This window comes from Bradyrhizobium sp. WD16, assembly GCF_024181725.1.
Lineage (GTDB): Bacteria > Pseudomonadota > Alphaproteobacteria > Rhizobiales > Xanthobacteraceae > Bradyrhizobium_A.
The window spans coordinates 5,329,511-5,443,705 of the sequence record NZ_CP028908.1; the positions used below are offsets into that span (position 1 = coordinate 5,329,511).

At 64.7% G+C, this 114,195-nt stretch carries 102 protein-coding genes, 1 tRNA gene and 5 pseudogenes (2 of these 108 only partly in view); 46 read left to right on the top strand and 62 right to left on the bottom strand.

Annotated features, from left to right (window positions below):
* The 4 genes from DB459_RS24670 to DB459_RS24685 all read left to right on the top strand — a co-directional run.
* Window positions 1-571, top strand: the 3' portion of a protein-coding gene (locus DB459_RS24670; RefSeq protein WP_253709190.1) for a cyclic nucleotide-gated ion channel. It extends 527 nt beyond the left edge of the window; only the last 571 of its 1,098 coding nucleotides appear in the window; the start codon falls outside the window, past its left edge; its stop codon occupies window positions 569-571.
* A 176-nt stretch (window positions 572-747) separates the two neighbouring features.
* A complete protein-coding gene (locus tag DB459_RS24675) occupies window positions 748-930 on the top strand; it encodes a hypothetical protein (RefSeq protein WP_253709193.1) in 183 nt (60 codons plus the stop codon).
* Window positions 931-1,193: 263 nt separating this feature from the next.
* Window positions 1,194-1,889: a glutathione S-transferase N-terminal domain-containing protein gene (locus DB459_RS24680; RefSeq protein ID WP_253709196.1), complete on the top strand. Its 696-nt coding sequence runs from the start codon at window positions 1,194-1,196 to the stop codon at window positions 1,887-1,889.
* A 50-nt stretch (window positions 1,890-1,939) separates the two neighbouring features.
* Window positions 1,940-2,563, top strand: a complete 624-nt coding sequence (locus tag DB459_RS24685) for a 2-hydroxychromene-2-carboxylate isomerase (protein ID WP_253709200.1) — start codon at window positions 1,940-1,942, stop codon at window positions 2,561-2,563.
* A gap of 234 nt (window positions 2,564-2,797) precedes the next feature.
* On the opposite strand, the gene DB459_RS24690 is transcribed toward DB459_RS24685, so the two are convergent.
* A complete protein-coding gene (locus DB459_RS24690; RefSeq protein ID WP_253709203.1) occupies window positions 2,798-3,025 on the bottom strand; it encodes a zinc ribbon domain-containing protein in 228 nt (75 codons plus the stop codon).
* Window positions 3,026-3,720: 695 nt separating this feature from the next.
* Here DB459_RS24690 and DB459_RS24695 point away from each other — a divergent pair.
* The gene (locus tag DB459_RS24695) at window positions 3,721-4,341 is read left to right on the top strand and encodes a calcium-binding protein (protein WP_253713690.1); all 621 of its coding nucleotides are present in this window, start codon (window positions 3,721-3,723) and stop codon (window positions 4,339-4,341) included.
* A 126-nt stretch (window positions 4,342-4,467) separates the two neighbouring features.
* On the opposite strand, the gene DB459_RS24700 is transcribed toward DB459_RS24695, so the two are convergent.
* From DB459_RS24700 to DB459_RS24710, 3 genes are all read right to left on the bottom strand, one after another.
* Window positions 4,468-5,331 (bottom strand): carbohydrate ABC transporter permease, encoded by an 864-nt coding sequence (locus DB459_RS24700; RefSeq protein WP_253709206.1) that lies wholly within the window; start codon window positions 5,329-5,331, stop codon window positions 4,468-4,470.
* Complete coding sequence (locus DB459_RS24705) at window positions 5,328-6,206, bottom strand: carbohydrate ABC transporter permease (protein WP_253709209.1); 879 nt, start codon at window positions 6,204-6,206, stop codon at window positions 5,328-5,330. The genes DB459_RS24700 and DB459_RS24705 overlap by 4 nt, the downstream gene beginning before the upstream one ends.
* An 85-nt stretch (window positions 6,207-6,291) precedes the next feature.
* The gene (locus DB459_RS24710; RefSeq protein WP_253709212.1) at window positions 6,292-7,671 is read right to left on the bottom strand and encodes an ABC transporter substrate-binding protein; all 1,380 of its coding nucleotides are present in this window, start codon (window positions 7,669-7,671) and stop codon (window positions 6,292-6,294) included.
* Window positions 7,672-7,959: 288 nt separating this feature from the next.
* Between DB459_RS24710 and DB459_RS24715 the strand changes: the two genes are divergently transcribed.
* Both DB459_RS24715 and DB459_RS24720 read left to right on the top strand, forming a co-directional pair.
* Window positions 7,960-8,652 (top strand): FadR/GntR family transcriptional regulator, encoded by a 693-nt coding sequence (locus tag DB459_RS24715; protein WP_253709215.1) that lies wholly within the window; start codon window positions 7,960-7,962, stop codon window positions 8,650-8,652.
* A 332-nt stretch (window positions 8,653-8,984) separates the two neighbouring features.
* The gene (locus DB459_RS24720) at window positions 8,985-10,265 is read left to right on the top strand and encodes an MFS transporter (protein WP_253709218.1); all 1,281 of its coding nucleotides are present in this window, start codon (window positions 8,985-8,987) and stop codon (window positions 10,263-10,265) included.
* 548 nt (window positions 10,266-10,813) lie between these two features.
* Here the strand turns inward: DB459_RS24720 and DB459_RS24725 are convergent.
* On the bottom strand, window positions 10,814-12,286 hold the full coding sequence (locus DB459_RS24725; RefSeq protein ID WP_253709221.1) for a carboxylesterase/lipase family protein: 1,473 nt from the start codon (window positions 12,284-12,286) through the stop codon (window positions 10,814-10,816).
* Between the two features lie 399 nt (window positions 12,287-12,685).
* Complete coding sequence (locus DB459_RS24730; protein WP_253709224.1) at window positions 12,686-13,672, bottom strand: LysR substrate-binding domain-containing protein; 987 nt, start codon at window positions 13,670-13,672, stop codon at window positions 12,686-12,688.
* 298 nt (window positions 13,673-13,970) lie between these two features.
* On the opposite strand from DB459_RS24730, the gene DB459_RS24735 reads away from it, so the two are divergent.
* Window positions 13,971-15,035, top strand: a complete 1,065-nt coding sequence (locus DB459_RS24735; RefSeq protein WP_253709228.1) for a hypothetical protein — start codon at window positions 13,971-13,973, stop codon at window positions 15,033-15,035.
* A gap of 333 nt (window positions 15,036-15,368) precedes the next feature.
* Here DB459_RS24735 and DB459_RS24740 read toward each other — a convergent pair whose 3' ends face one another.
* Window positions 15,369-16,460 carry an HD-GYP domain-containing protein gene (locus DB459_RS24740; RefSeq protein WP_253709231.1) on the bottom strand — a complete coding sequence of 364 codons (1,092 nt, stop codon included), beginning with the start codon at window positions 16,458-16,460 and terminating at the stop codon, window positions 15,369-15,371.
* A gap of 162 nt (window positions 16,461-16,622) precedes the next feature.
* Window positions 16,623-17,518: pseudogene (locus DB459_RS24745) on the bottom strand (efflux RND transporter periplasmic adaptor subunit); the annotation flags it as partial.
* A 168-nt stretch (window positions 17,519-17,686) separates the two neighbouring features.
* On the opposite strand from DB459_RS24745, the gene DB459_RS24750 reads away from it, so the two are divergent.
* From DB459_RS24750 to DB459_RS24760, 3 genes are all read left to right on the top strand, one after another.
* Window positions 17,687-17,920, top strand: a complete 234-nt coding sequence (locus tag DB459_RS24750; RefSeq protein ID WP_253709234.1) for a SlyX family protein — start codon at window positions 17,687-17,689, stop codon at window positions 17,918-17,920.
* Between the two features lie 152 nt (window positions 17,921-18,072).
* A complete protein-coding gene (locus tag DB459_RS24755) occupies window positions 18,073-18,273 on the top strand; it encodes a hypothetical protein (RefSeq protein ID WP_253709237.1) in 201 nt (66 codons plus the stop codon).
* Window positions 18,274-18,309: 36 nt separating this feature from the next.
* The gene (locus DB459_RS24760; protein ID WP_253709240.1) at window positions 18,310-19,401 is read left to right on the top strand and encodes a quinone-dependent dihydroorotate dehydrogenase; all 1,092 of its coding nucleotides are present in this window, start codon (window positions 18,310-18,312) and stop codon (window positions 19,399-19,401) included.
* A 577-nt stretch (window positions 19,402-19,978) separates the two neighbouring features.
* Here the strand turns inward: DB459_RS24760 and DB459_RS24765 are convergent.
* Together DB459_RS24765 and DB459_RS24770 are read right to left on the bottom strand one after the other, a co-directional pair.
* The gene (locus DB459_RS24765) at window positions 19,979-20,176 is read right to left on the bottom strand and encodes a hypothetical protein (protein WP_253709243.1); all 198 of its coding nucleotides are present in this window, start codon (window positions 20,174-20,176) and stop codon (window positions 19,979-19,981) included.
* Between the two features lie 938 nt (window positions 20,177-21,114).
* Window positions 21,115-23,481, bottom strand: coding sequence for a 1-deoxy-D-xylulose-5-phosphate synthase N-terminal domain-containing protein (locus tag DB459_RS24770; protein ID WP_253709246.1), 2,367 nt, complete (start codon window positions 23,479-23,481; stop codon window positions 21,115-21,117).
* Window positions 23,482-23,617: 136 nt separating this feature from the next.
* Between DB459_RS24770 and DB459_RS24775 the strand changes: the two genes are divergently transcribed.
* Window positions 23,618-24,082 carry an Lrp/AsnC family transcriptional regulator gene (locus DB459_RS24775; RefSeq protein WP_253709249.1) on the top strand — a complete coding sequence of 155 codons (465 nt, stop codon included), beginning with the start codon at window positions 23,618-23,620 and terminating at the stop codon, window positions 24,080-24,082.
* A gap of 1 nt (window position 24,083) precedes the next feature.
* Here DB459_RS24775 and DB459_RS24780 read toward each other — a convergent pair whose 3' ends face one another.
* The 5 genes from DB459_RS24780 to DB459_RS24800 all read right to left on the bottom strand — a co-directional run bounded on the left by DB459_RS24780 (window position 24,084) and on the right by DB459_RS24800 (window position 28,256).
* On the bottom strand, window positions 24,084-24,434 hold the full coding sequence (locus tag DB459_RS24780; RefSeq protein ID WP_253709251.1) for a cupin domain-containing protein: 351 nt from the start codon (window positions 24,432-24,434) through the stop codon (window positions 24,084-24,086).
* Window positions 24,435-24,437: 3 nt separating this feature from the next.
* Window positions 24,438-25,460, bottom strand: coding sequence for a zinc-binding alcohol dehydrogenase family protein (locus tag DB459_RS24785; protein WP_253709254.1), 1,023 nt, complete (start codon window positions 25,458-25,460; stop codon window positions 24,438-24,440).
* 185 nt (window positions 25,461-25,645) lie between these two features.
* Window positions 25,646-26,557: a 3-keto-5-aminohexanoate cleavage protein gene (locus DB459_RS24790; RefSeq protein WP_253709257.1), complete on the bottom strand. Its 912-nt coding sequence runs from the start codon at window positions 26,555-26,557 to the stop codon at window positions 25,646-25,648.
* 11 nt (window positions 26,558-26,568) lie between these two features.
* Window positions 26,569-27,330 (bottom strand): SDR family NAD(P)-dependent oxidoreductase, encoded by a 762-nt coding sequence (locus DB459_RS24795; protein ID WP_253709259.1) that lies wholly within the window; start codon window positions 27,328-27,330, stop codon window positions 26,569-26,571.
* 5 nt (window positions 27,331-27,335) lie between these two features.
* Window positions 27,336-28,256: a dioxygenase gene (locus DB459_RS24800; protein WP_253713691.1), complete on the bottom strand. Its 921-nt coding sequence runs from the start codon at window positions 28,254-28,256 to the stop codon at window positions 27,336-27,338.
* A 109-nt stretch (window positions 28,257-28,365) separates the two neighbouring features.
* Between DB459_RS24800 and DB459_RS24805 the strand changes: the two genes are divergently transcribed.
* Window positions 28,366-29,394: a LacI family DNA-binding transcriptional regulator gene (locus DB459_RS24805; RefSeq protein WP_253709261.1), complete on the top strand. Its 1,029-nt coding sequence runs from the start codon at window positions 28,366-28,368 to the stop codon at window positions 29,392-29,394.
* A gap of 89 nt (window positions 29,395-29,483) precedes the next feature.
* On the opposite strand, the pseudogene DB459_RS24810 reads toward DB459_RS24805, so the two are convergent.
* The 3 genes and pseudogenes from DB459_RS24810 to DB459_RS24820 form a co-directional block, all read right to left on the bottom strand.
* Window positions 29,484-29,669: pseudogene (locus tag DB459_RS24810) on the bottom strand (tripartite tricarboxylate transporter permease); the annotation flags it as partial.
* Window positions 29,670-29,819 (bottom strand): annotated as a pseudogene (locus DB459_RS24815) (tripartite tricarboxylate transporter substrate binding protein); the annotation flags it as partial.
* A gap of 200 nt (window positions 29,820-30,019) precedes the next feature.
* Complete coding sequence (locus DB459_RS24820; protein WP_253709262.1) at window positions 30,020-31,213, bottom strand: alanine--glyoxylate aminotransferase family protein; 1,194 nt, start codon at window positions 31,211-31,213, stop codon at window positions 30,020-30,022.
* Window positions 31,214-31,368: 155 nt separating this feature from the next.
* On the opposite strand from DB459_RS24820, the gene DB459_RS24825 reads away from it, so the two are divergent.
* From DB459_RS24825 to DB459_RS24845, 5 genes are all read left to right on the top strand, one after another.
* The gene (locus DB459_RS24825; RefSeq protein WP_371926816.1) at window positions 31,369-32,094 is read left to right on the top strand and encodes a GntR family transcriptional regulator; all 726 of its coding nucleotides are present in this window, start codon (window positions 31,369-31,371) and stop codon (window positions 32,092-32,094) included.
* Window positions 32,095-32,158: 64 nt separating this feature from the next.
* Entirely contained in the window at window positions 32,159-35,119 is a 2,961-nt protein-coding gene (locus tag DB459_RS24830; RefSeq protein WP_253709264.1) for an FAD-binding and (Fe-S)-binding domain-containing protein, read from the top strand.
* 24 nt (window positions 35,120-35,143) lie between these two features.
* On the top strand, window positions 35,144-35,575 hold the full coding sequence (locus DB459_RS24835; RefSeq protein WP_253709266.1) for a heme-binding protein: 432 nt from the start codon (window positions 35,144-35,146) through the stop codon (window positions 35,573-35,575).
* 42 nt (window positions 35,576-35,617) lie between these two features.
* Window positions 35,618-36,811 carry a CaiB/BaiF CoA-transferase family protein gene (locus DB459_RS24840; RefSeq protein ID WP_253709268.1) on the top strand — a complete coding sequence of 398 codons (1,194 nt, stop codon included), beginning with the start codon at window positions 35,618-35,620 and terminating at the stop codon, window positions 36,809-36,811.
* A 79-nt stretch (window positions 36,812-36,890) separates the two neighbouring features.
* Window positions 36,891-37,682, top strand: coding sequence for an enoyl-CoA hydratase (locus DB459_RS24845; RefSeq protein ID WP_253709269.1), 792 nt, complete (start codon window positions 36,891-36,893; stop codon window positions 37,680-37,682).
* A 6-nt stretch (window positions 37,683-37,688) separates the two neighbouring features.
* On the opposite strand, the gene DB459_RS24850 is transcribed toward DB459_RS24845, so the two are convergent.
* Complete coding sequence (locus DB459_RS24850) at window positions 37,689-38,306, bottom strand: nuclear transport factor 2 family protein (RefSeq protein WP_371926817.1); 618 nt, start codon at window positions 38,304-38,306, stop codon at window positions 37,689-37,691.
* A 177-nt stretch (window positions 38,307-38,483) separates the two neighbouring features.
* On the opposite strand from DB459_RS24850, the gene DB459_RS24855 reads away from it, so the two are divergent.
* Window positions 38,484-39,251, top strand: coding sequence for an IclR family transcriptional regulator (locus DB459_RS24855; RefSeq protein WP_253709270.1), 768 nt, complete (start codon window positions 38,484-38,486; stop codon window positions 39,249-39,251).
* Window positions 39,252-39,344: 93 nt separating this feature from the next.
* Window positions 39,345-40,169 carry an aldo/keto reductase gene (locus tag DB459_RS24860; protein ID WP_253709272.1) on the top strand — a complete coding sequence of 275 codons (825 nt, stop codon included), beginning with the start codon at window positions 39,345-39,347 and terminating at the stop codon, window positions 40,167-40,169.
* A 39-nt stretch (window positions 40,170-40,208) separates the two neighbouring features.
* Here DB459_RS24860 and pqqE read toward each other — a convergent pair whose 3' ends face one another.
* The 5 genes from pqqE to pqqA all read right to left on the bottom strand — a co-directional run bounded on the left by pqqE (window position 40,209) and on the right by pqqA (window position 43,670).
* A complete protein-coding gene (gene pqqE, locus DB459_RS24865; protein ID WP_253709275.1) occupies window positions 40,209-41,405 on the bottom strand; it encodes a pyrroloquinoline quinone biosynthesis protein PqqE in 1,197 nt (398 codons plus the stop codon).
* Window positions 41,402-41,710 (bottom strand): pyrroloquinoline quinone biosynthesis peptide chaperone PqqD, encoded by a 309-nt coding sequence (gene pqqD / locus DB459_RS24870; RefSeq protein WP_253709278.1) that lies wholly within the window; start codon window positions 41,708-41,710, stop codon window positions 41,402-41,404. Before pqqD ends, pqqE begins: the two co-directional genes overlap by 4 nt.
* A complete protein-coding gene (pqqC, locus tag DB459_RS24875; RefSeq protein WP_253709279.1) occupies window positions 41,710-42,480 on the bottom strand; it encodes a pyrroloquinoline-quinone synthase PqqC in 771 nt (256 codons plus the stop codon). Before pqqC ends, pqqD begins: the two co-directional genes overlap by 1 nt.
* Entirely contained in the window at window positions 42,477-43,400 is a 924-nt protein-coding gene (gene pqqB, locus DB459_RS24880; RefSeq protein WP_253709281.1) for a pyrroloquinoline quinone biosynthesis protein PqqB, read from the bottom strand. The genes pqqC and pqqB overlap by 4 nt, the downstream gene beginning before the upstream one ends.
* A gap of 180 nt (window positions 43,401-43,580) precedes the next feature.
* Window positions 43,581-43,670 (bottom strand): pyrroloquinoline quinone precursor peptide PqqA, encoded by a 90-nt coding sequence (gene pqqA / locus DB459_RS24885; protein ID WP_253709283.1) that lies wholly within the window; start codon window positions 43,668-43,670, stop codon window positions 43,581-43,583.
* Window positions 43,671-44,064: 394 nt separating this feature from the next.
* Here pqqA and DB459_RS24890 point away from each other — a divergent pair, with 394 nt between their 5' ends.
* The 4 genes from DB459_RS24890 (at window position 44,065) to DB459_RS27425 (ending at window position 47,308) form a co-directional block, all read left to right on the top strand.
* Complete coding sequence (locus tag DB459_RS24890; protein WP_253709285.1) at window positions 44,065-44,796, top strand: NADPH-dependent F420 reductase; 732 nt, start codon at window positions 44,065-44,067, stop codon at window positions 44,794-44,796.
* A complete protein-coding gene (locus DB459_RS24895; RefSeq protein ID WP_253709287.1) occupies window positions 44,793-46,082 on the top strand; it encodes an NTP/NDP exchange transporter in 1,290 nt (429 codons plus the stop codon). The genes DB459_RS24890 and DB459_RS24895 overlap by 4 nt, the downstream gene beginning before the upstream one ends.
* Before the next feature lies 1 nt (window position 46,083).
* On the top strand, window positions 46,084-46,980 hold the full coding sequence (locus DB459_RS24900; RefSeq protein ID WP_253709290.1) for an aldo/keto reductase: 897 nt from the start codon (window positions 46,084-46,086) through the stop codon (window positions 46,978-46,980).
* A 199-nt stretch (window positions 46,981-47,179) separates the two neighbouring features.
* A complete protein-coding gene (locus DB459_RS27425; RefSeq protein ID WP_256519230.1) occupies window positions 47,180-47,308 on the top strand; it encodes a hypothetical protein in 129 nt (42 codons plus the stop codon).
* 178 nt (window positions 47,309-47,486) lie between these two features.
* On the opposite strand, the gene DB459_RS24905 is transcribed toward DB459_RS27425, so the two are convergent.
* The 6 genes from DB459_RS24905 to DB459_RS24930 all read right to left on the bottom strand — a co-directional run bounded on the left by DB459_RS24905 (window position 47,487) and on the right by DB459_RS24930 (window position 55,280).
* Entirely contained in the window at window positions 47,487-48,179 is a 693-nt protein-coding gene (locus DB459_RS24905) for a 4-carboxy-4-hydroxy-2-oxoadipate aldolase/oxaloacetate decarboxylase (protein WP_253709293.1), read from the bottom strand.
* 186 nt (window positions 48,180-48,365) lie between these two features.
* On the bottom strand, window positions 48,366-50,726 hold the full coding sequence (locus tag DB459_RS24910; protein ID WP_253709296.1) for a glycoside hydrolase family 31 protein: 2,361 nt from the start codon (window positions 50,724-50,726) through the stop codon (window positions 48,366-48,368).
* Window positions 50,727-50,732: 6 nt separating this feature from the next.
* On the bottom strand, window positions 50,733-51,833 hold the full coding sequence (locus tag DB459_RS24915) for an ABC transporter ATP-binding protein (RefSeq protein WP_253709298.1): 1,101 nt from the start codon (window positions 51,831-51,833) through the stop codon (window positions 50,733-50,735).
* A 16-nt stretch (window positions 51,834-51,849) separates the two neighbouring features.
* Window positions 51,850-52,899, bottom strand: a complete 1,050-nt coding sequence (locus tag DB459_RS24920) for a carbohydrate ABC transporter permease (RefSeq protein WP_253709301.1) — start codon at window positions 52,897-52,899, stop codon at window positions 51,850-51,852.
* The gene (locus DB459_RS24925; protein ID WP_371926818.1) at window positions 52,896-53,951 is read right to left on the bottom strand and encodes a carbohydrate ABC transporter permease; all 1,056 of its coding nucleotides are present in this window, start codon (window positions 53,949-53,951) and stop codon (window positions 52,896-52,898) included. Before DB459_RS24925 ends, DB459_RS24920 begins: the two co-directional genes overlap by 4 nt.
* A gap of 21 nt (window positions 53,952-53,972) precedes the next feature.
* Window positions 53,973-55,280, bottom strand: a complete 1,308-nt coding sequence (locus DB459_RS24930) for an ABC transporter substrate-binding protein (protein WP_253709304.1) — start codon at window positions 55,278-55,280, stop codon at window positions 53,973-53,975.
* A gap of 267 nt (window positions 55,281-55,547) precedes the next feature.
* Between DB459_RS24930 and DB459_RS24935 the strand changes: the two genes are divergently transcribed.
* Together DB459_RS24935 and DB459_RS27655 are read left to right on the top strand one after the other, a co-directional pair.
* On the top strand, window positions 55,548-56,549 hold the full coding sequence (locus DB459_RS24935; RefSeq protein ID WP_253709307.1) for a LacI family DNA-binding transcriptional regulator: 1,002 nt from the start codon (window positions 55,548-55,550) through the stop codon (window positions 56,547-56,549).
* 122 nt (window positions 56,550-56,671) lie between these two features.
* The gene (locus DB459_RS27655; protein WP_371926819.1) at window positions 56,672-56,932 is read left to right on the top strand and encodes a transposase; all 261 of its coding nucleotides are present in this window, start codon (window positions 56,672-56,674) and stop codon (window positions 56,930-56,932) included.
* 158 nt (window positions 56,933-57,090) lie between these two features.
* Here the strand turns inward: DB459_RS27655 and rfbD are convergent, their stop codons facing one another.
* Together rfbD and rfbC are read right to left on the bottom strand one after the other, a co-directional pair.
* Entirely contained in the window at window positions 57,091-57,990 is a 900-nt protein-coding gene (gene rfbD, locus DB459_RS24945; protein ID WP_253709309.1) for a dTDP-4-dehydrorhamnose reductase, read from the bottom strand.
* Entirely contained in the window at window positions 57,990-58,544 is a 555-nt protein-coding gene (gene rfbC, locus DB459_RS24950) for a dTDP-4-dehydrorhamnose 3,5-epimerase (protein WP_253709312.1), read from the bottom strand. Before rfbC ends, rfbD begins: the two co-directional genes overlap by 1 nt.
* Window positions 58,545-59,305: 761 nt before the next feature.
* Here rfbC and DB459_RS24955 point away from each other — a divergent pair.
* On the top strand, window positions 59,306-60,820 hold the full coding sequence (locus DB459_RS24955) for an acetyl-CoA hydrolase/transferase family protein (protein ID WP_253709315.1): 1,515 nt from the start codon (window positions 59,306-59,308) through the stop codon (window positions 60,818-60,820).
* A gap of 11 nt (window positions 60,821-60,831) precedes the next feature.
* Here DB459_RS24955 and DB459_RS24960 read toward each other — a convergent pair whose 3' ends face one another.
* The 3 genes from DB459_RS24960 to DB459_RS24970 form a co-directional block, all read right to left on the bottom strand.
* Window positions 60,832-61,725: an amidohydrolase gene (locus tag DB459_RS24960; RefSeq protein WP_253709318.1), complete on the bottom strand. Its 894-nt coding sequence runs from the start codon at window positions 61,723-61,725 to the stop codon at window positions 60,832-60,834.
* A 2-nt stretch (window positions 61,726-61,727) separates the two neighbouring features.
* Window positions 61,728-63,011, bottom strand: a complete 1,284-nt coding sequence (locus DB459_RS24965; RefSeq protein ID WP_253709321.1) for an MFS transporter — start codon at window positions 63,009-63,011, stop codon at window positions 61,728-61,730.
* Window positions 63,012-63,187: 176 nt separating this feature from the next.
* Complete coding sequence (locus DB459_RS24970; protein WP_253709323.1) at window positions 63,188-64,816, bottom strand: CocE/NonD family hydrolase; 1,629 nt, start codon at window positions 64,814-64,816, stop codon at window positions 63,188-63,190.
* 402 nt (window positions 64,817-65,218) lie between these two features.
* Between DB459_RS24970 and DB459_RS24975 the strand changes: the two genes are divergently transcribed.
* Window positions 65,219-65,292 (top strand) — tRNA-Gln (locus tag DB459_RS24975).
* Window positions 65,293-65,521: 229 nt separating this feature from the next.
* On the opposite strand, the gene DB459_RS27430 is transcribed toward DB459_RS24975, so the two are convergent.
* Window positions 65,522-65,986 (bottom strand): phasin family protein, encoded by a 465-nt coding sequence (locus tag DB459_RS27430; protein WP_256519231.1) that lies wholly within the window; start codon window positions 65,984-65,986, stop codon window positions 65,522-65,524.
* A gap of 333 nt (window positions 65,987-66,319) precedes the next feature.
* Here DB459_RS27430 and DB459_RS24985 point away from each other — a divergent pair, with 333 nt between their 5' ends.
* Entirely contained in the window at window positions 66,320-67,102 is a 783-nt protein-coding gene (locus tag DB459_RS24985) for a prephenate dehydrogenase/arogenate dehydrogenase family protein (protein ID WP_253709327.1), read from the top strand.
* 52 nt (window positions 67,103-67,154) lie between these two features.
* Here DB459_RS24985 and DB459_RS24990 read toward each other — a convergent pair whose 3' ends face one another.
* Window positions 67,155-67,559 carry a carboxymuconolactone decarboxylase family protein gene (locus DB459_RS24990; RefSeq protein ID WP_253709329.1) on the bottom strand — a complete coding sequence of 135 codons (405 nt, stop codon included), beginning with the start codon at window positions 67,557-67,559 and terminating at the stop codon, window positions 67,155-67,157.
* Window positions 67,560-67,829: 270 nt separating this feature from the next.
* Here DB459_RS24990 and DB459_RS24995 point away from each other — a divergent pair.
* The 3 genes and pseudogenes from DB459_RS24995 to DB459_RS25005 all read left to right on the top strand — a co-directional run bounded on the left by DB459_RS24995 (window position 67,830) and on the right by DB459_RS25005 (window position 71,502).
* Window positions 67,830-68,800, top strand: a pseudogene (locus DB459_RS24995) (amidohydrolase).
* Window positions 68,801-68,850: 50 nt separating this feature from the next.
* A complete protein-coding gene (gene dctA / locus DB459_RS25000; RefSeq protein WP_253709330.1) occupies window positions 68,851-70,164 on the top strand; it encodes a C4-dicarboxylate transporter DctA in 1,314 nt (437 codons plus the stop codon).
* Between the two features lie 357 nt (window positions 70,165-70,521).
* Window positions 70,522-71,502, top strand: coding sequence for a tripartite tricarboxylate transporter substrate binding protein (locus tag DB459_RS25005; RefSeq protein ID WP_371926820.1), 981 nt, complete (start codon window positions 70,522-70,524; stop codon window positions 71,500-71,502).
* Window positions 71,503-71,595: 93 nt separating this feature from the next.
* Here the strand turns inward: DB459_RS25005 and DB459_RS25010 are convergent, their stop codons facing one another.
* From DB459_RS25010 to DB459_RS25035, 6 genes are all read right to left on the bottom strand, one after another.
* Window positions 71,596-72,288, bottom strand: a complete 693-nt coding sequence (locus tag DB459_RS25010; protein WP_253709331.1) for an outer membrane protein — start codon at window positions 72,286-72,288, stop codon at window positions 71,596-71,598.
* 282 nt (window positions 72,289-72,570) lie between these two features.
* Window positions 72,571-74,268 (bottom strand): ATP-binding protein, encoded by a 1,698-nt coding sequence (locus DB459_RS25015; protein ID WP_253709332.1) that lies wholly within the window; start codon window positions 74,266-74,268, stop codon window positions 72,571-72,573.
* On the bottom strand, window positions 74,265-75,371 hold the full coding sequence (locus tag DB459_RS25020; RefSeq protein ID WP_253709334.1) for an FAD-dependent oxidoreductase: 1,107 nt from the start codon (window positions 75,369-75,371) through the stop codon (window positions 74,265-74,267). Before DB459_RS25020 ends, DB459_RS25015 begins: the two co-directional genes overlap by 4 nt.
* A gap of 192 nt (window positions 75,372-75,563) precedes the next feature.
* The gene (locus tag DB459_RS25025; RefSeq protein ID WP_253709336.1) at window positions 75,564-76,523 is read right to left on the bottom strand and encodes a DUF364 domain-containing protein; all 960 of its coding nucleotides are present in this window, start codon (window positions 76,521-76,523) and stop codon (window positions 75,564-75,566) included.
* Window positions 76,520-76,852, bottom strand: a complete 333-nt coding sequence (locus DB459_RS25030) for a hypothetical protein (protein ID WP_253709339.1) — start codon at window positions 76,850-76,852, stop codon at window positions 76,520-76,522. Before DB459_RS25030 ends, DB459_RS25025 begins: the two co-directional genes overlap by 4 nt.
* Window positions 76,853-76,867: 15 nt before the next feature.
* The gene (locus DB459_RS25035; RefSeq protein WP_253709341.1) at window positions 76,868-78,577 is read right to left on the bottom strand and encodes a SagB/ThcOx family dehydrogenase; all 1,710 of its coding nucleotides are present in this window, start codon (window positions 78,575-78,577) and stop codon (window positions 76,868-76,870) included.
* 503 nt (window positions 78,578-79,080) lie between these two features.
* On the opposite strand from DB459_RS25035, the gene DB459_RS25040 reads away from it, so the two are divergent.
* A complete protein-coding gene (locus tag DB459_RS25040; RefSeq protein ID WP_253709344.1) occupies window positions 79,081-80,826 on the top strand; it encodes an ATP-binding protein in 1,746 nt (581 codons plus the stop codon).
* Between the two features lie 357 nt (window positions 80,827-81,183).
* Entirely contained in the window at window positions 81,184-81,762 is a 579-nt protein-coding gene (locus DB459_RS25045; RefSeq protein ID WP_253709347.1) for a peroxidase-related enzyme, read from the top strand.
* Between the two features lie 193 nt (window positions 81,763-81,955).
* Here the strand turns inward: DB459_RS25045 and DB459_RS25050 are convergent, their stop codons facing one another.
* On the bottom strand, window positions 81,956-82,573 hold the full coding sequence (locus DB459_RS25050) for a ParB-like protein (RefSeq protein ID WP_253709350.1): 618 nt from the start codon (window positions 82,571-82,573) through the stop codon (window positions 81,956-81,958).
* Between the two features lie 212 nt (window positions 82,574-82,785).
* On the opposite strand from DB459_RS25050, the gene DB459_RS25055 reads away from it, so the two are divergent.
* The 8 genes from DB459_RS25055 (at window position 82,786) to DB459_RS25090 (ending at window position 89,996) form a co-directional block, all read left to right on the top strand.
* Window positions 82,786-83,661 (top strand): ion channel, encoded by an 876-nt coding sequence (locus DB459_RS25055; RefSeq protein ID WP_253709353.1) that lies wholly within the window; start codon window positions 82,786-82,788, stop codon window positions 83,659-83,661.
* A gap of 247 nt (window positions 83,662-83,908) precedes the next feature.
* The gene (locus tag DB459_RS25060) at window positions 83,909-84,346 is read left to right on the top strand and encodes a hypothetical protein (RefSeq protein ID WP_253709356.1); all 438 of its coding nucleotides are present in this window, start codon (window positions 83,909-83,911) and stop codon (window positions 84,344-84,346) included.
* A gap of 217 nt (window positions 84,347-84,563) precedes the next feature.
* Window positions 84,564-84,845, top strand: a complete 282-nt coding sequence (locus DB459_RS25065; protein ID WP_253709360.1) for an acyl carrier protein — start codon at window positions 84,564-84,566, stop codon at window positions 84,843-84,845.
* A 7-nt stretch (window positions 84,846-84,852) separates the two neighbouring features.
* Window positions 84,853-85,326: a 3-hydroxyacyl-ACP dehydratase FabZ family protein gene (locus DB459_RS25070; protein ID WP_253709363.1), complete on the top strand. Its 474-nt coding sequence runs from the start codon at window positions 84,853-84,855 to the stop codon at window positions 85,324-85,326.
* Entirely contained in the window at window positions 85,319-86,518 is a 1,200-nt protein-coding gene (locus tag DB459_RS25075) for a beta-ketoacyl-ACP synthase (RefSeq protein WP_253709366.1), read from the top strand. Before DB459_RS25070 ends, DB459_RS25075 begins: the two co-directional genes overlap by 8 nt.
* Window positions 86,519-86,568: 50 nt before the next feature.
* Entirely contained in the window at window positions 86,569-87,849 is a 1,281-nt protein-coding gene (locus tag DB459_RS25080) for a beta-ketoacyl-ACP synthase (protein WP_253709368.1), read from the top strand.
* A gap of 192 nt (window positions 87,850-88,041) precedes the next feature.
* Window positions 88,042-89,064: a zinc-binding dehydrogenase gene (locus DB459_RS25085; protein ID WP_253709370.1), complete on the top strand. Its 1,023-nt coding sequence runs from the start codon at window positions 88,042-88,044 to the stop codon at window positions 89,062-89,064.
* Complete coding sequence (locus DB459_RS25090; RefSeq protein ID WP_253709373.1) at window positions 89,064-89,996, top strand: lipid A biosynthesis lauroyl acyltransferase; 933 nt, start codon at window positions 89,064-89,066, stop codon at window positions 89,994-89,996. Before DB459_RS25085 ends, DB459_RS25090 begins: the two co-directional genes overlap by 1 nt.
* Before the next feature lies 1 nt (window position 89,997).
* On the opposite strand, the gene DB459_RS25095 is transcribed toward DB459_RS25090, so the two are convergent.
* From DB459_RS25095 to DB459_RS25140, 10 genes and pseudogenes are all read right to left on the bottom strand, one after another.
* Window positions 89,998-91,089: a polyamine ABC transporter substrate-binding protein gene (locus DB459_RS25095; RefSeq protein WP_253709376.1), complete on the bottom strand. Its 1,092-nt coding sequence runs from the start codon at window positions 91,087-91,089 to the stop codon at window positions 89,998-90,000.
* Window positions 91,090-91,100: 11 nt separating this feature from the next.
* Entirely contained in the window at window positions 91,101-92,255 is a 1,155-nt protein-coding gene (locus DB459_RS25100; protein WP_253709378.1) for an aminotransferase, read from the bottom strand.
* A gap of 8 nt (window positions 92,256-92,263) precedes the next feature.
* Entirely contained in the window at window positions 92,264-92,599 is a 336-nt protein-coding gene (locus DB459_RS25105; RefSeq protein ID WP_253709381.1) for a rhodanese-like domain-containing protein, read from the bottom strand.
* A 132-nt stretch (window positions 92,600-92,731) separates the two neighbouring features.
* Entirely contained in the window at window positions 92,732-94,654 is a 1,923-nt protein-coding gene (locus DB459_RS25110; RefSeq protein WP_253709384.1) for a potassium transporter Kup, read from the bottom strand.
* 130 nt (window positions 94,655-94,784) lie between these two features.
* Window positions 94,785-94,979 (bottom strand): annotated as a pseudogene (trkD, locus tag DB459_RS25115) (potassium transporter Kup); the annotation flags it as partial.
* A 623-nt stretch (window positions 94,980-95,602) separates the two neighbouring features.
* Window positions 95,603-96,433, bottom strand: a complete 831-nt coding sequence (locus tag DB459_RS25120; RefSeq protein WP_253709387.1) for a flagellar motor protein MotB — start codon at window positions 96,431-96,433, stop codon at window positions 95,603-95,605.
* A 27-nt stretch (window positions 96,434-96,460) separates the two neighbouring features.
* Window positions 96,461-97,234 (bottom strand): motility protein A, encoded by a 774-nt coding sequence (locus DB459_RS25125; protein ID WP_253709390.1) that lies wholly within the window; start codon window positions 97,232-97,234, stop codon window positions 96,461-96,463.
* 285 nt (window positions 97,235-97,519) lie between these two features.
* The gene (gene pssA, locus DB459_RS25130; protein WP_253709393.1) at window positions 97,520-98,434 is read right to left on the bottom strand and encodes a CDP-diacylglycerol--serine O-phosphatidyltransferase; all 915 of its coding nucleotides are present in this window, start codon (window positions 98,432-98,434) and stop codon (window positions 97,520-97,522) included.
* A 55-nt stretch (window positions 98,435-98,489) separates the two neighbouring features.
* Complete coding sequence (locus DB459_RS25135) at window positions 98,490-99,188, bottom strand: phosphatidylserine decarboxylase (RefSeq protein WP_253709401.1); 699 nt, start codon at window positions 99,186-99,188, stop codon at window positions 98,490-98,492.
* A gap of 101 nt (window positions 99,189-99,289) precedes the next feature.
* Window positions 99,290-101,281, bottom strand: coding sequence for an ABC transporter ATP-binding protein/permease (locus DB459_RS25140; RefSeq protein WP_253709402.1), 1,992 nt, complete (start codon window positions 101,279-101,281; stop codon window positions 99,290-99,292).
* 197 nt (window positions 101,282-101,478) lie between these two features.
* On the opposite strand from DB459_RS25140, the gene DB459_RS25145 reads away from it, so the two are divergent.
* Window positions 101,479-102,099 (top strand): TIGR00730 family Rossman fold protein, encoded by a 621-nt coding sequence (locus DB459_RS25145; protein ID WP_253709404.1) that lies wholly within the window; start codon window positions 101,479-101,481, stop codon window positions 102,097-102,099.
* A 16-nt stretch (window positions 102,100-102,115) separates the two neighbouring features.
* Here DB459_RS25145 and cimA read toward each other — a convergent pair whose 3' ends face one another.
* From cimA to cysS, 3 genes are all read right to left on the bottom strand, one after another.
* The gene (gene cimA, locus DB459_RS25150) at window positions 102,116-103,726 is read right to left on the bottom strand and encodes a citramalate synthase (protein WP_253709406.1); all 1,611 of its coding nucleotides are present in this window, start codon (window positions 103,724-103,726) and stop codon (window positions 102,116-102,118) included.
* Window positions 103,723-104,232: a GNAT family N-acetyltransferase gene (locus tag DB459_RS25155; RefSeq protein ID WP_253709408.1), complete on the bottom strand. Its 510-nt coding sequence runs from the start codon at window positions 104,230-104,232 to the stop codon at window positions 103,723-103,725. Before DB459_RS25155 ends, cimA begins: the two co-directional genes overlap by 4 nt.
* Window positions 104,233-104,344: 112 nt before the next feature.
* Complete coding sequence (gene cysS / locus DB459_RS25160; RefSeq protein WP_253709410.1) at window positions 104,345-105,760, bottom strand: cysteine--tRNA ligase; 1,416 nt, start codon at window positions 105,758-105,760, stop codon at window positions 104,345-104,347.
* A gap of 384 nt (window positions 105,761-106,144) precedes the next feature.
* Here cysS and DB459_RS25165 point away from each other — a divergent pair, with 384 nt between their 5' ends.
* Together DB459_RS25165 and DB459_RS25170 are read left to right on the top strand one after the other, a co-directional pair.
* A complete protein-coding gene (locus DB459_RS25165) occupies window positions 106,145-106,453 on the top strand; it encodes a hypothetical protein (protein WP_253713696.1) in 309 nt (102 codons plus the stop codon).
* Window positions 106,454-106,597: 144 nt separating this feature from the next.
* Window positions 106,598-107,740, top strand: coding sequence for a DUF2865 domain-containing protein (locus DB459_RS25170; RefSeq protein ID WP_371927008.1), 1,143 nt, complete (start codon window positions 106,598-106,600; stop codon window positions 107,738-107,740).
* A gap of 127 nt (window positions 107,741-107,867) precedes the next feature.
* Here the strand turns inward: DB459_RS25170 and DB459_RS25175 are convergent, their stop codons facing one another.
* The 3 genes from DB459_RS25175 to DB459_RS25185 form a co-directional block, all read right to left on the bottom strand.
* Complete coding sequence (locus DB459_RS25175) at window positions 107,868-109,616, bottom strand: NAD+ synthase (protein ID WP_253709412.1); 1,749 nt, start codon at window positions 109,614-109,616, stop codon at window positions 107,868-107,870.
* Window positions 109,617-109,752: 136 nt separating this feature from the next.
* Window positions 109,753-110,058, bottom strand: a complete 306-nt coding sequence (locus DB459_RS25180; protein WP_253709415.1) for a diacylglycerol kinase — start codon at window positions 110,056-110,058, stop codon at window positions 109,753-109,755.
* Between the two features lies 1 nt (window position 110,059).
* Entirely contained in the window at window positions 110,060-111,448 is a 1,389-nt protein-coding gene (locus DB459_RS25185) for a class II 3-deoxy-7-phosphoheptulonate synthase (RefSeq protein ID WP_253709418.1), read from the bottom strand.
* A 214-nt stretch (window positions 111,449-111,662) separates the two neighbouring features.
* On the opposite strand from DB459_RS25185, the gene DB459_RS25190 reads away from it, so the two are divergent.
* Window positions 111,663-112,526: an alpha/beta fold hydrolase gene (locus tag DB459_RS25190; RefSeq protein ID WP_253713698.1), complete on the top strand. Its 864-nt coding sequence runs from the start codon at window positions 111,663-111,665 to the stop codon at window positions 112,524-112,526.
* A gap of 52 nt (window positions 112,527-112,578) precedes the next feature.
* Here DB459_RS25190 and gor read toward each other — a convergent pair whose 3' ends face one another.
* Together gor and DB459_RS25200 are read right to left on the bottom strand one after the other, a co-directional pair.
* On the bottom strand, window positions 112,579-113,970 hold the full coding sequence (gor, locus tag DB459_RS25195; RefSeq protein WP_253709421.1) for a glutathione-disulfide reductase: 1,392 nt from the start codon (window positions 113,968-113,970) through the stop codon (window positions 112,579-112,581).
* Between the two features lie 4 nt (window positions 113,971-113,974).
* Window positions 113,975-114,195: the final stretch of a DUF2059 domain-containing protein gene (locus DB459_RS25200; RefSeq protein ID WP_253709424.1), read on the bottom strand. It continues 298 nt past the right edge of the window; only the last 221 of its 519 coding nucleotides appear in the window; the start codon falls outside the window, past its right edge; the stop codon is at window positions 113,975-113,977.

Sequence of the window (114,195 nt, forward strand, 5' to 3'; positions counted from 1 at the left end):
CACCACCCTCACCACGACCGGTTACGGCGACGTGGTACCGCATACCCCGTTCGGCCGCCTGATCGCCTCAGCCGTGATGATCTGCGGCGTCGGCATCTTCGGCCTGTGGACCGGCATTCTCGCCACCGGCTTTGCCGCCGAACAGCGCCGGCAGAACTTCGTCAAGACCTGGGAGTATGTCCGCCGCGTGCCGTTCTTCAGCAAGCTCGGGCCCGCCGCCATCACCGACGTCACCCAGATGCTGCGCCGGCTCGACCTGCCGCCGCGTGTCACAATCATCCGCAAGGGAACGGCCGGCGACTGCATGTATTTCATCGCCTCGGGCGGCGTCGACGTCGAACTGCCGGACAAGCGGGTTGCGCTCGGCGAAGGTGACTTCTTCGGCGAAATGGCGCTGCTTGGCGCCAATATCCGCAACGCCAATGTCGTGACGCGACAGCTCTCCACCCTCCTCGTGCTCGACCTCGTCGAATTCCGCCTCTTGATGGCCCGCCATCCGGAACTCGCCGAGGCGATCGACAGCGAGGCGACGCGACGCAGGCACGAGAACGCCACGGTCACGACGACCTGACGACCCTCGACGCCTGCAAGCCTGGAGACTGCCGATGACGCCGACACCATGACCTTTGCCGCCGTGGCGGCGGCTGGCGCAGCCTTCGCCGCCTGCTTCACGCCCGACGCAGTCCATTACGACTACATCCTGGGGCCCCATCGCCGCCGGGACGAAATCGCCCATCTGCGGTCGACATGTTCCGCCGCGATACCGGCGACGACTACCGCTGGGAAATGTTCGATCCGGTCTCCGACGGAACGACGGGCAACGCCTGGTCGCTGTCAAGTTTCACCTCGCTGGTGCCGCAATTCGCCGGACGCTTCGTCGCGATCGACGGTATCACCCGATTCACCCTGCGCGACGGGCTGATCGCCTAGTGCGGTGGATCTTGATGTTCAACCGTGAACACCGTCGTGCCCTTGTCGTTCCGCCCCTGAATGTCTCGCAACGGCCTCTCGGACGTCGTCTATTTTTTCCTCTATCGTAACCCGATGTTGCGAAGATCCCCGCCTGATTGCAACCTAATTCACTTGCGACAACATCTCGACCGCAGCGTCTTGGCGCAATACGCTCCGCAGGCCTTGAGTTAGGCGCCCCCGACCCTTTCCTGAAACGCATCACGCCACCAACGGGACCATGCATGATCGACCTGCATTATTGGCCGACGCCCAACGGCTGGAAGATCACCATCATGCTGGAGGAATGCGCGCTGCCCTACAACGTGGTGCCGGTCGCGATCGGCCGCGGCGAGCAGTTCACGCCGCAGTTCCTCGCGCTCAGTCCCAATGGCCGTATGCCGGCCCTCGTCGATCATGATCCGCCCGGCGGCGACGGGCCGGTGTCGGTGTTCGAGAGCGGCGCCATCCTGATCTATCTCGCCGAGAAGACCGGCCGTTTCATGCCGGCCGACCTCAAGGGGCGGATGGCGGCGACGCAATGGCTGATGTGGCAGATGGCCGGGCTCGGCCCGACGCTCGGCCAGCACGGCCATTTCCTGCTCTACGCCGACGTCAAGATTCCCTACGCCATCGACCGCTACGGCCGCGAGACCCGCCGCCTCTACGGCGTGCTCGATGCCCAGCTGAAAGAGACCGGCGATTGCATCGCCGGCGCCTATTCAATCGCCGACATGGCCTGCTTTCCCTGGATCATGACCCACAAGGCGCAAGGGCTGAGCCTCGACGATTATCCGAGCGTCAAACGCTGGTACGCTGCGCTGCGCGGCCGCGAGGCGCTGCAGCGCGGCCTTGCGGTCGGCAAGAGCTGGCGGGCGCCACGGATGGACGACGAAGCCAAGCGCGTGCTGTTCGGCCGGACGGCTCCAGCCGGCGGTTGAGCCGCACCGCACGACGATCGACGCAAAAAATGAGAAATGGGGGACACGCCGTGGAATTCTTTTTCGACTGTTCGAGCCCTTGGACCTACCTCGCCTTCCACAACATTCAGCCGCTCGCCGCGGAATTCGGCGAACCCATCGAATGGCGTCCGATCCTGGTCGGCGGCATCTTCAACGCCGTCAATCCCAGCGTCTATGCCGCGCGGGAAAACCCGGTGCCCGCCAAGCAGCACTACAGCGCCAAGGACCTGCAGGACTGGGCGCGCGTCGCTGGCCTGCGCATCAAGATGCCGCCGACGGTGTTTCCCGTGAGCAGCGTCAAGGCGATGCGCGGCTGCATCCTGCTCGCGCCGCAGGGCCGGCTGGTTGATTTCGCGACCGCGGTGTTCGAGGCCTATTGGGGCGAGGATCTCGACATCTCGCAGGACGCGGTGCTGGCCGATATCTGCGACCGGGTCGAAGTCGACCGCGACGCCTTCTTCGCCGGGATCGCGACGCCGGCGATCAAGACCGCGCTGAAGGCCAACACCGACGAAGTGATCCGGCGCGGCGGCTTCGGTTCGCCGACGATCTTTCTCGGGGAGGACGACATGTATTTCGGCAACGACCGCCTGCCCCTGATCCGGGATGCGCTGCAGCGGCGCAAGCCGCGCGAGCGCGGGGGGGCGAGCTAGATCCAACTCAGTTGATCGGCCGCTCCCGCCCCTCCCAATAGGGCTCGCGCAGCTGCCGCCGCGGATCTTGCCGGTGGCATTGCGCGGCATCATGGCGCCGAGCATCAGTTCGAAAAAGTGATCGCTATTCTTGCCGTAACAGGCGATGCGCGCCGATGACCGTCGCACCATGGCGCGGGTGCCGGCCCGCTTCGGTCCAAAGGACCGTCCCAGCGCCGGGATCCGGCGAACTGCTCAGTGCCCGCGTTCAGACCGGCTGAAATTGCTCAGATGGCCCTCGCGGGCCGCCTGCGCCCGCGCCGCCTTGATGATCTTGCCGCTCCTGGCCGGCGGCGCCACCCGGGACATCAGCCGCTCCATGCGCCGGCTGCCGCAGGCCGGGCAAGCCGGCCTGTCGGACATCCCGACCAGCAATTCGACATCCTTGTCGCATTTCGCACAATGAAAACTGTAGAGCGGCATTGCCGGGTCTCCCGTTCGCCTAGTGTGGTGTCTCGCAATTGCCTATGCCCTTTGCGGCAAGCCCCTGTAGGCAATTGCGAGACATAAGCCACACTAGCTTTTTGATTTTGCTAGTGTCCCGATGTCTCCGAATTACCGTGCGAGGGTCAGGCAAACGAAGCGGTAATTCGGAGACGGGACACTAGCCACCGCCGCGGCAAAGCCGGCTATCTGGCCGTCCTCCGTCCCGCTGATCGCAGCAACCGGCAGCGTCCGGCGGCGGATAATCCAGGTGGACTTTTCCGATGCCAATGCAGTTGCAGATTTCGGGCCAAGCCGGCCGCTCGTCCACGGCACAGTCCGCTCCAGGCCGGAGGTGCTGCGAGGACAACCGTGCCGTCGGCCTGTGCCGCAAGCGCGGCGCCGGTGCTTTGCCGATCCGGAGCCTCCACTGCAATTGGGGTTTGCGCAACCGAAACTCGACCACGAACTGTATTCAAATTGTCCCACGACCTTGGATTGATTTCCGTGCGCATATGTCCAAACTATGGCGCGGCAGATGTTGGATGGAGGCCGCGATTATCTCGGATTAAGCGCTCGCCTCTTGCAACTACAAGCCATCGCAGCTGCAATCCTAATGGGGGGGCACATGGCAAGTTGGACAGGAACTAATGGTAACGACCTGATCGACTGGAGCACGCATCCGCTTGACGGAAATGGCGAACGGCGGGGCTGGTAACGACAGGGTCACAGGCGGAAATGCTGCCGACATCCTGCTCGGCGGCGACGGCGTTGACACACTGGTCGGTAACGGCGGCAGCGACAACCTCATTGGCGGGGCCGGCAACGACGTCCTCGACGGTGGTGCAGGAATCGACATCTTGCGCGGTAATCAAGGTAACGACGAATATCAGACTCGGATCGGTAATGCCGGCATCGACACCGTCGCCGATGATCTCAGCGCCGCGAATGCCGCCGGCTTCGGCGGCGGCACGGCGGATTATATCCATGTTCTAGACAGCACGGGCTCGACCCTGATGTTGTTCCAGAACGGGAATGATTTGTTGGTCACCAACGCGACCGATGTCGCCGATGGATCGATCGATAGCGGCGCGGCAATCCACAATTTCTTCTTGGGGGGCAATAACGTCGTGGAATTCGCTATCGGAAGCGACGGCAACGGTTATGACCTGACGTCGCTGCTTGCGACTTCGGTGGTGGCATCAGCAGCCCAATCGAGATCCACCGTGGAGGTGCTCGCCCCCGTTTGGTTCGACGGCCACGAAGTCCAACAATTGCAGGCGAGCCCATTCCAGCACGCGGATTTTCTAATCTAGCCGCGCGTTCTTGGCCGATCACGTCCGTCGTTCACCAATCCAGAGACGGCGAGCAGATGTCCCAATTTGACCAGCGACTAGCCGGACAGGCTCCTGGCCGCCGCCTGCTTCTCCGCCCGCCGTCCTTCAGCTCTTCACCGCGCCGGCAGTGAGGCCCGACACCATGTAGCGCTTGAACGCGTAATAGATCACGACCGGCGGCAGCGAATAGATCAGCCCCGTCGTCATCAAGAGCTCCCATGGCGAATCGTCGGCGGCGAGGAAATTGCCCAGGGCGACGCCCAGCGTGATGTCGGTATCGCGCGACAGCAGCAGGAAGGCGTAGAGATACTCGTTCCAGGCCAGCAGCAGGGCGTAGGTGCCGACCGCGACCAACGAAGGCACCATCAGTGGCAGATAGACCAGGCGGAACAGCTGCAAGGGCGAGGCGCCATCCATGATCGCCGCCTCGTCGAGCTCGTACGGCAGCTTGTCAGAGGCCTGCTTGAGCACCCAGATGGCGTAGGGCGACGCCAGCGTCACCATGGCGAAGACCAGCGACCATTGATTGTTGAGCAGTCCGTAATTGCCCATGGTGCGGTACATCGGCACGGCGAGGAACGCGGCGGGAATGAAATAGGTGAACAGCGCCAGGTTCATCACCCAGTGACTGCCGCGCACCTTGAGCCGGCTGATGGCGAAGGCCGCGCAGGTGGCAATGAACAGCGTGAGCGCCCCGGTCGCCACCGCGATCACCAGCGAATTCCAGAATTGCAGCCAGAAGTGATGGAGATAGAAATGCTTCTGGCCGAAGACGATGGCGAAATTGGCCAGCGTCGGCTGCTCGGGCCACAGCGCGCCTGACATGGCGCTATCCTTGGCCGAAAAGGCGAACAGCATCATGTGGTAAATCGGCGCCAACGTCCACAACAGCAGCGGAATGCCGATGAGAAGCAGTTTGGCCTCGGTCGTGACGGCACGCCAGGTCTTTCGGAGAGCAATCGCGTTCATCGGGCCAGCCGTTTCATCATGAAATAGATCAGCGGAATCACCAGCGGCATGGCGCAGACCACCGCGGCCACCGACATCTCGACCTGGTCGAGCCGCAAGTAGCGCAGGCCGAGGGTGGCGAGCACATGGGTGAGATCGGCAGGTCCGCCGCCGGTCAGCAGATAGACGCTGTTGAAATCGCCAAGCGACCATAGCGTCGAGAGGATCAGGCAAGTCAACCACAACGTCTGCAACGACGGCCAGGTGACGAAGCGGAACTTCTGGAAGCTGGTGGCACCATCGACATCCGCCGCCTCATAGAGGTCGTTCGGGATCGCGAGGCGACCGGCGACCAGGATCAGAGTCCAGAACGGCAGGGACTTCCAGATGTGGACGACCATGGCAAGCGCGAGCGCCAGCGTCGGATTGTTGAGCCAGTTCGGACCGTCATCGCCAGTCAATGCGAAGATGGCGTGATTGATGACGCCCCATTCCGGATTGAGCATGAAGCGGATCGACAGGATGGTGGTGATCGACGGCACCGCCCAAGGCAGGATGAAAATCACCGCGAGGATACGAATCCACCAGCGGTCCTTGACGAAGAAGTCGCACAGGAACAGCGCCACCACCATCTTCAGGGTGATGCCGACCCCGAGGAAGATCAGGGTGTTGATCACCGTGCGCAGGAAGATCGGATCAGCGGCCAGCTTGACGTAACTGTCCGGGTGGCGCGCGAGCCACAGGCCGTAGCCCACCGGATAGAGCACGAAGACGGCAAACAAGACGACATAGGGCACGAGCATCAAGAGCCCGAGCCGTTCGGCGGGCGAAATGCGCGCGGGTCCCGTGACCGCCTCGAGCGCCCTCACCTCGCCGGTCGATGCCAGAACGGACATCGCTGTTACTCCGCTAGCTTGCGCCCGCTAACGTGCGCTTGGGGACCGGTCGGGCGGGACGGCGTGCCATCCCGCCCGCGCCGCATCATTGCGTGATCGCCTTGATGCGCGCGATCAGCTCGTCCACGGCCTTGTCGACCGGCACCTTCTCATTCACGACCCGGTTCATGGCCACCGCCCAGACGTTCTCGTTGTTGGCAACGGTGAACTTGTAGTTCTTGGTGAATTCGAAGGTCACCGTGCCGGCCTTGAACTGATTGTAGACCGTGCGGCGATGCGGGTCAGCCTGCCAGAACTTGCTCTCCTGGCCGGACTTCGTCACCGGGAACCAGCGTCCGAGGGAGCCCTCCACATAGGGCGTCAGATTCTCGTCCTGCAGCAGGAAGGTAACGAACTGCTTGGCGAGCGCCTTGTGCCTGGCATCGGCGAACACCACGCCGGTCTTCACCGCGGCACGATAGACCATCTTGGAGCCGTCCGGCTTGTCGGGGAATGCGGCGGTCGCGATGTTCTCCTCGTAGTTCTTCTTCGCCTGCGCCCGCTGCTCCGGCGTAAGCGCCTCGTTGTTCATGTCGTCCATCCACTTGCCCGCGATGGAGATGGTCGCGTTGTGGGTCATCACAATCGAGCGGTTATGGAAGGCGACGTTGTTGTCCGGATCCTTCCAGCTGGTGGCCGACGGCGGGTTGCAGCCCTTCTGCGCCGGCATGACGTAGCTGGCGAGAGCCTTGATAAGCCCGTCCTTGACCTTCGGATCATCGACCAGGAGCTTGCCGTCATCGTCGACCAGCTTGACGTTGTAGGCGTCCATGAAGGTCAGGAAGGAATAGAAGGAGTCGGTGGAGTCGACTCCCATGGGCGCGCCGATGCCGTAGACGCGCTGGCCTGTGGCCTTGCGCACCGCGGGCTGCACCTTCTCGCACCAGAAATTCCAGTAGTCGTCCCACTTGGTGGGAATGTCGGCCTCCTTGACGCCGGCCTTCTCCAGCATGTCCTTCCAATACTGGATATGCATCGTCTGCTGCTTCAGCGGAAACGCGTAATAGGCGCGTTTGTTGGTCTTGCCGTTGAGCAGATAGGTCGTCTCCAGCGTGTTGGGCGCGAACTTGTCCTTTATCGGGGTGAGGATATCCGAGAGATCATCGAGCTTGCCGTCGAAGGCCCATTTGCCGTCGACCTGGAAATCATAGGTGTCGGCATAGGCGACGTCGGGCGGCGTTCCGGAATCGAGCGCGGCGACGGTCTTCGGAATCATGTCCTGGACGGGATATTGCGACAGCTCGACCTTGTTGCCGGTCTTGGCTTCGAAGGCCTTGATGGCGGCATTCAGGGCGTCGTCCTCGGCCTTGTAGAATCCTTTGACCCACCAGACGGTCAAAGTCTCGGCCGACGCCGGCACCGCCGTCGCCATCAGCGCCGCGGTGACCCCCGCCGCGACGACCGTCTTCAATCCTGGTGTCCTCATGATCGTCTCCCTTGGGCGCAGCCCTGTTGGCGGGCTGTCTTGCGAAGTGAAATCGTCGTGGTGAGAATTGTCGTGTGAGATGAGGGTAATCGCCGCGGACCATCGCTCGATGAAGACCGACCCGCGGTGGGCGGCCGCGATGACGCGCATGGACCGGGCGCCGCTGTGGCCCGGCACTGTCCTCCTCCCGGTTCGAGAATTTCCAGCTTCGATGCCGTGTTGCTTGAACCTGTCTTACAGGTTGATAGTATGGTTGTCGAGTAGATTTCCCCAAGAGGAAACGACAGGGTGGAACCGATCAAGGCGGTGAGCCTCGTGGACCAGGTGGTGGCCCGTTTGCGCGAGCACATCATAGCAAACGGGCTCGGTGCCGGCGACTACCTGCCCAGCGCGCAGGAACTCGGCACCGTGTTCGGCGTCAGCCGCGGCGTCGTGCGCGAAGCGCTGACCCAGCTCGAAGCCGTCGGCATCATCGACATCGCCAACGGCCGACGCCCGATGGTGCATCGCCTCGAGCCGAGCGCCATGGCGCGCGCCTTCGATCACGGCCTCGCCATCGGCCAGGTCTCGTTCCGGAATATCGGCACTTTCCGCCGCACCGTCGAATGCCAGGCCGCGGCGCTCGCCGCCATCGAACGCAACGACGATCACCTGCGGCGTCTTGACACGGCGGCTGCCGGGCTGCGTGTCAGCCTGGAAAATCCGCGCAGCTTTCTCGCCAAGGATTTCGAACTGCACGCGGTCATCGCCGAGGCAACAGGCAACCCGCTCTACGCCATGACCACCGAGGCCCTGACCATGACGATCAAAAGCATGATCTTCGACGGGCTTTGCTCGATCGCCTCGCTGGCCGAATGGCAGCAGATTCTCGCCACGCACGAAGGCATTGTCCAGGCGATCCGCGACCGCGATCCCGACGCCGCGCGGGCGATGATGACGCGACACTTCGATGAGGCGCTGAACCGCTCAGCACTGTACTAGTCTAGCGCTCATGGCGCTTAAGCGCCACCGCCGGGCTGTTGCTAGAGAACGTACGTCCTCCGGCTGGATCGTTCCAAAATCAGGATGATCCATTCCATCCCCGCAATCTTTACGGTTGTCGCAAGCCTCGTCATTCTTCATCAGACAGTAAATGGTGTCCAGGACGACCCGATGACGGAAGCGGAAGCTGCCAAGGGACACTTCGGTTCCGTAATTCCCACGGCCTGGCTCCGGTCTGCTGTCGATTCCGACCATGGTCCACCAATTCAACGGATCATCAATCGACAGCGGTAAGGCACTTGCCGTTGTCCGAGCGATGGGGATGAAATCGCATGTTCAACTATCTGCGGCGGGTGAAGGCATTCTTTCTCGACGAGGAGAGCAGATCGAAAGTCTCTACGTTCGCTTTGTGTTTTGGCGCCATCCTTTTCGACGGTGTCGATACCAGTTCGATCAGCGTTGCCGGCCCCGCCATTGCCAAGAGTCTCGGTCTCCCGCCGGAATCCCTCACGTCCGCATTCGTGATGACCAGCGTGGGCGCGGTCATCGGCTATTTGTTGTCGGGCCATTTCGTCAACTTGTGGGGTGCGCGACGCGTCCTGATCGGCAGCGTAATCAGCTTCGGGCTGGGCTCGCTTGCGACCACGCTGGCGCTGTCGTTGCCGCAGCTCTCGGCATTGCGCTTCGTGACGGCGGTTGGGCTCGGGATTTGCGTACCCGCAGCCATTTCGATGGCCATCGACCAGTCAACGTCGCGGCTTCGCGAAGCGGCCACCACCATCGTGATGAGCGGACTTGGGTTCGGGACGATGTTTGGCGGACTGGCCGGTGCGGCCACCATCGTCAAATATGGCTGGCAATCCATCTTTCTCGTCGGCGGCGTCTTGCCGCTGGCATTCGCTCTGGTGCTTGCCTTGTATCTGCCGCAGCCGCGTTCGACTGGCTTGCTCAGCGCGTCGGAGGAGTCGGCTCGTAACGATCGACCGAGCTATCTGGTGTCGATCAAGCTGCTTTTCGACGGTCCGCTCAAGGTCCCGACGATCTGTCTCTGGTCGTTTTCGTTTCTGGTGTTCGTCACCCTCTACGGGCTTGTGTTCTGGCTGCCGTCGCTGCTGATCGCGTTCGGCTTTTCGCTGGAGAACGCTCCGCTTGGCGTGTCGGCATTCGTCATGGGGGGAATGCCTGCCACCATCCTGCTGATCCCACTGTTGAGCCGGTTTCCGGCGCGAAAGGTGCTGACAATTGCGGCGTGTCTTGCCGCGGTCTGTATCGTGAGCCTCGGCTTTCACGCGGCGCTCTCGTTCGGGCTGTGGTTTGCCATTGCCGGTGTCGGCGGCGGATTGATCGCCTGCAGCGTCGGACAGTCCGCGCTGGCGGCTTCACTCTATCCGGAAGAGTCGCGGACAACGGGGATCGGCTTCTCCGCAGCGATGGGGCGGTTCGGCTCGATTCTTGGACCTGCGCTCGTCGGCCTGTTGTTCTCGCTTCATCTCGCGCCGGAAGTCATCATGATCTCGACGATCGTGCCGATCCTGCTGGCGACTCTGGCTCTGATCTTCTTCTGGACAGAGCACAGGCCAAGCCTCGTTCTGGCGCCCCAGAGCGATACCTGATGATCGGATCTCCTGCCCCGGCCCCGCTGTTTCCGGTTCGTCGCAGTCTCAAGATCGACGCATCGCGTCGCGCGCCACCCGGTGCGACGCCGGAGTGCGGGCGATAATCATCGAGAGAGCCTGTCGGGGCGCGACGCTCCGGCGTGCTCGGCTGGGAGGGCATCAGGGCCAGACGCAAACGTCAGCGCCTGCGGTGAACTTTCTCCACCCGCGAGCGCTGAGCGTTATGATGTGCCAAAGGCCATTCATGGCCTTTGGCGTTTTACGGAACGTCTCTAGTGTCCCGGTTCTAACGTTCGCATCTCTTTGCCGCGAGCACTTATACGAACGTTAGAACCAAAGGGACACTAGCAATGATCATGATTCTAGTGCGGTGGATCTGACGCTCGTATGAAGAGCTCGCTGCAATACTGATACGAGCGTCAGATCCACCGCGCTAGTGTCTCGGTTCTAACGTTCGTATCTCTTTGCAGCGAGCACTCATACGAATCCACCGCACTCGGGATACGCAGATGACACCCGTTGCTCAATCAGGCGGGAAGCCATCGTCAGACGATACATCCTGAAACCGTGATACGGCGGTCAAAATGCAGCGCTGCGCGCCCGATCTGGTAGGCCGGCCATCTCGGAAGACCGCGGCCGTTCGGATTTCCATTCTCCGCGAAGGCGGCAATCGCTCCGCGGTATCGCTGACTGAGTTCGCGAACTTCATTCCAGTTCGCACCTTCCAGCATGGGAGCGGCCTTCCACACATCGATATTCCCGAACAGGAATGGAAGATCGATGCAATGGCAGGCACCCATGTCCGGATTCGGCGACTGCCAGTCGAAGAAATATGTAAAGACATTGCGGCCCAGGTTGTACTGAGTGTCCGCGATGGCCAAGCTTTTTTTGACGAAGGTGGTGCCGGTATGCAGGTCGCCCAGAAGGGCCCGCGGCGTCGCCGGGACACGTTCCGCGCGAATTCTCGACAGGGCTGAAGCTGCGTCGTCGCCAACCTCCGACCGGAAAATGCTTTCGACTTCCTCGTCCGTCAATTTATCGAGCGCAGGATTGGAAACGGAGAACGCTGCATATTCCTCGCGCGTCGTGCCGATCACGATGTCGCACCAGCCGGCATTCCCCATGTCAAATGATTCGCTGGGATCACGGGGGATCAATGCATCATCCAGAACCGGCATGAACGGCGGAGTAATGCTTCCAGGCACCGCTGGTGGCCGCGTTTGAAGAATCCGCATCCGCTCGAAGATCTGATCGACAGGCATCGTGCGCAGCCGATCGGCCTCCTCCGGACCAAGCCCGAGGACATCGAGGAGCATGCCGGCGACCGGCCTGGCTTGATCGACCGTCCGTAACGCGATTCCGACCGGAGCGCTCATCATGACTGCGCGCTTGAAAAGTCCGCGCGCGGTGTCGATGCCGAGCAATGCCGCGATGCTGAAGGCGCCAGCCGATTGTCCGATGATCGTGATCCGATCCTGATCGCCGCCGAAACTGCTGATTGCTTCCTTGATCCAGCGCAGAGCGGCGATCTGATCGTGAAGACCGAGATTCAGTCCGCCGAAATCCGGACGCGGCCAAAAGCCAAGGATGCCAAGCCGATAGGTGATATTGACGACGACGAGGCCATTTTCCCTGGCCAGAACGCCGCCGTCATAGCAGGCCAGCGACCCGCCACCCGTCATGAAAGCTCCACCATGGATGAAGACCAGGACTGGCGCGCGATCACCCTTGTTGAAGCCGGTCCAGATATCGAGATGGAGGCAATCTTCGCTTTGCTCGGCCTCATAGGTGCCGAGAACTGAATCCAGGCGAGACGGGAGCTGCGGAGGGACCGGACCGGATGCAGTCGCGTCACGCACACCCTGCCATCGCGGCGCCGCACCTGGCATTTCGAAGCGTCGTGGGCCGACCGGAGCCTCGGCGTAGGGGACCCTGCGAAATGCCGCCACGCCGTCGGATCGCGCACCGCGCAACCCGCCGAAAGGCGTTTCCACATCAATATACTCTGATCGACTCATTCTCATCTCCAAAGACTCCCGCTCCACTGAACGAGGCTAGCGCTCGTATCAGTATTGCAGCGAGCTCTTCATACGAGCGTCAGATCCAAAACCGCACTAGAATCATGATCATTGCTAGTGTCCCTTTGGTTCTAACGTTCGTATAAATGCTCGCAGCAAAGAGATACGAACGTTAGAACCGGGACACTAGGCTTTTGGCGACGGCGCAACTAGCGCTCATAAAGCGGGAGATCACGTTCCAATTTTGAAACGAGCGTAAGCTCTTTTTTTTTGCGTTACGCCGATCCGCCAATGCGCGGCTCTTCCGCGCGCAGCTTCGCTGCGCGCGGAAGAGCAAAGTTGGAAATGGCGCCGCTGCTCAGCCGGAGTGGACGAACGCTGCTCTGTTTCAGGCTTTGGTCAAGCGGGGGGTGAGAGTCGTGACGGCAACAGTCGCTTGGGATTCCCGGGCGGGGCCAAAGCAATGCCGGATAGATCATCGAATTGGCGCCACTTCTCCTGCAGAAATCTCGCGAGGTCCGACATAAATAGCCTGCCGGCAACTGTTAGCGCCCGACGGGAAGGAAAAAGCGCGTATATCGTCACGGGTAGCGGCGACAAATTAGGAAGCGGCAAAACCAGGCTTCCATTCTCCAGATCGGCACGGCACATCGTTATCGGAAGTCGTGCTAAGCCCAGGCCGCGGAGCGCGGCTTGCCGAATGATGTTAAGATTGTTCGCGCAGAACCTGAGAGTGACATGAAGCTCTGCCATCTCACCATCTCGATCGATGATACGCCAGCGTGGCGTGAATCCATCCGCCGCCCAGCCGATGCCCCAGCAGGCATCGATGTCTGCCAGATTTGAGCACGCTCCGATTCGTTGCATGAAGCTTGGCGCCGCCACCAAGCAGTAAGGTGTTGTCGCCAGCTTTTGGCGTATCAGTCCAGAGTCCACCAGATCATCGCGTGCCGGGTGGATGGCCAGGTCGCAATGATCGATCTTTGGATCAAACGTTCCTTTCGGATGGTCCAGCGTCAAGCGAACGTCCGGGTAGGTCTCGGTAAATCTGATAGCGAATTCGGCAACCAGAATTTCAGAAAGAACCGCCGGACAGGAAATCCGCAAGCTACCTGAGGGTCGCTTTGAATGATCGTCAGCGAGCGCCTTGATCGCATCCAGTTCGTCCCTGATCTTTTGTCCACGCTCACAGACCAGCAGGCCGATTTCGGTCGCTGCGAAATTGCGGGGGCCGCGATTGATAAGATGCACACCGAGTCTGCTTTCGAGGTCGCCAATCCGGCGGCTCAAACGCGACTTCGGAATTCCCGTCTTGCGGCTGGCTGCCGAAAGACTTCCGGCTTCGACGACTTCCAGAAGAAGCGTCACGTCATCGACTGTTCCCATGGCCACTTTCTTGCAAAGCCGCTTCAATATTAGTCATTCGCCGACAATCACGACCGCATATCGAGACAGTCGCCCCGCCCGCCAAAAGCCGACCGGAGCGGGCGACGTGCCAACGAAGCGCCGGATATATCGTCAATTCCGCGACTGCCTTCGAACACACCCCAACCCCAACGAAAGCAATTTTCGTTCCATTTGTGGAACGGGAACGTGCCGATAGCCGGGCTATTTCCCGTCGACATGCCCCCTATGCTGTTTCGCATCTTAGGTACCTTTCTTGGGGGCTACAATGAGACGTCACTTGGGCGCCACAATATTGGCGGCGGCAATTTCACTTTGGGCTTTTGCCGGCCACGCGTCAGTCTACGACGCGGAGGGTCCGGCAAAGGCGAAGTCGTCCGACGCGGATCTGCCGAAGAAGGCGAAGCCGACAGTGCTCGGTGCCCCCGCGATCTTCTTCATCAACGACAACCGGCTGACCTACGCGTATCTGCCCCGCGGTCGGCAGAACACGATCATCGGCCCGATTGAAAAGCAGATCTTTGCGTTCTCCCATTTCGACGCCTGGGCCTATGGCACGAACAGCTTCAGTGTCCTGCTCGCCAAATCCGCCAAGAACGATCCGGCCGGCCCCTGCCCGTTTTCCGCGCAGGGCTGCGCGGGCGAAACCTACATCCGCGGCAGCCTTCGAAGCACGTTCGGCTTCAACGAGGTCTTCAACACCAAGACCTTTACGTGGGGAATCCTGCGCAACGTGTCCTTCGAGGTGGGCGTGGATGCTGATACGACAAATGCGTATATCGGGGCTTCCACCAGAGACCTGGTAGCCGGCGTGCAGTTCAGCTTCGATCTCCCCTACAAGGGCTTTGTGAACGTTGCGCCGCTCTATTATCAGGAGTGGAATCACAATTCCTTCCTGACGCCGAACTTCATCGGGGCCGGGTATACGGGCATTCCGGATGGCAACACGCGTTATCGTGGCACCTGGGCGCTCGAGGCGAACTACTACATGGATCTCGGCTTCTTGCCGGAGAACCTTCGGTATTTCGCGATCAGCGGTCGAGTGGGCGTTTACGGCCCAAAGGGCGACGGCTCCTATGGGCCATACACACTACCGCCAACGAGCAAGTCCACCACCGAAATCATCAGCGAGCCGATTCGTCTGACGTTCGACGTCAGCAAGGCGATTTGGGGAGCGCAATACTCCCACATTATCGACTACTGGGTGTCGTATCTGGTTCGCCTGAACCGGAATGGCAACGACGACTCCAATAGGGCCAACCGCACCTGCTTTACCGCGTCCGGTACCAATAACGGCAGTTGCTCGGAACGCTCCGTCTACACGGGCGTAACGCTCAAGTTCTAGGCCTCGCGTCCTGGCAGATGGTGACGCACGTGGCCTTGTGTCACCGTCTTTCGCTGCATGCTTGACACTACCGGTTATCCTCAGAGACGCTCTCAGCCTCATCGCCCGGCTTGGCCCGGACGAATTCCTCCCGCGGATCGCCAAGAAATCCAGCGGCGACACGCCGGCGCAATTCGCCCGCGAACTTGGCATCGGAGCGGAGGCTCTGGTGTCCCTTTGGCTCTAGCGTTCGTTTGAGTGCTCGCTGCAAAGGGATACGAACGTTAGAACCGGGACACGAGTGCCCGCCATGACGATTTCTTCGGTTCAACGATTCTGGTGTCTTTGCTGCACTTACGACCCCAGCGCCACCGGGCGGAAGGCCTGCACAAGCTGCGGATCGAGCTTGCCGGTCATCTCTTCCAGCACAGCGAAGGCATCAGCACGGCTGAATTCCGGATTCTGTTTACCCTGCTCGATCAGAATGGCGAAGGCATCGGCCATGGTGATGATGCGCACGATATCGGAGATCTCGCCGTCGTGCAGCCTGTCCGGATATCCCGTGCCGTCGAGCAGTTCGTGGTGATGGAGCACCACGTCGAGCATCTCGCGCGGGAACTTGTTCTGCTGGGCCAGCGCATCGTAACCGCGCCGGGTGTGAAGGCGTAGTTCGGTCTCTTCCGCCTCGGTCAGCGGATCGTTCTTGTTGAGGATGGCAAGCGGGATGAAGGCCTTGCCGACGTCGTGGACAAGGCCGGCGCGCGCCAGGCGCCGCTGGTCTTCCTCGCGCATGCCGAGCTGCTGACCGAAGGCCACCGCGAAGCCGGTCACCACCAGGCAGTGGCGATAGCTGCGGTTATGGTGACGGCTGACCACCAGCACCCATTCTTTCAGGCTGGAGCGCTTGAGCGCCTTGAGGATGCGGGTCTCGGCCTGCATGACGTCGTCCGGCGTCAGCGGCACCCCGGCGCGCAGCTTCTCGAAGACACGAACCAGCACGGCATGGGCGGCGGCAACGCCACGGCTCAGCGCCTCGCGGCTGGCGCTGGTCGTTTCCTTCTCGGCGGTCTCGCCGAACGAAGCTTCGAGGCGACGCAGCACCGCCTGGGGTTCGAACGGCCGCTGGATGGTATCGGTGGCGCCGAGCGCCCAGGCCTGGGTCGAACCGTGATGCAGCGTATCGGACAGCACGAACAGCCGCGGCACCGATTGATAAGCCTTGCCGATCAGCTTGCTGCGCACCCGCTGCACCGCTTCGGTCGAGCGCAGGTCGATATCGACCACAATGCCGGACAGACTCTTCTTCGGCCTATCGGGCATTTCGGCCGTCGACACCACGTCGACCTTACCGACCACCGACAGGATTTGCGCCAATTCTTGGCTATCCCCCCGATCCGACGCCAGCATCAGGTGCCGACGACCGAGGGATCCGTCCACGAGCGACATCGTTCAAAACCTCAGCGACAAAAATCGTTTCGCCGGGCATTAGACAGGAAAACCTGTTCCGTCAGATTAATAGGTATAATTAACGACTATCGCGTCTTTTTGATAAATTACTGTAAATGAAAGGCTATTTTGCTTCGTCCGACGCGACTGCCAGGTCTTGCCGGGCTGCTGCGCCGACGCTGTCGAGCTTGCCTTGCCCTTGCCTTCGCTGCCCGCGAGGCGGACCTGGTCGCCGTCCCTGAGGCCGTCCGACGGGCTGACGATGACGCGATCGGCGGCGGTGAGGCCCGAGGCGATCTCGATCTCGCGACCGAGATCGCGAGCAATGGCGATCGTCTTGAACACTACCTTGTCGCCGCTACCGACCACCGCCACCGGCAATCCAATTTGGTCGAAGATCAGCGCGCCGGCTGGAATATGCAGCGGCTGGGTGTCGTTGGGGAGGTCGAGCCGGACGTTGCCGTAGCTGCCCGGCATCAGCGCGCCGACGTCGGTATCGCGCGCGGTGACGACGCCGTCGAACGGCGCGGTCAGACGCTTGTAGCTCGCCAGCGCCTCCAAGCGGCCGACATTGGCCTGGCAGGACTTGACCAGCGCGGTCTTGCTGTTGAGATCGGCGGTGCGCTCGTCGATACCCTGCTGCGAGGCGAAGTTCTGGGTCAGCGCGCCTGCCGCCGCTTCAAGGTCGCTTCCGACAGCCGCGCCGCGGCCTGGGTGCTCAGAAGGTCGGCGCGGCCCTGCACCAGTTGCTGGTCGAGGTCCGGCGCCTGGATCTCGGCGAGCAGATCGCTCGCCTTGACCCTGGCGCCGATATCGACGTTCCAGCTTTTCACATAACCACTGACGCGGGCGAAGATCGGGGTGCGGTAATAGGCCTTGAGCCGTCCGGGCAGGTTGAGCGTGGTGGTCAGCACCTTGGCGTCGGGCATGGCGACGGCCACGGTCGGAACCGACTGGGCCGCGGTCCACTCGCGCGAATGCGCGTCGCCCCGCTCCCGCGCCATGATGCCGGCGACCACGACAATGCCGAGCTTGCGCCGGCTGATGTCGACATCCAGGGGCTCAGGTAAGCGCCGCCGCGCCCGGCAACCGCATCGCCGGATTGTCCCGATGGCGGAATGGCACAGCGACACGCTCGACGCGGTTTGCGCGCCGGCTCTCCAGCCGCTACACAGCTCGCTGCCCCGCCGGCCGTCAGGCAATGTTCGCGCATGAGGAGGATAATGATGAGCAATCCAGACGCCCCCTCGCCTGCCGACGAGCGGCTCGACGCGCTCGAGATTCGCGTCGCCTACCAGGACGAAGCGATCGAGACGCTGAACCGGACCGTCACCGCGCAATGGGCGCAGATCGATGCCCTGAGCCGCAAGGTCGCCGAACTCGCCGACCGGGTTCAAGAGGCCGAGAGCCGCGCCGCGCCGGCCGGCGGTCAGTCCGAGCCGCCGCCACCGCATTATTGAGATCGCCAAGTAGCAAGCTTCCTGCCCGCGCAGTCCGCCGAATGGACCGACGCCAGCCTTTCGCAATCATGATCGCCCGGGGGCGATCGATGGACGCGGCCGCTCGCCTTCAAGGACGGGCCGCTCGCTTGCCGCCTGTCACCTCGCGGCGCATGGCACCTGCCACTCCCGGAACGGTCGAGCGCATCGGGGCCGACGGCACCGCCATCCTGACCGCCGGGCAGGATGCGACCTCGACCTTGCGCATCGCCGATCGCGCCGATGTGCTCGAACATGGCCTCACCGTGCGCGAAGGGCCCTCCCGCGCGCTTGCGGATGACGACTATATCCGGCACATCTTCCTCGGAATCTGACGCCGCGACGCGGCGTCCGCGATAAGGATCGCCGCCTTGTACCAAAGCCTGATCCGGCCGTTTCTGTTTCGCCTCGATCCGGAGCGCGCGCACTGGTCGACGATCGCCGCCGCCAGCCGGCTCGGCTTCGCCGCGGCACCCTTGCGCGCGCTGCTCGCCATCGACGATCCGCGCCTCAGGACGACCGTCGCCGGCCTCGATTTCCCCACGCCGATCGGCCTCTCCGCCGGCTTCGACAAGAACGGCCAGGCGGTCGAGGCGCTGGCCGGCCTCGGTTTCGGCTATGTCGAGATCGGCTCGATTTCGGCCGAGCCGTCGCCGGGCAATGCCGCACCGCGGCTGTGGCGCCTGCCCGAGGACCGGGCCGTACTGGTGGCCTATGGCGTGCCCAATGACGGCGCCGCCGTGGTCGCCGAACGGCTGGCCGGCCTGCGCCTGCCCGTTCCGCTCGGCATCAATATCGTCAAGACAAACAAGGGCGCCGGCGCCGCGCCGGAGAGCGACGACGCCATTATCGCCGAATACGCCCGCGCCGCGCAGATGTTGGCGCCACGGGCCGACTACCTGATGTTCAATCTGAGCTGCCCCAATACCCATGACGGCCGCGACTTCTTCGCCGACCGCGGCCGGCTCAATGCCTGGCTCTCGGCCATCGCCGCGCTCGATCTGAAGCCACCGGTCTTCCTCAAGGTGTCGCCGCTCGGCGGTGTCGCCAACATCGAGCAATTGCTGGAGGTCGCCGACCCGCACCGTTTCGTCCGCGGCTTGATGTTCAATCTGCCGCTGGTCAAACCCGAGGCGCACATGAAGTCGCCTGCCGCCCTGTGGCGCAACCGGCCCGGCGCCGTTTCCGGTCCGCCCGCCGCCTCGTTGCTCGATGAATGCCTGCGCGAGTGCTACCGCCGCATGGACCGCAGCCGCTACAAGCTGTTCGCCTCGGGCGGAGTGGCGAGCGGCGTTGACGCCTATGCCAAGATCCGCATGGGCGCCTCGCTGGTCTCGCTCTACACGGCACTGGTGTTCGAGGGGCCGCTGCTGGTCCGGCGCATCACTGCGGAGCTGCGCGACCTGCTCGCCCGTGACGGCGTCGCCCATGTGGCGGACGCCGTCGGCGTGGACGTCGCCTAGCGAGGAGAGGCTCCGCAAAGAGCAAAGACAGCACGGCGAGTGCCGGCCTAGTGCGGTGGATCTGACGCTCGTATCAGTATTGCAGCGAACTCTTCATACGAGCGTCAGATCCGAAACCGCACTAGAATCATAATCATGCTAGTGTCCCTTTGGTTCTAACGTTCGTCGAAGTGCTCGCTGCAAGGGAATACGAACGTTAGAACCGGGACACTAGAGCCTCCGCTCCGATGGAATCGGAGCGGAGGCTCTAGGTTTTTGTTTTGACGCGTTTTCTTCGCGCGAACCGGTGTCCGCTTCGCTGGAAAACGCTCTAGCTCGCCCCTCTCAGCCGGCATGCCATGCCGCAGGTGACCACCGTGCCATTCTCGCAGGACATGCACAAATCGATGCACTGATCCAGCCGGCGCGGCGTATAGCGATGGGAGCCTTTGACGGCGCACATATTCACGGAGCTCGTCGTTTCCTCCTCCTGGGAGCACGCCGAGCACAAAAGGAGAGCCGCAATCACGACAGCGCGCGTCCACATGACCCGCTCCGTATCGACCGTTCTACCGCCGCAAGTGGCGGCGCCTCTTCGTCAGTCCTGTCCCTCGCTCGCGGCGTGCTCGACGACTTCAAGGTCGGAGAGGCTGCCGCTGAAGTTGCCGCAGTCGGTGCATCGCAAGGGCGAGATCTCGGTCTGGCCCGGCAGCGCATATGTCAACGCGCCGCTTCCGCCGGCCCTGCAGGCCGCCACGGTGATGTCCGCTCTTCTGTGAAGACCCAGCCCTGCCATGGTCGATCCTCCTGTGGCGCCTTTCATGACAGCACGAATTCCTAAGAGCCGGCTTGGGCCGGACGCGACAATTCGCGCCACCAGATTTACCTCCGCTTAACGACCTGCCATCGCGGACCGCGCGCGGCAGATGGCAACATCGGCGTCCAGCGTGGCTGGAATTGAGCGGGCGCGAAGCGTTGATCGGGCCGTTCCAATAGTGATTAAACTAGAACTCTGGAAAGGTCGTCGCCCCTGAATGGCTGATGACCCCGTTGCCGTTGTGATCGCCCGGCTGGATCTCCTCAAGACCGGGTATGTGGTCGAGCTGGCTTCGCTCTATCGTCACGACGCCCTGCTCGACTGCCGCTGTACCGGGTCGCACACGGCCTCCGGCCAGTACGCCATCATCCGCTACTGGCGATCGCGGTCGGGTCAGCGCCATCCAGCCGCCTTTGAGATCGCCGACTTGAGGCTCTCGGGCGAACGAGGTCGTGCTCGACTTCCACGACTGCGAGGGCGAGATCGTCCTGGCGGAATTCACCATCGACGATGCCGGCAATATCGCGCGCATGGTCCGCGCGCCGCGGTGCTGCGCCGCCTAGTGTGGCGTCTCACAATTGCCTACCGCCTTTGCGGCAAGCCTCTCGTCGGCAATTGCGAGACATAGGCCACACTAGTGCGGTGGATCTGACGCTCGTTTCAGTATTTCAGCGAGTTCTTCAAACGAGCGTCAGATCCAAAACCGCACTAGAATCATATTGATGCTAGTGTCCCCTTGTTTCCAACGTTCGTAGAAGCGCCTGCTGCAATGGAATACGAACGTTGGAAACAGAACACTAGCACTTTGATTTTGCTAGTGTCCTTATGTCTCCGAATGACCGTGCGAGCATGAGGCAAATGGAGCGGTAATTCGGAGACAGGACACTAGCGAATACGCGCCAACGCGGTCCGGTCCCTCAGACCGCTAATTTGCGCAGCGGCGAGCGGCCGCGGCTCAGCCGCTCGGCGGCACCGATGATGGCGTTGGTGTCGATGCCGTAATGACGATAGAGATCGTCAATGGTGCCGGTCTGGCCGAATTGCTCCACCCCGAGCGCCTCGACGCGGTGGCCACAGACGCCGCCGAGCCAGGCCAATGTCGCCGGATGGCCATCGAGCACGGTGACGATGCCGCAATGGCGCGGCACCGCGGCCAGGAGACGCTCGACCGGGCTCAGCCTGGCGATGTCGCCGCGATGCCGCCGCGCCGCGCTCCAGCCGCGATAGAGCCGATCCGCCGAGGTGATGGCGAGCAGGCCGATGTCGCGGCGCTCATCGCCCAGCAGTCCGGTCGCCTCGATCGCCTCCGGCGCGACCGCACCGGTATAGGCGATCACCACATCGGCGTTGGGGCCCGGCCGGCGCAGCCAGTAGCCGCCCTCGGCGATGGCCGCTTCAAGGTCCGGCGTCAGCTCGCGTTGCGGCTGATCGATGCTGCGGGTCGACAGCCGCAAATAGACCGAACCGCCGCGGTCATCTCCATCCTTGCCGTCCCTCTGCATGTGGTCGAAGCCCCAGCGCATGATCGCGGCGAGTTCGTCGACGAAGGCCGGCTCGAAAGAGGACAGCCCGTCCTGGGCGAGGCCGATCAGTGGTGTTGCGATCGACTGGTGGGCACCGCCTTCAGGCGCCAGCGTAATGCCGGACGGGGTCGCCGCCACCATGAAGCGAGCGTCCTGGTAACAGGCATAATTGAGCGCATCGAGGCCGCGCTCGATGAACGGGTCATAGAGGGTACCGACTGGCAACAGCCGCTCGCCGTTGATGGTGTGGGACAGACCGAGCGCGGAAAGCAGGATGAACAGGTTCATCTCGGCGATGCCGAGTTCGATGTGCTGACCCAGCGGCGAGAAATCCCAGGCGAAGGTCGAGGGGATCTTCTCCTTGCGGAATTGATCGACCTGCGCGGCGCCGGCGAACAATCCGCGGCGGTTGACCCAGCCACCGAGATTGGTCGAGACGGTGACGTCCGGCGACGTGGTGACGATCCGCTCGGCCAGCGCAGTGTGGCCGCGGCCGAGTTCGCCGAGCACGAGGCCGAAGCCCTGCTGGGTCGACATCCGCGGCGACGGCGTGAAGTCGAGCCGTGGCGGCACCTCGATCCGCGGCGCGTCGAGCCGGCGGGCGCCGGCGCGGGCAAAAGCGACATCGGCGAGGAAATGCTCGAGCGTGGCCGGATCGATGTCGAGCCCTTCAAAGCGATCCCATTCGTGGCCCGGGCGAATCTTCTGCGCCACACGCCAGGCCTCCATCTGCGCCACCGTCATCAAGCCGGCATGGTTGTCCTTGTGGCCCTGGAACGGCAGGCCGATGCCTTTGACGGTATAGGCGATGAAGCACACCGGGCGATCGTGGTCGACCGCCTCGAATGCCTCGACCAGCGTTGCGATGTCGTGGCCGCCGAGATTGGACATCAGCGCCAGAAGCTCATCGTCGCTGCGGCGACCGATCAGCTGCGATACCGCGCCCTGGTCGCCGATCTCGTCCATCAGCCGCTTGCGGAAGGCGGCTCCGCCCTGGAACGTCAGCGCCGCATAGACCTGGTTGGGACACTGGTCGATCCAGCGCCTGAGCGCCTCGCCGCCCGGTTCGGCAAAGGCCTGCCGCATCAGCCGACCGTATTTGATGATGACGACATCCCAGCCGAAATTGCGGAACATGGTCTCGAACTTTTCCCACAGGCCTTCGCGCACGACCGCATCGAGGCTCTGGCGGTTGTAGTCGACAATCCACCAGGTGTTGCGCAGGCCCTGCTTCCAGCCTTCCAGCAGCGCCTCGAAAATATTGCCCTCGTCCATCTCGGCATCGCCGACGAGAGCGATCATTCGCCCTTCCCGCCGCTCCTTCATCCAGCCATGGGCAGTGACGTAGCTCTGTACCAGCGAGGAGAAGACCGTCTGCGCGACACCAAGCCCAACCGAGCCGGTGGAGAAATCGACATCGTCGCTGTCCTTGGTCCGTGAGGGATAGGACTGGGCGCCGCCGAAACCACGAAAACGCTCCAGCTTGTCCCGGGTCTGCCGGCCGAACAGATACTGGATGGCGTGGAAGGCCGGACTGGCATGGGGCTTCACCGCGACCCGATCTTCCGGTCGCAGCACGGCGAAATACAGCGCCGACATGATGGTGGCGAGCGAGGCGGATGAAGCTTGGTGGCCGCCGACCTTCAGGCCGTCGGTGTTCGGCCGGTCGTGGTTGGCGTGATGGATGGTCCAGGATGACAGCCACAGCACCTTGCGGGTCAGGGCGGACAGGATCTCGAGGCGGGACGGCGCGGCGGACATGGCGTCACCAACAATTAAGAGGCCGAGCGACAGCCTAACAGCCCAGCGCTGCCAGCGGTTCCCAAAGACTGTCGCCAGAAAGGCAGTTGTTGGTATGGTATTCTAATCTATCGGCTCGACTGGAGATTCGATTCCAATGGCGCCCGACCTTGATGCCATCGACCGCAAGATTCTCGCGGCCCTGCAGCGCGACAGCCGCCTCACCATGCAGGCGCTGGCCGACCAGGTCGGCCTGTCGGTGTCGCCCTGCCATCGCCGCGTCAAGCTGCTGGAAGAGCGGGGCGTCATCACCGGTTATATCGCCACCGTCGATCAGAGGTCGGTCGGGCTGCCGGTCAGCGTCTTCATCTCGATCAAGCTGGCGCGGCAGAAGGAAGAGGATCTCAAGCGTTTCGCCCGCGCCATTTCCGGCTGGCATGAGGTGCTGGAGTGCTATCTGATGACCGGCAACCGCGACTATCTGCTGCGGGTCGTCGCCGCGGACCTCGCCGCCTACGAGATCTTCCTCAAGACAAAGCTGACGCGCCTCGACGGCATCGCCTCGATCGAATCGAGCTTCGCCCTCGCCCAGGTGAAATATTCGACGGCGCTGCCGGTCTAAATCAACCCGTTTTCACCGGCGCCAGCGGCATCGCCAACAGCACCAGCACCGGGCGGTTGCCCTTGTTCTTCAGCGCCCGCGCTTCTTTTGGCGCGATGCGGCAGGAATCGTAAGGCGACAGCACCACCTCACCCTCGGGCGTTTCAATCGTGAGCTCACCTTCGAGGACGAAATAGATCTTCTCGATCGGTGAGGCATCGAGCGCGGTATGTCCGCCGGGCAGGATCTGCGACATGCCGAGCCACAGCGTGTCGGAGGGCCCGGCCTCGCGCCCTTGCAGCCGCAGGCAGCGCATGTCGAAATGCTCGGGCGGAAAATAGGCCGGCGCCTCGGCAAAGCGTGTGAGGTGCATCGTTCAGTTTCCAGGCCGCAGAATGATGCGATCCGGGGACGAGCCGATCACGGTCTCATAGGCGAGCCTCGCCTCGCTCAGGGGATAGATCGCCCGCTGACGGATCGGGAACGGCTTGAGACGTCCGCTGGCGAAGCCCGCCGCGGCCTCGCGCAGGATCTCGCCGCTTGCCACCGAAGACAAGGCGAGCGTGTCGATGCCGACATAGGTGTGCCGGCCGCGATAGAATTCGAGGATGTTGAATTCGACGATCCTGTTGGTGGCGGCGATGAGAATCTGCCGTCCTGCCAGCGCCAGCGACTTGTGCGCGGCCTGAAAGTAGGGATCGCCCACGGTGTTGAAGACGATGTCGGCGCCGTGACCACTGGTCATTTCCCGCACCCGCGCCGCCACGTCGACGGCTGAGGAGTCGATCATCTCGACCGGGCCATTGGCATGGCCCTGATAGGGCTCGTTCCGCCGCACCACGCCGATCACCCGCGCCCCGCGCCAGCTCGCGAGTTGGGCCGCCGCCTGCCCGACCTTGCCATTGACGCCCATGATCAGCACGACCTCGCCGGGCCGCGGCTGGCCGGCGCGGCGGAAGCCCTCGATGGCAGTAACGAAGGGCACGCCGATGCCGGCGGCCTCGTCCATGGAGACCGACGCCGGCTTCGCCACCACCGCCTCGCGCTCGACCACCAGATGGCTAGCATGGGTGCCGTCGCGGCGGATGCCGAGATCGCCGGACGAGCCGAACACCTCGCGGCCGAGCCACTCGGCCGCGCCGCCGATGACGACGCCGGCGTAGTCGCGGCCCGGTGTCCGCGGAAACACCGCGTAGGGCATCAGCCCGGTGGCTGCCTTGACGTCCGAGGGATTGACCGCCGCGGCGCGGACCTCGATCAGGAGGTCGTCGGGACCACGGCTCAGGCGATGTCGTTCGATGCGGAGGTCCACCGACGCCGCATCCGCGGCCTTGGCGATCAGCCGCAGGCAGGTGGCCTCGACGCTGTCGATGCCGGTCTTGGGCTGTGGTGCGGTCATCCGATCTCCTTCGAAATCATGACGAGACCTGAGCCTCGTCTCTCCACGTCACCCTGAGGTGGGCGGGGGCGCAACGCATGCCCCTCGATGGATGGCGTTGCCAAATGAGCGTCAGCATCGGGGCCGTGCATCCTTCGAGGCGCTTCGCGCCTCCTCAGGATGACGGAATTACGGGGCTGCCTCCGTCACGCCACCCCGGCGTCGGCGAGCCGGGTGGGCAGGCCGATGATGGCGCGGGCCTCGCGCGGGCCGACGACCTGGCCGCCGAGATCCTCGACGATGCGCCGTGCCTTGGCGACCATGGCGGCGTTGGACGGCGCGAGCTCGCCGCGCGACAGATAAACCGCGTCCTCGAGCCCGACCCGGACGTGGCCGCCGGCGAGATAGGACTGTGCCACCGCGGTAAACGCCGACCGGCCGATGCCGATGGCGGTGAACTCAGCGTCAGGCGGCAGCAGGTTACGGGCATAGATCACGGTCTCCGGGCTCGGCTGGAAACCGTAGCGAACACCCATGACGAAGGAGCACAGCACCGGTCCTGCCAGCGAACCGTCCTTGAGCATGTCGTGCATCAGGGCGATGTCGCCGGAATCGAACAGCTCGACCTCCGGTTTGACGCAAGCGTCTCGCATGACCTTGGCCATGCGGCGGACATTGGTGGGGGTGTTGATCACCACCTCCTTGCCGGAATTCATGGTGTTGAGGTCGATGGTACAGATGTCCGGCTTGAGGATCGCAATGTGCTCGACGCGATTTTCCGGCGCCATCAGTGTCGTCCCGGGCGCGGCGATACGCGGCTCGTCGGGCGACGGCACGAAGCGGCCGCCCGGGCCGGTGGTGATGTTGAGGATGAGCTGGTTGTCGCGGGCGCGGATCCGCTCCACCACCTCGCGATAATAGGCGAGCTCCATCGAGGGCCTACCCGTCGACGGATCGCGTACATGGATATGCACCACGGCGGCCCCCGCCTCAGCCGCGCCCAGACAGGCATCCGCAATCTGTTCGGGCGTGATCGGCAGGTGAGGCGTCTGCTCCGGCGTCGTCAGATTGCCTGTGACCGCGCAGGTGATGAAGATCTTGTCGCGTGGCTCGCGCATCGCTGCTCCCTTCACAGCGCCCGGCCACCATCGACCAGGATGGTCGACCCGGTCGAGAAGGTCAGATGGGTGGCGCAGGCAAGAATGGCGGCGGCGACATCCTCCGCGGTGGCGATGCGCCCAAGCGGAATGGTGCCCGCGGCTTTGGCGTTGAAATCGGCGCCGCGGCCCGGCACGAAATCGGTGTCGACCACGCCCGGCGACACCCCAAGCACCCTTACCTGCGGCGCCAGCGCCCGCGCCAGCGACTTGGTCATGACGTCGATCGCCGCCTTGGTGGCGCAATAGGCGATCGACGAGCCGTTGCCGGTGAGGCCGGCAATCGATGACAGCGAGACAATGAGACCATTGCCCGACGCCTTGAGCAGCGGCGCGAAAGTGCGGATTGCCGCGAACTGGCCGCGCCAGTTGACCTGGAACATGCGGTCGATCAGGTCGTCGTCGAGGGCGTCGAGATTGCCATGAGGCACCGCCTTGGTGAAGCCGGCGGAATTCACCAGCACGTCAAGCCGGCCATATTGCGCTGTCACAGCGTCGCGCAGGGCCAGCAGCGTCGGCGTGCTGGCGACATCCGCCGGAAACGTCGCGTGACCACCGCCCGGCAGCGCAGCAACGAGGTTCAGCGCCCGGATTGCCTTGTCGGCGCCCGGCCGATGGGTGATGATGAGTTTTGCGCCCGCCTCCGCGAACAGCTTGGCGGTCGCCGCGCCGATGCCGCCGGCGCCGCCGACGACGAGCACGACCTTGTCCTGTTGTGAAACCGGAAATGTCATGACGCTCACTTGATCGGCGGGATCGGCAACTTCGCCTCCCCCGGTTCCATCACGAAAGTGTAGTCGAGGCTGTACCAGGGTGACGCCACTTCTGGCGCCGGCGCGGGGCCGTTATGGGACTCGTACCTGCCGACCAGCGCCCGCGTCACTCCGAACACCACGTCGGTCTTGAGCCGCGGGTCGTCGTCAACGAAGACCTGGGTGACGAGCGTCTTGAAGCCCGGCTTGTACAGCAGGAAATGCAGATGCGCCGGACGATAAGGATGGCGGCGCTGCGCCTTGAGCATGTCGCCGGTGGGATTGCCCTCGATCGGCACCGAGTAGCCTGCCGGCTTCACGGTGCGTAGGCGGAAGCGGCCCTCGGCGTCGGTGACGAACTTGCCGCGCAGATTCATGTCGGCCTGGCTTTCGTCCTGGTTTTCGTACATGCCCACGGGCGACGCATGCCAGACATCGACTTCGGCGCCGATGATCGGCGCGCCCTTGCCGTCCCTGACGGTGCAGGAGACGAACAGTTCCGGGCCAGGCGTCGGCGAGCGCACGATCGAGCCGCCGCTTTCAGTACGCGGCGAATGCATCCGCCAGAACGGTCCAAGCAGCGCCGCGGCCGTCTCGGTCGCCCCGTTGTTGCCGTTGTTCATCAGGCAAACCAGGGTCGAGAAGCCGATGGCGTCGGCAAACAGGATGCCTTCATTGTGCCTGTCATTGGTGGCCTTGCCGATGCGGTTGAGGAAATCGATACCGATGTCGTATTCGGCCTCGGTCAGTTTCACCTCGCGGGCGAATGCGTGCATGTGGCGGACGAAGGCCGCGGCGATCTCGCGGAGGCGTGCATTGGGCGCCTGTGCCATGGCATCGAGCACCGCCGGCGTGACCTCGTCGGCGTTCTCGATGATCCGCCCCTCGTAGCGGGCCTGCTGTTCCATGGCCGCCTCCCTGTCGACGATCGCGTAATTGGGCGAAGCCTCGGCAAACGATTGCAATCTGTCAAGCTCCTAGCAAAGATGGCTATTCCTCACGCAGAAGGGAGCCGACATGAAGCGGGCGGCGGCCCCGACCCTCAAGCAGATCGCCAAGGCGGGCGGCGTCCATGTCTCGACCGTCTCGCGCGCGCTTGATCCCAAGAAGCGCCATCTCGTGGCCGACGGCGTCGCCGACCGGATCGGCGAGATCGCCCGCCGGCTGGGCTATCAGCCCAACCGCCTGGCCGCGAGTCTGCGCACCGGCCGGTCGCACCTCGTCGGCGTCATCCTGCCCGATCTGTGCAACCCGGTGTTCGCACCGATCCTCGGCGGCATTACCGAGGCGCTCGCCGCGGCGGGCTATGCGCCGATCGTCGCCGATGCCGGCAACGACGCGAGACGCCAGATCGCCTTCATCGACAACCTGATCAACCAGCGTGTCGAAGGCCTTCTCCTCGCCACCGTGGCGCGGCGCGACAAGATCGTCGGCCATTGTCTCGACCGCGGCGTACCCACGGTGCTGGTCAACCGTTTCGAGTTCCGCGACCGAGTGTCGTCGGTGGTGTCCGACGACGAACGCGGCATGCGCCTCGCCGTCGACCATCTGGTCGACCGCGGCCATCGCGTCATCGGCCATCTCGCCGGCCCCCTCGCCACCTCCACCGGCAAGCTGCGCCGCGACGGCTTCGCCAAGGCCATGGCGCGCCACGGCCTTTCCGTTCACGCCGAAGAGGCCGAACGTTACACGCGCGAGGCCGGCTTCGCCCCGGCCAAGGCCCTGATCGCCTCCGCCACCGGAATGACGGCGATGGTCGCTGCCAACGACATGCTGGCGCTCGGCGCGCTCGATGCGCTACGCGAATTAGGGCTGCGCTGCCCGGAGAATATCTCCCTGGTCGGCCACAATGACATGCCGCTGGTCGACCTCGTCTCGCCGCCACTGACCACGGTCCGTATCGAGCACCGCGCCATGGGCCGAGACGCGGCGACGCTCCTGCTGGGCGAGATCGCCACCGGCGCGCCGGCGCTGCGCCACGTCATCCTCGAGCCGGAGCTGATCGTGCGGCAATCGACGGCGGAACGACACACTCGTCTGAAATAGACCCTCATCGTAAGGAGGTCGGACAGTCTCCTTGCGACCAATCATGCTTCCTTCGGCCGCGGCCGCAGCAGGGAAATTCGCGAGAAGGCGATCGCGGCGAACACCGGCACTGTGGACAGCACCAGCACGAGCCCGACAATATTGCCGAGATACATCGAGGCGATCAGGCCCCAGACGAAGTCCTTCTACTCCACGAACAGCAGCGGTCCGGGATTGAGACTCCAGACCATCAGTCCGCCGAGCAGGATGGCGGCGGTGCCCGATCCGGGAATGCCGGCACCGGAGGCGCCGCCCTTCAGTGACACCACGATGGGCCGCTTCATCAGATTGTTCTTCTGGATCGCGGCTTGCATCATCCGCGCCATCTGATTGGAAGCGCCGCCCGCTCCCGCTGCCACCACGATCTCAACCGGCTTGGTCGGCTCCTACGCCCTCGCCACCGGCGCACCGGCGATCACGAGCGTGGCTGGCAATCGTCGCCTTCCACATCTGTGCCATCCGATCGTTCTCCCTCGATATTTTCGGCGCCTCTTTCTCGAAGCGTCCGTCTTGGTCTCTTGCAGCAGTCGATTGGCCTTCCTGTCCGATTTCTTGCGTTCGTTTGAGCTGCCGCGGCGCCGGTTTCTCAGGCCGCCGCAGCCTCCTTGCCGGTCAGCACATTCATCGCCGCGAGCACGCCGCCGGTGCGATAGGGCACGCGTGCCAGTTCCAGCCCCATTTCGACGCCGGCGAGCGTCCCCATCAGCATCAGGTCGTTGAAATGGCCGAGATGGCCGATGCGGAAGACCTTGCCCTTGACCTTGGCGAGCCCGGTGCCCAGCGACATGTCGAGATGATCGAGCACCACCTGGCGGAAGCGGTCGGCGTCATGACCCTCGGGCATCAGCACCGCAGTGACCACCGGCGAGTACTCCTCGGGATTGCGGCACAACACCTCTAGTCCCCAGGCCTTGACTGCGGCGCGGGTCGCGGCGCCATGGCGGCGGTGACGCGCGAAGACATTTTCCAACCCCTCTTCATGGAGCATGGCGATGGCTTCCTTGAGGCCATAGAGCAGGTTGGTCGCCGGGGTATAGGGCCAGCTCCCGCTCTTGTTGGCGGCGATCTGCTCGCTCCAGTCCCAGTAGGAACGCGGCATCTTGTTGGCCTTCGACGCCGCCAGCGCCTTCTCCGAGATGGCGTTGAAGCTCAGCCCCGGTGGCAGCATCAGTCCCTTCTGCGAGCCGGACACGGTGACGTCGACGCCCCAGCCGTCGTGCTCATAGGTGATCGAACCCAGCGAGGACACGGTATCGACGAGCAGCAGCGCTGGATGCGCCGCGCGGTCGATCGCCTTGCGGATCTCGGCGACGCGGCTGGTGACACCGGAGGACGTCTCGTTGTGGACCACCATCACCGCCTTGACCTGGTGCGCCTTGTCTTCGGTGAGTTTCGCCTCGATCGCCGCCGGATCGGCGCCGCTGCGCCAGTCGCCGGGGAGAAAATCCACATCGAGACCGAAGCGCTCGGCCAGGGCGCGCCACAGTGCCGCAAAATGCCCGGTCTCGGCCATCAGCACCTTGTCGCCCGGCGACAGGGTATTGACGATCGCCGCCTCCCAGGCGCCTGTGCCCGATGACGGATAGATCAGCACCGGCTGGCTGGTGCGGAACACCGTCTTGCAGCTTTCCATGACTTCAAAGCCGAGCTTGGCGAATTCCGGCCCGCGGTGGTCGATGGTCGGCATGTCCATGGCGCGCAGCACCCGGTCAGGCACATTGCTCGGTCCCGGAATCTGCAGGAAATGGCGCCCGGTATGGACGGGGGCATTGGTGGCCATGGTGTTTGGAGTCTCCCTGAAAACTGGCGTCTTGTCTGAATGCAAAAACGCTTTTCAACTTGTTCTTTCGCGCGCAAAATGTATCCAGATTTCAGGTGCTGACAAGCGGAAACCCGCGACCGGCGCCACGCACGACAATTTGCGAGAGGTTCGTCTTGACCAGTACGGCGCTCAGCCTCGTCGACGGCACACCCGCATCATTGCACGCGGACGTGCTCGGCCAGTTGCGCGACTTCATCGTCGAGGGCGAACTCGCGCCCGGCGCCCGCATCCCGGAGCGAGAATTGTGCGAGCGCTTCGGCATTTCCCGCACGCCGCTCCGCGAGGCCCTCAAGGTGCTGGCCGCCGAGGGCCTGATCGAGCTCCTGCCCAATCGCGGCGCCCGCATCCGCCAGTTCACCGAAAAGGACATCCGCAGCCTGTTCGAGGTCATCGCCGGGCTCGATTTCGTCGCCGGCCGCCTCGCTTGCGCCCGCATCAGCGACCTGGCCGCGACCGAGATCGAGCGCATGCACCTGGAAATGTACACCCACTACCTGCGCCGGGAGCTCGCCGACTATTTCCGCCTCAACCAGCAAATCCACAAGGCGATCATCGACGCCGCCAACAACCCGATCCTCAGCTCCCATTACGCCAAGCTCAATGCCGTCGTCCGGCAGCTCCGCTACAGCGCCAATCTCGGCTCCGGCGACCGGCTGAGCGACGCCATGCGCGAGCACGAGGGCATGATCGACGCGCTCCGCCGTCGTGCCGGCGGTGAACTGGGGCTCTTGATGTTCGACCACATGCAGCGCAAATGCGAAGCGGTCTGCAGCCATCTCGCCGAACGCACCGGCGGGACCATACCCGGCACTGCGGCGGAACCGGCACCGGCCATTTGAATGCAAAATCATCTCGCAATGCGGCGGATTGGAATGCAAAGCAGCGGAGAGCGGAGCGGACGCCGTGGCTGATACCGGCCCACGCAGCGACGATGCCGTCCTGGCACGCCGTCTCGCCGCCGAAATTACCGGCGAGGTGAGGTTCAACCGCTTTGATCGCGGCCGCTACGCCAACGACGCCTCATTCTACCAGATCATGCCGGCGGGCGTGGTGGTGCCGCGGACCATGGACGAGGCGCTGCGGACGCTTGCCATCGCCCGCGAGGCCGGTCGCAAAGTGACGCCGCGCGGCGGCGGCACCTCGCAATGCGGCCAGACCATCAATGACGGCCTTGTCATCGACGTCTCCAAGCACCTCAACCGCGTGCGATCGCTCGATACCGAGGCCCGAACCTGCACGGTAGAGCCGGGCATCGTGCTCGACGATCTCAACCGCAGGCTCAGGCCGCACGGCTTGTGGTTTCCGGTCGACGTCTCGACCGCCTCGCGGGCGACCATCGGCGGCATGGCCGGCAACAATTCCTGCGGTGGCCGCTCGCTGCGCTACGGCACCATGCGGGACAACACCGTGGCGCTCGAGGCGGCGCTGGCCGACGGCACGCAGTTGCGCTTCGCCACCGTCACGCCGGAGGTTGCGCGGCGCAATACGGAGGCGCCGGGCCAGGCGCTGGTCCGCGACCTGCTGGCGCTCGGGGCGCGCGAGGCAGACGAGGTCGCCGCGCGCTTTCCCAAGGTGCAACGCCGGGTCGGCGGCTACAATCTCGATGCGCTGGTGCCGAACGCGGCCGGCAACAACCTCGCCCATCTGCTGGTGGGCTCCGAAGGCACCCTCGCCTTCACCACCCGCGTCGAGCTCAAGCTGTGGCCGCTGATCCGCAACAAGGTCCTCGGCATCTGCCATTTCGGCAGCTTCCACGAGGCGATGGACGCCACCCAGCACCTGGTGAAGCTGAAGCCCATCGCCGTCGAACTTGTCGACCGCACCATGATCGGCCTGGGGCGCGACATCGCCATGTTCCGCCCGACCATCGAAGCCGCCGTGCGCGGCGATCCCGACGCGCTGCTGGTGGTCGAATTCGCCGAGGAGGACCAGGCCGCCGATCTGCGCAAGCTCAAGCTGCTTGGCGAGCTGATGGGCGATCTCGGCTTCGGCTGGGACCAGCCGGTGCGGCGCTGGGGCGGCGTCGTCGAGGTGGTCGATCCCGCGCTGCAGGCAAGCATCGCCGATTTCCGCGCCGCCGGCCTCAACGTGATGATGTCGATGAAGCAGGAGGGCAAGCCGGTCTCCTTCGTCGAGGACTGCGCCGTCCCCCTCGCCCATCTCGCCGACTATACCGCCCGTCTCAACGCCCTGTTCGAGCGCCACGGCACGCGGCCGACCATGTATGCCCATGCCTCCGAGGGCTGCCTGCATGTCCGCCCGGTGCTCAACCTCAAGCTCGACAAGGACGTCAAGGCGATGCGCGCCATCGCCGAGGAAGCGTTCGCCATGATCCGTGAGTACAAGGGCTCGCATTCCGGCGAGCATGGCGACGGCATCGTCCGATCGGAATTTCACGCGGCGATGTTCGGCGAGCGCCTTGTGCAGGCGTTTTCCGAGGTCAAACACCGTTTCGACCCGGACAACCTCCTGAACCCCGGCAAGATCGTCGATCCGCCGCGAATGGACGACCGCAGCCTGTTCCGCTATCCGCCGGATTACAAAATCGAGGACTTCAAGACCTTGCTCGACTGGTCGGCCTGGCCCGGCGCTGCCGGCGGATTCCAGGGCGCGGTCGAGATGTGCAACAACAACGGCGCCTGCCGCAAGCTCGAGGGCGGCGTGATGTGCCCGTCCTATCGCGCGACCCGCAACGAGCGGGACGTCACCCGCGGTCGCGCCAACACCCTGCGCCTCGCCATCTCCGGCCAGTTCGGCCCAGACGCCCTCGCGTCCGACGAGATGATGGAGACGCTGAACCTGTGCGTCTCGTGCAAGGCCTGCCGCCGCGAATGCCCGACCGGCGTCGACATGGCGAAGATGAAGATCGAGGTGCTGGCGGCGCGGCTGCGCCGGCGCGGGCTGTCCCTGCGCGGCCGGCTGATCGCCTATCTGCCGCGTTACGCGCCGGTTCTGGCGCGCTTCGCCCCGCTCGCGAACCTGCGCAACAAGATTCCCCTGCTCCGCACTGTTGCCGAGAAGATCACCGGCTTCAGCGCCCGGCGGGACCTGCCGCACTGGCGCGCTGACACGTTCGAGGCTGCGGCCGACGTGGGGCCCGTTGACGGCCGTGAGGTCGTGCTGTTCGCCGACACCTTCAACCGCGCCTTCGAGCGCGAGAACATGGACGCGGCGCTGCGCGTCCTCACCGCCGCCGGCTATCGCGTGCACCTGCCGCGCCCACGTGACGGCAGAGGCAATCTGTGCTGCGGCCGCACGTTCCTGTCCGCCGGCATGATTGATCAGGCAAGGCACGAACTCGACCGCTTGGTCGACGCCTTCACGCCGTTCGTCGCCCGCGGCATTCCGGTCATCGGCCTCGAGCCGAGCTGTCTTCTGACATTGCGCGACGAACTGCTGTCGCTGCGCCGCGACGATGATGCGGTCCGCCTCGCCGGCGCCGCAGTATTGTTCGAGGAGTTTCTCGCCCACGAGGCCGCCGCCGGGCGACTGTCGCTGCCGCTCGGCCCGATCACCGGCCACGCCCTGCTGCACGGCCATTGCCACCAGAAATCCTTCGATGCGTTCGGCTCCGTGGCACAGGTCCTGCGCCTCGTGCCGGAGCTCGAGGTCGAGGTGATCGAATCAAGCTGTTGTGGCATGGCTGGCGCGTTCGGCTATGGTGCCGAGACCTACGACGTCTCGATCGCGATGGCCGAACAGGCACTACTGCCCGCGGTGCGCAAGGCCGCGGCCGAGACGCTGGTGGTCGCCGATGGCACCTCTTGCCGCCACCAGATCCGGGACGGCGCCGGACGCGAGGCCCTGCACGTCGCGCAGGTTCTCGCGCTCAGCCTCGACCGCGCCCACCCGTCCGCTACTTGAACTCCAACCAGAAGAGACACCGCCATGACGACGCTCACCCTCGATGCCGCGCTCACCATCGCCACCACCGCGCTGAAGACCGCCGGCGAACGCAATTTCAAGCCGCTGGCCGTGGTCGTGCTCGATGCCCGCGGCAGCACCAAGGCGACCCTGGTTCAGGACAATACCAGCCTGATGCGCAGCGAGATCGCCCACGGCAAGGCCTATGGGGCGCTGGCGCTCGGCATCGGCTCGCGCGCAATCTTCCGCCGCGCCACCGAGCAGCCTTATTTCGTCGACGCGATCAACACCATGGCGCGCGGCGCCCTCGTGCCGGTGCCGGGCGGTGTGCTGATCGAGGATGCCAATGGCATGGTGATCGGCGCGGTCGGCGTCAGCGGCGACACCTCCGACAACGACGAGATCAGCGCCGTTGCCGGGGTCGAGGCCGCCGGCCTGAAGGCCAATGCCGGCTGATCGCCGGCACCACCTGCTCCCCGCCCTGGGACCGAGATCCGCATGACCATTCCGCACACGTCACAAGCGCTGTCACGCTTCACGGTGCTGGACCTGACGCGGATCCGGTCCGGTCCCACGGCAGTGCGCCAGCTCGCCGACTGGGGCGCCGATGTCATCAAGATCGAGGCTCCGGCCGAAGTCGACGATTCCGAACAGCCCGGCGGGCCGCGCCACGGTGCCGACTTCCAGAACCTGCATCGCAACAAGCGGGCTATGACGCTCAATCTCAAGGACCCGCGCGGTCACGCGGTGTTCATGCGCCTCGCTGCCAAGGCCGATGTCGTGGTCGAGAATTTCCGTCCCGACGTCAAGGCGCGGCTCGGCATCGATTACGACAGCCTGCGCGCCGTCAACCCGCGCCTCGTCTATGCCAGTATCTCCGGCTTCGGCCAGGACGGGCCCTATCGCATGCGCCCCGGCTTCGACCAGATCGCCCAGGGCATGGGCGGGCTGATGTCGATCACCGGCGCGCCGGGCCAGGGGCCGATGCGCGCCGGCATTCCGGTTGCGGACCTCACCGCCGGCCTGTTCTGCGCCATGGGCATCCTCACCGCGCTGCTCGAACGCGAGGTCTCCGGTGAAGGCCAATGGGTGCAGACTTCGCTGCTGCAGGCGCAGATCTTCATGCTGGACTTCCAGGCCGCGCGCTGGCTGGTGCACAAGGAAGTGCCGGGCCAGGCCGGCAACAATCATCCGACCAGCATTCCGACCGGTGTGTTCAAGACCGCGGACGGCTACATCAACATCGCGACCACCGGCCAGAGGATCTGGGAACGGCTGGTCACGGCGATCGAGGCTCCAGAACTCCTCAGCGATCCGCGCTACGCCACCAACCTCGGCCGCTCGCAGCACCGCGATCCGCTCAATGCCGCCATCGAGGAGCGCACCCTGCAGCACTCCACGGCCAAATGGGTTGACATCCTCAACGCCGCCGGAGTGCCCTGCGGACCGATCTACAGCGTCGACCAGATGTTCGCCGATGCCCAGGTACAGCATCTCGGCATCGCCCAGGACGTGCCCAATCCGGAAGGCCGGCCGCTCCGCCTCCTTGGCCAGCCGGTGACGCTGTCGCGGACACCGAGCCGCATGGCGGCGCGGCCGCCGGAAATCGGCGAGCATACCGACGAGATCCTCGGCGAATTCGGTTTCAGCCCGCAGGAGCTCGCCGAGCTGAAGGCCGCCGATATCGTCTGACCCCATTGCCTGCCTCGGCCCGCGACGGCCCTGACAGCCCTCGAACAAACACACCGACGAGACGACAGGACGGAGAAGCATGACGAAAACCGACAAGATGCTGTCGCGCAAGGACAATGGCGTCGGCTATGTGATCTTCAACAATCCCGAGCGACACAATGCCGTCTCGCTCGACATGTGGCGCGGCTGCGTCGACATCCTCCACGGCTTCGACAAGGATCCGGAGGTGCGCGTCGTCGTGCTGACCGGAGCCGGCGGCAAGGCCTTCGTCTCGGGCGCCGATATTTCCAAGTTTGGCGAGGAGCGCGCCTCGAAGGACGCGGTCAGGACCTATAACGAGGCCGTCGAGCGCGGCTATGCCGCGGTCCACGATTTCAAGAAGCCGACCATCGCCATGATCCGCGGCTACTGCATCGGCGGCGGCATGGGTCTTGCCAGCTGCTGCGATCTGCGCATCGCCTCCGATAATTCCCGCTTCGCCGTGCCGGCTGCCAAGCTCGGCCTTGGCTATGCCCATCCCGGCGTGAAGCGGCTGATGGACATCGTCGGCGCCTCCTTCACGAAGGAGATCTTCTTCACCGCCCGCCAGTTCGATGCCGCCGAGGCGCTGCAGATGGGTCTCGTCAACCGCGTGGTTCCGGCCGATAGGCTCGAAGACTATGTGCGCGATTACGCCGGTATGATCTCGGCCAATGCACCGATGACCATCGACGCCATCAAATTCACCGCCGGCGAACTGCTCAAGGACGAGAGCCGGCGCGACCTCGCAACCAGCGACGCCATGGTCGATGCTTGTTTCAGGAGCCGCGACTACGAGGAAGGCCGCAAAGCGTTCCTCGAGAAGCGCAAGCCGCAATTTGAAGGACGCTGATCGTCCTCAAGCCCGGCCGGGCTTCGGCGATGACGCCAGCCATTCGCGTCCTTCGCCATAGAGCACCTCGACTTCCGGGCCCTTGAGGCCCGGCATGTCGCGCTTCACCTTGTAGCCGATCTCCTCCTGGATATAGGCGAGGTGGCGGTAGCCCACCGGGAATTGGGCCAGCTTGTCGGCGTCGAGCTTGAGCTGTGCGGCCGGATCGATCGGATCGAGCCGGTCTTTCTCGTAGATCGGCTGGCGACGCACCACGCCCCATTTGCCGACGCGTTTTTCCAGAAAGTCGAAGAAGCGGCCAGTGCAGACGACGTCGCATTCGACGCCGTGCACCCGAGCCCGCTGTGAAATGGTCATCTTGGTCTGAGCGATCGCCCGGGCGCCGCTGATCTCGATGCTGCTGCCGCCGAGAAAATGCAGGATGCTGACGCCCTTGTCCCAGCCCTCACGACTGACGCGGATGAAGTCCAGCGCCGGCCCCTGAAACCAGGTCGCCGACATCCAGCCGTCATCGGTCCAGACCGTGGCGAAGCGGTCCCAGTCGCCGGCATCGCGCCAGACCGCCCAATTCTCGATCAATTCCCGGATCGCCAGCTTCTCGACGGTGATGGCGTCGATGGTCATGTTCGTCCTCCCAAGCTCGCCGTCCCCGCCGCCATGCGGGCGTAAGGATAACAGCAGCCTCACAATCTTGATCTTGCCAGGATTCAGCCCGGCGTCCCGGCGGCCGAACTTCAACTCGGCGGCACTGGACAAACCGGGCCGAAGGCGGTAGTTTCAGAATGTAAACTGGTTCTCAAAATGAAACCTGACCCCTCATCTTCTGTCAAGTCGGCCGACCGCACCCTCGACATCCTCGAATATGTCGGTCATGCGCCCGAACGCCCCTCGTTCTCGGAAATGCTGATTGATCTCGGCATCCCGCGCAGCAGCCTGTTTCACCTGCTCAACAACCTTCTGGCGCGCGGCTACCTCGAACAGGACCCTGTGACGGACCGCTATCGTCTCGGTTGCATGGTGCGCAGTCTCGCCGAGACCCTGGCGCCGCCGCCGATCGCCAATCTGGCGGAATCTTTCCTGCGCGAGATCACCAGCGAATTGAACGAGAGTTCGGCGTTCTATGTCCGCAAGGGCGATGCGGTCGAAGCCATCGCGGTGGCGACCAGCACGAGGGCGCTGACCTACACCATGAAGGTCGGTGGCCGCGCGCCGCTTTACGCCATCTCAAGCGGCAAGATGACGCTGGCGCGGCTGCCGGCGCCGGAATTCGACGACTACCTGCGCCAGATCCGCTTTGACGCGGTGACGCCGTCGACCATCACCTCCAAGCGGGTGCTGCGCGAACAGGTGACCACGGCGCGCACCGCAGGCTTCGCCTATTCGCGCGATGAATTCACGCCGGGCATCACCGGCATCGCCACGGCGGTGGAGCATCAAGGCCGCTATTTCGGCGCGCTCAACCTCGCCATCCCGAATGGCCGCTACAGCCCGGAGCGTGATGCCGAGTTCCGCCAGCTCCTCGCCTCGGCGGCGGCGACCCTTGCGGAAACCATTGCCGCCCGGAATTGAGCCTCTAGACGGGCACCGTGGACGAACCGTTATCGTCTCGGCGGATTGAGTGGCCGGCGCACCATTCCCAACCTCTTCAGCAAGGACGCCCCCATGCAGACCTTGACCACCCAAGGCGTGACCATGCCCAAGCTCGGCCTCGGCACCTTTCGCCTCACCGGCGAGAACTGCCGCCGCGCCGTCGAGAGCGCCCTCGCCCTCGGCTATCGTCACATCGACACCGCGGAGATGTATGCCAATGAGGACGCCGTCGGCGCTGCGCTGGCGTCCAGCGGCGTTCCACGCGGCGAGGTCTTCGTCACCACCAAAGCCTGGCATGATCATCTCGAGCCGCAGACAATCCGCGCGGCGCTCGCCGCGAGCCTTGACAAGCTGCGGCTCGATCATGCGGATCTCTATCTGGTGCACTGGCCGGTTCCCGGCATGAAGCTCGGCCCCGCGCTCGACACACTGATGCAACTGCGCGACGAAGGCCGCATCCGCGCCCTCGGCGTGGCCAATTTCACCGTGCCGCTGCTCCGACAGGCCGTCGAGGAGATCGGTGCGCCGATCGCCTGCAACCAGATCGAATATCACGTGCTGCTCGACCAGAGCCCGGTCCGGCGCTACCTCGCCGCCAACTCCATCCCGCTGGTCGCCTATGCGCCGCTGGCCCAGGGCCGACTCGCCGACCATGCCGAGCTCGCCGCCATCGCCCGCAAGCACGGCGCGACGCCGGCCCAGGTCGCCCTGAAATGGGCGCTGGATCAGGACGGTGTCGCCGCCATCCCCAAGGCCGGACGGCGCGAAAGCCAGAAGGCCAATCTCGACGCCTTCGCCATCGCCCTCGACGAGGCGGACCGCCGTGTCATCGCCGGCCTGCCCAAGGACCAGCGCTTCGTCAACCCGGCCTTCGCCCCGCGCTGGGACATTGCTTGAGGGATCTCGACGGAGCGACGTCGCCCAAGGGCGCGCCGCTCAGTCGTCCTTGTCGGATTCGAGCCGCCCGCCGGCGAAGTCGCGATAGATGAAGCGATCGGACTGAGCCGCCGCCTCAGTCTCCGCGGTGTGGAAGACGGCCTCATGGAGCGGCGAGAACCCGCAGGCGGGATCGGTCGCGCCAGCGTCGCCGGCCAGGGCAAAGGCCTGGCAGCGGCAGCCGCCGAAATCGATCTCCTTGTATTCGCATTCCCGGCACGGCGACGGCATCCACGCCGTGCCGCGGTAGCGATTGAGCGCATCCGAATTCTGCCAGATCCAGGCGATCGAGCGATTGCCGCGCACCGAGTCGAAATGTAGCCCGGTAATGGTCTCCGCGGCGTGACACGGCAGGATCTTGCCGCTCGGCGAGATGTTGAAGAACTGCCGGCCCCAGCCGCCCATGCACTTCTTGGGGCGCAAGGCGTAATAGTCCGGGATCACGTAGTCGATCGCGAGCACGCCCTTGAGCCGCGTCCTCGCCTCCTCGACGATTCTGGTCGCCTCGTCGAGCTGCTCGACTGTCGGCATCAGGGCGGCGCGGTTCTTCAGCGCCCAGCCGTAATACTGCACGTTGGCGACCTCGATCCGGTCGGCGCCGAGCTCCACGGCCATGGCGATCATGTCTTGCAGCTGATGCAGGTTCTGGCGATGCATGACAGCGTTGACCGTCAGCGACAGGCCGAGCTCACGCGTCCAGCGCGCTGCTTCCAGCTTGCGGCCGTGCGCCCCGGCATGACCGGCGATCCGGTCGCCCGTCGGCGCCTCGCTGCCCTGGAAGCTGATTTGGACATGACCAAGCCCCGCATCGGCGAGCGCCGACAGCTTGTCCTTGGTCAGCAGCACCGCCGAAGTGATCAGGTTGGAATAGAGCCCGACCTTGCTGCAATGGGCGACCAGCTCGGTGAGATCCTTGCGCACTGTGGGCTCCCCGCCCGACAGGTGAATCTGCAGGACGCCGAGTTCCGCGAGTTCGTCGAAAACCCGCCGCCATTCATCGGTGCTCAGTTCGCTCGCCGCACGCTCCAGCTCCAAAGGATTGGAGCAGTAGGGACATTGCAGCGGACAGCGATGGGTCAGTTCGGCCAGCACCGCCAGCGGAATCCCGAAGCTCTGCGCCCTGGCCGACGGTTCGAGCACCGCAAGGGCGTCGTCGCCCATCTGCACACTGGTTTCTTCCTGCAGATCTTCGCTCATGAAGAAGCGCTCCGCTCGATCAGAAAGCCCTTGTCGGCGAGATCGCCAAGCATGGAGATAACATCGGCCGCGATCACATCCCGGTCGGCGGCGTATTTCGCCGCCAACGTATCGACCACCTCCGCGACGCGACGCTCGCCGTCACAGAGCTGTAAAACCTCCACCGCGGTCTCGTCCGGCGCCAGCACCCGTTCCGGGGCGAGGATCACCCAGCGTTGCCGCGTCTCGTCGAAGCGCAGGCGCGTGTGGCGCGGCAGCATCGGCCGGCTATCCTCGGTCAGGGTGAACTGCTGGCGGGGTGCCATCAGCGCCCCTCCGGAACGAAAGCGCCCGGCGGGATCTGGCCGTCCACATAGGCATGATGTAGGGCGTCGAGCTGGACCCACAAGACGTTGGTCTTGAACAGCAGCGCGTTGCACACCGCCTCGCGCTCGGCCGGCGTCGTTGCATTGCGGCGAACGTAATCCAGGGCGAAATTGGCGTCGCGCGGCGCCTGGTCGAGACGGCGGCGGAAATAGGCCATGACCTCCGGTCGATCCTTGATGAAGTCGTAATGCTCCAGCATGCCGGTGATCCGCTCCTGGTGGATGCCCGGCGCAAACAGTTCTGTCAGCGAGGATGCGATCGCCTCCAGCGGCGAGCGGTCGCGGACGAAATGCACGTAGGCCTCCACGGCGAAGCGCGTCGCCGGCAGGATTCCCTCGGTGGACTTCACATAGGCGCGATCAAGGCCAAGGCCGTCGGTCAGCCTGAGCCAGCGCGCGATGCCGCCCTCGTCGCCCTTCTCGCCGTCGTGATCCTCGATCCGGTGCCGCCATTCGAGGCGAATGGCACGATCGCTGAAGCGCGACATCACAACCGCATCCTTGATCGGAATGATGCACTGATAATAGTAGCGGTTCAGCGCCCAGGCTTGGACCTGGCCCTTATTGAGCTTGCCGCCATGGAGCAGGCCATGGAACGGATGCAGGTTATGGTAGCGCGTCGCGCCGATATAGCGCAGCCGCTCTTCCATCGCGTCTGCGGACTCCAGCGGAACTTCCGGATTGAGCGAAAAAGCCGTCATTCTGGTCACAACACGATCTCCCTGCCGTCAGCCAAGATTTCCCATCCCGCCGCCATGACCTGGTCGCGCTCTGGCGAGCCCGCCAGCCACACCGGATTCGAGTTGTTGATGTGCACAAAGACCTTGCGGCGGATGCCGAGGTTGGCGAGTTCGGCGATGGTGCCGTCAGGACCGCCCATCGAGATATGACCCATGCGGCGCCCCGTCTTGGCGCCCATGCCGGCCCTGATCATTTCGTCATCGCGCCACAGCGTTCCGTCGAAAAACACCAGCTCGGCGCCGGCGATGCGACGCTTGAGGTCATCGGGAACGCTGGCGCTGCCGGCGATCACGAAGAACGCGTGTCCGTCGGCTTTGGACGCGATCCGCAATCCAATGCAGTCGCCCTCGCCTTCCGTCCAGGTCGGATGATTAACGCCCTCGAGATACCACGCCCCCTTGCCAGGCACCGCGAAGGCCGTCACCTCGAGACCCGAGGGGCTTCCGTCCGGCAGACGCGGCTCGAACGCCTGCTCTAGCGCCAGTGGAATGCGCGGCACCTTGGCGGCATCGAGCACATTGAAGATGGAATTGCTCTGGAGGATAGCGAGCACCTGCGGATGGGCGTAGATCGCGAACGGCTGCCCTTCGCGCATGGCGAGGAGCCCCGTCACGGCATCCACCTCGGCATTGGTCAGGATCACGCCCGCCACCGGGCTGCCGCGCAACTGGCCCGACGGCGGATGCAGGCGCGGCGTCGCATTCAATTGCTGCCGCAGATCGGGCGCGGCATTGATCAGGAACCAGTTCCGATCGTCCACGCTCACGGCCAACGATGTCTGGGTTCGCTGCAGGCTCAGATCCGCTCGCGCCGCCGTACAACGCTCGCAGCCGCAGTTCCATTGTGGCAGGCCGCCGCCTGCCCCGGCGCCTAGGACGATCACGCGCATCGTTCAAACTTTCCGGCAGCCGAGGAGGCCACCGCGTTACAGGGCGAAAGGAAGACAGTAGGCCGAATGGAAGACATGGGCCGAAAGAGACATGGGCCGAAAGAAAAAAGGTGCCGAGAGCGCTAAATGTTAGCGCTCAGTCAGCACCTCTCCTGTGTAACGTTTGTTAGAACGGCGTGGTTATTTGCGAACCGCGCAGGCATACATGTTGATTTCGAGGCCCACCGACACTTCAACGATTTTAGGTGCGTTCCAGGACGCTTTCGTCATCTGCGTTTCTCCCGCTTTCAACGCGCTCTTAAGAGGCGCAATGTCCAAGTACCCAAATCATATAGCAACAGAAACAGAAATGGGAAGCTCACGGAGGCGTTTTCGAACTCTCTTTGTCGTTTTTTTGTTTGCGGTTTTCTCGCGTCGCAACATCAGGTTAGCAGCACTTGCTGCGCAATCGCAGGAGCTTCCGCTGCGCAACAGTGGAGATCAATGAGCGCGAGTTCCCTCCTGGTCAAAAGCCCCTTCCCTCCTGGTCAAATCGTGCCTGCTCGGAGACTGCCCTGGCGGCAGTGCGCGAACATCGGTGGGCGGGATCAATTGTGTGGGAGCCCCGCCGTGCCGAGGACTTTACGCGTGGTAGATTTGAAGCTCCGAGTTCGGAGAGCACGTCATGCACATTGATCGTCGCCGGCTGCTGAATGGCTGCGCCCTGCTCGGCATGACGATGCTGCTTTGCCCAGGTCTTGCCGCTGCCCAGAGCGGAACCCAGTCGCCGCTGAAGATCGGCGTGATCGGATCGGGGCATATCGGCGGCACCATCGGCGGGTTGTGGGTCAAGGCCGGCCATCCGGTGCTGTTCTCATCGCGCCATCCGGAGGAGTTGAAGGATATCGTCGGTGGCCTTGGCGCACTGGCGCGGGCAGGAACGGTCGCCGAGGCGATCGCCTTCGGTGACATTATCTTCGTCGCCGTGCCCTATGGCGCGCTGCCACAGATCGGCAAGGATTATGCCGGCGCGCTCAAGGGCAAGATCGTCCTCGACGCCACCAATGCCGTAGCGAGCCGGGACGGCACCATCGCCGAAGAGGCCGAGCGTAGCGGCACCGGTCTCACCTCGCAGAAATATCTGCCGGATACGCGCCTCGTCCGCGCCTTCAACACCAAGCCCTACATGATCTTCGCCCGCGAGGCGAACCGGACGCCGCCGCGCCTCGCCATCCCGATCGCCGGTGACGACGACGATGCGGTCCGCACGGCGGCGACGCTGGTTCGCGACGCCGGCTTCGACCCGGTGGTGGTCGGCAAGCTTGCCGAGGCCCGCCGATTCCAGCGGGGGGCGCCCGGGTATGGCCAGCAGGTCAGCGCCGCCGAACTCAGACAGAAGCTATCGCTTCCGCAATGACGCGCTGGGATACCTTGCTGCAGCACGCCGCGCCTTCGACGCCCCAGGAGCGGGCGGCGGCGTTGTGGTCCTTCGCCTATTTCTTCGTGCTGCTCGCCGGCTATTACGTGCTTCGGCCGCTGCGCGACCAGATGGGCATTGCGGGCGGTGTACGCAGCCTGCCCTGGCTGTTTACCGCCACCTTCGTCTCACTGCTTCTCGCCCAGCCGCTCTATGGCTGGCTGGTGGCCAGGCTGCCGCGCGCCACCTTCATCACCCTCGTCTACCACTTCTTCGTGCTGAACCTGGCCGCGTTCTGGCTGCTACTCAGCCTCGGTATCTTCGAGGTGACCGTAGCGCGGGTGTTCTTCGTATGGGTCAGCGTGTTCAACCTGTTCGCCGTGGCGGTGTTCTGGTCCTTCATGGCGGACCTCTTCACCTCCGAGCAGGGCAAACGGCTGTTCGGCTTCATCGGTGCCGGCGGCACCGCCGGCGCCCTGCTCGGGCCGGCGATCACCATCGGCCTGTCCGCCCCGCTCGGGCCGACCAACCTGTTGATCGTCGCCGCCTTGTTCCTCGAGATCGCGGTGTTCTGCGTCCATCGCCTCGATCACCATGCAAGCGGTAGTGGGCAGGCGAAGGCGCCGCCGCGGATCGGCGGCGGCGCCTTCGCCGCGCTGCCGGAGTTGCTGCATTCGCCCTATCTGCTCGGCATCGCCGCCTGGGTCAGTCTCCTCTCCTTCAGCGCCACCATCGCCTATTTCGCCCAGGCCAACATCGTCTCGGCCACGGTGCACGGCCGCGCCGCCCAAACCCAATTGTTCGCCAGCATCGATCTCGCTGTGGGCCTGCTCAGCCTCGCCACCCAGGTTTTCGCCACCGGGCACTTTCTCAAGCGCTTCGGCACAGGGATCGCCGCCGCTGCCCTGCCCGCGGTCTATGTGGTCGGTTTCGCTGCTGTCGCCGCCGCACCGACGCTAGCGGTCGTCGTGACGCTCCAGGTGGTGCAGCGCTGGATGAACTTCGCCGTCGCCAACCCCGCCCGCCAGGTCTTCTTTACCGTGGTCGGCCGCGAGGAGAAATACAAGGCGAAGAACCTGATCGATGTGGTGGTCTATCGCGGCTCGGACGCACTCTACGGCTGGCTCTATGACGCCTTGCAGGGGCTGGGGCTGAAGCTCGGCGGCATCGCGCTCTGCGCCATTCCGGTCGCGGCCGCCTGGCTGTGGCTCTCGGCCGCGCTGGGGCGCGCCGAACAACGCCGCGCCGCCACGGTGTCCGACCCTGTCGCTGTCGAAGGAGGCTGACATGCCGATGCTCACCAGGCGCAAGGCCGCGGCCGGCCTTGTCGCAACCCTGATCGCCCCGGCAGCGCTGGCGCAGAACGGCAGCGATGTGCTGAAACGCGTCATCCCCCACGGCGGCGAGGCACTGCCCGCTGTCGGGCTCGGCACCGCGATCAGCATCTACGACAACGACAGCGACGCCAACCGGCGGAAGACCGCCGCCGTGCTGCAGGCGCTGATCGCCAGTGGCGCCCGCCTCGTCGACACCGCCTCGACCTATGGCGACGCCGAGACAGTGCTCGGCGCCGTAATCGCCGCCAACAGCCTGCGCGACAAGCTCTTCATCGCCTCCAAGCTCGAAGCCCCCGACCCGGACGAGTTGAAGCGATCGCTGGCGCGCCTGCAGGTGGCGAAGCTCGACCTTCTGCAATTTCACAACGTCCGCCGGGCCGACCAGTCGCTCGGCCGGTTCAGGGACTGGAAGGCGCAGGGCCTTTGCCGCTATATCGGGATCACTTCGACATTCCGCAGCGACCTGCCGGCGATCGAGGCCGTGGTGGCGCGCGAGAAGCCCGATTTCGTCCAGGTCGACTATTCCATCGACAATCGCGAAGCCGAGAAGCGCCTGCTCCCCGTCGCCGCCGACGCCGGCGCCGGGGTGCTGACCGCGCTGCCGTTCGGACGCGGCCGCCTGTTCCGCGCGGTGCACGGCCGCGAGATGCCGGACTGGGCGCGCGAGCTCGCCGGCAGCTGGGCGCAGTTCTTCCTCAAGTATCTGCTCGGCGATGCCCTCGTCACCGCCGTCATACCCGGCACCGCCGATCCCGCTCACATGACCGACAATGCCGGCGCCATGCGCGGGCCCTTGCCCGACCCCGCCCAGCGCCGCCGCATGCGGGACTTTGTCGAGGCCTTGTGAGCGGTGCGCTCCTGCGCCGTTAAGGTTTCGTTTGCCGGTGGATCACTGCCCTTAGGACGGCGGAAAGCCTGTCGCGCATCATTCAACGACAGCGCACCGGCCGGCAGAACCCTTCGCAATTTCTCAATTCCTCCGGGCGAGAACAGCTTCACGAGAACGAGGCCTAAGGCCCGCCGTCGTCAAACAGGAAAGAGTCGAGATGTCGAAGACCATCAAGGCGTCGAGGCCGACGCCATTTCTTCCGCTCGCGTTGTTCTGCCTGATCGACCTCGTGCTCTCGCTCGCCATGATCCCGGGCAGCGCGGGCGCCGCGTTCGCCTGGCTGTAAGCCGGATCGATCGCGCAAAAGAAAAAAGGCGGCCGGGACCTTCCCCCGCCGCCTTCTTCATTCGTATCGATCAATCGTCCGTCGTTTCAGCCGCGATTTGGCCCACACATCCTGATGACCATGCGCATGACGGCATCCTGACGTTCGCCGACTTCAGGATCGGTCACGTCAGACTGGATCAGACGTCTTCCGGACGGTCGACATAGACGAGGCCGGCCTTCTGCAGCGGCTCGCGCATGTTGTACATGTCGAGGCCGAGTTCGCCGGAAGCCAGGCGCTTGCGCTTGCCGTCCTCGTCGGCATGACGTTTCGCCGCCTTGGCCGCCACCTCGCCGGCGACCGCGCGCGGCACCACCAGCACGCCGTCGTCGTCGGCCACGATGACGTCGCCGGGAGTCACCAGCGCACCGCCGCAGACCACCGGGACATTGACCGCGCCCAGCGTCGCCTTGACGGTGCCCTTGGCCGAAATCGCCTTGGACCAGACCGGGAATTTGAGCTGGGTCAGCGGCTTGATGTCACGGCAGCCGGCATCGATGATCAGGCCGACCACGCCGCGTGCGATCAGCGAGGTGGCGAGCAGCTCTCCGAACATGCCGTCGGTATTCTCGGTGGTGCAGCCGACCACAAGGATGTCGCCCTTCTTGCACTGCTCGACGGCGACGTGAAGCATCCAGTTGTCGCCGGGCTGGGCCAGCACGGTGACCGCGCTGCCGGCCACCTCGGCGCCGGGCCAGATCGGGCGCATATAGGGGCGCAGCAAGCCGCTACGGCCCATGGCCTCATGGGCGGTCGACACGCCGAGGCCCGCCAGCGTCTTGATGGTGGCCTCGTCGGCCCGGGGGATGTTCCTGACGACCACTGTCTTCACGGCAAATTCTCCTGTTGAACCTTGGCCCGCTGTTTAAGCCGTCTCGATCTTGTCGTCGAGCACATCCCGCATGGGAGGGCGAGTTGGTTTCAGAATGGAAATCTGAAGCACCCAAGCGGGGCTGATGTCCCGTCTGCGAACGACCGCCCCATTTGCCGCACGCTCCGACGGTCATTCGGAGCCCGGTCATTTCTCAGGGGCAAGAGCGAGCGCGGCTTCCCCCGCGCGCACCGTCAACGCGCGCTTCGCACCAAGCTGCCTGACGGCGATGCGGTCGTAGGCCGGGCGATAGCTGCCGTCGCTCCGCGCGGTGAGCTCCAGCGAGCCGGCGATGGGCCGAAGCTGAAATGTGAGGTGAAGGGCGTTGGCGCGCCAATCGGCGGTCTCGCCGTCATCTTCGAACAATTCGCCGGCCGACTGTTCCACCGGCTCGCCGAAAACGAGCAGCGTGCGTCTCTCGCACGTGTCTGCGGTGGCACCGCGCGATGCCTCGGCGATCGGAATCATGGCGCCGGCGCGGGCGAAGATCGGCAGACGTCCGAGCGGCGCCGTCACCGTGACGACCGAGCCGCCGTCGAAATGCGTGCCATCATGCCAATCGTACCACCCGCCCGGGTGAATGGGCAGGCGGACGCTGCGCCGGGTGGCGCCCTCCTCCAGCACCGGCGCGACCAGCAGGTCCGGCCCCAGCATGAAGGCATCGTCGATGACGCCGGCCGCGCCGTCCTGCGGAAAGTCCCAGAACACCGGACGGATGGCCGGCTCGTTGTCGCAGCTCGCACGCCACATCCGGGTATAGAGATAGGGCATCAGCGTATAACGCAGAGCAATTGCCGCCCGAACCTGCGGCAGCACGGACTCGTGCATCCACGGCAGGTTGACGGTGCCATCCTCCTTCCAGGAGTTCATCACCATGCGGGGCCACAGCGCACAGAATTCGACGAAACGACAGAACAGTTCCGGCGTCGGGCTCGGTCCGTGGAAACCGCCGACATCGTGGCCGACATTGAACAACCCGGACAGGCTCATGTTGAGACCCTGCGTCAGGTTGAAGCGCAGTGTCTTCCATGCGGTCTCGTTGTCTCCCGACCAGGTCTGGCCGTAGCGGGCGAGCCCGGCCGGTCCGCCGCGAGTGACGACATAGGGTCGCTTGTGCGGTGACCATCGCGACTGGGTCTCGAAGGCGAGTTTGGTCATCAGCAGCGGCTGCGCCGACCGCGCCAGACTCTGGGCAAACGGTCGCCCATCCCCGGCGCAGACCGCATCCTCGTCCCATATCTCGAACTCGTTGTTGTCGTTCCACACTGCGACGACGCCGTGATCGAGCAGCGCGCTCTCTATTCCCGTCTGCCACCACAGCCGGCCGGCGGGATTGGTGAAGTCGACGTGATAGCCGAGGCCGTCCCAAAATTGCGCCACCGCCGGCGCCCCGGTCACGCCATCCTTCACCAGGAGGCCCTTCTCCAGCGCTTCGCCAAGCCGCGGATGATCGTCCAGCAGGCAGGGTTTGATATTGGCAACCGGGCGGATCCCGGCCGCCGTCAATCGCGCCATGGTCGCAGATGGTTCGGGAAACTTGTCGCGGTTCCAGTTGAAGACGTAACGCCGCGCACCGATCGAGGTGTAACCGGAGCCGAAATGGAAGCTGTCGCAGACGATGTCGTGGCGACGGCACTCAGTGACGAACTCGGCAATGCGCCGGTCGGCATCGGGCGCGTCGGCAATCGCCATGGACGTGCAGCCGAATCCGAACGACCAGCGCGGGGCAAAGGCCTGTCCTCCCGTCATCCACGAGAAGCGGCGCACGACGTCCCCGGCGCCGGCGCCGGCCAGCACATAATAATCCAGGTCGCCGTCATCGGCGCGATAGGAGCGGAACAGGCCGTGGTAATTGTCGATGGTACAGCCGAAATCGACCGAACCGGTGGCAAGATTGTCGTAGAACAGGCCGTGGGCGCCATGCGGACCGTCGACCAGGAAGAACGGCAGCATCTTGTACAGCGGATCGCTCAACTCCGCATCGAAGCCGCAGGGATCGACGGCGTCGATGGCAAAACGCCGTCCGGTGCGATCGAGCGGCCCGGCCTTGTCGCCGAGACCGTAATGCCGCTCCGCAGGATCACGCGCCATGAAATGTGCGACGGCCGAGGTCTTGTTCGAGAGAAAATAAGCCTGTGTCGACCGGTCGCGAAGGAACGGCACCGCATCGCCGTCACGACGCCAGGCGATCGCAAACGGCGCCAGCGTCACTTCCGCGCTCAGGCCAGCGGCGGAGACGACAACGGTCGTCGCGGTCTCCTCGACGGCGATCTCCGGATTGGCGAAGCCAGTCAGGTCGTCGCGCGGCCGTCCTTCATAGGGCGGCTCCGCCCCGCCCGGCGCCACCGACCAGCCGCGATCGAGGCGATAGCCATTGCGGCGTCGCAGTGTCACCCGGCCGACATCATGCTCGAGGATGCGCAGCGCGATCGTCGCGCCCTCGCCGACCTCGAACACGGCGGCTCCGCCGTCGCGGCCGCAATAGCGCCCGCGGATCAACGCCTTCATCTGTCCTCACTCCATGGCTGTGCGACGATGCGGATCGCGGTCCTGCCGGACCGCATTGCCATCCGCATCGAACAGGTGAAGATCGCTCCGTCGCAGACGCACCGGCAGACGATCCCCCCGCCCGAACGACGTCTGACCCTCCTGGCGCACCGTGATCTGCGGCAATCCCGGCGCGGAGCAGTAGAGATACGTCTCTCCTCCCAGGTGCTCGACGAGATCGACGGCAAGCGAGAAATCGGCCTCGTGATCGGTCACATCGAGATGTTCAGGCCGTATGCCGAGCGTCGCCGCGCTGCCCGGCGGCAATGCCGGGGCCGGCACCGCCACCGTCGGCCCGGTCTCGCCAAGGCACAGCGCGTCGGCAGCAATGACGCGCGACGGCAGCAGATTCATGCGCGGCGAGCCGATGAAGCCGGCGACGAACAGATTGTCCGGCCGGTTATAGAGATCAAGCGGCGTTCCGACCTGTTCGATACGCCCGCCCTTGAGCACGACGATGCGGTCCGCCAGCGTCATCGCCTCGACCTGATCGTGGGTTACGTAGACCATGGTGCCGCCGATCTCGGCATGCAGGGCGGCCAGTTCCTTGCGGGTCGCGACGCGCAGCTCGGCGTCGAGATTCGACAGCGGCTCGTCGAACAGGAATATCTTCGGATCCCGGACAATGGCGCGCCCGATGGCGACACGCTGGCGCTGGCCGCCCGACAAGGCCTTCGGCTTGCGGTCGAGATAGTCGTCGAGGCGCAGCATAACGGCCGCACGCTGCACCCTCGCGTCGATCTCCGCGCGCGGCAACCCGATGTTCTCGAGAGCGAAAGCCATGTTCTTGTAGACGCTCATATGCGGATAGAGCGCATAGGACTGGAACACCATCGCAAGACCACGGTCGGACGCCGCCGCACGCGTCATATCGACGCCATCGATGGCGATCTCGCCTTCGCTGACTTCCTCAAGTCCGGCGATGATGCGCAGCAGCGTCGACTTGCCGCAGCCGGAAGGACCGACGAAGACGACGAATTCGCCGTCCGCGACAGCCAGATCAATGCCGTGGATCACGGCGATCGATCCAAAGGATTTGCGGACGCCCTTCAGGGTCAGCGCCGCCATGACCAGTGCCCTGCGATCATTTCATTCCCGTATTAGCGATACCGGTGGCGATGAAGCGCTGCAGAACGACGAAGACCATCGCCACCGGAAACAGCGAGACCACCGTCATCGCCAGAAGATAGTTCCACTGGGTCTGCAACTCACCCTGAAAGGCGTTGAGACCGATCTGCAGCGTGAATGACTCGGTCTTGGTCAGCACGGCGAGCGGCCACAGGAATTCGTTCCATCGCCACATGATGGAGAAGATGGCGAGCACCGCGAGCGCCGGTGTCGCGAGCGGCATCACGATTCGCCAGTAGATCTGCCATTCGGACGCCTTGTCCATGCGCGCTGCCTCGACAAGATCGCGCGGCAGCGTCAGCATGTATTGGCGCAGCAGGAAGACCCCCGTCGGCGTCGCAGCGCCGGGCAGGATCACCGCCCACAGCGAGTTGACGAGACCGAGCTTGGCGATGACGAGGTACGCAGGCACCAGGATGATGGTGATCGGAATCATCAAGGTTCCGATCACCATCAGCATGGCCGTGGTCTTGCCCCTGAATTCGTAGATCGACAGCGCATAGGCCGCCATCGAGTTGATCACCAGGGTGATCAAGGTGGCGACCAATGTGACGAAGACCGAATTGGACAGATAGCGGGCGAAGGCGAAGCGCTGCAGCGGTTCGGTGTAATTCTCCGTCGCCAGCGCCACGCGCCGCACCGGCGCGAGCTTGTTGACCGGCACACGAACCTGTTGCTTCGGATCCCCTGGGTCGACCATGTGAGCGATCAGGCCGATGCGCCGCGCCTGGGCAAGCACGCGGTGCGAACCGTCATCCATGGTTGCGGAAAACAGCGGCAACGGCTGGGCGAAGCCCTGGACGGCCGTTTCCTGCTGGGCCACCGGCAACAGCGAGGGCGGAAATTCGATCAGGCTCGCTTGCGTCTTGTACGACGAGAGCACAAGCCAGGCGACCGGGCCGAACATCAGGACGACCCCGAGCGCGAGATAGGCATAGGCCGCGACATCGGTCCAGTGCCAGCGCCCCGCATGCCGACGCGCGCGAAGGAACAGGAACCGGCTCATGACGCGCTCCGCCGCCTGGTTGCGGCGAGCTGCAGCAGCGTCAGCACGAACAGGACGACGCCGAGCGCCACCGACGCCGCGGCCGCCAATCCGAAATTCTGCACCTGGCTGGCGAACGCCGTTTCGTAAATGTACTGGACGATCATCAAAGTCGATGTTCCCGGCCCGCCGCCGGTCAGCACGAAAACCTCATCAAACGTCTGCACGCCGCGGATCAGGGCCAGAACGATAACGACAACAAGGCTCGGCCAGAGCAATGGAAGGGTGATCCGCCGGAACACCCGCCAGCGCGGCGTCGCATCCATCTGCGCCGCCTCATAGAGGTCCGCCGGGATCGCCTGCAGGCCGGCGAGCAGGATCAGCGTGTAGAATCCCATGTGCGCCCAGACGCTGACGAACACCGACCAGAACATCGCCCAGCCCGGGTCGACGAAATAGAGGATCTTGTGGCCGCCAAGCGTGGTGAGGCCTGCATTCAGCAAGCCGTCGCGCTGCAGGATCCACTTCCACACCAGGGCGACCACGACCGGCGACAGCAGCACCGGAAAGAAATAGACGGCGCGGAAGAATCCCCTGGCCCGGATCCGCATGTTGAGAACGACCGCTGTGGTGAGCGAGAACGCCACCATGGCTACCAGCTGAAACGCGGTGAAGCGCAGCGTGTTGGCAACGCCGCGCCAGAAATGGTCCTCGCGGCAGGACGCGGGATCGAGGTAGGAGCCGCAGTCGAACAGATAGCGATATTGGCCGGCGCCAACATAGGGGCGATCGGATAGGAACAGCGCTTCGCCGCCCGTAACCGAGAACACGACATTGATGACGAGGGGAGCGAAGACGAAGAGCGAAAAGAACGCGAAATTCGGCAGCAGGAAGACATAGGCCATCCGCCGCTCACCAATCAGCCGCTGCAGAGTGCGCATCGGAACATCGACGAGCCGCGCGAGGCCGCCGACGACGATGTCCAACACTGTGCCGCCGAGCCGGCCGAGCACCGGCAGATGCAGCGCTGAGCCCACCACCGTTGACTGCTCCTCTGAAGACGCGTTGGTCATGACGTGGAAGCCGCCGGACGCCTATTTGCCGCGTTCGGCGATCTGCTGCGCGACATCGCTCGCGATCCGCTTATAGGCTTCGTCGAGGGCGATCTCCCCGGATACCGCCTGGCCGATACGGCTGATCACGGCGTTGAAGATGACGCGGCTGGCCGGATAGCCCTGGAGTTGATTGGCAGCCGGCGCGAGCTGGGCGACGCTGTCGCTGAACACCTTGAGCGCCGCCTTCGCTGCGGGCGACGCGCCCTTGTAGTCCAGGCCCCGCCTGGCAAGGCCGATGTGACCCGGCACGAACAGCGAGCGCGCGTAGAATTCGGCGACGACGTCTTCGCTGGCGAGATAGTCGAGCACGCGGGCGACCTCGGCGGGATGTTTGGTCGACTTGATGCCGACCAGCGCCGCACCGCCGGGCATTCCGGAGCAGTTCGCCGGTCCGCACGGCGTCGGCACTGCGACCCAATCGAAATCAGTGCCGATCGTCTTGTCGAACTGGCCGATCTGCCAGGACCCCGACTCGTACATGACGACCTGGGCGTTCTTGAATTCCTCATTGGCGCCGCGATAGGCCGCGCCTGCCACGACTCCCCACAACTCCTTCGACATCACGCCGCCGTTGTGCCAGTCATAGATGAGCTGCGCGGCCCGCCTGAAACCGTCATCAACGACCGCCGGCTCTCCCTTCGGATTGAAGACAGTCGCGCCTTGCGAGATCGCGAGGCCGAAGAAGCGGTGACCGGAACGGTCGAACGCGATCGGAAACGGCACCTGGACCTTGGCCGCGACCTCCTTCGTCGCACTGGCCCAGTCTTCCCAAGTTGCCTTCGCGCCAGGCATCGTCACGCCCGCCTGCTCGAACAAGGTCTTGTTGACGAAGGGGCCGGTGATCGTGAGCTGCGTCATGAAGCCGGGGATCGAGGTCGTATCGCCCGGCACGCGCATCCATTGCAGGAACGGTCCGTAATTCGCCTCCCAATAGGCGGCGTCCTTCAGATAGGGACGCAGGTCGAGCATATAACGCGCGAGCCCACCCATATCGCCGACCCGGGCGATATCCGGCCCCTGCCCCGATGCAAGCTGCACCGGCAGCGTCTCATTGATGGCCTTGAAGGGCACCTGATCGAGGGCGACGTGGATGTCCTTGTTGGACTCCTCGAACCGCTTGAGCAGGTCGGCGATGACCTCCCCCTCATTGCCGTCCGAATACCAGGTCATGCGCAGCGTCGTCTGCGCGTCGGCGCCCCAGGTCACCGGCGCACCACCACCAAACGCCGCCACAAGGCTCCCGGCCAATAGCGCCAGGGTCGGAGACCATCGCGTCCTTCTCATCATTCCGTCCTCCCGGCAGTCCACTTGATCCTGTTTTCCGGACTTCGGATCGGCGCTGCCGCCCGGTCGCACCGGCAAGCGGTGTGACCACGACGACGCAACGGGTTCCGCGCCTGGCGAACTCCTCCCGATCCCGCAGCCGCCCCTTTTTGCCGAGAGCGTTAACCGCGACGAAATACAGCTTGGCAAACGTTTACCCACGCTGTCAATTGGGGATATTTCATTTTCACGCACCATCGGCTCTAAGAGCCAGGGCGGAGACTTGACCGCATGAAAGACAGCAAACGAGGCTCGACAAGCGCGTCACTGGCGACGGTCGCCGCGGCCACCGGCGTCTCGATCGCCACGGTGTCACGCATCGTCAATGGCGAAACCCGCCGCGCCTCGGCCGAGACGGTCGAACGAGTCCGCCAGGCCATCGAGGCGATCGGCTATCAGCCGAACCATGTCGGACGCACCCTGCGACGACGCGAAAGCCGCCTGGTAGCGATGCTGGCGCCTAATCTCGACAACCCGGTGATGTCGGCGATTGCTGCCTCGACCGAAGCGGCGCTGCGGGCTGCCGGTTATGTCATGATCCTCTGTGATACGCACGACCAGCCTGAACTGCAGGACGACTATCTCAATGCCATGCGCGCGCAGGTCGTCCGCGGCTATGTGATCGTCGCCAGCGTTGCGAGCCCTGTCCTGCAGGATTTCGTCAGCGATGGCGCGCCCATCGTTTTCGTCAACAGACGCAATCCGTTCGGCGGCGGCGCCTTCGTCGGCATCGACAACGTCAAGGCCGGCGCCGATGCGGCGGACCACCTCCTGTCAAACGGCGTAAACCGGCCCGGCGTTCTTTTCCCGACGCAAGGCTCGACGGTCACACGCGATCGCGTCGACGGATTCTGCCGGCGCCTTCTCGCTCACGGCCTGTCTCGGAGCGAGATCGCGACGGCGCATGCGCCGGGACTGTCCCATCTGGAGGTCGGATATGAGGCCGCGCGCAATCTGCTCGACGCGAACCAGCGGCCGACGGGACTGCTCTGCGTCAGCGACCAGATTGCTTATGGGGCCTATCGCTTCGCGCGCGAAGCCGGCATTCGCATTCCCGACGACTGCGCCCTCGTCGGCATCGACGGCAATCGTCTGAACGCCTGGATCGCGCCATGGCTACGATCGATTCACGTGCGTTATGAGGATTTCGGCGGTGCGGTCGTTGAACTGCTGCTCGACGTCTGGGGCGGCAAGACCCCGGTCGAGCGGATCATGCCCCATGTGATGGCCTGACTGCCTCTCCCCCTGCTGCCTTCGACATGGAAAGGCCGCCCGAAGGCGGCCCTTCGATTGCGCTGTCAGTAGCCGGTCCGTACCGATCCGCCGACGCTCGCGCCAGTAGCGGAGCCGGTTGTATGCGCACCAGCCTTGAGACCAGTGCTGTGGCGGCGGACGTGGGCCGATCCGCTCGCCGACCCGGTGGTGCGGCCCGGTGCATACCCGGACGCACCTGGATAGCCCTTCTTCGGGCGAAGACGCTGCGGCTCCGGCTGATCAAGGTCGCCGCCCGGCTCGTCGAGACGACCGGTCGCGTGCATCTCGCCTTCGCCGCCTGTTGTCCGGAAGCCGATTTGTTCCGCGGATTGCCCGCCGCGCTGATGCCTTGCGGCCCGTAAAAGGCGGGGCGTGAGCCCCAACGATCCCCCCGTTTCCTCCAGCGCGTTCGTCAAGGTAAGGTTCGTCAGACGGTGAAATATCCGAATGACGGCGCGCGCTTGAAATCCGAAATACGCCGAAACTACCCACAGACGTTGGTCGTCGTGAATCGATCGGGCTAGGCCGCGACCATACTGACGAAACCGTCGAGTTCCTCGGCTAATGCCACTTGCCAGTCCGGCATCGTCACATCGAAGACGGCGTTCAATCGGCCGTGGTCGAGCCTGCTGTTGAGCGGCCGCCGCGCCTTGGTCGGAAAGTCGGATGTGGCGATCGGGATCACCCGCTCCGCGACAACCGGCACACCCCGCGCCTTCAATCCTTCGACGATGGCGGTGGCGAAGCCGTGCCAGCTGGTGGTGCCGGCTGCGCTAACGTTGACGATGCCGCCGCCGCCAACAAATGGCGCCTGCCCGGCCAATTGCTTGCGCAGGATGCCGGTCACGGCCCCGGCAATGATCCGCGCCGATGTCGGCGCGCCGAACTGATCGGCAACGATGCGCAACTCTTGGCGCTCGCGGGCGAGACGCGCGATGGTCCTCAGGAAATTCTTGCCGTCGACAGCGTAGACCCAGCTGGTCCGGACGATGAGGTGTGGACAGCCGGTGCGCGCGATGGCGCGCTCGCCCGCAAGTTTGCTGGCACCATAGACCGACAGTGGCGACGGCTCGTCCTGTTCGCGCCAGGGGTTCTCGCCAGTGCCGTCGAAGACATAATCCGTCGAAAAATGCACCAGCGGCACGCCTCGTCCTGCCGCCCAAGCCGCCAGCGCGGCCGGCGCCTCTGCGTTGATCCGGAACGCAAGGTCGCGCTCGTCTTCGGCGAGGTCCACCGCGGTATAGGCCGCCGGATTGACGATCAACTGCGGCCGGACTTCATCGAGAGCCCGCTCAATGGAGCCCGGTTGCGACAGATCCAGCGCCGCGCGGTCGGCCGCGATCACCGTGCCGAACTCCGCCAGCGGTTGCCACAGCGCCCGACCGACCTGACCGGTGACCCCGGTGAGCAGGATCCGCATCACACCTCTCCATAGACCGGAAGACCGGTGATTTCAGCCAGGTGACGTCCGGCGGCATCCCGCGCCGAAAGCGTCGGCGCATCGATCCGCCAGTCGATGCCAAGCACCGGATCGTTCCACTTCACCACGACTTCATTCTCCGGCGTGTAGAGTTCGTCGCATTTATAGAAAAAATCGGCTGTGTCCGAAAGCACGGCAAAACCGTGGGCGAAGCCGCGTGGCACCCAGAACTGCCGGCGATTGTCCTCGCTCAGTTCGACCGCGACGTGGCGCCCGAACGTGGGGCTGCCGCGACGGACATCGACCGCGACGTCGATCACAGTCCCGCGCAGCACGGTGACGAGCTTGCCTTGTGCCTTCGGATTCTGCAGGTGCAGGCCGCGCAGCACGCCGCGCGCCGAGCGGGACATGTTGTCCTGGACGAATGGACGCCGGATGCCGGCCGCCGCATAACGCTCGGCCTGATAGCTTTCGAGGAAGAATCCGCGCGCATCGCCGAACAGCTTCGGCTCGATGATGAGCACCTCGGGAATTTCGGTCGCGATGATATTCATGAACACTCCGATCGGCATCGCTTCGAACTGCAGTAGACTTTTCTAGCCTCCGCTCCGATAGAATCGGAGCGGAGGCTCTAGTGTGGCGTCTCGCAATTGCCTATGTCCTTTGCGGCAAGCCCCTGTAGGCAATTGCGAGACATAAGCCACACTAGCTTTTTGATTTTGCTAGTGTCCTGATGTCTCCGAATTACCGTGCGAGGGTGAGGCAAATGAAGCGGTAATTCGGAGACAGGACACTAGTGTGGCGTCTCGCAATTGCCTACCGCCTTTGCGGCCAGTCTCTCGTAGGCAATTGCGAGACATAAGCCACACTAGCGCTTTGATTTTGCTAGTGTCCTTTATGTCTCCGAATTACCGTGCGAGCGTGAGGCAAATGGAGCGGTAATTCGGAGACAGGACACTAGGTTTTTGTTTTGACGCGTTTTCTTCGCGCGAACCGGTATCCACTTCACTGGAAAACGCTCTAATAGCGCGAACGTTGCAACTTGATCACCCGGCCGCAGAGAGTTTGGGAGCCCGCAAACGATGCTGACGCGTCCCATTCTACATCGTCATCGGACAACGTCTTCCCTCATCCGCTCGCCCGCCCGTATGCCGGGCCGGAAACCGCCCCTATGAACACATGCCTGCTCGAAGAACGCGCAGCACTCTCGCCGATTACGCAGATCGCTTGATGCAGATCAATGGCAAAGTCGGCGAGGAACGCAAAAAGGCGCCGCGATCGCCTCCGTCATTCCCGCCCGCTATTGGAGATCATGATGAGTTCCTCCCGCATCGCCTGTGCCGCGTTGAGAAGCAAGGTGATGAGCGCGGAGCATGCCGCAGCCATGATCCGATCCGGCAGCACCGTCGGCATGAGCGGGTTCACCGGCTCGGGCTATCCCAAGGCGGTACCGCTGGCGCTCGCCGCCCGCATCGAGCGCGAACATGCCGCCGGCCGTCCGTTCCAGCTGCGGGTGTGGACCGGCGCTTCGACCGGCCCCGAGCTCGACGGAGCGCTGGCCAGGGCCAACGGCATCGAATTCCGCCTGCCCTATAATTCCGATCCGACCGCGCGCGACAAGATCAACCGCGGTGAAATGGACTATTTCGACATGCATCTCAGCCAGGTCGCGCCAATGGCCTGGCAGGGCTTTCTCGGTCCGCTCGACACCGCTGTGGTCGAGGTCACCGGCATCCGCGCCGACGGCTCGCTGATCCCGTCGTCTTCCGTGGGCAACAACAAGACCTGGCTCGACCGCGCCTCGCAGGTGATCCTCGAGGTCAACCGCTGGCAGAACCCGGCGCTCGAGGGCATGCACGACATCTATTACGGCACGGCGCTGCCGCCGCACCGTATTCCGATCCCGATCGTCAAATCCAGCGACCGCATCGGCGAGGCAACCTTCCGCTGCGACCCGGCCAAGATCGTCGCCATCGTCGAGACCGAGGCGCCGGACCGCAACCTACCCTTCGATGCGCCCGATGCCACCGCCCACGCCATTGCCGGGCATCTGATCGCGTTCTTCCGCCATGAGGTGGCCAAGGGCCGGCTGCCGTTGTCACTGCTGCCGATCCAGTCCGGCGTCGGCAACATCGCCAATGCAGTGCTCACCGGCCTCGTCGATTCGCCGTTCGAAGCGCTGACCGCCTATACCGAAGTGATCCAGGACGGCATGCTCGACCTGATCAAGGCCGGCAAGCTCACGATCGCCTCGGCCACCGCGTTTTCGCTCAGCCCCAATGCCGCCGCCGAAGTGAATGCCGACATGGCGCGCTTCCGCGACCGCATGATCCTGCGGCCGCAGGAGATCAGCAACCACCCGGAGGTGATCCGCCGCCTCGGCTGCATCGCCATGAACGGGCTGATCGAGGCCGACATCTACGGCAACGTCAATTCCACCCACATCATGGGCTCGCGCATCCAGAACGGCATCGGCGGCTCGGGCGACTTCGCCCGCAACGGCTACATCTCGGTGTTCATGACGCCCTCGACGGCGAAAGGCGGCGCGATCTCCGCGATCGTGCCCCAGGCCAGCCATGTCGATCACATCAACCAGGACGTCCAGGTTCTGGTGACCGAACAGGGCCTCGCCGATCTCCGCGGCCTCTCGCCCAAGCAGCGTGCACGGCTGATCATCGCCAACTGCGCCCATCCCGACTATCGCGACGCCCTCGCCGATTACTTCGAGCGGGCCCGCCGGCAGTCCTATGGCCAGCAGACCCCGACGCTGCTCGCCGAGGCGCTGTCCTGGCACCAGCGCTATGTCGAGACCGGCACCATGAAGCGCTGACGCGTGGCGCCTCAAGACACCGCCGGGAATCCGAACAACCGCTGCGGGTTGTCGACCAGGATGCGATTGCGCGTCGCCTCGTCTGGCACCCAGTCGACCAGCAAATCGAGCAGGTCCGCCACCGTCATCATCACGCCCCAGTTGGCGACGTGGGGCCAGTCCGAGCCCCAGATGCAGCGCGTCGGCGCGGCATCGACCAGGCGATGGGCGAAGGGGATGGTGTCGGCATACGGAGACCCTTCGACCGTATTGCGATAGGCGCCGGACAAGCGCACCCAGGCGCCGTCGCGCGCCAGGGCGACCAGCATCGCAAAGCCCGGATCATCGACGCCGCGCGAGGTGGGAAAGTGCCCCATGTGGTCGATCAGGAAGGGCACCGGCAGGCGGGCGAGCTGTGAGGCGATCGCCGGCAGCTGGCCGGCCTCGATCAGGAACTGGAGATGCCAGCCCATTTCGCGGCACATCGCGCCGTAATCGGCGAGCCGGTCGAAACCGATGCCACCGCCATAGAGGACGTTGAGCCGCAGGCCGACGACGCCGCTGTCCTTGAGCGCGCGCCGCTCCGCCTCACCCGCCTCGAGCGCCATCACCGCAATGCCGCGCAACCGCTGCGGATGATGGCGCAGGGTCCCGACCATGAGGCGGTTGTCCGTGCCATGAACGCTGACCTGGGTCAGCACGCCATAGGTCATGCCGAGGGTATCCAGCATCGACAGATACTGAGCCTCCGACGCCGGCGGCGGGGTATAGCTGCGCGCCGCGACGAAGGGATAATCCGGCGGTGCGCCGATGACGTGGCAATGGGTGTCGACTGCCCCCTTGGGCACCTTGAGTCGCTTCGGCTGCGGCTGCACCGCCGGCGGGGCCGGACAGCCCGGCGGGGGCGCTGCGCTGTCGTTCGTCATGGTCAATCCGCCAAGAGAATGCGGCCGCGGGTTTCCGGCAAGGCATAGGCCGCAAGGAAGAACACCGCATAGGCGACCACCGCAAAGATGGCGATGGCGTTGGCGAGCGTCGTGGTCTGCGACAGATAGCCGACCAGCGCCGGAAACAGCGCGCCAATGCCGCGGCCGAAATTGTAGCAGAAGCCCTGCCCCGAACCGCGCAGGCGTGTCGGATAGAGTTCGGTGAGGAACGGCCCCATGCCGGAGAAATAGCCCGAGGCGAAGAAGCCGAGCGGGAAGCCGAGCAGCCACAGCACCTCGTTGGTAAAGGTGATCTGGGTATAGACCAGCACCACCACGATGGCGCCCAGCGAGAACAGCAGGAACAGCTTGCGGCGACCGATGCGGTCGGCGAGCCAGGCGCCGACCAGATAGCCGACGAAGGAGCCGATGATCAGCGCCGCGAGATAGCCGGTCGAGGACACGATGGAGAGCTTGCGCTCGGTGGTGAGGAAGCGCGGCACCCAGAAGGTGACGGCGTAGTAGCCGCCCTGGCAGCCGGTGGCGACGAGGGAGGCCAATAGGGTGGTCTTCAGGATCGGCCCCTCGAAGATCTCCCAGATCGCCGACCTGTCGCCACTGACCTGCTGATGGGCCAGGGTCTGCGCCGCGATGCTCGGCTCCTCGACATATCTGCGCAGGAAGAACACCAGCAGCGCCGGCAGCACACCGACCGCGAACATCCAGCGCCAGGCCTGCTCGGGCGGCAGCAGCGAGAACAGTACCGCCTGGGTCAGAACCGCGATGCCCCAGCCGACCGCCCAGCCCGATTGCACCGAGCCGACCGCGCGACCGCGATATTGCGCACGGATGGTTTCGCCCATCAGCACCGCGCCGGCTGCCCACTCGCCGCCGAAGCCGAGGCCGAGCAGCGCCCTTGCGATCAGGAGCTGGTTGAAGTCCTGGACGAAGGCGCAGACCAGCGAGAACACCGAAAACCAGACGATGGTGATCTGCAGCGTGCGGACGCGGCCGATGCGGTCGCAGAGGAACCCGGCAAGCCAGCCGCCGATCGCGGAGGCGAGCAGCGTCACGGTGCCGGCAAGGCCGGCGAGACCCGCATCGACACTCCACAGCTTGATGATGGTGCCGATCACCAGCGGGTAGATCATGAAATCCATGCCGTCGAGCGCCCAGCCGGTGGCACAGGCCCAGAAGGTGCGGCGCTCGGCCGTATTCATGTCGCGATAGAACGCCATCAGGCTGGTGTCCTGCGGCTCGACGACACCCGCGCTCTCGGTGGTCATTGGCTTCCTCCCCCTGTTTTACACGCGCGCCGGGCGAATCGCCTCCTCGGCGCGCATCACGCGCCCGCAAGTCGGCACGATTGTTCCCACGGGTCAATATGTTAGAGCCGTTTCGGCCGCCCTGCCAAGCTCTGCCGCCGAGGCATGCAGGCCATCCTGACATGGAGCGAAATGCGTCAGGGGACCTCCGCGGCGGCCCCTGCGTCCGCGCCGATGCTCAGCAGCGACGCGGTCTCGCCGCCGTGACGCAGGCCGACGGTGATGATGCGTGCCTTGACCATGGGCGTCATCGTGGCGCTTTCGCCGGTGCCCGGATTGACCGCGAAGGCCGGAAAGCTGGCGCCGGCGACCGAGAGCCGCAAGGCTTCGCCCTCTCCCGCAGTCACGCAGGTCGCGCGCATGGGGATCTCGACGGGCATGGCGCGACCGGCGTCGAACGTCGCATAACCTTCGGCCAGCGGCATCACCTGCCCCGCGGCGGTCACCAGCGACAGCGTGCAGCAGAGATCGAAGCCCGGCGCATCGCTCTCGACATGGAGCACCGCGGCGACATCGCCGGCGAATGTCGTTGGCGACGCAAACGGCGCGGTCGTGAAGGTCAGCACGTCGCCGCGCGCATCGATCGCGGCGCGGTCGATCGCCCCAGGCGGCGTGCCGAAGCTGCCGCCGTGGCTTGGCGCCGGCCGCCAGGGATCATGGACCAGGTGGTCGATGCCGCCGGCATCGGCCGGCTTGTCGCGCAACGTGCCGTCTGCGCTGTCGATCGACGCGGCGCCGCTGCCGCCGAGGTGCAGCGCGGAGGCTGTCGCTGGCCAGTCGTCGAAGCCGCGCCAGGTCCTGCTGCCGAGATCGAACAGCTCGACCTGCGGCTCATTCAGCATGCCGGTGTCGATGCCCTTGAGCCAATGATCGAACCAGCGGACATGCAGGACATCCATGCTGCGCGCCGCCTCAGGGCCGAAGTCCCGGCCGGCGCTGCGGCGGTCCCAGGGAAAGTGAATCCAGGGCCCGACCACGAGACGCACCGGCGCCGCGCGCCGCGCCGCGAGCGCCTTATAGGCGGCGAGCGTGCCGCGGAGATGACTGTCATACCAGCCGCCCACGATCAGGATCGGCAATTGCCTGGCCGCGACCGCCTCGATCCGCGAAGCCGGCGACACCCTGCGCCAGTACTCATCCTGCGCCGGCGTCTCGAGCCAGGTCTGATAATGGCTGAGGTCGCGGTGACGCCGCATCAGCTCCGGCCGACAGGCGATCGCTTCGTTCAACGGCAGGCCACGCGAGGCGGCGCGCAGTTCGACAAAAGCCGCCTCATTGCCGGCGTGACGCGCGGTCTCGGCCGCAACCTGCACCGCCCAGCCGAGATTGCCGGCGAATGGAAAAGCGCCATTCTCGTAAGCCCAGTGATCGCGCACGTCCCAGGCGAACATCGATGGCGCCAAGGCCTTGAGCGCCGGTCCTGCGCCCGGCGCGGCCATCAGCTGGTTGTAGCCCTGGTAGGAGAAGCCATACATGCCGACGACACCGGTGGTGCCGTCAAGGGAAGCCGCCCAGTCGACCGCGGCGGCACCGTCGGCGGCATCGCTTTCGCCGAAACGGAAGCGGCCTTCGGAGCTGCCGCGGCCGCGGCTGTCCTGCACCACCACCACGTAGCCGTGGGCGGCGTACCAGCTCGGATGGGCGTAACAGATGGCGCAGCCGATCCGCCGGCCGTAGATCTGGCGCATCAACAGCACGGGATATTCGCCCCGGCCCTCCGGTCGCCAGATGTCGGCATCGAGCCGCACGCCATCGACGGTCGTCATCGCCCGGGTCTCCGGTGGACGCACGGCAAGCAAGGGGCGTGAAGCGGATGCGGATGTCATGCGCGGTACCTGTGGGAATCGGCCAACAGTCGGCCGTGAATGGTGCTGGCGAAGCGGGCCCCCTGGCCACGATAAGACACGCGGTGACGGGTGCCGCAAAGCGCCAAGATTCGCCTCGGTTGTTGCCCTTCGGGCAACGGCCGAGCAGTTGGCCCTACCCCGCGCCGATGCCCCAAGGCACCGCGCCTGTCCCGCCGCCGCGAAACCGGGACATCCACGGCGGTGTTATCGCAAATGCTTGCAAAGCCGACGGGGGATGCCTAAAAGGACGCACCAGACGCGATCTGGAAAGCGCTTCGACTTAAAGGCTTTCTCATAACTCATTGAAAATGTGAGTTATTTTGGGGGATCGTCTAATGGTAGGACTGCAGACTCTGACTCTGCCTGTCTAGGTTCGAATCCTAGTCCCCCAGCCAATCGCCGGATCCTGACGACGCGATCATCACTTAATGCCATCGTGACCGAGGCCGGAGCACCCGGCCGGCGCGCTTCAACTCGCGCGTCATTCTCATCTCACGCAGGCCGCCAATCAGGACGATCGTCAGCGCAGCAGCCTACGGTCCGCTCGGACTCGCGTGCCTGCTCAAGGCCTATGCTGCGCCTCCAGAGATCAGGCATTGATCTGCGGCCATAGCCGATGCCTGATCAATCCTCCTTTGGCGGCTTGAAGGTGCCGGAAGCCGCCTTGGCGGCACTCTCGCCGACAGCACGAACCTGTTCGTTCAAGGCGTTGAGCTGGCCCTGGAAGAATTCGGACTGGATCCGGACCACCTCTTGAACGTCCTTGGCGAGGAGCAGCTTGCCAGAGAGATCGAGCCCTGGTCGATGCTCTGCCGCAGGAACGTCCTGAAGGCCCTGGCATGATCGGCGAACGGCAACGGTGACGACCCAAGGCCCTTCCCGATGCGGACCATGGCGCCACGGGTTGTCAACATACGCCGGCGCATCCGCAGTTCGAAGCGGATCTGCAGATCGAACTGGAGTCCGCAACTGATTTCGCTGGACTGAGGCATGGCTCTTACCGGCTAACCTCGCGCAACGGGGCGGACGGGGTAGCGTTCTGCCGCGGATTGATCTCTCACGCGCGATCGCCCGCGGTTGACGACCCATCTGGTGGGGTTCTAGTGTGGTGGATCTGACGCTCGTTTCAGTATTGCAGCGAGTTCTTCGAACGAGCGTCAGATCCAAAACCACACTAGAATCATAATGATGCTAGTGTCCCCTTGTTTCCAACGTTCGTATGAGCGCCTGCTGCAATGGGATACGAACGTTGGAAACAGGACACTAGAAGATCACCATGAACAGCAATCCGCTCACCCCCCGGATGTATTACGCGCCGCTTTCATAGCGGCGGGGTGCTTTGCCATCCATCAACCGCTGCATCGCCAGCGGTTCATCTGATCAGGACGCCTCTGGCCTTGCGAGCTCCGCCGAGGTCAGACCATGTCGCACGACAAAGACGATTTCATCCCGTCCCATCCTCAGGATCGACCGTTGCTCGGCCTGATCGGTTTCGGCGCCTTCGGACGGCTTGTCGCCGAACATCTCTGGCCGTTCTTCCACCTGCGCGTGCATGATCCCGTGCTGCCTGCGGGCGCCTCAATCCCCTTTCGCGACGCGGCTGTCACGTCTCTCGCCGCAGCCGCCGCCTGCCCGGTGGTGATCGTCGCCACGCCGGTGAACGGCCTCGACGCGACGGTGGCAGCGGTCGCCCCCCACGTCCGTCCCGGCGCGGTGGTGCTCGATGTCGGCTCGGTCAAGATGATCCCCGCAGAGATCATGACGAGCGGGTTGCCGAGCGAAGTCGATATCGTGGCAACGCACCCGCTGTTCGGCCCGCAAAGCGCCAGAGGCGGCATTGCAGGATTGAAGATCGCAGTGTGTCCCGTGCGCGGCCAACGCTGCCGCAGCGTGGTCGCCTTCCTGCGACGCAAGCTGCGGCTGGAGGTGATCCTGACCACTCCCGAAGCGCACGATCGCGAGGCCGCTGTGGTCCAGGGACTGACCCATTTGATCGCCAAGGTCCTGGTCCAGATGGAGCCCTTGCCGACATCCATGACGACCCGCAGCTTCGACCTGCTGGTCGAGGCGATCGACATGGTCCGGCACGACGCGCCGGAAGTGTTCCATGCGATCGAACGGTCCAATCCGTTTTCGCCGGCCGTTCGCGATCGCTTCATTGAACTGGCGTCGATGCTCAATGCCGATCTCGACGCGCCCGGGTGAAATACCGCAGATCATCTCGCCCGAGGCTGCCGGGCCCCGGCCGTATCGCGGCTCATGTCGCCACCTTGCCGGCGAGTGCACCCTCGGCCTTGAGCACTTCATGCGCCGCCTTGAAGGCCTCGAGCCCGGCCGGGATGCCGCAATACACCGTGGCGTGCAGCAGGATCTCCTTGATCTCCTCGACGGTAAGACCGTTCTGCAAGGCGCCCTTGACGTGCAGCTTGAGCTCCGCCGGCTTGCCGAGAGCCGTCAGCATGGCGAGGTTGATCATGCTGCGGGAGCGACGCTCGAGGCCGGGCCGCGTCCAGGCATATCCCCAGCACCATTCGGTCGTGATCTGCTGGAACGCCATCATGAAATCGTCGGCCTTGGCGAGGCTGCCGTCGACATAATCGGCGCCGAGTACCTCGCGGCGCACCGCAAGCCCCTTGTCGAACATGGACGCGTCATCGCTCATCCTTGGGTCTCCTTCCGCCGACATCATCGCCATAAGCGCCTGCCACGGGCGTCATAGGCCCTCCGGCCAGATTGTCCGTCAATCGGAGAATATGCCATCGTCGAACAAAATGGAGGGGCGGCCATGGACAGCAATGCTCTGCAGGCGGAACGTCGCCCAGGACCCTGATCGGGCTCGATGCGCTCGCCGAGTTCGTCGCCGATCGAACCATCATGACTTTCCGATCGCAGCAACCAACTTTCATCCTCAAGGCATCCTCAAGGAACGACCATGCACCGTCGCAACGTGCTCGCCGCCATGGCGGGACTGGGATTCGCTTCGACCCTCGGCACCAGCCATCCTTCACGCGCAGCTGAAGGCCGCAGCATTCCCAGCATCCCCGGTCCCGACCCCGACACGCGGACGCCGAAATTCCGTGTCCCAGCCGGCAGCATCGACACCCATACCCATATCTTCGGCCCCGCCGCCGTCTACCCGTTTTCGCCGACCCGGCCCTATTCGCCGCCGGACGCACCGCTCGAGATGTTCCGCAAGCAGCATCAGGCGATCGGGGTGGAGCGCGCCGTGATCGTCAACGCCACCGTTCACGGCTTCGACAACCGCGTCGTCACTGACGCCATCGCGCAGAGCGGAGGCCGCTACAAGGGCGTCGCCAATATCAACATTCCATGTCGGATGGAGAGATCGCCGCGCTCGACAAGGCCGGCATCCGCGCCTGCCGCTTCGCCTTCCTCAAGCGCCTCGGCGGCATCGGCGACATGAAGGTCTTCCGCTCCCTGGTCGACCGTGTCGCCGCCATCGGCTGGCATGTCGACATCTATCTCGAAGCGGGTACGATCAGCGAATTCACCCCTATCCTCAAGGCCCTGCCGGTAACCTATGTCATCGACCACATGGGCACGATCAGCGCGGCGAAAGGCCTGGACGATCCGGAGTTCAAGGCCCTGCTCGACCTTCAGGCGAGAGACGAGAAGTGCTGGGTCAAGATCACGGGGCTCGAGCGCGCATCGGCATCGGGGCCGCCGTTCCACGACTCGGCGCCCTTCGCCAAGTGGCTCATTGACAATGCTCCCGACCGGGTGCTCTGGGGTACCGACTGGCCGCATCCGAATGTGAAGATCATGCCGAACGACGGCGACCTCGTCGACCTGATCCCGCTCTATGCGCCGGACCCGGCGATGCAGCGCAAGCTGCTGGTGACCAATCCCGAGCGTTTGTTCAAGTTCGCCCCCTGGACCTGATCCAGGGGCCCTCTCCCCGAACCCGGCCCCTGGGGGCCGCAGGATACGATATGACGACGACGTCAATAACGAGCCCGAAGATCCGCACCTCACGCCGCGCCTGGTGGAAGGAGCTTTGGGTTCAGGTGATGATCGCCATGGCGCTCGGCATCGCGCTCGGCGCGGTGCGCCCCGATCTCGGCACCCAGATGCAGCCGCTCGGCGACGCCTTCATCAAGGCGATCCGCATGCTGATCGCGCCGATCATCTTCTGTACCGTGGTCAACGGCATCGCCCACATGGCCGACATGGCCAAGGTCGGGCGCGTCGCCGTCAAGGCGCTGGTCTATTTCGAGGTCATCACCACCTTCGCGCTCGTCATCGGTCTTACGGCCGTCAATGTCTGGCAGCCCGGCGCGGGGATGAATGTGGACGTCTCCTCGATCAATGCCAGCGTCGTCGAGCCTTACGTCAAGCAGACTGCGGCGGTCGGCTTCGTGCCGTTCCTGATCAACATCATTCCGCAGACCTTCGTCGGCGCCTTCGCCGAGGGCAACATCCTCCAGGTGCTGTTCCTGTCGGTGATGTGCGGCTTCGCGCTGATCTGGCTCGGCGAGCGCGCCAAGCCGATGACCGACGTGATCGACGTCGGCGCCAAGATGATCTTCGGCATGGTCAAGATCGTGATGTGGGCGGCGCCGCTCGGCGCCTTCGGCGCCATCGCCTTCACGGTCGGCAAATTCGGCCTCGGCTCGCTGTCCTCGCTCGGCAAGCTGATCGGCGGCTTCTATGTCACCTGCGTGATCTTCATCGCGGTGGTGCTGGGGCCGATCTCCGCGCTATGCGGCTTCAGCCTCTGGAAACTGATCCGCTACCTCTGGGAGGAGCTTTTGGTCTGCATCGCAACGACCTCGTCGGAAACGGTGCTGCCACGTATGTTGTCCAAGCTGGAGGCGCTCGGCTGCGAGCGCAGCATCGTCGGCCTGGTGATCCCGACCGGATATTCCTTCAATCTCGACGGCACCTGTCTCTATCTCGCCACTGCCGCCGTCTTCCTCGCCCAGGCGACCAACACCCATCTCGATATCAGCCATCAGGTCGGGCTGCTGCTGATCCTGCTCGTGACATCGAAGGGCGCGGCGGGGATCGCAGGCGCCGCCTTCGTGGTGCTGGCGGCGACGCTGGCCGCCGGCGGCACCATTCCGGTCGCCAGCGTGGCGCTGGTGCTCGGAGTTCATCGCCTGATGTCCCAGGCGTTGACGCCGACCAACCTGGTGGGCAATGCAGTTGCCACCATCGTGATCGCCAAATGGGAAAATGCCCTCGACGCCGCCCGCATGCGCCTTGTGCTCGATGCCGGCGAGGCGCCGGATGGCGGAGCCTGATCCGGTCATCATCAAACAGAAGACGGCGAATGGCAAATTCCCGCCCGGTCCATCCCACGCGGCGACGCGCGATGGCGATAGCGGCAGCCCTTCTGGCGCTCTCGCTCGGCGCGGCGAAGGCATCCGACGTCGATCAGGCCCATATGGGGCGTCGAACGCCATGCCATTGGCATTCCAAAAGGCCGCGAGGCCACCATCGAATTCCTCGGCCAGTTCACCGCCGAGATCCAATCGACCGGCCTCGTTCGGGGTGCGGTCGATCGCGCCGGCCTCAAGGGCGTCGCGCCCTGGGCGCGACCGGACACATCGACACGATACATAGACACGACAGGTTCAATCCCGACCGAGGTACCGACCATGATCGCATTGAGAGCACTGACCGCCGGCTTTGCCGCCGCCGCGATGATCGCGTCACTCGGCTGCAGCACCGCCGCGGCCGATGCGTTTCCCACCAAGCCTGTGAGGATTCTCGTGCCCTACGCCGCAGGTGGCGCGGTCGACGTTCTCGCCAGGACGATCGGCCAATCCCTGTCGAAAACCTGGGGACAGCAGCCGGTCATCGAGAACCGCCCCGGTGCCGGCGGCGTGATTGCCTCGCAGGCTCTCGCCCAGTCTGCTCCCGACGGCTACACGCTGATCCTGGTCGCGAGCGGACATCCGCTCAACCAGTTCATCTATCCGAAGCTGCCTTATGATACATTCAAGAACTTCTCTGCAATCACGGAGATCGCCTATTCCCCGCTCGCCGTCGTGGTCTCGAAGAAAAGCGGTATCAGCGACCTGAAGGAGCTCATCGCCCGCGCCAGGGAAAAGCCGGACTCGCTATCCTACGGCATGTCGGGCAACGGCACCTCGGCCCACCTCGCCGGCGAGTTGCTCAAATACATGGCGAAGGTCAGCATCGTCGCGGTGCCTTACAAGGGCGGTGCCCCCGCCCTGATGGCGGTCATCGCGGGCGAGGTACCGATGAGCATCAATCCGCTTCCAGAAGTCATCGGTCAGCTCGACGGCGGCGCGGTACGCGTGCTGGCGGTCACGACGGCGACGCGCGCCAAGCAACTGCCCGAGGTGCCGACGGTCGCCGAGTCCGGCCTGCCCGGCTATGACGCCGCGGTATGGTGGGGCTTTCTGGCGCCCGCCGGTCTGTCGCCCGAACTGACACAGAAGCTGAACCGGGACATCGTCGGCGCCCTTCATGATCCGGTTGTTGTCGCAGCGCTGGACAAGATCGGAGCAACCCCGGTGGGAAACTCGCCGCAGGAATTCGACGCCTTGATCCACGCCGAGGCGGCAAAATGGGAGCCGGTGCTCAAGGAGGCCCAGATCAAGGTGGAGTGAGGCGCTGGCGCAGGAACGCTCCGAAAAAAAGGACCCCCGGCAGTGCCGAGGGTCCGTCTTTCTCACTATCGCCGCGCGGGGATGCGGTACGGCTCAGTAACCAGCGACGACCGGGCCGCCCCAGTTGAAGTGGTAGTTGATGCCAGCCTTGATCGTATGGGTCGACACCGAGAAATCGACGGCATTGAAGTAGGTCTGGCGACCGTAATCGGCATACATGTATTCGACCTTCGCCGACCAGTTCGGCACGAACATGTATTCGAGGCCGGCGCCGACCGTGTAGCCGGAATGCAGCTTGCTGTCTGAGAAATTGAAGCCGCCACCGGTGAAGGCCACCTTGTTGTCAGCCCAAGCATAGCCGCCCTTGACGTACAGCAGCGCTGAATTGAACGCCATGCCGACACGGCCGGTCACGCTGCCGAAGGCGCGAATCTTCTCTTCGGCCAAAATGCCAAGCGAGGTGTCGGAATAGCTGAGGTCCGCACCGGCCGCATCGACTTCGATACCGAAGACGAACTGGCTGCCCGGCGCCTGCCAGTTCCAGCCGACGGTGCCGCCGCCGAAGCCGCCCTTGATGTCGCTGGTGGTGGTCGCAATGCCCGAGACTTCGACCCGGTTCGACCAGCCGTAACCGCCCATCGCGCCGATATAGAAGCCCGACCAGTTGGTCGCCGGCGACAGCGCAACCACCGGCGCCTTGGTATAGGGCCGGGCCGCCAGATCGGCAGCAGACGCGGTCGAAACAACGGCAAGGAGAGCGGTGCAGGAAAGCAGAATTTTCTTCATTTAGGATCAGCCCCAATTACAGATTGCGATCCTAGCAACACACCTTGCGCTACAACTGCAAGCCAGCAGCGGTCGATCGCAGGTAGAATCTTGACGTAGTGGTATATCTACAACAGCCATCTGAAGCCTTGAACGACCCGCCGACAGCGGCAAATTAATAATATATTTGAGACACTTAAATTACATTACGAACACACCACCGCTGCCGGAGACCCTGCTACTGACGTGCAGAGCCCGCGCGACGCAACCGACAGGGACAGGCTGCGTGGCGATCGCACGCCCTCACCCCTGCCCCACGGCGTCCATGCCGCGAAACACCGCGCAGCGCCGAAACACCTCCAGCGTCGGAGATTCCGATTTGTGTTGGCACCATTTGGCGACCAGCTTGGCGAGCCCCTTGATGTCGCGCCCGCTCGCCGCCGGGAAGACGTCGGCCAGCCGCGCCACCAGTTCGGGCCCGAGCGGCAGGCCAAACTGCCCGGCCATCACCTCCCAGATGCGGCGACGCCCTGCCGAATCGGGCGGATGGAAGCGGATCATGGCGATGCAGCGGGACACGATCGCCTCGTCGATATCCTCGACGCGATTGGTGGTCAGGAAGAGCAGCCCATTGAAATATTCAAGCACGCGCAGGAAGACGCCGACCACCGCATTCGCGGTCATGTCGTCGGCGCGGCTGCGGATATAGACGTCGGCCTCGTCGATCAGCATCACCGCGCCCCAGCGCTGCGCCCGTGTCAGCACGTCCTTGAGCGCCGTCTCCATCGCCGCGACGTTGAGGCCGAGCTGACCGGAATGGACGCGATAGAGTGGCCGCCTGATGATTTCGGAATAGACCTCGGCGGTCAGCGTCTTGCCGACCCCGGGTGGGCCGGCGCACAGCACGGTGGTGCCGCCGGACTTGCCGGCAACGATATCGTCCATCAGCACGTCCATCTCGGCGGTGAGGATGTCGATCAGATCGGTCTGTTCTCGCGGCAGCACCAGCTTGTGGCGCAGCTCCGGCTGGTAGGCGTAGGGCGCCATGTCGCCGGTATGCACCCATAAATAATGGTGCAGATCGAGATGAAAGACGAAAATGAAGGGGTGCACCGGCATCCGGGTGAACAGGCCGGGCGGCATCGCCGCCTGGATCTGTCTGATCTCGTCCTCGCCGTCGTAATGGTTGCTCTTGCCGGCCTTGCGCAGAAAGGGTCCGAAAATGTCGCCCGGCGCTTCCAGTGTCAGGCTTCGATTGCGCAGCACTTCCTCGTCATTGACGAGACGAGCGCCGCCTCCGCTGGTCGACAGCACGATGACGTCCTTGCGCGACCAGTCGGTGTCGCGATGGGTAGAGGACGGATCATCGGCGTAGTAGCCGACACCCTGGCCGGTGAACTGGCTGCCGTAGAGCGCCCGCCACTCGAAATAGCGCGTCGCGGTCTCGTCATAGGCAGCGATCAGCTCGGGCGTCTCCTTGAGGAAGCCCTTGCCCGCCAGCAGTTCGCCGATGGTCCGATAAGCGAGGTCGCGTTCGGTCACCCGCAGCGTGAATGACGTCAGCGCCCCTTTGGCATTGGCCTTGAGCTCGACGAAGATCTTGCCGCTCTCCTCGTTGGAGGCGGGCACGAAATCGATCCGCGTCACCACATAGGGCAGCGGCTTGTCGGTAAGCCCGGTGGCGAACAGCCAACCTCGCTCCACGTTGGTGGTGAGATAGCGCGCGAGCGCCAGCAGCGCCTCCTCGAGACTGGCGGGCGCGAATGGCTCGGCCTCCTCGAGCAGCGCCCGCCGCAGGGTCGTCAGATGGGCGGCCCGCGCCTCAAGCCGCGGCCCTGCGCGCTGATAGAGATCACAGAGGAAATCGATCTCCTCGCCGGCCAGCGCCGCGAACGCAATCTCGGCGCGGTTGCCGAATCGGAGCTGGTCCTTGAGCGAGGCGAGCCGCTCGAATTTCCCCGCCAGCACTTCAACGATCGGACGCTCGAGTTCGAGCTTCATCGGTAGTGTCCTGTCTCCGCGCGTGCCTGCAGCTGGCCCTCAAGCCGGCTCGCCGCAATCAGCGCGCCTTCGAGGTAGCCGGCATGATCAGCGGCGGTTTCCGATCCGCCCAGCAGGACCCGGCCATCCCAGAGCGCGGCGGAGAGCCGCGGATCGGCACGATGCGACAGGTCGCGGGCCAGCGGCTCGAGCACGTCCTGGCTGGCGCAGGTGCGGGCCTCTTCGGCCCAGTCCTGCACCGCGAGTTCGCCGTCCTCGAAGCCGGCGCCGAAGACCTGGGCGAACTGGTTGGCAACCAGGAGCGGCAAGCCCTTGCGAAACGCGCGCCGCAGCTTCGCCGACAGCGCCAGGAACCCGCCGAGGGCCAGACGGCCGTCCGCCGCCGAGGCATCGAAGATTTCGGCGAGCGTCGCCTGCTCGTGGGTGACGAATGCATTGCCGGCGCCGCTGCGTTCGCGCAACTCCGGCCGCTCGCCATAGGTCATGACCGCCTTGGCAGTCGCGGCCATCCAGGTCGGTGTCGCCAGCATGGCGTGCATAAGGTCCGGCGAGAGCTGAGGCGCGAACAGGACGTGCTCTTCGACAAGCCGCGGCGGCATCGCGAGCACGACCCGGCGCGCAGTGGCGACGATTTCAGTCCGCCCCGTCTGAAACACCAGCTCAACGTGCTCGCCGCGATCGGTCAGCGCGACCAGCGCATGAGAGAGGTGGATGCGCTCCGCCGGAATCCGCTGCGCCAACGCTGCGGTCAACTCGCCGGTGCCGCCCGCGATGCGCTGCGCGCCGAGATGAAGCCGCTCATGCTCGAGCCGCTTGGGCCGACCATCGGCCTCGCTCAGCACCACGACACTGCCATCGTCCTTTTGCGGCTCCAGGTGCAGATCGAGGCTGCGGCAGAGCTCGTTGATGGCCGGCTGGTCAGGCCAGACCCAGGCCGGCCCGAGGTCGAAGTCAATGGCGGTCACCGGGCAGCGACGCGACAGAATGCGCCCGCCGAGCCGGTCGCGCGCCTCGAACAGGCCAAAATCGGCCCGGCGCGCGGTTAATCGTTGCGCCAGTGCGAGGCCGCAAAGGCCGCCGCCGACGATCGCGATATCCAACATGGGCAAGATCCGATCTGTCCGCTTAGCCTCCGGCACGCACCGTCACGTCGGAAACCCGACAACCATCCACGCCGTCGCCGGAGCAATCGGAACGCCGATGGTCTGTTCGCGCTGCACAGCCGTCACGGTGCACGCCGCGTGCCAGAGCCGATGGACCGACGATCGCCGGAAGCCGCTCAGCCGCTCAGCCGCTCAGCCGTTACGGGCGTCCCACATGCGCTTGAAGCGGGTGTCGAGGCGCGACAGCTTCGCGTCGATGTCGACCAGTTCCGCACCGCGCGGGAACCGGCCGGCGTTGCCGCTGTCGTGCCAGGAGGCCATCTCCGCTTTCAGCGCCTCACGCCGCGCCACCCTGTTGGCGATCTCCGCCTTGGCTGCGGCCATGCGCGCCTGGCCGATATCGGCGACCGCATATTGCACGCCGCCTTCGAACAGCCGCGTCCCGCCCCCCTCCGCGGCGATCTGCTCGGTCTTCGCCGGGTCGATCACGGTCACGCCGGCGAGAAAATCGATGCCGAACTCAGCCCATTCCGCCAGCCACGGCATCGACGGGCCCATCAGCACCGTGACCGCCTCGCGCGACAAGGCGGCGAGACGATGAAAGGTCTTGTTGATCAGGGTTGTCGCCGTCAGAAATACCCAGTCGGCATCCGGCACGACCAGTTCGGCGGCCGTGTCCGGCAGGTCGCCTTCCGCCGGCTGTCGCTCGATCACGGTCACGTCGAGGCCCTTCAGCACGCGGTCGAGCCCCGGATAACGGCCGATCACCACCACCTTGCGGCCATCGAGCCGCGGCCGGAAATGCTCGAAGACCGCGAGATTGCCCGGCGCCAGCGCGTTTGCGCCCGCCATCACCGGATTGCCGGATGAGTTGATTATCGCATTGGCCGCCGCGAGGCCCACCGTCGCCTCGAATGGATTCCACGACGACAACCAGCCGGCCACCTCGCCGACCTGCCGCCCGGCCACCGTCCCCGGCCATGGCAGCACGCGCGAGGCAACCCCGGGGCTCATGGCAAGGCCGAGGCCCTCGCCGGTTGAACACGTTGTCCAGGTCAGGCCGATGCACATCCTCGCGATGCGCGCCTCGCTCGCCGCAGCGCGCGCCAGGATGAGATCGGTCGGCGCCGAAGCCCGCGCGATGTCGATCATGGCCGGACCTCGTGGCGTTTGAGGTCGAGGCCGCCTTTGAGCATGACGAGATCGTAGAGGTCGCTGAGCATGAAGTTGCGGTTGCCGGCGTCGGCGAGGTGGGCCAGAGTTGCCGGGTGGCCTTCGCGATAGCGCTGCGCGGTGATCCGGAACGGCTCGGGCAGCGACAGGTTGAAGGGCGACGGCGGCGCCGTCAGCAGGCCGACAACCTGCTCGAACAAAAGCGCGTAGCGATCGGCGTCATCGTCCAGATACATCTCGCTCAGGTCCGCTCCATAGAGCTGGAAAAGATGGACATAATCGGCGAGTTCGGGCCAGTTCTGGCTCATGGTCGTCCTGTCGGCTCATGACTGAGATCTTGGCTCGGCATTTGGCGTCCGATCAGCAAGATGGGCATAGGCCGGCTCCAACCCGAGCCGATCATCCGCCATCGCGCCGCCGATGGTGAAATGATAGAGGCTCTGCCAGCCACCGTCGGCGCGCAGACCGAGAACATCGTGCACTTCATCGTCGAAGAAACAGCCGATCCCGGTTCCACGCAAGTCCGCAGATTCCGCCTCGAGATAGAGAATCTGACCGATCATGCCGGCCTCCCAGTGCAGACGGCGGTAGGCCCAGGGCCCCTCCTCGTCGAGCACACGTGCGACATCGGCGATCATGCCGACTGAAAAGGCGCCACGCCCGGCGATGCCCTGATGACAGCAGAGCGCCGAGGCGAGCCTGCGTTCGTCGCCGCCGCGTAACGCATAGAGCGGCAGGTCCGTGTTCGTCAGCCGCGCGAAAGCGAGCCCGGGCGAGGACGCACAGCCATCACGCAAGGCCGTGAAACGCCCGGGTGCGCGGCTCAGCAGATAGAGGCCGGGCGGAATTCCCTCCACGGCATGGATGAAGAGCAACAGATCGAGCGCGGGAGAGAATGGAAAGGCATCGAGCGGCGCACGAGCATGGCTCGGCAGCGTGCGCGCCATCGCCCGCTCGAAATCGGCGAAGGACATGGCGCTGAGGCCATCCATGCGTTGAGCGCTGCGCCGACGGCGGATGACGGTCACGGCGTCGAGCCGGCGCGGTGGGCCGACCGCGGCGGCCGGCGCCACCGCCCGCGGCATGGCGGGCACGCCCAGGTTCGTCGCGCCCAGGCCGGTTGCGCCCACGTCAGCCGCACCCACGTCAGTCTTGGCCACGGCCGGCAGCACGCGGGCGATTTGCGGCCAGCGCACCCGCTCCTGGCTCAGGCGATTGGCGTGCCCCGTCCACTGCTCGAGGGCGGCTGCAATCGCCCCCCAGTCGGGCGCCGCCGCGATGTCGCCGTCGGCGAGCACCGCCAGGAGATCCGGATGCTCGGGCTCGGCGCCGGCGAAATCGTCCGGGCGATCGAGGCCGAGGCAGGCCGCGACCCGGGCATCGCCGGGCCGCGGATCGACACATAGGCGCCAGCCTGCGACGCGAGCGGCAAAGCGCGCGCCGGCGAGCGCATGTCCGACGTCGTGCTGACAATAGCGGAACGCCCGCGCGCCGTATTTCCACTCCTCGCGCCAGATGATCGATGACAGGCCGAGGGCGCCGAAGCTGCCCGGCGTCGCTGCGGCGAACCGCGCAGCCGCCTCCACCGGCAGGACGGCACGCCGTTCCAGCGCATGATCATAAGGCGCGTAGTGGTACAGCCCCGGAACGACGTCTTCGTCCAGCGCCCGCCACACCAGCAGATAGCCCTCGGTCGGATGCAGATTGCCGCTGGAGGGGTTGTTGCGTAACGCCCAGCGGTCCGGCCCCGCGCTCTTCCAGGCGCTCAGTCCAAGACTGAGTTCGAAAAACAGGCCGAGATCGTCGCCCGTGACGGCGGCTGGCTGACCGCTCGGCACAGTGTAGAGATCGTCATAGCGGCAGCTCCCCCCGCCCCTTGCCAACGGCAATGGCATCACGGCGGCCCCCGCGAAACGTCGGAATGGATCCGGCTGACTGTCCCAATCGAGAAAACCGGGGCTCGGCGCGTAGCCCTGCAGCCGGTGCTTGGTCTCACGATGATAGGCGTCGACGATCGCCCGGGCGTCGCTCACGAGTGTCCTGTCTCCGAATGACCGCCCCATTCGCCGCACGCTCCGGCGGTCATACGGAGACGTAAGGACACAAGCAAAATCAAAATGCACCTGCGGCAAGAGGGGAGGCAATTACGAGAGGCCGCACGACCACAGCTCCGCCTCGGCATCACATAATGTCAGCTTCGCGCCACACGCGAATGTCGGCTTTCGCTCCATGACGTCATTTTCCGTAGGCGCAGCGCATCGTTGACGGTGCGCCGCCCGGCTCTCGACCAATCCAACGGCAGGTGGAGCAAGTTCCGCGCCAGCGCGCGACAGGGTAAACGCCTGCTTAACAGGTGCGCCCCGTCCCCCAGCCGCCCGGCCCTGACAAATCAGCCCTTTCGAGCGGGCCGCCTGCCGCGCTTAATATTTGTGCCGCGGCATCGGCAGCACTTCGGGGCGAGGCTTAACCCTTTGTCCAGCCGCACCTTCCATAGTCGGTGGGAAATTCTTCCCGAATTGAGAGCCGTCATCCGACAATGCAGAGTCCCGCCTCCACCTCCTTCGGTCGTGTCGTTCTGGTGCGCGGATCCGAGGCCCGCATCGGACTGCTCGGCGGCAACGCGACGCCGCAAAGCGACATCCGCGCCACGGTGGGGCGCTTCCTCAGCATTCATTGCACGACCTCGACCATCATCGGCTTGATCACCGAAGTCTCGAGCGAGCATCTGTCGGCTGACGACCACTATGTCGCGGTCGCCTCGGTCGACCTGCTCGGCGAGATCTCCGGCGGACCGAACCCGAAATTCCAGCGAGGCGTCACGATCTATCCCACGATCGGCGATCCGGCCGACCTCACCAACAACCAGCAACTGCGCACGATCTATACGCCGGCGAAATCCGACCACATTCATGTCGGCATGCTGCAGCAGGATCCGAGCGTGCTCGCCTATATCGACATCGAGGAAATGCTCAACAAGCATTTCGCGGTGCTCGGCTCAACCGGCGTCGGTAAATCGACCGGCGTTTCGCTGCTGCTCAACGAGATCCTCCAGGCGCGGCCGAATCTTCGCGTCTTCCTGCTCGACGTCCACAACGAATATGGCCGCTGCTTTGGCAATCGGGCGCTGGTGCTCAACCCGCGCAACATCAAGCTGCCGTTCTGGCTGTTCAATTTCGAGGAGATCGTCGACGTCTTCTTCGGCGGCCGACCCGGCGTGCCGGAAGAACTCGAGATCCTCTCCGAGGTAATCCCGATCGCCAAGGGGCTATACACGCAATACCAGAGCTCCGACCGCCTCGGTGTCAAGCGCGTCGATCCGAAGACGGTCGGCTTCACGGTCGATACGCCGGTGCCCTTCCGGCTCGTCGACCTGATCGCCCAGATCGACGAACGCATGGGCAAGCTCGAGAACCGCTCCTCGCGCATCGTCTATCATAAGCTGATTTCGCGCATCGAAACCGTGAAGAACGATCCGCGCTACGCCTTCATGTTCGACAACGCCAATGTCGGCGGCGACACCATGGCGGAAGTGATCAGCCACCTGTTCCGCTTGCCGGCCAACGGCCGGCCGATGACGGTGATGCAGCTCGCCGGCTTTCCGGCGGAGGTGGTCGATTCAGTGATCTCGGTGCTGTGCCGCATGGCCTTCGATTTCGGCCTCTGGAGCGACGGCGCCTCGCCGATGCTGTTCGTCTGCGAAGAGGCGCACCGCTATGTCTCCGCCGACCGCAGCATCGGCTTCGGCCCGACCCGCAAAGCGGTGTCGCGGATCGCCAAGGAAGGTCGCAAGTACGGCGTCTACCTCGGCCTCGTCACCCAGCGCCCGGCCGAACTCGACGCCACCATCATCTCGCAATGCAATACCCTGTTCGCCATGCGCCTCGCCAATGAGCGCGACCAGTCGCTGCTGCGCTCCGCGATATCGGATGCCGCAGCCAATCTCCTGTCCTTCGTCCCCTCGCTCGGCACCCGCGAGGTGCTGGCCTTCGGCGAAGGCGTCGCGCTGCCGACGCGGCTGCGCTTCAAGGAGGTGCCGGCTCATCAACTGCCGCGCAGCGAAGCGACCATCGCGACAGTGGCAGGCTCCGGCCGCGGCCAGGATGTCCATTTCGTTGCCTCGGTGCTGGAACGCTGGCGCGGAGCGACCACCAGCCGCGATGTGCCGGTTGACCTGACAGCGCAGGAAAAAATGCTGCCGCGCGCCGCTGAAGCGCCGATGCTGCAACCCTCGCTCGGCCTCGACCCCGATCGCTTTTCGTTGTTGAAGCGGCCGCTGCGCTGACGGACGGTGCGGTCGCTATCCGGCGGGCCTTCCATCGTCTACTCTCGCGATTGCCGCCGGCCCCCTGGTGCGGCGTCTTGCAATTGCCTAAGTCGTTTGCGGCAAGCCCCAGCAGGCAATTGCGAGACATAAGCCGCACTAGCTTTTTGATTTTGCTAGTGTGGTGGATCTGACGCTCGTTTCAGTATTGCAGCGAGTTTTTCGAACGAGCGTCAGATCCGAAACCACACTAGAATCATAATGATGCTAGTGTCCCTTTGTCTCCGAATGACCGTCCGAGCATGCGGCAAATGAAGCGGTCATTCGGGGACGGGACACTAGCCCGGCACTTCCGATCTGCGAATGAATGGACAAGACATGACCAACGCGCCCGATCGTTTTCCCTTCGCCAGGCTGGACGACCTGCCCGCAGACATCCGCACCCGCATCCTCGCAGTGCAGGAAAAATCCGGCTTCGTGCCCAATGTGTTCCTGATGCTGGCGCGCAGGCCGGAGGAGTTCCGCGCCTTCTTCGCCTATCATGACACGCTGATGGACAAGGACGAGGGACTGACCAAGGCCGAGCGCGAGATGGTGGTGGTGGCGACCAGCGCCGTGAACCAGTGCCTGTACTGCGTGATCGCCCACGGCGCCGTGCTGCGGATCCGCGCCAAGAAGCCGCTGCTCGCCGATCAGATTGCGGTCAACTACCGCAAGGCCGACCTCACGCAGCGGCAGCGAGCGATGCTCGACTTCGCGGTGAAAGTCACCACGCAATCACACACCGTCGACGAGGCGGACTTCGCCGCGCTGCAGGAGCACGGCTTCAGCAACGAGGCGATCTGGGACATCGCCGCGATCAGTGCCTTCTTCGGCATGTCGAACCGGATCGCCAACGTCACCGGCATGATGCCCAATGACGAGTTCTTCCTGATGGGCCGTGTGCCGAAGAGCTGATCGCTCTCGCCGCCGTGTCGGGCCTCATGGCTCGAGACGGCGCGGAGTTCGTCATCGGGCCGCGTCGCGGACCCGGTGCCGCCCCTCACCATGAGGAAGACACATTTGCGTCGCGCCGAACAGCCCTCTCTTCATGGTGAGCGGCAGGCGAAGCCGGCCGTCTCGGACCACGAGGACTGGAGCGCGTCCACACTTACTCCGCCACCGGACCGCACCAGCCGGGCAGATAGATCGCGTCCTGGCTCTTGGCGAAGGTGAGAGCCCGCTCGATCGCCTTGGAGAAGTCGACCTCCACGTTCTTGCGCGACATGCGGTTGCGCAGAAAGTCCGCCCAGAGAAATTCGCTGAAGGGCGTGGTGTCCTTGGCGAAACCGCCGACCCGGCGTAATTCGCCGGCAAGACTGCGGAACGGATCGTCCTTCAGATCGGCCACGGTCTTCGGCAGCTTGCGATAATCGTGGCGGGCGCCCTTGGCGTCGTAGGGATAGACCCAGCGACGCCCCTCCATGACGGTCCAGAACGATTTCGGTTCGACCATGCCGAGATCGGCGACCACGTTGACCAGCACGTCCTTGACGCCCTCCTCGTGGAGCGCCCGCGCCAAGTGGTGATGATCGATGACATAGTGCCGCTCATCCGGACCGAGCACGACCGGGATCATGTGACGGCCGAGCAGTGCGGCTCGCTTCTTGGGCTTGTGTTCGCGCCAACGCTTTTGCTTTTCGCGAACCTCCCGCATGCCGACCGTGAGCTGGGTCGGCTGCAGCGACAGGATCGGAATCAAGTTGAGAATTGGCTCGCGCTTGCTCATCGAAGCTCCCTTGGGCAGTGCATCGCAGTAACGATGAAGGTGACGGATGAAAGTGAACGTGGCAACCGGTCTGACGATGGCATGATTCCGCGCCGTCCGTCAGAAGACGACCGGATGCCGGCGGCTTGATCGCGCCGGCGTTTCGGTATGCAGTCACTTCGGTATACAGTCAGCACGATGGCAATGAAATCTCGCCCCCCAAGGCCCGACGCATGAAGTTGTTCAGGCGGCCGCATGTGACCCGTCTCGACGAATGGGAAATCGTCGCCGAGGGCGTGCGTCGCCGATTCCTCCACGACCTCAGCCACAGTTGCATGACGGCCTCCTGGCCGGCCTTCATTGCCGGGGCAGCGATGGTCTTCCTGCTCTTCAATGCCATGTTCGCCACGTTGTATTGGTTCGGCCGTGATCCGATCGCGAACGCCAGCGGTCAGGCCTTCATCGAATATTTCTATTTCAGCATCGAGACGCTCTCGACCGCCGGCTACGGCGACATGCATCCGCAGACCCATTACGGGCATTTTATCGCGACCGTCGAATTGTTTACCGGCATCTTCTCGATGTCGCTGATGACCGGACTGATCTTCGCCCGTTTCTCCCGGCCGCGAGCCCGCTTCCTGTTCGCCGACAGACCGGTGGTCGCGCAGCACAATGGCAAGCCGACGTTGATGATCCGCTTCGCCAACGAGCGCCACAACGCCATCACCCATGCCGTGGCGCGGCTCTGGGCCGTAACGCTGCAGACAACCCCGAACGGCGGCCGCTATCTCGGCTTCGTCGAATTGCCGCTGGAGCGCCGGGACAATCCGATCCTGGCGCTGACCTGGACCGTCCTGCATGTCATCGACGAGAACAGCCCGCTCTATCACGGCGCAAGGACCGAGCAGGACCTCGACGAAACCCGTCTCGTGCTGCTGGTCTCCGGCTTCGACGAAAAGGCCGGACAGGAGATCCACGCCCGCAAGACCTATCGCCCCGGCGATATCCTGCACGGTCGGTATTACGTCGATATCGTCAGCCCGACTGAAAGCGGTGTGCGGGTCGACTACCGCCGGTTCCACGACACCAGGCCGATTCGACCCGAATAGCCGGCGTTCCGCGCTTTTCGTGGATCGCGCCGGGTGGCTATGCTAGTGTGCCGTTTCTAACGTTCGTATTCCTTTGCAGCAGGCGCTCATACGAACGTTGGAAACAAAGGGACGCTAGCATCAAAGCATCAATATGATTCTAGTGCGGTTTTGGATCTGACGCGCGCACGGCGAATTTGCTGCAATGCTGATACGAGCGACAGATCCACCGCACCAGAGTTCAACTTCAATTCGCAGGCGGATCGCGATGTCAGGCCAGCAGCCCGTCCGGACCAGCGGCGACGACGATAACAACCGCGTCATCAAATTCCGACCGCGCGAGGTCTCCGAGCGGCAGCGCCCGAAACCGGCATTGATGGAACCGGCATTGATGAAAGCGGCGGTCGAGACGCCGCATCCCGAACCCACCCCACCGCTGAAGTTCACCCCTCGCCCCCGGCCGCCGGCGCGAATCGCCGCGATTTCGAATCAGTCGCGGCCCCAGCCGACGGAGGACGAGCGGCGACGTACCTTTGCCAATCTTGCAGCGCTGGTCTTCACTCTGTGCCTCACCGCCCTGGCTGTCTGGCTCGCCACAACCATCGCCGACATGCGCCAAACTCAGGATTGCCTGCTGGTTGGACGGCGCGATTGCAGCCGGATTCCCCTGCCACCCATCACCACCACGCACCAGGACCAGTTCTGAGCCGAGGGGGAGCCGCGTCCGGGGGCGGCGTCAAGGGCGCGAAACCTGGCATCCCCTGCAGCCTGCCCTGCCGCCTGCCGACCGACCCCGCCGGCATTGAACTCAGGCCCCCGCTCCGATATACGGGCATCCAACTTTGGCTGGAAGGCAATCCCAGCTTGGAGCCGGCGTCGCCGCGGCGCAGGGCATTTCCTTCAAATCGATCAAAGGCTTAACGATGTCTTCCACATTCGACCAGGTCGCCAATATCATCGCCGAGACCTGCGACATCCCGCGGGACACGATCACGCCGGACAGCCATGCCATCGACGACCTGGGCATCGACAGCCTGGACTTCCTCGACATTGCCTTCGCGATCGACAAGGCATTCGGCATCAAACTGCCGCTCGAGAAGTGGACGCAGGAAGTCAACGACGGCAAGGCGACCACCGAGCAGTATTTTGTCCTGAAGAATCTCAGCGCGCGCATCGACGAACTGGTCGCCGCCAAGGGCGCCTGAGCGCCCGATGAATCTCGAATACTTTCAGCTCATCGACCGGATCACGGCCATCGACCTCGAAGGGCGGCGGATTACCGTCGAGGCGCGCGTGCCACAGGCGAGCACCATCTTCGAGGGCCATTTCCCCGGTTATCCGCTGATGCCGGGGGTACTCCTGATCGAAGCCATGGCGCAGACCTCAGGCTGGCTGCTGATTGCGCTGCTCAAGTTCGAGCGGATGCCCTTCCTCGCCGCCGTCAAGGAAGCGAAGATGCGCAGCTTCGTCACGCCCGGCGAGACCCTGACCATCGACGCCGTGATCGCCCATGAGGGCTCCGGCTTCGCCGTGACCGAAGCCAAGGTCGCTGTGGATGGCCGGACCCGCTGCAACGCCACGCTGACCTTCCGGCACGTCCCTTTCCCCCACCCAGACCTGCGGACCCACATGGACGCCGTGGCGTCCAAGATCGGTTTCCCGCGCGAGGCGATTGCCCATGGCTGAGCCGACACCTTCCGACCGCGAAGCCTGGATCACCGGGATCGGCATCGCCTCCTCCCTCGGCATCGGCCTCGATGCCCATTGGGAGGCGCTGCAGGCGCAACGCGTCAACGTCAATGAAACCGGTTTTGCGCCCTATGTGGTGCATCCGATGGCGCCCATCAGCTTCGACGCCCAGATTCCGAAAAAGGGCGATCAGCGCCAGATGGAAGCCTGGCAGCGCATCGGCACCTATGCGGCGGGCCTGGCGCTCGATTCGGCCGGCCTGAAAGGCCAGACCGAACTGTTGCGCAAGATGGACATGATCGTTGCCGCCGGCGGTGGCGAGCGCGACCTCGCGGTCGACAGCGGCGTGCTGAACGCGCAGGCCGGGAGCAATGCCGAGCCGGGGCTGCTCAACGAGCGGCTGATGAACGACCTGCGCCCCACCCTGTTCCTGGCGCAACTCTCCAACCTGCTTGCCGGCAATATCGCCATCGTCCACGGCGTCACCGGCTCCTCACGCACCTTCATGGGCGAGGAAGCGGCCGGTGTCGATGCTGCGCGAATCGCGCTGGCGAAGATCAATGCGGGACAGAGCGAGATCGCCCTGGTCGGCGCCGCCCATAACGGCGAGCGCAAGGACCTGTTGATGCTGTATGAGTTCGGCGACTTCAATCTCACGGACGGCTACAAGGCGGTGTGGGATCGTGCCGACCATCCGGGCTTCGCGCTCGGTTCGCTCGGCGTCTTCCTGGTGATTGAATCGCGAGCCCACGCCGAAGCGCGCGGGGCCAAGCCCTTCGCCCGGCTGAGCCGCGTCGTCGCCGATCACGCCCGGCGCAAGAGCGCCGGCGACGTCGCATCGACCCTTGAAGCGCTGTGGCGCACGCTCGACGCCGAGGGCGGCCGGCGCGCGGTCATCACCGGGGCCACCGGCGCCGAACCGGTCACCTCGGAAGAGCGCAGCTTTCTCGCCGGCCACAAGGACGTCCCGGTGCGCGCCACCGGTACCGCGTTCGGGCACGGGCTCGAGGCGCAGTTTCCGCTCGGCGTCGCACTCGCCGCACTGGCGCTGTCGCGACAGGCGCTCTATCCGGCCAACGACCCGACCGGCCTGGAGATTGAAATGGCGGGCAAGCCCGACCAGATAGTGGTGGTCAGCGCCGGCCATTGGCGCGGCGAAGGCATGGCGCTGGTCGAAGCGGTACGCTGAAAGACGGCTGGCATCGCGCTACCGCGACTGCCGGACGAAGGGGAACAGCGATGACGTCGATACGTGACAAATTGGGGCGGCCGGTGGTGGTCATCACCGGCATGGGGGTCGTGACTTCGCTGGGCGTCGGCAAGACCGACAACTGGACCAAGCTTACGGCCGGCGAATCCGGCCTGCGCACCATCACGCGCTTTCCGACCGCCGGCCTGAAGACCACCGTGGCGGGCATGATCGATTTCGTGCCGGTCGATCCCTTCTCCTCCACCGACCTGTCCGAACGGCTCGCCGATCTCGCCACCGACGAGGCGATCGCCGAAGCCGGCATCGGCAGCAAGGGCGAATTCCCCGGCCCGCTGTTTCTCGCGGTCGCGCCGGTCGAGGTCGAATGGCCGCAGCGCCAGGAGCTGGCGCGCGCCGCCGGCGCCGCCGAGGACATCGACTACGACACCCTGCTCAAGGTCTGCGGCGGCGGCCGCTTCACCCCCTATCATCGCCGCTTCCTGTTCGGCTCGGTCGCCCATCACCTGGCCGAGACCTTCGGCACCAAGGGATCGCCGATCTCGCTGTCGACCGCCTGCGCCTCCGGCACCACCGCGATCCAGCTCGGGGTCGAAGCGATCCGCCGCGGCGAAACCGACGCGGCGCTGTGCGTCGCCACCGACGGTTCGGTCAATCCCGAAGCGCTGATCCGCTTCTCGCTGCTCTCCGCGCTGTCGACCCAGAACGAGCCGCCGCAGGCCGCCTCCAAGCCGTTCGCCAAGAACCGCGACGGCTTCGTCATGGCGGAAGGCGCCGGCGCATTGGTGCTGGAGAGCTACGACGCGGCGGTGGCGCGCGGCGCCAAGATCCTCGGCGTCATCACCGGCTGCGGCGAACTCGCCGACTCCTTCCATCGCACCCGCTCCAGCCCCGACGGCAAACCGATCGTCGGCTGCGTGCGCAACGCGCTGGCCGATGCCGGCATGACACCGGACAAGATCGACTACATCAACGCCCACGGCACCGGCACGCCCGAAAACGACAAGATGGAGTATCTCGGCATTTCGACAGTGTTCGGCGAGCTCGCCAAGACCATTCCGGTGTCATCGAACAAGTCGATGGTCGGCCACACCCTGTCCGCGGCTGGTGCGGTCGAGGCGGTCTTCTCCGTCCTGACGCTGCTCAACCAGCGCATTCCGCCGACCATCAATTACGACATCCCCGATCCGGCGATCCCGTTCGACGTGGTGCCGAACACGGCCCGCGACGCCAAGGTCACCGCAGTAATGTCCAACAGCTTCGGCTTCGGCGGCCAGAACGCCTCGCTGATCGTCACCGGCGAGCCGGCCTGAGCCCCTGCTCTACCGCCGTTGACGCCGCCGCCCGTCCGGGCGATACGCGAGGGCGCCATGCGGCCGGCCGACCTGCCCGCAGGCGGCTTGCTGCGGCCGTCCGTGCCGTCCAATCCTTGACCTGCGCCGCACCGCGCCCGGCACTGCCGCCCGCGCCCGGCGCCACCAGACCTGACACGGGACCTTGAACCCATGCGCGCGCTGACCCTCGTTGCCGACCGACAGCTCATCGTGGCGGAGATGGCGCCGCCTCCGGCCCCCGGCCCGGGCGAGGTGCAGATCCGAGTTCGCGCCGTGGCGCTGAACCACATCGACGTCTGGGGCTATCGCGGCATGGCCTTCGCCAAGCGCAAGCTGCCGCTCGCGGTCGGCGCCGAGGCATCCGGCGAAATCGCCGCGGTCGGCGAAGGCGTCAGCCGCTTCAGGGTCGGCCAGCCGGTCGTGATGTATGGCGCGCTGACCTGCGGCGCTTGCAAGGCCTGCCGCCAAGGCCGCGACAATCTCTGCGAGAATGTCGGCGGCATCATGGGATTCCACGTCGACGGCTTCGCCCGCGAGATCATCAACATGCCGGAACGGCTGGTCATTCCCGTGCCCGACGGCGTGTCGCTACGCGACGCCGCTTGCGCGCCGATTGCCTTCTCCACCGTCCAGCACATGCTGTTCGACAATGCCAAGCTCGAGCCCGGCGAGAGCGTGCTGGTCCATGCCGGAGGCTCGGGCATCGGCACCGTGGCGATCATGATGGCCAAGGCGATCGGCTGCATGGTGATCACCACCGTCGGCGACGATTCCAAAATCGAACGGGTCAAGGCGCTTGGCGCCGACCATGTCATCAACTACCGCAAGGATCGCTTCGAACACGAAACTCGCAAGATCACCAAGAAGAAGGGGGTCGACGTGGTGTTCGAGCATGTCGGCGCCGACACGTTTCCAGGCTCGCTGCTGTCGCTCAAGCGCGGCGGCCGGCTCGTCACCTGCGGCGCCACCTCGGGCCCGACGACGACGCTCAACCTGATGCAGCTCTTCCAGCAGCAGTACAAGATCTTCGGCTCGTTCGGCGCCTCGATGCGCAACATCGCCGAGAGCCTCGACAAGATGGCCGCCGGCATGAAGCCGGTGATCGATACGGACGTCCCGCTCAGCGACGTCGCCGCCGCGCTGACCAGGATGGAGAGCCGGCAGGTCTTCGGCAAGATCATCGTCCAGTTCTGATGCTGCGCACCCTGCTCCGCGCCCGCGCGCTGCTGCGCGACGCCCTCAAGCCCGCCTCGGAGGCGGTGATCGGGGCCGCTGTCGTCGGCTTGTTGAAGACGACGCGCTATTTCGATCCCGCGCGCACCGCCTCCGCCTTCTCCCGCATCACCCGCGGCATTGGGCCCTGGCTGCCCGAGCAGCGCATCGGCCGCGCCAATCTGAAGGCAGCCTTTCCCGAGAAAAGCGACGCCGAGATCGAAACCATCCTGTCGGACGTCTGGGACAATCTCGGCCGCGTCGCCGCGGAATTCGCCCACCTCGACAAGGTCTGGGACTTCGACCCCGCACGCCCGGGTGCCGGACGGATCGAACTCGCGCCGGGCACCCAGACCATCTTCGAGCAGTTGCGCGATGACGGCAAGGGCGCGCTGATCTTCGCCGCGCACCTCGCCAACTGGGAGCTGCCGGCGCTCGCGGCGCCGGCTTACGGCATGCCCTCGGCAGTGCTGTTCAGACGGCCGAACATCGCCGCCGCCGACCGCGCCATTCAGGACATGCGCGCCGTCAACATGGGCGAGATGGTCGCGACTGCCGCCGACGCGCCGCTGCGCCTTGCGCACGCGCTCGAGGCCGGCGTCCATGTCGGCATGCTGGTCGACCAGCATTTCGGCCGCGGCGTCGACGTCACCTTCTTCGGCCGCAGGACCAAGGCCAATCCGCTGCTCGCCCGCCTCGCCCGCCAGGTCGAGGTGCCGATCCACGGCGTGCGCATCATCCGCCTGCCCGGCGACAGGTTTCGCGCCGAACTGTCGGAAGAAATTCCGCCGGCGCGCGACGGCGCCGGCCGGATCGATATCGCCGCCACCACGCAGGCCGTCACCTCGGTGATCGAGGGCTGGGTGCGCGAGCATCCCGAGCAGTGGCTGTGGCTGCACCGCCGCTGGCGCTGATTCAGCGCCCGGTCTTCACCCGTGTCCACAGCCGGTTGAGGATGCGCTGCGTCGCCGGATCGCGCGCGGTGATGACGAACAGTTTCTGCAGCGTCGACTCGTCCGGATAGATCGTCTTGTCGTTGATGATCTTGGGGTCGATCAGCTTCTGGCTCGCCAGGTTGCCGTTGGCATATGACACGAAGTCGGAATTCTTCGCCGCGACATCCGGTCGGTAGAGATAATTGATCAGCTCGTAGGCCTCGGCCACGTTCTTGGCATCGGCCGGGATCGCCAGATTGTCGAAGAACATCTGCGCGCCCTCCCTCGGAATGGCGTAGCCGATCTCGACACCGTTCTTCGCCTCGACGGCGCGGCTCTGGGCCTGCTTGATGTCGCCTGACCAGCCGACGACGAGGCAGATCTCGCCGCTGGCGAGCGCGTTCAGATATTCCGACGAGTGAAACTTGCGGACATAGCGTCGCACCTTGCCGACCACTTCGGCGGCCCTGTCCAGGTCCGCCTGTTTGGTCGAATTGGGATCGAGCCCGAGCCAGTTCAGCGCCGCCGGCAGGATATCGTCGGCGGAATCGAGCATTTGGACGCCGCAGTCCTTGAACCTCGCGAGATTCTCCGGCTTGAATATCTGGTCCCAGCTGTCGACCTTGGCGTCGGCTCCGAGGACGTCGCGCACCGCCTTGACGTTGTAGCCGATGCCGGTGGTGCCCCACATGTAGTTGGCGGCGTAGAGATTGTCGGGATCGTAGGTCGCGAGCCGCTGATTGACCAGCGGCCAGGCGTTGGCGAGATTGGGCAGCTTCGACTTGTCGAGCTTCTGGAAGACATTGGCCCTGATCTGCCGCTGCAGGAAATAGGCCGTCGGCACCACGACGTCGTAGCCGGATCGGCCGGCAAGCAGCCGCGTCTCCAGGGTCTCGTTGGCGTCGAAGGTGTCGTAGACCACCTTGATGCCGGTCTCCCTGGTGAACTGTTCGAGCACCCCCGGCGCCATGTAGTTCGACCAGTTGTAGAAGTTGACCACGCGCTGCTGCGCCTGCGCGGGCAGCACGAGGGCCGCCATCGCAACCCCGACCAGCCAGCTGCGGATGGTCATGGCTCGCTCACTCAAGCGGCCCGCAGCGCGCGCGACAACCGTTCGAGCGCGGCGTCGATGGTAGCGTCCGACTTGGAGAAGCAGAAGCGGATCACGGACGTGACCGGATCGTCCTCGTAGAAGGCCGACACCGGTATCGCCGCCACCTTGTAGTCGGCGACGAGGCGCCGGCAGAACTGCTCGTCGGTCTCGTTCAGGCCCAGCGGCGACAGGTCGACGTTGAGGAAATAGGTGCCCTGGGACTGAATCACCGGAAAGCCAAGGCTCTTGAGCCCGTCGGCCAGGCGGTCGCGACTACGGGCGAGATCGGCGCGCATCTCGGTGAAATAGTCGTCGGACTTGCCGAGACCGTAGGCCACCGCGACCTGCAGATTGGGCGGCGTCGTGAAGGTAAGGAACTGATGCGCCTTGGCGAGCACCCGCAGAATCGGCGGCGCGGCGCAGACGAAACCGATCTTCCAGCCGGTGAGCGAGAAGATCTTGCCGGCCGACCCGATCTTCACGGTCCGCTCGCGCATCCCTGGAATGGCGATCAGCGGAACATGCTCGCGGCCGTCGAAGACGACATGCTCCCACACCTCGTCGCAGATGGCGATCAGGTTGAACTCCTGGCAGATGCGCGCCAGCAGTTCGAGGTCCTCGCGCGGATAGACGATCGCGGAAGGATTGAGCGGGTTGTTGAAGATCAGGAATTTGGTCTTCGGCGTGATCGCCGCGCGCAGCGCCTCCTCGGGAATGCGCCAGTGCGGCGGCTCCAGCCGCACAAAGCGCGGCACGCCGCCGGCGCAGCGGATCAGCGGATTGTAGGCGTCATAGGCCGGCGGAAAGACGATCACCTCGTCGCCCGGCTGGACCAGTCCGAGCACCGCGCCGGCGATGGCCTCGGTGGCGCCGGAGGTCACCAGCAGCTCGGTCATCGGATCGAGGCTGACGTCATGCCAGTGGGCGTAATGGCTGGCGATGGCCTGGCGCAGCTCCGGAATGCCCATCATCGACGGGTACTGGTTGTAGCCATTGAGAACCGCGTCGGCCGCCTTGCGCCGGATATCCTCCGGACCCGGGCCCTCGGGAAAGCCCTGGCCGAGATTGATGGCGTTATGGTCCCGCGCAAGCTGGGACATCGCTTCGAAGATGGTGACCGGAAGGTCGGCAAAGACAGGATTCATCGGACGCTTCAGCCGCCCGTCCTGGTGGGGAGACCGGCAGCCTTCCAGGCCAGGATACCGCCTTCGAGATGGGAGTCATACGGCAGCCCCGCAGCCTGGGCCGCCATCGAGGCCGTCACCGAGCGGCGGCCGGAGCGGCAGGCGAAAACCACGGTCCGCCCCTTCGGGTCCGGTATCTGGCTGGGGTCGAAGGACGACAGCGGCAGCACCACCGCATCAGGATAGGCTTCCGCGGCAACCTCGTTGGGTTCGCGCACGTCGACGAGAAGATAGCGCCCCTCGGAAAGGCCGGCGGCAACCTCTGCCGGGGCCCGATCATGGACACGATGAGAACTGCTGGACACTAAAGGCCTCCTGGCGAGCGATCGACGCGGCGGCCGGGCGGCCGTCGGCGCAGGTCAAATTCCCCGTTTACGCCAGCAAAATCAAGCGCTGCCCCCCTCGGAATAAGACCGGATTGTCACTTCGACGGAGGTTCAGATCGTAACCTGGGTGCCGACTTCGACCACCCGGCCGGTCGGGATCTGGAAATAGTTGGTGGCGTCGTTGGCGGACCGGCTCAGCGCGATGAACAGGTGGTCCTGCCAGCGCGGCATGCCCGAATGGGCCGCCGGCTTGAGCGAGCGGCGGGACAGGAAGAACGAGGTCGACATGATGTCGAACTGCCAGCCGAGCTTGCGCGCGATCGCCAGCGCCTTCGGCACGTTGGGCGACTCCATGAAACCGAAGCGGAGGGCCACCCGCGAGAACGTCGGGCTGATCTCCTCGAGCCGGACGCGATCGGAGACGTCGATCCGCGGTGTCGATGCGGTTTCGATGGTCAGGATGACGTTCTTCTCGTGCAGCACCTTGTAGTGCTTGAGGCTGTGCAGCAGGGCGGTCGGCGCACTGGTCGGATCGCTGGTGAGGAAGACCGCCGTGCCGGGCACCCGCTGCGGTGGGCGCTTCTCCAGCATGCGGACGAGGTCATTGAGCGGCAGTTCCTGCTTGCGCGACTTCTCGAACAGCAAACGGCTGCCGCGCCGCCACGTGATCATCAGCAGCATGATGGTCCCGCCCAGCGCCAGCGGAACCCAGCCGCCCTCGAGCACCTTCAAGAGATTGGCACCGAGGAAGGTCAGGTCGAGGGCCAGAAACGGTGCAATCAGGGCGGCCGCAGCCAACGCCGACCAGCGCCACACCTTCCAGATCACCACGAAGCCCATCATCGCTGTGACCACCATGGTCCCGGTCACGGAAATGCCGTAGGCTGAAGCGAGCGCGCTCGATGAGCGGAACAGCCCGACCAGCAGCACCACCGCGACCAGCAACAGCGTATTGATGCGCGGAATGTAGATCTGGCCAGCATGGGTCTCGGAGGTGTGGCGGATCTCGAAGCGCGGCAACAGGCCGAGCTGGATCGCCTGGCGGGTAAGCGAATAGGCGCCGGTGATCACCGCCTGGCTGGCGATGACCGTGGCGACGGTGGCGAGCGCCACCATCGGCAGCAGCGCCCAGTCCGGGAACATCAGGTAGAAGGGGTTCTCGATCGCCTTCGGATTGGCGATGACGAGGGCACCCTGCCCGAGATAGTTCAGCGCCAGCGACGGCAGCACGATGCACAGCCAAGCGATCTGGATCGGGCGCTTGCCGAAATGACCGAGGTCGGCATAAAGCGCCTCGACCCCGGTCACGGCGAGAAAGACGGCGCCGAGGGTGACGAGGCCGATGATGCCGTGGTGGGCGAGAAAACTCACCGCATGGACCGGATTGAAAGCCTCGATCACCACCGGATGCGCCGCGATGTGCGGCAACGCCGCGACGCCGATAACGGCGAACCACAGGCACATGATCGGGCCAAAAAACGCCGCGACACTGGCGGTGCCGCGCGACTGCACGGCGAACAGCGCCAGCAGGATCAGCAACGTCGCTGGCACGACGTAAGGCTCGAAGGCGACGGTCGCGATCTTGATACCTTCAAGCGCCGAGAGCACGGACAGCGCCGGCGTGATCACCGCGTCGCCGTAAAACAAGGCACCGCTGATGATGCCGAGCATTACGATGGTCCCGCTCTTGCCGGAGAGCGCGCGTTGCGCCAGGGCCATCAGCGCCAGCGTGCCGCCCTCGCCGTTGTTGTCCGCCCGCATCAAGATCAGGACATATTTCAGGGTGACGACGATGATCAGCGCCCACAGGATCAGCGACAGCACGCCGAGGACGGCGGCCACCGTAACGCCGTTGGCGGCTTCCGCAGCGACCACGGCCTCGCGGAAGGCATAGAGCGGGCTGGTGCCGATGTCACCGTAAACGACACCGATACTGCCGAGCATCAGCCCGCCGAACCCGGCGGTCGAATGCTTCTCCCCATGCCCGTTCACCGCCGGGGCTTCCGCGGCGGGTGCTGTGATGTCGGATGCCATGAAGAGGTCTAACCTCGGTTGCTGCAGCGCCACTAACAGGCGGCGGCTTATAGGTTCGGCCCGGCCGAACGGTTAGGCTGAATTTGCGCCTCTGGTATGCAGGATCTACGTAGCACGGTCGGAACGACGCTCAAATAGTCACCTGCGTTCCGACTTCAACTACCCGCCCTGCGGGGATTTGGAAATAGCCAATGGCGTCGTTGGCGGACCGGCTCAGGGCGCTGCAAAGGTGTCTCTGCCAGCGCGGAAGGCCGACTGCCCCCGCTTCCGCGCGCGCCCAGAGCCGAAGAACGACGCCGACATGATGTCGAAGCTGCCAGCCGAGCTAACGCGGCAACAGCCCGAGCTGGACCGCCTGGCGGGTCAGCGGCACCAGCCCCCCCCTTCGGGCACCGTGCGACAGAACGGATTTTCGATCGCCGCGGAATAAGCCAGCAGCTGCGCGCCCTGACCGAATAGTTGATCAGCAGCGACGACGGGACGAAGCCGAGCCGGCCGCAGCAGCAGGACATATTTGATCAGAAGCGGCCCAGGATCAGCGACAGCATGCCGAGGACGATCATGCGGGAGACCTCGTCGCCCGCCGCGGCACCCATCCGCTCTTGAATGCGCTAGTGTCCTGTCTCCGAATTACCGCTTCGTTTGCCTCACCCTCGCACGGTCATTCGGAGGCATCGGGACACTAGCAAAATCAAAAAGCTAGTGTGGCTTATGTCTCGCAATTGCCTACGAGAGGCTTGCCGCAAAGGCGGTAGGCAATTGCGAGACGCCACACTAGTGTCCTGTCTCCGAATGACCGCTTCATTTGCCGCACGGTCGGACGGTCATCCAGAAACAAAGGGACACTGGTTCGAGCAGAACTCGACGCAGCTCGGCAGCGGCTTGACTTCGCGCCGGCATCCCGCGTCAGAATCGCAAGACCGACGTCAGCCGGTAACGGATGGCGGTTCAGGGTTTGAGGTTCGGCGGCAGCGGCGGATCTTCCCGCATCAGGGTGATGGTCACCCGGCGATTGGCGGCGAGCGATGGATCGTCCGGAAACAGCGGCTGCGTATCGGCCTTGCCGCTCACCGAATAGACGTGGCCGGCCGGCAGCCCTTCACGCTCGAGGATCTGGCGCACCATATTGGCGCGGTCCGCCGACAAGTCGAAGCCGTCATAGCCCGTGCGCGACAGCACAAAGCCCGCAGCGGTGTGTCCGGTGATGGCCACCCGCAACGGGGTCGCCTTCAGCGGGCCCGCCAACTTCTGCAGCAACAGCCGCGTTCGATCATACGGCTCCTTGGAGCCGTCGGCGAACATCGAGCGGCCGTCCTGGTCGATGATCTCCAGATTGAGCCCCTGCTTGGTCTCTTCGAACATGATGTGCTTGGAGATCTCGGTCAGCTCGGGCATGTCCTGCAGGGCCTGGCGCAAGGAGGCCGATGCGAGCGCGAATTCCCGGTCGGTCTTCATCTTGGCGCCGGCGGTGCGCTTGTTGTCGTCCTGCTCGGGCGTCGGCGTATTGGACGCCTCTTCCGGCGGCACATGGGCGGCGTTGCGCAATTTGGGCCGGGTCGGCAGACCGTCGCTCTCGATCACGCCGGAATAGCGCGCTTCGGTCTGCACGCCGAAGGCTTCGCGCATCGACCCGGCGACGATCTTGAGCTTCTGCTGGTCCTGGGTGGAAAACGCCGTGAGCATCACGAAGAAGCTCATCAGAAGCCCCATCAGGTCGGCGAACGTCACGAACCAACCGTGCCCACCCGCATGGCCGTCGTGTTTCTTCTTTCTGGCCATTTCCGCGCGCCCCGGCGTCCGCGGTTGCTACGCCGGCACCGGCTCGTCGGCACCGTGACGGTGCTTTTCCGGCAGGTAGGCGAGCAGCATTTCGCGGACCAGCGCCGCACTCTTGGCGTCGCGGATCATCAGGATTCCGTCGATGATCAGTGTGCGGTTGGTGTCCTCGTCGTGCAGCTTGAGAGCCAGCTTGTCGGCAATCGGCAGGCAGAAGATGTTGGCGACCACCGCACCGTAGAGCGTCGCCAGAAGCGCGGTCGCCATGAAGGGGCCGAGCTTGGAGGGATCGGTCATGTTCGCGAACATCTGCACCATGCCGATGATGGTGCCGACCATGCCGAACGCGGGCGCGCAGTCGCCGACCGCGCGATAGATCTTCTGGCCCTCGTCGAGGTGGGCGAGAAAATTGTCGCGATCGCGTTCGAGATTGTCGCGGATGAAATCGGCATCGTAGCCGTCGGCGACATAGCGGATGCCCTTGGCAAGGAAGGCGTCTTCGGTCTCGACCTTTTCCAGGCCCACCGGGCCCTGCTTGCGGGCGATCTCGGCGATTCCGGCGAGCTGGTCGACCAGTTCACGCGCCGTGGTCCGGCGCAGGGTGAAGGCAAACTTGGCGCCGAGCGGGAAGCCGTGGAGGATCGACGTCAGCGGGAAGCGGATGAGGGTCGCTGCGAGTGAACCGCCAAAGATGATGATCATGGCGTGTTCGCTGACGAACATCTCCAGATCGCCGCCCAATAGCATCATCACCGCGATGACGCCCATGCCTACAACGAGGCCGATACTGGTGGCGAAATCCATGAAACAACTCCAACGCCCACGCGCACGACGAACCGTCTGTCCTGGACGGTCGCACATCCCCTCCAAGGCGGTGCAGGAACCACCCTAGCGGAGGCGCCATTAAAGAGGCGTAAAGTCTAATTCCGGGACGCCCGCGCGCAGACGGAACGAAGCCGCCCCCTCTTGCAGGCCAGGAACCGTCAGGTCAGACGGCAATCCCCTCAGCGCCGCCGAAGCGGGCGCCGGCAACAACCGGACACAGAGGCGCTGGAGCGGGCTAAGACGGCGCGCAGGAAAGGACGGAGGTCAGTTGAGCCGCGTCGGGCGCTCTCCACCCTCGGATGGCGCCTCAAAACCCGCCGCGCCTGTCGAAGACGGCGGCGATGGCGGAGCCCCGGGCACCGCATCCGTCGCGGCGGGCGCGACCGGATGCACATGGCTCGCAGCAGCAGCCCGCTCGTGCCGGCGATACGACAGATAGCCCGCCGGCAGGGTCAACAGGTAGATGACGGCTCCGGCCGAAAGCAGGTGCCACGGATAGCCGATCAGCAGCGCGATCACGAGGATGGTGACGACGAAGACCGGCAGCAGCATTTCCGGCGGCACGCGGGTATGCACGGTCTTGCCGGAGAAGACCGGCAGGCGCGACACCATCAGGAAGGCGATCAGCAGGGTGTAGAGCGCAATCAGGGTGGTCGGCAGCTTCGGTACGCCGAGGAACGACAGATAGATCGGCAGCAGGACGAGCAGCGCGCCGGCGGGAGCCGGGACGCCGGTGAAGAAGCCGGCCGCATAGGCGGGCCGGTTGGGGTCGTCGATCGTAACGTTGAACCGGGCCAGCCTCAGGCCGCCGCTGATGGCGAAGATCATCGCCGAGATCCAGCCCACATTCTTGAGCTCGTGGAGCTGCCAGAAATACAGGATCAGCCCGGGCGTGACGCCAAAATTGACGAAGTCGGCGAGGCTGTCGAGTTCGGCGCCGAACCGCGACTGGCCCTTGATCAGCCTGGCGACACGGCCGTCGATACCGTCGAGCAGCGCAGCGAAGACGATCGCGGCCAGCGCCAGCTCGAGCCGGCCCTCGGTCGACAGACGGATCGCCGTCAGGCCGGCGCAGATCGCCAGCAGGGTGATGATGTTGGGGACCAGCATCCGCACGGGGATCGGGCGGAAGCGGCGGCGCTTCTGGTCGATAGAAGCAGGGTCAAAGGGCCTGGGCATGTCCCACCATATAGCAATCCCGTGCCCGGCCCGCCATGGCGGGCCGGGTCGAGGCTTAATCGACCCGGAAGGTCCGACCGCCGTCGCCGACACGGAAATCGGCCAGCACGGTCTCCCCGGCAATGGCCGTCTGGCCCTCGGAGACCAGCGCCTTGGCGCCTTCGGGCAGGAAGACGTCGAGGCGCGAGCCGAAGCGGATCAGGCCGAAGCGCTCGCCGGCAACCAGGCTCTGCCCTTCCCGGACGAAGGACACGATGCGCCGCGCCACCAGGCCGGCAATCTGGACGACGCCGATCCGCCCGGCCGGGGTCACGATGACCAGCGAATTGCGCTCGTTATCCTCACTGGCCTTGTCCAGCTCGGCATTGATGAATTTGCCTGGCCGGTAGGCGATCCGCTCGATGCGGCCCGCCACCGGACTGCGGTTCACGTGGCAGTTGAACACGCTCATGAAGATGGAGATGCGAAGCAATGGCGCGGCGCCGAGGCCGAGTTCGGGCGGCGGCACGGTCTGGGTGATCATCGACACCCGGCCGTCGGCAGGCGCCACGACGAGCCCCTCGCGGGTCGGCGTCACCCGGACCGGATCGCGGAAGAACAGCGCGCACCAAACCGTGAGCACCACTCCGACCCAGCCGAGCGGCGACCAGATCCAGAGCAGAATCAGGCTGGCAAAGGCGAAGGCGCCGATGAAGGGATACCCCTCCGGATGGATCGGCGGGATCTGGGCACGAATGGACTTGGCGATCGACATGGGGAAAACCTGAAACGGAGGATGAGAGGTCGATAATGGCGTTCGGCCGCGGCGGCGTGTGTTGCAGGAGTTAGATCCTGAAAGATCCAAGTCTTGCAAGATTACTCGGCGGCGTCCGGGGTCGCCAGCGGCTCGTGATGGCGAGGCGCTGCCGCCTCGATGTCGCCGTCGAGATCTGCATCTGCGCCGACATCGAGCGGGCGCGCGGCAGAGCCGGTCTGGGCGAGCTTTTCGCGCGCCTCCTCGGCCTCGCGCTGGCGATTCCACATGCTGGCGTAAAGACCGCCCGCGGCGAGCAGGTCGGCATGCCGGCCGCGCTCGACGATCCCGCCGCGATCGAGCACGATGATCTCGTCGGCGCCGACGATGGTCGACAAGCGATGGGCGATCACCACCGAGGTGCGGCTCTTGGAAATGCGTTCGAGCGAATCCTGGATCTCCCGCTCGGTGTGGCTGTCGAGCGCGGACGTCGCCTCGTCGAGCACCAGGATCGGCGGCCCCTTGAGGATCGTGCGCGCGATCGCCACCCGCTGCTTCTCGCCGCCGGACAGCTTCAAGCCGCGCTCGCCGACTTCGGTCTCGTAGCCCCTGGGCGACAGGCGGATGAAACCGTCGATCTGGGCGAGCCGCGCCGCTTCCTCGACCTCGGCATCGGAGGCGTCCCACCGGCCGTAGCGGATGTTGTAGCGGATCGTGTCGTTGAACAGCACGGTGTCCTGCGGCACCATGCCGATGGCGGCCCGCAGCGACGCCTGGGTGACGGCGCGAATATCCTGGCCGTCGATCAGGATGCGGCCGCCGCTGACGTCGTAGAGGCGGAACAGCAGGCGGGATATCGTCGACTTGCCCGCCCCCGATGGCCCGACGATGGCGACCGTGTTGCCCGCGGGCACCGTGAAGCTCAGACCGTCGAGGATGGTGCGGTCCGGATCATAGGCGAAGCGGACATTCTCGAAGCGCACCTCGCCACGGGTCACCGCCAGCGCCGGGGCTCCCGACACATCCTTGACCTCGGGGCGGCGGCCGAGCACACCGAACATCTTCTCGATATCGATCAGCGCCTGCTTGATCTCGCGATACACCATGCCCATGAAGTTGAGCGGCTGGTAAAGCTGGATCATCATGGCGTTGATCATGACGAAATCGCCGACCGTCTTGGTGCCGTTGCGGATGCCGATGGCGCACAGCACCATGGTCGCGGTCAGGCCGAAGGTGAAGATTACCGCCTGCCCGGTATTGAGCCAGGCGAGCGAAGTGTAGGTCATGACGCTCGCCTGCTCGTAGCGCTCCATCGAGCGGTCGTAGCGTTGCGCCTCCCGCTGCTCGGCGCCGAAATACTTCACCGTCTCGTAGTTGAGCAGCGAGTCGATCGCCTTGGTATTGGCCTCGGTATCGGATTCATTCATCCGCCGGCGGATGCCGATACGCCATTCGGTGGCGATGTAGGTGTAGTACATGTAGGCGGCGACGGTGGCGACGATCACCGCGACGTAGCGCCAGTCGAACTGCCAGAGCAGAACGCCCGTCAGCAGGGCGACCTCGATGATGGTCGGCACGAGTTGCAGGATCACCATACGCACGATGGTTTCGATGCCGTTGCGGCCGCGCTCCAGCACCCGCGTCAGCCCGCCGGTCTTGCGCTCCAGATGGAAGCGCAACGACAATTCGTGCATGTGGACGAAGGTCATATAGGCGAGGCGCCGGACCGCATGCATCGCCACCTGCGCGAAGATGCCGTCCCGCCATTGCGTCAGGACCGCCATCACCACCCGCATCAGGCCGTAGCTTGCGGTCAGAACCAGCGGCGAGGCGATCACCCAGGTCGCCCAGTCCGCGCCCGCCAGTGGCGAAGTGTTGTGGCCGCTCAGGGCGTCGGTCGCCCATTTGAAGGTGAAGGGCACCGCCAGGGTCGCCAGCTTGGCGACCAACAGCAGCCCCATGGCCCAGACCACCCGCAACTTGAGGTCGGCCCGTTCCCCCGGCCAGATATAGGGCCACAGCTGCCGCAAGGTCCCCGCCAGCGACCCGCCCTGGCCCTGGTCGCGCGCGTCGGGAACCCCGGAGCCATGGTGGGAAGAATGGTGTGCTGTCATCACATGCCTGGGAAGAGGAAGCCGTGCCTGTTGGGCCGAACTGCAATTTGAGCCCGTCATATAGTGGTTTTGCCCAAGGCGTACACTGGCGGGGAACAAGTTTTTCCCGTCGAAACCGAACCTATGGACCCGATCAGGCGCGAATCGTTCCACCGGCCTCGCTTGACGCTCGCCTTTACGGGTGCCACATCGCCATTATGAACACGCTTCCCTCGCGAATCCGGACGGTCTGCGTCTATTGCGGCTCGGGCCCCGGCACCAACCCCCAATTCGTCACCGCTGCCAAAGCTTTCGGCAAGGCCCTGGCCGAAGCCGACATTGGTCTCGTCTATGGCGGCGGCTCGGTCGGACTGATGGGCGCTGTCGCCGCCTCCGTGCTCGATCACGGCGGCAGGGTCACCGGGATCATTCCGGAATTCCTCACCGCCAAGGAAAACGCCCTGACGCGCGTGCAGGAACTGATCGTCACCGCCAACATGCACGAGCGCAAGCAGCTGATGTTCGATCGCTCCGACGCCTTCGTCGCCTTCCCCGGCGGCATCGGCACGCTCGAGGAACTCGTCGAGCAGCTGACCTGGGCCCAGCTCGGCCGACATAACAAGCCGATCCTGCTCGCCAACATCGACGGCTTCTGGCAGCCGTTGCTCAGCCTGATCGAGCACATGCGCGAGACGCATTTCATCCGTCCCGGCATGGCGGTGAAGCTGCTCACCGCCAACTCGGTGCCGGAGATCCTGCCCCGCCTGCAGCAGGCGGCGGCCACCGAGACCGAGGCCGATCTCGCCGCGGCCAGCAAGGTCGCGCAGAAGATGGGTTGATGAGGCGCCGGCCTTTTCAGGCCGGGGCCCCAGCCTTTACGAGCTTGTAGACAACCGAATCCATCAGCGCCTGAAACGAGGCATCGATGATGTTGGGCGAAACACCCACGGTCATCCAGCGTTCGCCGTCCTCGTCCTCGCTCTCGATCAGGACCCTCGTCACGGCCTCGGTGCCGCCATTGAGGATACGCACGCGGTAGTCGGTCAACTTCAACCGGTCGATGTATTTCTGGTACTTGCCGAGGTCCTTGCGCAGGGCGACATCGAGCGCGTTGACCGGGCCGTTGCCTTCGGCCGCCGAGATCAGCACCTCGCCGTCGACATTGACCTTGACCACCGCCAGCGCCACTGTGACCCGCTGGCCGTTGGCATTGTAGCGCTGCTCGACATTGACGTCGAACTGCTCGACCCGGAAATACTCCGGCACGCGGCCGAGAGTGCGCCGCGCCAGCAATTCGAACGATGCGTCGGCGGATTCGTAGGAATAGCCAGCCGCCTCCCGCTCCTTCATCTCCTCGACCAGACGGTTGACGCGCGGATCATTGCGATCGAAGACGATGCCCGAACGCTCCAGCTCGGCCAGCACGTTGGAGCGGCCGGCCTGATCCGACACCAGCACCTTGCGACGATTGCCGACGGATTCCGGCCGCACATGCTCGTAGGTCTCGGGATCCTTGAGGATGGCGGAAGCATGGATTCCCGCCTTGGTGACGAAGGCGCTTTCGCCGACGTAAGGCGCATGGCGGTTGGATGGCTGGTTGAGCATGTCGTCCAGCGTCCGTGACACCTGCATCAGGGAGGCGAGCTTGTCGTCGGTCACGCCGATTTCGAGAGCATCGGCGAATTCCCTCTTCAGCTTCAGGGTCGGAATCAGCGAACACAGATTGGCGTTGCCGCAGCGCTCGCCGAGACCGTTGAGCGTGCCCTGGACCTGGCGCACGCCGGCGCGCACGGCGGCGAGCGAATTGGCCACCGCCTGCTCGGTGTCGTTGTGGGCGTGGATGCCGAGATGGTCCCCCGGCACATGTCGGATCATTTCGCCGACGATAGCCTCGATCTCATGGGGCATGGCGCCGCCATTGGTGTCGCACAGCACCACCCAGCGGGCCCCCGCCTCGTAGGCAGTGCGGGCACAGGCCAGCGCATAGTCCTTGTTGGCCTTGTAGCCGTCGAAGAAATGCTCGCAGTCGACCAATACCTCGCGGCCCTTGGCCGTGGCGGCTGCGACGCTATCGCGGATCGAAGCGAGATTTTCCTCGTTGGTGGTCTCGAGCGCGACGCGCACCTGGTAATCCGAGGCCTTGGCGACGAAGCAGATGGCGTCGGCATCCGCCCCGAGCAGCGTCGCGAGGCCAGGATCGTTGGCCGCCGAGCGACCGGGGCGCCGCGTCATGCCGAAGGCCGTGAAGACCGCGCTGCCGAGCTTCGGCTTCGCCGAGAAGAACTCCGTATCGGTGAGATTGGCGCCGGGATAGCCGCCTTCGACATAGTCGATGCCGAGATCGTCGAGCATCGCCGCGATCAGGCGCTTGTCATGCACCGTGAAATCGACGCCGTTGGTCTGGGCGCCGTCACGCAGCGTGGTGTCGAACAGATAGAGCCGTTCGCGGCGGGATGCGGCGGTCATTGCATCGGACCCTTCTCGACCGGTACGAGCGCCTTCTGCATGCGGGTGCGCACCAGCCATTCGTCGCCGACATTGACGGTCGAGCGCTGCTGGTCGGCATAGCCGCGCTTGCGGAAGAAATCATGGGCGGTGTCGCTGGCGTCGACCGTCAGCCTGGTGGCGCCGCGCGCCGCCGCGAGCTTCTCCAGCGCCTCGCACAGCGCGGATGCAACCCCCTGCCCGGCGGCGCTGGGATGGACGTAGAGCATCTCGATGTGATCGGCCCCTTTCAACGAGGCGAAGCCGACCGGCGACGACTCGAGCGTCGCCACCAGGGTCAGATCCTTGCCGAGCGCGGCACCGAAATGCTCCTCGTCGTCGGCAGCGCTCATCCAGGCCTGCTGCTGGCCCTCAGTATAATCGTCGCCGGTCAGCCCTTCGATGCTCTCGACGAAGATCGCGGCGAGCACCGCCGCATCGGCCGGCAGATAGGGCCGCAGCCCCACGGATGGTTGCGATCGAGCCATGCTCACCAGATTCCATAGAGTTTCAGCACGAGTCCCACGGCGGCGGCGATCACCAGCACTTTGAGCACGATGTAGTAAAGCCAGTGCCTGGGAAAAGGTGTATCCGGCCTGCTCATCGTGCGATCTCCCAGGTGGTGACCGGTCGCCCCTCGGCGTCCTTGCCGTCCTTGAGCACGACCCCCATGGCCGCGAGTTCATCGCGGATGCGGTCGGACTCGGCGAAATTCTTTTGCGCACGCGCCTCGCGGCGCCTGGCGATCAGGGCCTCGACGGCCTGCGCATCGACGCCGGCGCTCTTCTGCTTGGCCGCGTTCCACTCCGCGTCGGAGACCTTGAGGAACCCGAGAAACCTGAGCGAGCCCGTCAACGCTTGCAGGAACTGTGCTCCGTCGCCATGCACCGCCTTGCTGCGCAGCTGATGCAACTCGGCAATTGCCCGCGGCGTGTTCAGGTCATCGCACAGCGCATCCAGAACCGACTGATCCGGCCTTGCAGGCTCCTCCGAACGATTTCCGGCCGCGCCCGAGAGCGCATACCACTCGTCCAGGACCTTGGCGCTTTCCTCGAGCCCCTTCAGCGTCCAGTCGATGGGCGAGCGGTAATGGGTCTTGAGCATGTTGAGGCGCAACACCTCGCCCGGCCAGTCCGCCAGCAGTTGACGGATGGTGATGAAGTTGCCGAGCGACTTCGACATCTTCTCGCCTTCGACCTGCAGGAAGCCGTTGTGCATCCAGGTCTCGGCCATGCGCTGCTGATGGAAGGCGCAGCAGGACTGGGCGATCTCGTTCTCGTGGTGCGGAAAGACGAGATCGATGCCCCCGCCATGGATGTCGAAGCGCTCGCCGAGGTGCTTCCAGGCCATGGCCGAGCACTCGACGTGCCAGCCCGGACGACCAGCCACGGTGATGCCGCCTGGCGACGGCCATGAAGGCTCGCCGGGCTTCGACGGCTTCCACAGCACGAAGTCCATCGGCTCGCGCTTGTAGGGCGCGACATCGACCCGGGCGCCGGCCAGCATCTCGTCGAGCGAGCGCCGCGCCAGCTGACCGTAGGCCGGCATGGTGGCCACCGAAAACAGCACGTGGTCCTCGGCCACATACGCATGGCCGCCTGCGATCAGCTTTTCGATGATCGCGCGCATCTCGGCGATGTGCTCGGTGGCGCGCGGCTCGATGGTCGGCCTCAGGCAGCCGAGCGCATCGACGTCTTCATGAAACTGACGCTCGGTCAGTTCGGTAACCTTGCGGATCCCCTGGTTGAGCGGCAAGTCCGGATAATCGCGCGCCGCGCGGTCGTTGATCTTGTCGTCGACGTCGGTGATGTTGCGCACATAGGTGACGTGCTCGGCGCCGTAGAGATGGCGCAGCAGCCGGAACAACACGTCGAAGACGATCACCGGCCGGGCGTTGCCGATATGGGCGAAGTCATAGACCGTCGGACCGCAGACATACATCCGCACCCGGTCTCGATCGAGCGGCGCGAAGGCACGCTTCTCCTTGGTCAAGGTATCGTAGAATGCCAGTGTCATCGGTTCCCGCCCACAGCAAAGCAGCCGTCATCGATCCGGCTGGCCGGGCGTCTGTCGATCTCGATCAGGAGAAAAGACGGCCTCAGCCAGCGAATCGCTAGCTCGTAATCTCGCGGCAAATGCCGAAAATGAGGATAAGGCCGTTCATGTTTTGCACCATGGGGCAGCAGGGCCGGCGCCGTCAAGGGAGACGGGCGGCGTCAGGACGCCAAATTCGCGGCGCCGACGGGGCGGCAGGTGCATCCCGAAAGTCACGACTGCACCGGATCTCGTAACCCCTGCCCGGTGCAGCCGCGATCAGCCACGATTTCGCCTTGGTTAATCATTTTTAACGCGCCGGGTTTATCGTCGATGGACCTGCTCCTCCCGGGTCCGGCCAATTCCATGAATATCCGCGCGCTCCTCATCGCCTGCGCCCTGCTTGCAGGCGCCCCTACTGCCCATGCCGAGAATCGCGTCTTCATCGTCGCCAACCAGCCGGACGGTTATGGCGTCGACCAGTGCCTGGCTCGGGGTGAGAAATGCGGCTCCTACGCCGCCCGGGCCTATTGCCAGTCGCGCGAGTTCGGCGACGCCGCCGCGTTCCGCCGGGTCGACCCCGGCGAATTTACCGGTGCGGTGCCGGTCTCCGCGGGCGATCATTGCCCGCGAGGCGGCTGCGGCGAATACGTCGCCATCACCTGTCAGCGCTGAGCTGGATCGCGCGGCGCTCATCCGACAAAAAGGCGTGATCGACGCCTTGTCCCTGCCGTCGAAACGACGTGACCTCGCCCAGAGAAGAGGGTATGGGAAGCACCGTTGGCCGCCTCGGCCCTCGCGCAGGAACCTCCTGATTTGCTGCCGTTTTCGTTCATCCTGCGGCCGCTTCTCGCGACCGCGCTGATCGGCCTCGCCGCGCCCGCCGCACTGGCCCAGGGCGCGCCACCGCCTGCCGCTCCGCCCGCCGGCGGGACCGTGACCAATCCGATGTGCCAGCGCCTGGAAGGCCAGCTCGCGCTGATTGATCGCGGCGGTGGCGACCCGGCCAAGACCGACCAGATTCGCCGTTACGAGGACGCACAGGCCCGCCAGCAGGCCGAACTCGATCGGGTTACCACCCAGGCCAAGCGGATGGGCTGCGACAGCTCCGGTTTCCTGTCGCTGTTCAGCGGCCAGTCGGCGCAATGCGGACCGGTGAACAACCAGATCCAGCAGATGCGGGCCAATCTCGACCAGATCACCAACAGCCTGCAGCAGCTGCGCGGCGGCGGCAATTCCGACCGCGAAATGCAGCGCCGTTCGGTGCTGACCGCCCTCGCCCAGAACGGCTGCGGCCCGCAATATGCGGCTGCGGCCCGCGCCGCCCAGCCTGCCGGCTTCTTCGACAACCTGTTCGGCGGCGGCAATAACGGCGCTCCGCCACCGGGGGCCGTCATGGCGCCCGAGTCCGGCGCCTCCTCCGGCACCTATCGCACGGTCTGCGTGCGGAGCTGCGACGGCTATTACTTCCCGATTTCCTTTGCCACGGTGCCAGGCCGCTTCGCCGACGACGAGCGAACCTGCAAGAGCCTGTGCCCTGCCGCGGATGCGACGCTGTTCACCTACAGAAATCCCGGCGAGGACATCAACCAGGCAGTCTCGATCAATGGCCAGCCCTATTCCTCGTCGCCCAACGCGTTCCGCTATCGCCAGTCATTCGATGCGGCCTGCAGCTGCAAGGCGGCCGGACAGAGCTGGGCGGACGCGTTGAAGAACATCGACGACAAGGCGGCGGCCGAACAGCAAGGGGACATCATCGTCACCGAAGACCGCGCCAAACGCATGTCGCAGCCGCAGCCAGGCGCCACCAAGGCGAGTGCAAGCCGCAAGGGTGCAGCTCCGGCTGCAGCGCCCGCCGCGCCGGCCGCCGCTGCCCCGACCGACCAGCCGCCGGCGGATCCGGCCACCACCGGCAGCAAGCAGATCCGCTCCGTCGGACCAACCTTTATCCCGGCTCGCTGATCCTCCGACACTTCTGCGCGGGATCCGATGCTCGTATCAGCATTTCACGAGTGCGCGCTTTCCGAAGTTCGTGTCCGGAAGGTGCCGCAACTCACTCACGAGGGGGGTAGGGCGCGCGATGCGCGTCCTACTCGTCGTAGCTGACCGACACCCGGCCTGCCCGGCTGACCAGGCTGTCGTCAGGCAGCGGCAGCGGACCGCCCTTGTCACGAAAACGATTGGTGATCGGATAGCGGCGGTCGCGGCCGAAATTGCGCCGCGTCACCTTGACGCCCGGTGCCGCCTGGCGGCGCTTGTATTCCGCGATGTTGAGCAGGCGATCGATCTTGGCCACCACCTCGCGCTCGTATCCGGCGGCGACGATCGCGGCGAGCGGCTCTTCGTGCTCGACCAGCCGCTCGAGAATGCCATCGAGAATATCGTAGGGCGGCAGCGAATCCTGATCGAGCTGGTTCTCGCGCAGTTCCGCCGACGGCGGCCGCACGATGATGTGCTCGGGAATGACGATGCCCGAGGGACCGAGCGCCCCCTCCGGCTTCCAGCGGTTGCGCAGCCGCGACATGCGGAAGACCTGGGTCTTGTACAGGTCCTTGATCGGGTTGAAGCCCCCGTTCATGTCGCCATAGAGCGTGGCGTAGCCCACCGACATTTCCGACTTGTTGCCGGTGGTCACCAGCATGGCGCCGGACTTGTTGGAGATCGCCATCAGCAGCACGCCGCGGGTCCGCGCCTGCAGGTTTTCCTCGGTGATGTCGCGGTTGAGCCCCTTGAACGGCGCGGCGAGGATCTGCTCGAAACCTTCGACGGCGGCAGCGATCGGCAGGATTTCACAGCCGAATCCGAGCGCGTCGGCGAGTGCGGCGGCATCATCGAGCGAAACCTGCGCGGTGTAGCGATAGGGCATCATTACGCCGCGGACCCGCTTGGCGCCGAGCGCATCCACTGCCATCGCCGCACACAATGCCGAGTCGATGCCGCCTGAAATCCCGAGCAGCACGCCGGGAAAGCCGTTCTTGTTGACATAATCGCGCAAGCCCAGCACGCAGGCGGCGTAATCGCCCTCGTCATCGCCGATCGCGGCCTCGACATCGCCGTCGCAGCGCCAGCCGTCGGGCGACTTGCGCCAGCGCTGGGTGACGATGCATTCGCGAAACGAGGGCAGTTGCGCGGCCAGGGTGCGATCGGCGTGCAGCACGAAAGAGGCGCCGTCGAAAACCAGCTCGTCCTGGCCGCCCACCTGATTGAGATATATCAGCGGCAGGTCACTCTCGGTGACGCGCGCCACCGCCATGGACAGGCGAATGTCGCTCTTGCCCCGCGCATAGGGCGAACCGTTCGGCACGATCAGGATCTCGGCCCCGGTCTCGGCGAGGCACTCGACCACATTCTCGTATTCGCTCGATTCCTCCATCCAGGTATCTTCGCAGATCGGCACGCCAATCCGCACGCCGCGGACGGTCACCGGCCCGGATGCCGGACCGCGCGTGAACACCCGCTTCTCGTCGAATACCCCGTAATTCGGCAGATTGGCCTTGAAACGCAGCGCAGCGATGCGGCCGCCGTCGAGCAGCGCGCAGGCGTTGTAGAGCTTGCCCTCGTCGACCCATGGCGTGCCGACCAGCACCGCCGGACCGCCGTCGGCGGTCTCCCGCGCCAGTTCCTCGACCGCGGCCCGACAGGCGGCCTGGAAAGCCGGCTTGAGCACGAGGTCTTCCGGAGGGTATCCGGCGATAAAGAGTTCGGACAGAACGAGAAGATCGGCGCCGTCCGCCTTGGCCCTGGCGCGGGCCTCGCGCACCCGGTCCGCATTGCCGGCGACGTCGCCGACCACCGGATTGAGCTGGGCCAGCGTGATGTTGAGCGCGGTCTCGGTCATGTTGCGTGCGCTTCCCGAACTTAAGTGCGACATCCAAGCCCCCTCTGCGACGTCCCTCTTACCCTCTCGGACTCGCAGCGACAATGAAGGCAATATCGGGACGGCCGCGCATTCGCCGCACGCCCGGCAGGGCGCATCATCTCACAGCAGGCCGATGCGCTCGGCGAGTGCCGCGCACCAGACCAGAGCGATGATCAGAAGCATGCCCCCGACTGCGGCGGTTGGCGAGCTTTTCGATCGCGGTATTCAGGAGTTCGACCACGATCAGCAGCACCACCACCGCGACCAGTTCGACGCGTCGGATCGCGGTGGTGCCGATCACGAAAGAGAGCGGCAGCGCCAGGGCCAGCGCCACCAATTCCTCGCGAAACGCCTGCTCCGAACGAGTAGCGAAGGTCAGCCCGTTCCAGCTGTAGACGCTTGCCCGCCAGAGCCGCAGCACATCATAGTCCTGAGGCGGCCGGCAGCGGCTGGGCCTTGTCGGCGCGCGCCTGCTTGAGCAGTTCGGCAATCAGGAAGGCCATGTCGATGGACTGCTCGGCATTGAGGCGCGGATCGCAGACCGTGTGATAGCGGTCGTTGAGGTCCTCATCCGTCAGGGCCCGGGCACCACCGATGCACTCGGTGACGTCCTTGCCCGTCATCTCCAGATGCACGCCGCCGGGATAGGTGCCTTCGGCGGCATGAATCTGGAAGAACGACTTTACCTCGGAGAGGATGCGATCGAACGGCCGCGTCTTGTAGCCGCTGGTCGCCGTGATGGTATTGCCGTGCATCGGGTCGCACGACCACACCACCACCCGCCCCTCGCGCTTCACCGCGCGGATGAAGCCCGGCAGATGGTCGTCGATCTTGTCGGCGCCGAAACGGTTGATCAGAGTGAGGCGTCCCGGCTCGTTGTCCGGATTGAGCACGTCGATCAGCCGCAGCAGTTCGTCCGGCTTGAGCGACGGTCCGCATTTCAGGCCGATCGGGTTCTTGATACCGCGGAAATACTCGATGTGGGCATGGTCGAGCTGGCGGGTGCGGTCGCCGATCCAGATCATGTGGCCGGACGTCGCGTACCAGTCGCCGGTGGTCGAATCAACGCGGGTCATCGCCTGCTCGTAGCCGAGCAGCAGCGCCTCATGGCTGGTGTAGAAATCCGTCGAGCGCAACTCCGGATGACTATCGAAGTCGAGACCGCAGGCGCGCATGAAATTGAGCGCGTCGGAGATGCGGTCGGCGAGTTCCCGGTACCGGCGGGACTGCGGCGAATCCTTGACGAATCCGAGCATCCATTGATGCAGACTGGCGAGATTGGCGAAGCCGCCGGTAGCGAACGCGCGCAGCAAATTGAGCGTCGCGGCCGACTGGCGATAGGCCATCAGCTGGCGCTGCGGATCCGGGGTGCGCGCTTCGGGCGTGAAGGCGATGTCGTTGATGATGTCGCCGCGGTAGCTCGGCAGCTCGACGCCGTTGAGCTTCTCGGTCGGCGACGAGCGCGGCTTGGCGAACTGGCCGGCAATGCGGCCGACTTTCACCACCGGCACGGCGCCGGCATAAGTCAGCACCACCGCCATCTGCAGAAAGACGCGGAAGAAATCGCGGATATTGTTGGCGCCATGCTCGGCGAAACTTTCGGCGCAGTCACCGCCCTGCAGCAGGAACGCTTTGCCGGCCGCCACGCGCGCCAGCGCGCGCTTCAGATTGCGCGCCTCGCCAGCAAAAACCAGCGGCGGAAAGGTGGCGAGCTGCGCCTCGACCTCGGCCAGAGCCTTCGGATCGGGATAGACCGGCATCTGAAGCACCGGTTTGTTGCGCCAGCTATCGGGGGTCCACCGTTCGGACATGGTCCTCTCCTACGCCCTTTCCTTTGGGAAACGGCCGGGAGGGGATCGGCTGTCGGGTCACCCGACCTGGCACGCCCATCCCGGACGTGGCGGGGTTATACACAGCGTCCCCATGAACCGCCAGTTGCAATTCGCTGTGTCCGTTCAACACCTTGCTCGGACAGCCGAAACCCGCTTTGATGCCGCGCGGAGGGTTGGGGCCGTGACCGACGCTATGTTCGACGACGTTTTCGCCGATGATATCCGGATTCCGGCGGATGACGGCTTTTCTCTCGCCGGCACGCTGTTCATGCCGCGAGGCCGCCGGCGGAATGCGGTCCTGATCAATTCCGCGACGGCCGTCCCGCGGCGGATCTATCGCGGCTTTGCCAACTATCTCGCGGCGCGCGGAGCCGTGGTCCTGACCTATGACTATCGCGGCGTCGGCGGCTCGCGGCCGAAGTCGCTCAAGGGCTTTGGCGCCCGCATGGCCGATTGGGCGGAACGGGATGCCGCCAGCGCGGTCACCTGGATGCGGCAGCGCTACGCCGCGCTGCCGCTGAGCTACATCGGTCATTCCTTCGGCGGCCAGGCGCTCGGACTCCTGCACAACAACGATCAGGTTGCGCGGGCGTTGCTGGTGGCGTCCCAGGCGGCCTACTGGAAGCTGATCCCGGGCATCGAACGCTACCGGGTCTACACGTTGATGAACGTGATCGGCCGGCCGGTCGCCAACGCCCTCGGCTATGTGCCGGGACGGCTCGGAATCGGCGAGGACCTGCCGAAGGAGGTGTTTCTGCAATGGACCAAATGGGTGATGAGCGAGCGGTATTTTTTCGATGACGCCTCGCTGACGGCACTCGCCCATTTTTCCAATTACCGTCACCCGCTGATGGCGCTCTGCATCGCCGACGATCCCTGGGCGCCACGCCCAACGGTCGAACTGTTGTGCTCGGGGTTCACCAGCACCTCGCCCGACATCATCACCATCAATCCGGCGGACGCCGGCGTCGCCGCCATCGGCCATTTCGGCTTCTTCCGCCCGGAACACCGGACAACGCTATGGAAGCGCGCGGCCGATTGGCTGCTCGCAACCTGACCGGTCATCGGGCTGGAACAGATCGCACAAATCCGAGGAACGTCGATCGGCCCTACCCGGCAGCCTCACGGACATAGCGCGCGAAGGGCTGGCGCATGGTGACGAGCTCTTCCGCGGCGGTCGGGTGCACCGCGATCGTGGCATCGAAATCGGCCTTGGTCGCCTTCAGCTTCACCGCAACCCCGATCACCTGGATCAGCTCGCCGGCTTCGGGACCGACGATATGACAACCGAGCACCCGATCGGTCTGCCCGTCGACGATCAGCTTCATCAGGATGCGGGTATCGCGCCCGGACAGGGTCGCCTTCATCGGACGGAATTCGGCCTTGTAGACGTCGACGTGGCTGTACTGCACCCGCGCCTGGGCCTCGGTCAGGCCGACGGTCCCGACCTCGGGCTGGGAGAAGACCGCGGTCGGAATGTTGGTGTGGTCCACCGCCGTCGGACGGTTGCCGAAAACGGTATCGGCGAAGGCATGGCCCTCACGGATCGCCACGGGCGTCAGATTGACCCGGTGGGTGACGTCGCCGACGGCATAGATATGCGGCACCGAACTGCGCGAATGGCCGTCCACCGCGATCCCGCCGTTGTTGGGGTTGATGTCGACACCGGCGTTTTCGAGGCCGAGATTGGCGACATTGGGATGGCGGCCGATCGCGAACATCACCTTGTCGCCGCCGACGCTCGAGCCATCGGACAGATGGGCGATGTATTCCCCGCCGTGGCGTTCGACCGCCGTCACGGTGCGTTCGGTGAGGATATTGATTCCCGCCTTCTCCATTTCGCGCCGGAGGTGCTTGCGCACGTCCTCGTCGAAACCGCGCAGGATGTTGTCGCCGCGGTAGACCAGCGTGACGTCGCTGCCGAGACCGGCGAAGATGCAGGCGAATTCCAGCGCGATATAGCCGCCGCCCTGGATCAGAATGCGGCGGGGCTGCTCCTTCAGATCGAACACCTCGTTGGACGAGATGACATGTTCGATGCCCGGAATCGGACGGCCGTGGTTGGGCGCGGCACCGGTGGCGATCAGAATGTTCTTCGGCCGCACCAGTTCGCCGCTGGATAGCCGCAGACTGCGCGCGTCCTCGAACACCGCCCGCGTCCGCACGAGGTGCGCGCCGGAACGCTCCAGATTGGCGATATAGGCCGCCTCCAGCCGGGCGATCTCCTTGTCCTTGTTGGCGATCAGCGTCGACCAGTTGAAATTCGCCTGGGGGATCGACCAACCGAAGCCGGCGGCGTCCTCGATCTCGTGGTGCACATGGGACGCATAGACCATCAGCTTCTTCGGCACGCAGCCGCGGATCACGCAGGTGCCGCCGACGCGATACTCCTCGGCGACCATCACCTTCGCGCCGTAACCGGCAGCGATCCGGGCGGCGCGCACGCCCCCGGATCCACCACCGATGACGAACAGATCAAGGTCGTCGAAGGCCTTGGTCACGTCCTCAGATCTCCTTGCCGCGCGCCCGCATCTCGGAGCGGAACTTGGCCGCGACCTCGTTGGAGAAGGCATTGGCCCAATCGTTCATGAAGGCAATGCTGCCGGCGATCGACTTGGGCTCCATCTCCAGGAATTTCTGGCCGAGCGGCGTCTTGTAGAAGGCAATCAGGTCGCGCAATTCCTGCTCGGTGAAGTTGGTGGCGTAGATCTCCGCCATCGCCTTGC

Bases quoted from the DNA above. Each gene is read 5' to 3' on its own strand.
- DB459_RS25010 (WP_253709331.1), bottom strand. From the start codon at position 72,288: ATGAAGAAAATTCTGCTTTCCTGCACCGCTCTCCTTGCCGTTGTTTCG.
- pqqE (WP_253709275.1), bottom strand. From the start codon at position 41,405: ATGAGCGAAGATCTGCAGGAAGAAACCAGTGTGCAGATGGGCGACGAC.
- DB459_RS24770 (WP_253709246.1), bottom strand. From the start codon at position 23,481: ATGTCCGCCGCGCCGTCCCGCCTCGAGATCCTGTCCGCCCTGACCCGC.
- pqqB (WP_253709281.1), bottom strand. From the start codon at position 43,400: ATGCGCGTGATCGTCCTAGGCGCCGGGGCAGGCGGCGGCCTGCCACAA.
- DB459_RS25120 (WP_253709387.1), bottom strand. From the start codon at position 96,433: ATGGCCAGAAAGAAGAAACACGACGGCCATGCGGGTGGGCACGGTTGG.
- DB459_RS25085 (WP_253709370.1), top strand. From the start codon at position 88,042: ATGCGCGCGCTGACCCTCGTTGCCGACCGACAGCTCATCGTGGCGGAG.
- DB459_RS25075 (WP_253709366.1), top strand. From the start codon at position 85,319: ATGGCTGAGCCGACACCTTCCGACCGCGAAGCCTGGATCACCGGGATC.
- DB459_RS24720 (WP_253709218.1), top strand. From the start codon at position 8,985: ATGTTCAACTATCTGCGGCGGGTGAAGGCATTCTTTCTCGACGAGGAG.
- DB459_RS25005 (WP_371926820.1), top strand. From the start codon at position 70,522: ATGATCGCATTGAGAGCACTGACCGCCGGCTTTGCCGCCGCCGCGATG.
- DB459_RS24765 (WP_253709243.1), bottom strand. From the start codon at position 20,176: ATGGCAGGGCTGGGTCTTCACAGAAGAGCGGACATCACCGTGGCGGCC.
- DB459_RS24820 (WP_253709262.1), bottom strand. From the start codon at position 31,213: ATGGCCACCAATGCCCCCGTCCATACCGGGCGCCATTTCCTGCAGATT.
- DB459_RS24710 (WP_253709212.1), bottom strand. From the start codon at position 7,671: ATGAGGACACCAGGATTGAAGACGGTCGTCGCGGCGGGGGTCACCGCG.
- DB459_RS24725 (WP_253709221.1), bottom strand. From the start codon at position 12,286: ATGAGTCGATCAGAGTATATTGATGTGGAAACGCCTTTCGGCGGGTTG.
- cimA (WP_253709406.1), bottom strand. From the start codon at position 103,726: ATGACCGCCGCATCCCGCCGCGAACGGCTCTATCTGTTCGACACCACG.
- DB459_RS24695 (WP_253713690.1), top strand. From the start codon at position 3,721: ATGGCGAACGGCGGGGCTGGTAACGACAGGGTCACAGGCGGAAATGCT.
- DB459_RS25110 (WP_253709384.1), bottom strand. From the start codon at position 94,654: ATGGCATCCGACATCACAGCACCCGCCGCGGAAGCCCCGGCGGTGAAC.
- DB459_RS25175 (WP_253709412.1), bottom strand. From the start codon at position 109,616: ATGACCGAGACCGCGCTCAACATCACGCTGGCCCAGCTCAATCCGGTG.
- DB459_RS24890 (WP_253709285.1), top strand. From the start codon at position 44,065: ATGCACATTGATCGTCGCCGGCTGCTGAATGGCTGCGCCCTGCTCGGC.
- DB459_RS24990 (WP_253709329.1), bottom strand. From the start codon at position 67,559: ATGAGCGATGACGCGTCCATGTTCGACAAGGGGCTTGCGGTGCGCCGC.
- DB459_RS24895 (WP_253709287.1), top strand. From the start codon at position 44,793: ATGACGCGCTGGGATACCTTGCTGCAGCACGCCGCGCCTTCGACGCCC.
- DB459_RS24835 (WP_253709266.1), top strand. From the start codon at position 35,144: ATGACGACGCTCACCCTCGATGCCGCGCTCACCATCGCCACCACCGCG.
- DB459_RS24840 (WP_253709268.1), top strand. From the start codon at position 35,618: ATGACCATTCCGCACACGTCACAAGCGCTGTCACGCTTCACGGTGCTG.
- DB459_RS24960 (WP_253709318.1), bottom strand. From the start codon at position 61,725: ATGACGAACGACAGCGCAGCGCCCCCGCCGGGCTGTCCGGCCCCGCCG.
- cysS (WP_253709410.1), bottom strand. From the start codon at position 105,760: ATGACACTGGCATTCTACGATACCTTGACCAAGGAGAAGCGTGCCTTC.
- DB459_RS25015 (WP_253709332.1), bottom strand. From the start codon at position 74,268: ATGAAGCTCGAACTCGAGCGTCCGATCGTTGAAGTGCTGGCGGGGAAA.
- DB459_RS24775 (WP_253709249.1), top strand. From the start codon at position 23,618: ATGGCGCCCGACCTTGATGCCATCGACCGCAAGATTCTCGCGGCCCTG.
- DB459_RS25100 (WP_253709378.1), bottom strand. From the start codon at position 92,255: ATGAATCCTGTCTTTGCCGACCTTCCGGTCACCATCTTCGAAGCGATG.
- DB459_RS25055 (WP_253709353.1), top strand. From the start codon at position 82,786: ATGAAGTTGTTCAGGCGGCCGCATGTGACCCGTCTCGACGAATGGGAA.
- DB459_RS25185 (WP_253709418.1), bottom strand. From the start codon at position 111,448: ATGTCCGAACGGTGGACCCCCGATAGCTGGCGCAACAAACCGGTGCTT.
- DB459_RS25025 (WP_253709336.1), bottom strand. From the start codon at position 76,523: ATGATCGACATCGCGCGGGCTTCGGCGCCGACCGATCTCATCCTGGCG.
- DB459_RS25070 (WP_253709363.1), top strand. From the start codon at position 84,853: ATGAATCTCGAATACTTTCAGCTCATCGACCGGATCACGGCCATCGAC.
- DB459_RS25040 (WP_253709344.1), top strand. From the start codon at position 79,081: ATGCAGAGTCCCGCCTCCACCTCCTTCGGTCGTGTCGTTCTGGTGCGC.
- DB459_RS25080 (WP_253709368.1), top strand. From the start codon at position 86,569: ATGACGTCGATACGTGACAAATTGGGGCGGCCGGTGGTGGTCATCACC.
- DB459_RS24935 (WP_253709307.1), top strand. From the start codon at position 55,548: ATGAAAGACAGCAAACGAGGCTCGACAAGCGCGTCACTGGCGACGGTC.
- pssA (WP_253709393.1), bottom strand. From the start codon at position 98,434: ATGCCCAGGCCCTTTGACCCTGCTTCTATCGACCAGAAGCGCCGCCGC.
- DB459_RS24965 (WP_253709321.1), bottom strand. From the start codon at position 63,011: ATGACCACCGAGAGCGCGGGTGTCGTCGAGCCGCAGGACACCAGCCTG.
- DB459_RS24705 (WP_253709209.1), bottom strand. From the start codon at position 6,206: ATGTCCGTTCTGGCATCGACCGGCGAGGTGAGGGCGCTCGAGGCGGTC.
- DB459_RS24970 (WP_253709323.1), bottom strand. From the start codon at position 64,816: ATGACGACCGTCGATGGCGTGCGGCTCGATGCCGACATCTGGCGACCG.
- DB459_RS24920 (WP_253709301.1), bottom strand. From the start codon at position 52,899: ATGAGCCGGTTCCTGTTCCTTCGCGCGCGTCGGCATGCGGGGCGCTGG.
- DB459_RS25065 (WP_253709360.1), top strand. From the start codon at position 84,564: ATGTCTTCCACATTCGACCAGGTCGCCAATATCATCGCCGAGACCTGC.
- DB459_RS24910 (WP_253709296.1), bottom strand. From the start codon at position 50,726: ATGAAGGCGTTGATCCGCGGGCGCTATTGCGGCCGCGACGGCGGAGCC.
- DB459_RS24900 (WP_253709290.1), top strand. From the start codon at position 46,084: ATGCCGATGCTCACCAGGCGCAAGGCCGCGGCCGGCCTTGTCGCAACC.
- DB459_RS24790 (WP_253709257.1), bottom strand. From the start codon at position 26,557: ATGCGCGAGCCACGCGACAAGATCTTCATCACCTGCGCGGTCACAGGC.
- DB459_RS25095 (WP_253709376.1), bottom strand. From the start codon at position 91,089: ATGACCATCCGCAGCTGGCTGGTCGGGGTTGCGATGGCGGCCCTCGTG.
- DB459_RS27425 (WP_256519230.1), top strand. From the start codon at position 47,180: ATGTCGAAGACCATCAAGGCGTCGAGGCCGACGCCATTTCTTCCGCTC.
- DB459_RS25125 (WP_253709390.1), bottom strand. From the start codon at position 97,234: ATGGATTTCGCCACCAGTATCGGCCTCGTTGTAGGCATGGGCGTCATC.
- DB459_RS24860 (WP_253709272.1), top strand. From the start codon at position 39,345: ATGCAGACCTTGACCACCCAAGGCGTGACCATGCCCAAGCTCGGCCTC.
- DB459_RS24925 (WP_371926818.1), bottom strand. From the start codon at position 53,951: ATGACCAACGCGTCTTCAGAGGAGCAGTCAACGGTGGTGGGCTCAGCG.
- DB459_RS24845 (WP_253709269.1), top strand. From the start codon at position 36,891: ATGACGAAAACCGACAAGATGCTGTCGCGCAAGGACAATGGCGTCGGC.
- DB459_RS24785 (WP_253709254.1), bottom strand. From the start codon at position 25,460: ATGACCGCACCACAGCCCAAGACCGGCATCGACAGCGTCGAGGCCACC.
- DB459_RS24855 (WP_253709270.1), top strand. From the start codon at position 38,484: ATGAAACCTGACCCCTCATCTTCTGTCAAGTCGGCCGACCGCACCCTC.
- DB459_RS25140 (WP_253709402.1), bottom strand. From the start codon at position 101,281: ATGACAGCACACCATTCTTCCCACCATGGCTCCGGGGTTCCCGACGCG.
- DB459_RS24805 (WP_253709261.1), top strand. From the start codon at position 28,366: ATGAAGCGGGCGGCGGCCCCGACCCTCAAGCAGATCGCCAAGGCGGGC.
- rfbC (WP_253709312.1), bottom strand. From the start codon at position 58,544: ATGAATATCATCGCGACCGAAATTCCCGAGGTGCTCATCATCGAGCCG.
- DB459_RS24850 (WP_371926817.1), bottom strand. From the start codon at position 38,306: ATGACCATCGACGCCATCACCGTCGAGAAGCTGGCGATCCGGGAATTG.
- DB459_RS25165 (WP_253713696.1), top strand. From the start codon at position 106,145: ATGAATATCCGCGCGCTCCTCATCGCCTGCGCCCTGCTTGCAGGCGCC.
- DB459_RS25155 (WP_253709408.1), bottom strand. From the start codon at position 104,232: ATGGCTCGATCGCAACCATCCGTGGGGCTGCGGCCCTATCTGCCGGCC.
- DB459_RS24955 (WP_253709315.1), top strand. From the start codon at position 59,306: ATGAGTTCCTCCCGCATCGCCTGTGCCGCGTTGAGAAGCAAGGTGATG.
- DB459_RS25050 (WP_253709350.1), bottom strand. From the start codon at position 82,573: ATGAGCAAGCGCGAGCCAATTCTCAACTTGATTCCGATCCTGTCGCTG.
- DB459_RS25030 (WP_253709339.1), bottom strand. From the start codon at position 76,852: ATGAGCCAGAACTGGCCCGAACTCGCCGATTATGTCCATCTTTTCCAG.
- DB459_RS24985 (WP_253709327.1), top strand. From the start codon at position 66,320: ATGTCGCACGACAAAGACGATTTCATCCCGTCCCATCCTCAGGATCGA.
- DB459_RS25020 (WP_253709334.1), bottom strand. From the start codon at position 75,371: ATGTTGGATATCGCGATCGTCGGCGGCGGCCTTTGCGGCCTCGCACTG.
- DB459_RS24780 (WP_253709251.1), bottom strand. From the start codon at position 24,434: ATGCACCTCACACGCTTTGCCGAGGCGCCGGCCTATTTTCCGCCCGAG.
- DB459_RS24675 (WP_253709193.1), top strand. From the start codon at position 748: ATGTTCCGCCGCGATACCGGCGACGACTACCGCTGGGAAATGTTCGAT.
- DB459_RS24800 (WP_253713691.1), bottom strand. From the start codon at position 28,256: ATGGAACAGCAGGCCCGCTACGAGGGGCGGATCATCGAGAACGCCGAC.
- DB459_RS24750 (WP_253709234.1), top strand. From the start codon at position 17,687: ATGAGCAATCCAGACGCCCCCTCGCCTGCCGACGAGCGGCTCGACGCG.
- DB459_RS24680 (WP_253709196.1), top strand. From the start codon at position 1,194: ATGATCGACCTGCATTATTGGCCGACGCCCAACGGCTGGAAGATCACC.
- DB459_RS25090 (WP_253709373.1), top strand. From the start codon at position 89,064: ATGCTGCGCACCCTGCTCCGCGCCCGCGCGCTGCTGCGCGACGCCCTC.
- DB459_RS27430 (WP_256519231.1), bottom strand. From the start codon at position 65,986: ATGGGTCGTCAACCGCGGGCGATCGCGCGTGAGAGATCAATCCGCGGC.
- DB459_RS24930 (WP_253709304.1), bottom strand. From the start codon at position 55,280: ATGATGAGAAGGACGCGATGGTCTCCGACCCTGGCGCTATTGGCCGGG.
- DB459_RS24755 (WP_253709237.1), top strand. From the start codon at position 18,073: ATGGCACCTGCCACTCCCGGAACGGTCGAGCGCATCGGGGCCGACGGC.
- DB459_RS24795 (WP_253709259.1), bottom strand. From the start codon at position 27,330: ATGACATTTCCGGTTTCACAACAGGACAAGGTCGTGCTCGTCGTCGGC.
- DB459_RS24690 (WP_253709203.1), bottom strand. From the start codon at position 3,025: ATGCCGCTCTACAGTTTTCATTGTGCGAAATGCGACAAGGATGTCGAA.
- pqqA (WP_253709283.1), bottom strand. From the start codon at position 43,670: ATGACGAAAGCGTCCTGGAACGCACCTAAAATCGTTGAAGTGTCGGTG.
- DB459_RS25060 (WP_253709356.1), top strand. From the start codon at position 83,909: ATGTCAGGCCAGCAGCCCGTCCGGACCAGCGGCGACGACGATAACAAC.
- DB459_RS24740 (WP_253709231.1), bottom strand. From the start codon at position 16,460: ATGTCGCTCGTGGACGGATCCCTCGGTCGTCGGCACCTGATGCTGGCG.
- DB459_RS24730 (WP_253709224.1), bottom strand. From the start codon at position 13,672: ATGGGAACAGTCGATGACGTGACGCTTCTTCTGGAAGTCGTCGAAGCC.
- DB459_RS24700 (WP_253709206.1), bottom strand. From the start codon at position 5,331: ATGAACGCGATTGCTCTCCGAAAGACCTGGCGTGCCGTCACGACCGAG.
- DB459_RS24915 (WP_253709298.1), bottom strand. From the start codon at position 51,833: ATGGCGGCGCTGACCCTGAAGGGCGTCCGCAAATCCTTTGGATCGATC.
- rfbD (WP_253709309.1), bottom strand. From the start codon at position 57,990: ATGCGGATCCTGCTCACCGGGGTCACCGGTCAGGTCGGTCGGGCGCTG.
- DB459_RS25135 (WP_253709401.1), bottom strand. From the start codon at position 99,188: ATGTCGATCGCCAAGTCCATTCGTGCCCAGATCCCGCCGATCCATCCG.
- dctA (WP_253709330.1), top strand. From the start codon at position 68,851: ATGACGACGACGTCAATAACGAGCCCGAAGATCCGCACCTCACGCCGC.
- DB459_RS25190 (WP_253713698.1), top strand. From the start codon at position 111,663: ATGTTCGACGACGTTTTCGCCGATGATATCCGGATTCCGGCGGATGAC.
- pqqD (WP_253709278.1), bottom strand. From the start codon at position 41,710: ATGGCACCCCGCCAGCAGTTCACCCTGACCGAGGATAGCCGGCCGATG.
- DB459_RS25045 (WP_253709347.1), top strand. From the start codon at position 81,184: ATGACCAACGCGCCCGATCGTTTTCCCTTCGCCAGGCTGGACGACCTG.
- DB459_RS27655 (WP_371926819.1), top strand. From the start codon at position 56,672: ATGCGCACCAGCCTTGAGACCAGTGCTGTGGCGGCGGACGTGGGCCGA.
- DB459_RS25145 (WP_253709404.1), top strand. From the start codon at position 101,479: ATGAACACGCTTCCCTCGCGAATCCGGACGGTCTGCGTCTATTGCGGC.